Source organism: Flavobacterium sp. J372 (assembly GCF_024699965.1).
Classification (GTDB): Bacteria; Bacteroidota; Bacteroidia; order Flavobacteriales; family Flavobacteriaceae; genus Flavobacterium.
Genome location: NZ_JAJOMZ010000004.1, coordinates 805894 through 921236 on the forward strand (window position 1 = coordinate 805894; position 115343 = coordinate 921236).

Sequence of the window (115343 nt, forward strand, 5' to 3'; positions counted from 1 at the left end):
AATTTCGTATCACCCTCGTTCAGGAAAGGCGAAAGCATTAACACTTTTTTATGTTAAGAAAATAATCGATGAACGGTTAATTTTTGAACGGGTTTTGTAACCATCGTTTTTTAAACCAGTTGTACCTTTGCAGTGTCGGTTTAGGTCTTCGGTTTTAGGTTTTAGGCCTTGTGTTTAGGTTTGAAATATGTGATTTAATTTTGGTTTTGGTATTTCAGGTTTTGTCAGGTTCTTTGAAATACTGTATTAGCAATTGGTTAAAAAAAAAAGACTGTCTTTCGACAGCCTTTTCACTTAAGTATTTATTTATTATTTCTTAATAACCTTTATCGAACTTGTTTGGCCTTCAGAAGTTATCTTCATAACATAAATACCTGATGATAAGCTGCGCATATCTATTGCACCTTCAACAGCATTAATGTCAGTTTTGCTTACACTTTGACCTGAAAGGGTGAATATCTCAACAGTTTGTATCTCTCTGTCAGTCTTTATATTCAGGTAATCTGCCACAGGATTATTGTAAATTACACGAGATTTTGTGAATACCTGGGTAGACAGTGGCGCACTAAATTCATAACTGCCAAGATCAGGTGTTGTTGCGTTTCTTGTAGCTCCGTCGGCATCTGTAGTAACTTCAGCTACAGGAGTAGCTTTGTTGTCAAGCGCTGCGTTTGCAGCAATTGCCTGAACACGGAAATCTGTTGCTGACATAAACACAGGCAATACGCTTATAGAGTTGGTATTACCGCCAAAGCTTGTTTGTATGTCTGTAAGCGTTGCCCTGTTGGTAGCACCTATATAGCCCAGGTTGGCACCTGTTGTATAGTAATCGTTATTATTAATATTAGAAAAAACGGTATTGGGCGCACCGGAGTATATAGCATACCTTTGGCCCGTTGTGGTTTGTGTATTTACAAATATATTATTGCGCAGATCAATTGCGCCGGCAGCAGTAACCCCTACTGCCACATTTATAGCTGCTGGCCTTCCTCCATTGGTTTGGTTGGTGTTTAAGACAACAGTGTTATAATATATTTTATAACCCGCTCCCTGTGCAACAAAAATTCCGTTACCGTTATCTCCCAATGCTCCGCCTAGCGCATAGCCGGTTCCTGTAACATCGCTTATAATGTTGTTATAAACAAGTAAGTTGGCAGTAGTGCTGTTTGAGTTAAGGTAAAGGCCTACCGCGCCATAGCCATCCGCATTTGTGTTTTTAATATCTGAAATTACGTTATTAAAAATAGAACCATCTGTAGCCCCTACGCCAATAAGCATACCTTGCGCAGTACTTGTAGACCCTATTACAACGCCATTGATAACATTCCCGCTCACTTCAAAATTCTTAGCATTTTGTACAGCAATACCCCTGAACAGCATTTTGTCTGCTGCAACGGTAGAACCGATTTCATTGTTACGGATAACCCATCCTGTATCGGTTGTGGTGGCGTTACCTATAGCGAAAATTCCATTTTGTGCCCTAACAAAAGTATTATTTATTGCGGTAAAATTATTATTTGAAACTTCGGCTGCACCAAGTGTTGATCCTGATACAAGAACATTACCCACGGTTCCTGTCGGGGTAGACCCTGCAAAATTGATATTTCTCAAAGTAACGTTATTAGCGCCATCTGTAAGCGTACTTGCTACCCACAACACCGCCGGGTTTTGGCCTGTTCCGGCAACAAGTGTGTTATTGATGGTAAGGTTTCGGGATGAACTGCCGTTGTTGCTGCCGTTTATGGTAACATTATCAGCCCCATTAAGCTTGATGATAGCTGTTGCAATTGAGCCGGATATTGTAGCTGTAACACCTGTTGCAGGCTTAATTAATACAGAAGTATAGCTTGCAGGTGATGTGCTTCCGTTAAGCACAGCAGCGTCCGTTTCGGCTGTGCTTGCAGTTACATCAATAGTGATAGCCCCCTGGTGTGTACCGGCATTTATTGCGTCAAATGCGCCTTTAAGGGTAGTGTAGGTGCCTGCACCCGTTCCGCCGGTAGCGCTTACATTGATTTGTGCGTAAAGGCCCGCAGTTGTAAAAGCAGTAAATGCTAAATAGAGTAAATTTTTTTTCATGGATGAATTGATTTGTGGTTATATGTAAATGTAACTACTTATTACTCATATTCATGCATTTTATGTAAATTTTTGGAATAGATATTAATTCTGTTTTAAAACAAATAACTTTAAGATTAGTTGCAAAATGCTTAATGGCGCTCGCAACACAGGGTGAAATTCAAAATTAATTTTTTCGGTAAGTACTCTCTCGGAAAGCAAAACTATTTTCAAAATTACTTCAACGCTGTTTTGAATTTAATGGGATAGTCGTCCATCCCTATACCGTCTTCAGATTTAAAAGATCTTCCGGTAAGCACCATTTCATATTCTTTGCCGGGCTGCAATAAAACTTCAAAAAATACTGTTTTCCTGTCTGCAGAATAGGTGATTTTTTTGATATCAGGGAAAAAGTCCCTGCCTTTGTCGCCCAGGTTTACAGAATAGCCTTTGCCCAGCAGCGGCCTGTCAAACATTACCTGAAGCTGCTTCAGGTTTGGGTTTACATCCTGTGCATTGTTCTTAAACCCGACTATGCCGGCCACCTTTGGCTTCCTTTTGTCATAAGCCGCTTTAAGAGTGCCAAAGTCTTTGCTTATGTTGTCATAGAAACGTATAAGCTCAGGCATGTAGCTTTCCAGTGTTAGGTATTTTTTGCGGTTGGCGCTGTATTCTTCCAGCTTTGCAACAAGCTCTTCAATCCATATAAAGCCGCGGTTCAGTTGTATGCCTGTTTCAGTGTCCAGAGCTTCTTTGCTGTACTTGTGGTCTTTCATGTATTTTATCACTGCCGCCCTTACAAGCGCTTCATCAAGCATTGTTTTCCAGTTAGCATATGCCTGCTCGCGCATCTGCGCTTCAACAAAACCAAAAATGCTGCTGCCACTCTTTTTCAGCTTTGCTTTATGCATTTCATTAAGGTAATTCACAAATGAATGGTTAAACTCATGCACCAGCGTCGGGAAAATATCTTTGCCGTATTGCGGCATTGAAACACTGTCAGGCGCCCACGTACCCATAATGGCAAATACCTCACGCCTGCCGTCAGGATATACCAGGTCAGGCCCGTAATTGCCTCCGCCATTCCCAAGGCCAAGTATGATATTGAATTTTTCTTTCGGGTCTTTGCCGTAAAAATCTTTATACCACTGGGTGTCAAGCTCATTAAAAACAGGCATGAAAAGCCTTTCCGATTCGCGGTAAAGCTCCCGGTTTTGCACAAAGAACGCATCGCATTTGGTATCCTTGTAATATTGCCTCAGCAGCGTAAGAAACTCTTCAGCCTGCTTTTTACCCCAACGCTCGGGCAAATTATCGGTAAAAGTTACAAGCGGGCGAAATTCCGGCGCCGGGCTTATATGCACTGCCATTTTCATCACTGCATCATAACCGGTACCTACGGTTTCCCGCTGTTTTTGTATAAAGGCAGAAATCGGGTGGTTTTTATACGGTGCAAAATGTTTATATATCTTGTCGGTGTACAGCTTGAATCCGTCAGATGAATATTCTTCGGCGCCTGCCATACGGAAAACGATACTGAGCAGTTCAACACGTTCATCTACTTTAGGCTTTTCGAGCAAAATGGTTTGTGCATATAATGACATTGACATAGCACACAATAAAAAAAGGTACAGGTGTTTCATTGGTAAAAAATTATTATACAAATATAAAAGACCTCCAATTGCCGCCCTGCTACAGGCAGCAATCTTCATAAAGACAGCACAGATTATATTACATTACAGTATGTGCTGAAATTTTATTAAAACAATTAGATAAAACTATTTAAATTTTAGTTGTTTATGTAAGCTTTCTGCACAATTGTGTAATTACCGGCCTGTATCATAGTAAGAACTTTGTATTGCTGATTATTGCAAATCATAATGTTTCCACAGTTATGATAGGTTTAAGTTAGTGGTTGAGTTTTTTGTCCCTCCGAAAGGAGGGATTTTTTGGTTTAAAAAAAACCGCCCAGGCAATTTGCATGGGCGGCTTCTTATCAATTAAATAAATTTTATTGCTTGATGATCTTAATAGACTTCTGTGTGTTGGCTGAGGTCACTTTTACAATATAAACACCGTTTGTAAGGCTGTTTAGGTCAACTGAAACATCAGTTTTACCTACATTCTCAGACTTCACTTTCTGTCCTACAATGTTGTAAACTTCAACCTTGTCAATAGCAGCTCCGTTCGATAGCTGCAGTATGTCTTTCACAGGGTTTGGCCTGTAAGAGAAGTTTTTAAAATTAACGCCATTAGTGCCCATTGCAGCATCTATGGTAACAGGCAGCCTCTCTACACTTTCACGCCCGAATTTGGTTTGAGATGCGTAGTAGGTCATACCGTCAACCAATAGGGTTGTAAGTGGCAGCGGGGTATCTACGCTGTCGGTTGTAAACTTGCCGGTTGCGTCAGAGCCCGGGTTGTCATACCAAAGTATGTTCTCTCCTTCAATCTCAATATCTGCAAGCGTATCACCCGGTACAAAACCTTGTATGCCCGGCCCTGTTGGCGGGGGTGTCTGGTAATTTTCGTCAACAGCCCCGATGCTGAACTGCGATATAACGTAGCAGTCGTTCTCCGGGTTTTGTATGCGGGCATAAATTACCTGTGGGTTTGCAGTATTTATGTATGGCATCGGCAAAGCGTTTGCATAAGCTTCTGCAGCAGCCTGTGTAACGTGAAAGGTTACATACATGTCGGCGTAACCTGTCATGTTTGTAATGGCTGTTACTTGTGCTGCAAGGTCAAATGGTGCCTGGCCATCGCTGTTTACTTCATACACCCACATGTCATTTAAATCCGGGGCTGTGCCTGATGTTGCAGAATGTATTTCAATGGTGCGCTCTACCGAACAGCCTGAGCCATTTGTCATGGCGATAGTCACTGTATAAGTGCCGGCTTCGGCCACGGTAAGTGTGTTTGACGTTGCACCCTGTATAGGCACGCCATTTAGTTTCCAGCTATAATTTAACGTATTGCTGCCGTTTACACTAAGCACGGTATCTTGGCCATTGCAAAGTATAGTGCCATTTGATGAAGTAAGATTTGTATAGCCTGATGTGATATCACCAATGTTGAAACTGCCTGCCTTAAGAAACACTGCCGAATTGTAAGTATGGTCTAAAGCGTTGGCTATAACCAATTTAATATGGTACTGCCTGCCGGGTATTACTGTACTTTGCGCAGTAAGAGGTACAGTCATACCGTTAAAGTTAACGGGAGCCGCAAAGGGCAGCGCACCGTAAAAGTTACCAAAATATTGCGGATTTACAGAGGGACACGCTGCCGGTGAAAAATATTGCATATCTCTGATGGTAAGTACTGATACCCGTGTATTTGTGCCCGGCACTACCGCCAGATTAGTTTTTTCTCCGGTTACCATATCTGTAAGTATAAAGGCAAATACATCTCCAAAGTTGCAGGCATATGTTCCTTCATACTCTTCTGAAGCAAAGATATAATCAAAGCTCATATGGTCTATCTGCGGGATAAAATCAAATTCAAGTTTTGTTGCGTCGTTAAGCTGGCTTACACCACCAAGCAGCTGAAGCTCGGCATCGCCGGGCCAACCTGGGTTGCTGCTCTGCACGGTGCTGTTAGGCCCGGGGGCTGCGGCAACCGCACCTGTTGAAAGTATTATACCGCTAGCAAGAGGGAAAGAAGTATTATTTCTGTTGAAAGTACCTATACTGGCAGGCTGGCCGTAAGTGCTGCCCCCGCTGTAAGTTATGTTTGATACAGATACACAAGGCGAATTTCCGGTCAGCGTCTCAATTACCTGAGCTGGGGTAATAGTAGCATCGGTAGTAATAACTTCGGCAGTGTTAATACATGCAGTAAAATTAACTGTTTGTGGATTTGCTGACTGGCTATACACCCTTACCTTATAGGTTTCACCCACAACTATGTTGTTTAATAAGGGTGATGTAATATTTGCGCAGCCCTTATATGTAAGGTTGCTGCAATCTCCTGTGTATAGTGCATATAAAATGTTTATGCCTTGGGTATCAGGAGTTATGGTAAGCGAATGTTTGAGGGATGTAGCTGTAAAGCTAAACCATACATCATCATTAGGGTTGCCTGTGCAGGTTGGGTTTGCTACACCTGATGCGGTGGCACCGGTAAGCGTCCCGCTTACAGTTTGTGTACAAAGAACACCGGGGTTAACAGGTATTACAGTAGCATTGGCACAGTTGTCATTTGCAGGTTGTGCAAAGGCAAGGCCGGTAACTAGCAATAATGACGAAAGTAAAAGTTTTTTCATAAAGGTGATTTTGCAGTAAATCTATTACTAATGTTTAATATAAACAACTGGTAATGTAAGATTTAATATTGAATGTTGGGGGTTGGGGTCATTGCGAGAAGAAACGAAGTGGCAATCTCGGAGAGAGCGCAGATTTTAAGGCGGGGTTTTTGTCTCGCAAAGGCGCCAAGCCGCAAAGATTGGCATCATTGCTCCCGCTTCAGCCGGGTTTTTGTTAGAAGGAGTGTTGCTTTAGCCGGAATATTTCAATTCCTTCTGAGTAATTAATGGAATAGGATTTAAGTCGCTATATGCCTTATAACAATTGTTCCCGCCCATAAATCACCCAGTCGCTTTCCTGTGTTTTTTATCGTGATGAAAGCTACTAATCCAAAGAAAAACATATCGATGGGATCAAGGATGTGTCGTTTAAACGATTGAATTACTGACGGTTTAACTAAGGTCAATCGGCTTTAATCTGGCAATGCCGTTACCCAATGTGGCACCAGCTATTTGTTCAATCCCAACAGTCATAAAAAACCAAAATAATACAGGTACAAGTGCCGGTAAGCCATTAACAACGTAGCCATCAGTTGTTTCCTTGCCGAAAGTGTAGATGTAGAACCATGTGGCGCTAATTATTAGAGTATAATCAATTAATCCTGCAAGAAAACGTCTTTTAATATTTGTTTGGTGCTGCATATTTTATGATTGATGAGATAAAATTAAACAAAAAAACCGCCCCAATATCTTATTAGGGCGGTTCTTGTTATTCTGAGATAGCGTTTCCTTTGCTATCATAAAAGCGGTATTCTAAATACGTGTAAGCGTCACGTGGTATAATTTTTACCCATTTTTTATGCTCAAAAAACCATTTTGAGCGGGTGCTGGGGAAACCCTTAGTTAAATAAGCCGCCACAAAAGGGTGTGCGTGCAGCACAATTTTCTTGTGGTTCTTAATAATGCGTTCAAGGTCGGCCGTTATGCGGTCAATCACCAGTATTGGCGCTTCAATTTCCCCTTTTTCGTTGTTAGGGTCTTCTTCGCGCGTCTTGATGTTCACCTCGGGCCTTACCCTCTGGCGAGTAATCTGGATCAGTCCAAACTTACTCGGTGGCAGGATCTTGTGTTTCGCTTTATCGTCGCTCATCTCCTGGCGTAAAAAATCAAACAGCTTCTTGCGGTGGTCTGGGTTGCCCATGTCTATAAAGTCAACCACAATAATACCACCCATATCGCGCAGCCTCAGCTGGCGTGCAATCTCTGCAGCTGCTATCATGTTTACTTCCAGCGCGGTATCTTCCTGGCTTTGGGCCTTATTGCTCCGGTTGCCGCTGTTCACGTCAATAACGTGCAGGGCTTCCGTATGCTCTATAATTAAATAGGCGCCTTTGCTCATAGATACCGTTTTGCCGAACGAGGTTTTTATCTGCCGCTCTATGTTGTATTTTTCAAACAACGGCAGTTCCTTGTTCTGGTAGTGCTTCACGATATTCGCTTTCTGGGGTGCTATCTCCTGCAGATAGTCCCGTGTCTGGTAATACATATCCTCGTCATCAACATATATACCGGTAAAGGTATCGTTGAAAACATCGCGCAGTATTGATGAAGCCCTGTTGACTTCGCCCAATACCCGTGACGGAGGGTGTGCGCTTGGTATCCTCTTGCACATCTGCGTCCATTTGTCAAGCAGGTTGCTGAGGTCCTTGTCGATTTCGGCCACTTTACGGCCTTCTGCAACGGTGCGCACTATTACACCGAATCCTTTGGGCCTGATAGACTGTACCAGGCGCTTAAGGCGGTCTTTTTCTTCTTTTGATTCTATTTTCTGCGAAATAGATATTCTGTCAGAAAAAGGTACGAGCACTATATAGCGGCCGGCCAGCGACAGTTCGCTGCTTATGCGCGGCCCTTTGGTAGATATAGGCTCTTTTACCACCTGCACAAGAACTGACTGGTTTGTGCTTAGCACATCGGCAATGGCGCCGTCTTTGTCAATCTCTTTCTCAAAGGTGAAATTCTTTAATGAATAGTCTTTTAATTTACCTGCGCTTACAAGTTTTATGAATTTCAGCAGGGAAGGGAGGTTAGGGCCCAGGTCATGGTAGTGTAAAAAGGCATCTTTCTCGAAGCCTACATTTACAAACGCGGCATTAAGGCCGGCTACCGGCTTGCGTATTTTCGCGAGGAAAATATCACCTACCTGGAAGTTGCTCTTATCTTCCGTTTCCTTGTGCAATTCAATTAGTTTTCCATCTTTTAATAAGGCAAAATCTACCGCGTCAGAACCAGATCGAATGATTAATTCTTTATTCACACTGTACATTTTTATCCGCGAGGCAGTTATTGGTTTCGGGGTTTCATGTTCCGGGTTGGCTAACTCGAAACTTAAAAACTCTTAACCCGCAACTCCGCAGGCAGATGGATTAAACAATTTTTAAACAGGCATTGTTATTACCCGGCGGGTTATTATTCAGTATTCAGTCACAGTTTTCAGTCACAGTCGTAACTCAAAACCCGAAACCCAAAACCTTAAACCCTTTGTCAATGAACTTAATAATCTAAAAAGAAAAAAGTAGTTTAGAACTACTTTTTCTTTTTGTGGCGGTTAGCTCTCGCACGTTTTTTACGTTTGTGGGTAGCTACCTTATGTCTTTTTCTTTTCTTACCGCTTGGCATACGCGTCTAGGGATTATTGATTAATAAATAAGTTTTTACTTTGCTTCTGTATTAGTTTTAACCCCATCAACAAAAATCTTTGCAGGCTTGAATGCAGGGATGTTGTGTGCAGGTATCTTTATAGTAGTATTCTTAGATATGTTCCTGCCTGTTTTTTCAGCACGTGTTTTAATAATAAAGCTTCCGAAGCCCCTTAGGTAAACATTATCGCCTGTTTCAAGTGAGCTTTTTACCTCTTCCATAAAAGACTCAACTGTTGCCTGTACATCTCCTTTTTCAAGGCCTAGTTTTTCCGAGATTTTCGCTACGATGTCTGCTTTCGTCATTTTCTTATAATTTAAATATATGTGTGTATTTTTTTGAGTGTGCAAATATAACAATTAAAAAAACAATTATTCAAGGTTAAAGCATTAAAATTTAATCACATAAACTTTTACTTTTGCTAACCGTTACCAAATCATGCAATTTTCTAAAGCTTTAACAGACTGGTATTTACAAAACAGGCGCGACCTGCCCTGGCGTAAAACTACCGACCCATACTTTATCTGGCTCAGCGAAATTATCCTCCAGCAAACGCGTGTTGCGCAGGGATTGCCTTATTTTATTGCTTTTGCCGAAGCGTTCCCTACAGTAAAAAGCCTTGCTGAAGCGCCCGAGGAAAAGGTGCTGAAGCTGTGGCAGGGCTTGGGTTATTATTCAAGGGCACGCAATCTTCATGCCACAGCCAAAATGGTAAACGATGAAATGACTGGAATATTTCCGCCCGACTATAACGGCCTGCTTAAATTGAAGGGCGTGGGCGACTATACCGCAGCAGCTATTGCAAGTATTGCGTATGGCGAAGAAGTTCCTGTGGTTGATGGTAATGTATACCGGGTGCTTGGGCGCTATTTCGGTATAACTACCGATATTTCATCACCCGGCGCGAAAAAAGAGTTTACAGCAAAGGCTGCATCACTTATGCCGAAGGGCCAGGCATCACTATTTAACCAGGCTATGATGGAGTTCGGGGCCCTGCAGTGTGTGCCTAAAAACCCGCCCTGCATGATTTGCCCGCTAGTGAGCGATTGTGTCGCCTTCAATACAGGGAGAGTAAATGAGCTGCCGGTAAAGCTGAAGAAAACAAAAGTTACTAACCGCTACTTTAATTACCTTATTGTAAAAGATGCTAATAGTAACAGTCTCATCCAAAAACGTACCGCCAAAGGCATCTGGCATAACCTTTATGAATTTCCTTTACTGGAAACTGATGGGCCCATGGCTTCTGAAGATGTTGAACAGTTAATTAAAAAATATGATTTTGGGTTTCAGGTTTCAGGTTTCAGGTTGCTAAATAATGAGCCGGTCATTCACAAACTGTCCCACCAGCACCTACACATCCGTTTTTGGGAAGTGATTACAAATGAGATTGTTGCTGATGCTATTGATGTTGAAACCTTAAAAACATATCCCTTTCCTATCATTATTTATAATTTTATAGAGAAGCATTGGCAGCTGTCTTAAAATTATTTATATTTACGTAAACTATCCCAGCCATGAACGGAACGTTAAACAAAGTGATGCTCATAGGGCATCTTGGCGATGATGTAAAAATGCACTATTTTGAAGGCGGCAACTGCATTGGCAGGTTTCCTCTGGCCACCAATGAGGTGTACATCAATAAGCAGACTAATGAAAAGATAACAAGTACAGAATGGCACAATCTTGTGGTGCGCAACAAAGCTGCCGAAATTTGTGAAAAGTACCTAACTAAAGGGGATAAGATTTATGTGGAAGGCCGTATAAAATCGCGCCAGTGGCAGGCCGAAGACGGTACCACTAAGTACACCACTGAAATTCAGGTAACAGAATTTACCTTTCTTACCACCAAAAAAGAACTTGATAACCAGGCACGCGCAGCCCAGGGTAACGCATCAGACCAGAAACCTGCTTATGATATACAGCCCCTGCCTAATGACGACCTGCCGTTTTAATTAAATACCCGTAATTTTGGACGACCCCGGCCCCGAGAGTTTACTGCTTACCCCTTCAGAACTTGTTATAAGATTCGCAGCTATAGCTGTGTTTATATTTTGCTCGGCTTTTATCTCTGCCTGCGAAACAGCTTTCTTTTCATTATCCCCCGAAGACCTTGATAAGATTAATGGCAAAAGTCCCTCTCGCGGCATAATGGTTTCGCGCCTGCTCAAAAAGCCCAAAAAGCTGCTCGCAACGTTTGTTATTGCCAATACTTTTACCAATATTAGCATCATTATACTCTTTTTCCGCTATGCTGATGATGTTTTTTACAGCATTACCAATTCAGGGCTTCGCCTTTTTATCCAGGTTGTAATCATCACATTTTTTCTGCTGCTGTTCGGCGATGTGCTCCCTAAAGTATATGCAGCCCGAAACAGTGCTAAGGTTGCGAGGAAATCAGTAAATATGGTATATGTGCTAAGTAAGCTGCTTTCTCCATTAAGCATACCAATGAGAGAAATCACACTGATGCTCCACAGAAAACTGGGCGGCGAAAAACAGGCACTCTCCGTTGACCAGCTTTCACAGGCGCTGGAACTTACCGATTATGGCGATACCACCCATGAAGAGCAGCGCTTGCTTGAGGGTATAGTGGCCTTCGGCAATACGGATGCAAGGCAGGTGATGAGCCCCAGGATTGACCTGTTTGCCTTAGATATCAGCGAACCTTTTTCTGAAGTTTTACCCAGGATTGTAGAAAAAGGCTTTTCGCGCATTCCGGTTTATGAAGGCAATATTGACAGTATAAAGGGCGTTCTCTTCGTGAAAGACCTGATACCGCATATTGAGGATGCAGACTTCGCCTGGCAAGATATCATCCGCGAACCGTTTTTTGTGCCGGAGACGAAGAAGCTTGACGACCTGCTGCGAGAGTTCCAGGGGATGAAGAACCACCTGGCAGTTGTGGTAGATGAATACGGGGGCACATCAGGAATCATTTCGCTGGAGGACATATTAGAAGAGATTGTAGGCGATATCAGTGACGAGTTTGACGATGAGGATATCATTTATTCCCGTATAGACGACTATAACTTTTTGTTTGACGGGAAGATAAACATCAAAGACTTTTGCCGGATAACTGCACTTGATGAGGATGATTTTGAAGAGGCGAAAGGTGAAGCAGAAACCCTGGCCGGTTTCATGTTGGAGCAGTCGGGCAATTTCCCGAAGAAAGGGCAAAAAATTAAATTTAAAGGCAATATCTTTACCGTCGAATCTTTTGACAAACGCCGTATAAGGCAGATAAAGGTTACCCTGAAACATGATAGTGAACAACCTGAATAAGATTTTTAAACTGGCAGGATGCCTCGCACTGACTGTGGCTGCTGTATCATGCGGAGATGAAACTGTGCCTAAGCCTAAGGCATACCTCCGGCTTGATTACCCACTTGGTGAATACCGTAGCCTGGATGTAGGCTGCCCGTTTACGTTTGATGTTAATACTACAGCTAAAATCAAGGATAAAGATGATTGCAGCATTGAGCTTCATTACCCAAAGATGAAGGCTACTATCTACTTAAACTATAAACCTGTAAATGGCAACCTTGAGCAGCACCTGCGCGATGCACAGAATCTTACATACAAGCACGTGGTTAAAGCTGACGAGATACAGGAACGGCCGTATAGCAATGCATTGAATAAAGTATACGGCATGTTTTACCAGGTTGGTGGAAATGCGGCTACCAATGCCCAGTTTTATGTAACCGACAGTACTAAACATTTCCTTACAGGTTCTGTATATTTTTATGCCAAGCCTAATTTTGACTCTATCATGCCTGCAGCCAGCTATATAAAAGACGACATGCAGAACATTGTAGAGAGCATACGCTGGAAATAGTTTTTTTTGCCATCAATAACACGAACAGATCATTCAAAAATTTTAATTAGTGAGGTTGATGAAGTTTGTGGCAAAAAAGACAGGCACATTGGCCTGTCTTCATAATTATATTGCTGTAGACATTACATACTTCCGCCTTTTTCTTCACTGTGGCAGCTTTTCTTAGCTGAAGATGAGCAGCATCCGCCTTTCTTCTCGCCGCTGTGGCATGAAGCTTTCTTGTCGTCTGTATTTGCTGTTGTAGTTTCAGCTTTTTTGGCCTTCTTGTCTGCCTTTTTTTCTTTTTATCCTTGTCTTTATCACCGCCGCCGCCGTTATATGCTTTATCGGCAGAATTGTGAACATCACTTACTTTATAAGCGCCGTCGGCAAGGCCTTCAACTGTTTCTACAAATTTCTCCGGAGTCTGCTTTGCAGGGTCATAAGATACAGTAGCCGTTTTCTTTTCGTAGTCTACTTTAGCTTCGCCAACGCCCTCCATCTTAGCCAGCTTCTTTTCAATAGTTGCAGCACAACCCATAGGGCATGTCATGCCATCAATCTTAAATGTGGTTGTTTCAAGATTGGCCGCCGTTTCTTTAGCCATAGTTGTGTCAACAGCAGTCGTGTCAGTTGAAGTCGCGTCTGTATCAACATTGCCGTCTTTAGATTTGTCATTACATGCAGTGAGCAATACTGCAGCAAGTGCAAATAGTGATAATGATTTTACGATTTTCATGTTATAATATTTTAATGCATTTTGATTACTAATGGATTACAAAGGTATAAAACGAAATGACATATGCATTATTGCGAAATAAAAAAGGCCCCCGCCATGTCGGGAGCCTTTTTACTATCAGGGATTAATGATTACTGGAAGTCAGCATCAGTTACACCTTCGTTTATTTTAGCATCGGTTGCAGTAAGCTCGATTTCAATACCAACATTGATTGCTGTTTTGTAAGGTACTTTCACACCTTTTACAGCACGGTAGTCGCTGTATGGCGTAAGTACGCTCATAGGGCCTTGCGGGCCTTCAACCTTTTCAGATTTTGCAATCTTCAGGCCTGATTTTACATCAAAGTAGTATGTGTTGTCACCTTCAGTAATCACATAAGCATCAACACCGTTAAACTTCTCAATACCTTTAAGTGCAACACCCGGTTTAGACGGCAGGTTAAGTTCGTCAAAAGGCATAGCATCTTTTTGGTAGTCAGCAAGATCTTCGCCTGTAATTTCCTGCCTTTGCCCCTGCATTACCATATAGCCTGATTTTTCATTAATCACCTGCTTCATCATCTGCTGGCCCATTGCCGTAACAATTACAGCCTGTTTTTTGTCGGCCATTTTTACATCCATCTGCATCTGCATGCCCTGTACTGTTCCTGTATATGTCATAGCAAGGGTCTTAACAGCTTTTACTGCTGCTTCGCCACCAATCGCTTTAATATAATTGTCAACAACAGATTTTACTGTTACACCGGCAGCCACGGCTTTGCTTGCGCCCGGTTTCTCTGCAGGATTACCGTACTTGTCAAAGTAAGAGATAGGAATTCCGCGTTTTTCAAGTCCGGGAAGTACATCGCTTGCCTTACCAACAACCACTACGCGGGCATTTTCCGCAAGGAAGAATTTGTTGGCTGCGTTTTTGATATCCTGTGCTGTAACTGCATTGATGTTGGCAATGTAGTTTTCATAGAAGTTCTCAGGCAGGTTTTGCGTTTGAGTCATAAGTGCATAGCGGGCTATGGTAGCCGGCTTTTCAACCTGCATCACAAAGTTACCAATGTATTTAGCCTTTGCATTCTTAAGGTCTTCCTCGCTTACAAGGTCATTCCTCATTCTCTTGATTTCGTTGAATATCTCAACAACTGCACTGTCGGTTACTGTATTACGTACAGATGTTGATGAGTTGAACGTGGTAACATATTTGCCTGAGCCTAATGATGAGTATGCGCCATACGTCCAGCCATGTGCCTCACGAAGGTTAAGGAAAAGCCTTCCTTCACCGCCGCCGCCAAGAATCTGGTTAGCAAGAAGGGCAGCGAAATACTCCTTATCTGTCATCTTAAGGTTTACCACATTGATAACAGAAATTTCAGACTGCACGGCATTGCCCATATCAACAAAGTTGATTTGTGTGCCTGCAACGTCTTTAGGGTCTGTATATTTCACCATTGGCGGAGTTCCTGCTTTCCAAGAACCGAAAAGCTTCTCAACTTTACTTTTTACATTGGCAAATTTCACATCGCCAACAATTACCAGGTACGCTTTGCCCGGTACAAAGTATGTGTTGTAGTTGTTCTGAACATCTTTAAGCGTTACATTGTTTAAAGTAGCCTCGCTAAGGTATTCACCGTTCGGGTGGTTTTTGCCATAAACAAGTACATCAGCTACACGCTCTGCAGCAGCAGGAACGCTCTTTTCGTCAGCCTTAAGCCCTTCAAGAATCTGTGCTTTCTGCTTGTCAAATTCTGCCTGAGTGAACAGCGGGTTAAGCGCTCCGTCAGCCATTAGTTCAAGTATCCTGTCGCCGTATTTTGAAAGCCCGCTTGCAGAAGCTCCCGAGCCTGAAAAGTTGATGTTTGCACCAAGAAAGTCAACCTCTTCATTAAACTTATCTTTTGATATTGTTTTAGTACCGTTGCCCATTAGTGCGCTGGTCATGTCACTAACACCCTTTTTGTCGCCTTCAGCATATGGAGGCGTATCAAGCGTAAGGTTATATGATACCCTAGGCAGTTTATGGTTTTCTACCACCATTACCTTAAGGCCGTTTGGCAGGCTGAAGGTTTGCGGCTTACCTACATTTACTTTTGGCGCCGGCCCCGGTTTTGGCATTGGCCTGTCTTGTGCCTGCATTGTTGTAACAGTTAAAAATAAGGCTGCTACTATATATATTACTTTTTTCATTGTTTTTGTGCTAAAGTTTTGTGCTAAGTTACACTTTTAGAGGAATTACTTTTTTGCAGGGATTGTAATTACCTGGCCCGGGTAAATAAGGTTAGGGTCAGATATTTTGTCTTTGTTCGCCTGGAAAATCATATTGTACTTATAGATGTCACCATAAATTTCGCCTGCAATTTTAGATAGTGAATCACCTTCTTCAATTGTGCGGGTTTGTTCGGCAGGAGCAGGAGCAGCAGGTTTTGCAGCGGCAGCTGCTTTTGCAGGCTCTGCAGCTTTAGCAGGAGCTGGTGCAGCCTTAGCAGGGGCCGGTGCAGCTTTTGCAGCAGTTTTTGGTGCCGCTTTAGGAGCTTCAGCAGGTGCAGCGCCTTCAGGTGCGGCAACATAGTCAAGTATCATGCGTTGGTTTGGCATAAGGTATTTCTTAGCTACTTCCCTAATCTCTTCACGAGTTATTGAACGGTACATATCAATCTCGGTATTGATAAGGTTGATATCACCATACAGCATATAGTAAGAAGCAAGGTTTTCGGCAACACCTTCAAGGCTTGCGTTGCTGCTTACATAACGAGCTTCAAACTGGTTTTGCAGTTTCTGGAATTCCTTCTCAGAAATAAGCTCTGTCTGAAGTTTTTTGATCTCCTCGTCAGACTCCCTTACAAGGTCATCAGCAGTGAAGCCCTGCATTGGTATGCCGTAAATGATGTACAGGCCATAATCTTCCTGTGTATAATTGAAAGCGCCCATTTGCAGCGCCATTTTCTTGTCATCTACAATTTTCTTATACATGCGCGAGCTCTTACCATCGCTAAGTATAGACGAAATCATATCAAGCACGCGTGCATCACGTGTTTTCATAGATGGTGTGCGGTAAGCAGTAACCACCATTGGCAGCTGTACGTTAGGGTCTTCATATTTAGCCCTGAACTGCTGCGTGATTGGTTTTTCTTCAAATTTCTGGCGTGTTACCGGTGCTCCTTTAGGTATCGGTGCAAAATATTTTTGTATCCAGCCCTTTGTCTGTGCAATGTCTATATCACCTGCAACTACAAGCACAGCATTGTTAGGGCTATAGAATTTTTTGTTGAACGCCTGGAACTCTGCCAGTGTAGCAGCATCAAGGTGCTCCATAGAGCCGATGGTTGCCCAGCGGTAAGGGTGCACCTTAAACATGTTTCTCTTTACTTCGGCAATAAGGTTACCGTAAGGCTGGTTGTCTACACGAAGGCGTTTTTCTTCTTTTACAACCTCATTTTGCGTGTCAACACCAATCTGGTTAATTACCGGGTGCATAAGCCTTTCGCTTTCCATCCAGATGGCAAGCTCAGTATTGTTGCTTGGGAAAACTTCATAGTAATAGGTCCTGTCATCGCTTGTGTTGGCATTGTTGTTACCACCGTTTGCCGTAACAATCTTAAACCACTCACCGCGCTGTATGTTCTTTGTACCTTCAAAAAGCAAGTGCTCAAAAAAGTGCGCAAAGCCTGTTCTCTCAGGGTTCTCGTCTTTAGAACCCACGTGGTACATAACAGATGTAACCACTACCGGCGCCGATTTGTCCTGATGTAAAATAACATGCAACCCATTGTCAAGGTTGTATTCCTCAAATGCCACCTTCTGGGCAGAAGCTGCCGTACCGAGCATCAGGAGGGAACCTAAAGCCAATAAAGAATTTTTCATAAAAAATAGAATATTTTGTTTTGTGATATGGGTATGCAAGTTCGTTAATTTGTTACATATAAAATAACTTTTTTTTAAGAATTGAGTGTCAGCTTTACACATGCTGCAAAAACAGGTTTATTTTTTTGACGCAGAGTTGTTTGATAAAGAATATATTGTATATTTGCAACCTCAAATTTTTAATTAAACCATATTGTTATGTACGCAATCGTAGAGATAGCAGGGCAGCAATTTAAAGTTAGCAAAGACCAAAAGGTTTTCGTTCACCGTCTTGAAGGCAAAGAAGGAGATGCGGTATCATTCGCAAAAGTTCTTATGCTTGATGCAGACGGAAGCATTACCCTAGGCGCCCCGGCTATAGAAGGTGCTTCGGTAGAAGCCAAAGTGCTGCAGCACTTAAAAGGTGACAAAGTAATTGTTTTCAAAAAGAAGCGCAGGAAAGGCTACAAGAAGAAAAATGGCCACCGCCAGTCGCTAACGCAAATCCAGATATCTGGCATCACTGCGCCGGGAGCTAAAAAAGCTGCCAAGAAAACAGAGAAAGCTGAAACTGAAACTGCAGAATAATATTAACAATTAAAAACTAAAACATCATGGCTCACAAGAAAGGTGTCGGTAGTTCTAAGAACGGTAGGGAATCAGAGTCGAAACGTCTTGGCGTTAAGATATATGGTGGCCAGGCTGCTATTGCCGGCAACATCATAGTAAGGCAGAGAGGTTCTAAGCACAACCCGGGCGAGAATGTGTACATGGGCAAAGACCATACACTACACGCTAAGGTTGACGGTATCGTGAAGTTCCAGAAAAAAGGAGACAACAAGTCTTATGTTTCTGTAGTAGCGGTAGAAGCATAAGCTTTATCCTCAATACATTATACAAAAGCTCTTTCGCCACAGGCGGAGGGGCTTTTTTGTTTTATACTTTAACGAAACGGTAACAGCATCACTATGTTTTTAGTCCGAACTTTATAATATATCTTGAAAAGTTACCATTATGAGTACAGCCAAAAACCTGCTTGCCGGCCTTGGGGGCGCCATAGCCTTAAACATAATGCATGAAAGCTTAAAGAAAACCGACAGCGGTATGCCGCGGGTTGATCTTGTTGGTGAAGAAGCCTTGCAGAAAATTCTACATTACTTCGGTACACACATATCAGGTAAAGACAATTTGTATGCGGCCACGCTGGGAGGAGATTTGGTAAGCAATGCGTTATATTACAGCGCTATTGGTGCAGGCGGTACTGAAGGTGTCTGGCCACGTGCTTTAGCTTTAGGATTATCTGGAGGTATTGGCGCGCTTGTATTGCCTGAGCCAATGGGCCTCGACCCGGAGCCGGTTACTAAAACCACTAAATCTAAAGTATTGACAGTTGCTTATTATACTGCGGGCGCATTGGTTACTGCGGCTATATTAACTGCCATAAAAAAGAAGTAATTTGAAATGTACATATTTTTAAAGGCTTGCGAATATTTTCGCCGGCCTTTTTTGTTGTCATAATCTTGTTAAAAATATCTAAAAATATTTGTTAATGTTTTTGTATAATTTGCTTAAACTTGCGCCGTTATGCAAATTACTTAACTAATGAAAAAACAGATTTTACTTTTTATAGTTGTGCTTAATGCCGTAGTGGGTTTTGCGCAGAAAACACTCTCTAATGACTACAGCTATACAGTTAGCGCACCGTATAAACTTTTTGAAGGCAAGAAATTTTATTTCAGCAATAATAATCGATTACTTGCCGTAAAAATAGAAGAGCGTGATGTAATGCTGCAGATATTCAATAATAAAGATGAAAAAGTTTCATTTATAGCTGAAAAAAAATATGAAGATTTCCCCAAAAATATGCAGCTTGAAGATGTTATAGAACATGGAGGCAGATATTACCTTTTCTATTCACTTTGGGATGGAAGAAACGATAAAGAGCAGCTATTTGTGCGCGAAATAGATTTTGTAAAAGGAATATTTACAGCAGAGGCGAAGCTGCTATTAAAGGTTGACGGTAAAGTTACGGGCGCACCTTTAAAAACCAAACTTAACTGGAGCGGTATTGATGATGAAGAACGAGGTGGCTGGGTTGACAGCCCGAACTTGTGGTCTAACGGAGTTAATACCTTAAATAGCCTTGAGACCACAGATAAGTTTGACTTTATTCAGGATATGGAGAAGAAGAAGCTGCTTGTGCAATATAGGATGAAGCCCAAAATAAAAAGTGATACAAAAAGCTATGACATAATTGGAATGGCCGGTTTTGATCAGGGATTAACAATGACATCTCAGGAAGAAATAAAGATGCCATATACCGAGCGCAGGATGGATGCCCTTGATTATGCAATTGACATGCAGGGAAATACTTATATACTTGCGAAGGTATTTCATGATGACAGTAATAAAAGCAAAAAAGAAGGTGCACCAAATTACCATATAGAACTTATGCGTTTAAAAAATGGAAGCAATTAAATTAAAACGACCAAGATAAATATCAAAGATAAATTTATAAGGACGCTTACCTTACAGGAAACGCCGGGTGATTACATGGTATGCGCCGGTTTTTATAATATAGGGAAAAATAAATTTTCAAGTGACGGGTTTATTGTAGCAAAAGCTGGTAAAGATGGCGAGCTTTATGATGTAAAAACCTATGAAATTCCGCTTGAGATTTTGAACCAGAATTTATCTGAAAGTAAAAAGAAGAAAAACGAAAAGAAAGATGAGGAAGGAAAAGCTGAATTTGAAGCGCTCAAATTACAGGAAGTAATTGTAAATAACGATGGCAGCCTTGTGCTTTTAGGAGAGCAGTATTATACAGAACTTCATCAAAAACCATCAACATCTAAAAGTAAAGTATTTACACATTACCGTACATATCATTATAATGACCTGCTAGCTGCCAGGATAGATAAATCAGGCAATCTGTCATGGATAAAGAAAATGCCTAAGAAGCAAAGAGGCCGTAATCAAAAAGGAGGCATGTCATACAAAAATATTTCAGCAAACGGGTCACATTACTTCCTTTATCTTGATAACGTAAAGAATTTTAACTTGCCGGCAGATAAGAAGCCTGCTTTGCATACAGATGGTGAAGGTGGATATTTCACTTCTTATAAAATTGATGACGCCACAGGTGCTGTCTCAGCAGGATCAGTTTTTAATGTTCGTGATGTCGAGGATATGACAATATATGAATTTGGTACAGAACGTATACTTAAAACTGCTGAAAACGAATTTGTTTTGGAATTTTATAAAAAGAAAAAGGAAGATGTAATGTTAAAAGTAAAGATGCTGTAAAAATTAAGCCGGCTTATCTGCCTAATCATTAGTGTTGAGACTTAACCTTGGAATTCAGGGACTTTAGATATATTGTTTTAACATTATATTACAACATGGATAAAATATTACATTTGCAAAATAAACTAAATTAATAATGAAGAAAATCTTTACTGTACTATTATTTGCAATATCTGTTATGTCTTACGCACAATTATCAATGCGTACAGATAAGAAAGAATTGCTTGACCGTTTTAAAAATACCGAAACTGTTTTTATTCTTTCAAACGCATATGAGACCAAGGTGTATGATGATATTCTTAAGCAAACCTGGACTGTTACACCCTATAAAATAATAAAAATTGAAGACTTTAATCCGTTGGAGTATATGGATGATAAGCATTCATTTGCAATGCTCGACGGTAATGTTGTTATAAAGAAAAATGGGTCATACTTACATTCATACATGTCCTTTTTTATATTTGACCACGAGGATAAACTTAAAGAAATTGAAAAGTTTAAAAAGAAAACCGGCAAAAAAAGGGATGATTATGATTTGATGAGAGAAAACCGCATAACTATCGCAGACTTTTTTCTTTACAAAAATGCGGACTTCATTAAAAAAAATGAGTCAGGGCCTATTGCCGGGAAAGAAATGCCAAATGATAACATGATACGTATCATCAGATATCTTACTGATGAAATGTATATGGATGATAACGTTTTTCATAATTATAAACCGGGTTTCCTAAAAAATTATTTCCAGAAAGTTAATGCACTTATTACAGAAGGGAAACCATATGGACTATATGGCGGAGCCTGCACGGCTGAAATAAAACAACTAAAGAACAAAACCCTTTATGTGCCTCAGTATGTTGGCCTGAAGTATAATGCTATGTCAAGGACAGAAACAGATAAGACACAGGAAAATAAAACTAAGCTATTTGAAGATTATAAATATAACTATGAGTATATTGATACGGATAAGCTAAGCGATAGGATAATGGCCGGTGAAGAATTTTATTATCTGCGCTATGTTATGGAAAATGCACAGAAATATGTGCAGGTAGTAAACTCAAAAACAGGCGAGATTATTTACAAAAACTACCATCCTATGAGCTATAACCTTAATGAAGGTAATATTGAAGATATTAGAAAAGCTATTGAAAAAGGTAAGGTATAGATTTATATGAATATGTATTAAAGAAAAAAGCGCCTTAAACGGCGCTTTTTTCTTTTTCCATGTTTATCATGTAAGCCATATTTTTAATAACCTTATCGTGCTTCTTCACAAACGGGTTCTCCTCGTTCCAAACGTAGCCTGCAAGTACAGAGCATATCTTTTCCTTTACGTCGGGGTTTTCAGGCCTGTGGAAGAAAAGTGTCTGCAGGTTCCCGGTGTACCACTCTTTTACATATGTGGCAAACACATTTACACCCCCTGCGCATATATTCGGTATATTCCTTATCCCAGTCTACTTTTTCTCCTCTAAGCTCACGCAGGAAAAGCTTGGCCGACAGCATGCCCGACTCAGTTGCGAAACATACGCCTGATGAAAACACCGGGTCAAGAAACTCGCTGCTATTGCCTGTAAGGGTATAACCCGGGCCGCAAAGGCGCGTTACCGAGCAGCTGTAGTTTTCAATTTTGTGCGGTTCAAACAAAAAGTCAATACCTTCAAAACGGTTGCGGTAGTAATCGCTTTGGTTTATGATGTACTGCAATTTTTCGGTATTCGTCTCTCCGGGTATTGCATTAATGTAAGTTGTTGGCCCAACCACGCCAATGCTTGTATTTCCGTTTGAAAAAGGTATAATCCATACCCAAACCTTTGTTTCAAGAATGTCGAAAGAAATCTGTGTACCCTCAACACCTTCAGGGCGGCGCGTGTCTTTTACATGGGTAAACATTGATGAGTTTTCAGGTATAGAAGATGGTGCATCAAGGTTAAGCAGCCTTGGCAGCACACGGCCATAACCGCTTGAATCTATTATAAACCTTGCAGAAATCTCGCTGATGTTTCCGTCTTTGTCGCGAACAGTTGTAACAGAGTCAGTCTCTTTAAATTTCACGTCAAGCACTTCTGTTTCAAACTCAAGGTCAACGCCTTTGCGTTTTGTTTCCTGTGCCAGTACATTGTCAAAATCAGCACGAGGTATCTGCCAGGTCCAGTCCCAGCCCTCGCCAAATTTCTCACTGAAGTCAAACAGGCAGATTTCTTCCCCACGGATAAATCTTGCGCCGAATTTCTTCTCGTACCCCCTGGCTGTCCAGCGCCTCGAAAAGACCTGCTTCTTCAAAGTGGTCCATTACCCGCGGGATAAGGCTTTCGCCTATCACAAACCGCGGGAATTTCTGTTTCTCCACAACCTTTACCTTAATCCCGTTCTTGTGCAGGTAAGATGCTGCCACACAACCTGAAGGGCCTGCACCTATCACCAAAACATCTACACTCTCTTTTAACATATATAAGTTTTTGTGTATCTTAAAATTATCTTGAATTATATTACATTTGTACCCCTGTAAAAGTAGTTACATTAAACTAAATTATACAAAAAAATTACGCAGAGGGCAATATAAAACCAAATTTAAGAAATGATAAACAGGTACCTTAGCCTTAATGAGTTTGAAGCGATAATATTTGGGAATGAAAAAGTTGAGCTTAGCAATGATGTTACAGCCCGCGTTACCGACAGTTTTGAGTTTTTAAAAGAGTTCTCGTCCAATAAGATTATTTATGGCGTTAATACGGGCTTTGGCCCAATGGCGCAATACCGCGTACCTGACGAAGACCGTGTGCAGCTGCAGTATAACCTTATACGCAGCCATGCTTCGGGCACAGGCAAACCATTGTCTGCCGCTTTTGTAAAGTCGGCTATGCTTGCCCGGCTTAATACATTGGCGCTTGGCAATTCGGGCGTGCACCCGTCAGCGGTCAATCTTATGAAAGAGCTTATCAACCGGGATATAACTCCGCTTATTTTTGAGCATGGCGGCGTTGGCGCGAGTGGTGATTTGGTTCAGCTTGCCCATCTTGCACTGGTACTTATTGGCGAAGGTGAAGTTTTCTATAAAGGCGAACGCCGTAATACCTCAGAGGTTTTCGCTATCGAAGGCTTGAAGCCAATAACAGTTGCCATACGTGAAGGGCTTGCGCTTATGAACGGGACTTCGGTTATGACGGGTATAGGCGTTGTCAACCTGTACAACGCAAAGAAATTACTTGACTGGTCGGTTAAATTTTCATCGGCTATAAATGAAGTGGTAAGGGCTTATGACGACCATATGTCTTCAGAGCTGAATAATACAAAATTGCACAAAGGCCAGCAGGAAGTGGCCGGGCGTATGCGCAGTCATATAGCCGACAGTAAGCTTACCCGCAAACGTGAAGAGCATCTTTACAGCGGTGAAAATACAGAAACCGTATTTAAAGAAAAGGTGCAGGAGTACTACTCACTGCGGTGCATCCCTCAGATACTGGGCCCGGTGCTCGACACAATAAATAATGTGGCAGAAGTGCTGGAGAATGAAATAAACTCGGCTAATGATAACCCTATTGTAGATGTAAAAACAAAACAGGTATATCATGGCGGGAATTTCCACGGAGATTATATCTCGCTCGAAATGGATAAGCTTAAGATTGTGGTTGCAAAGCTTAGCATGCTTGCCGAGCGCCAGCTGAATTACCTTATGAATGCAAGGATAAACGAGCTTATGCCTCCTTTTACCAACATGGGCAGGCTTGGCTTCAACTTCGGCTTGCAGGGCGTGCAGTTCACGGCTGTTTCAACTACTGCTGAAAACCAGACATTATCTAACCCTATGTATGTGCATAGCATCCCTAACAATAATGATAACCAGGATATTGTAAGCATGGGTACTAATGCTGCCGTGATTACAGCTAAGGTGATTGAGAATGCATTTGAGGTGCTTGCGGTGGAACTGATGGCAATAATCCAGGCAATTGACCTGTTGGGGCAAAAGGATGAGGTGTCTTCGGCTACAAGAAAAATATATGATGAAGCCAGGGCGATACTGCCGGCATTTACCGAAGATATGGCGCTATACCCATATGTGCAGCGCCTGAAAGAATATCTTATGGATAGCAAAACCAATAATTAACATAAATATCAGTACCATGAAAAAACTACTTCTTTTATTGCTGATTATCACCAATGCAGTATTTGCGCAAGAGCTTGCACTGGTAAAAGTTGACGGCCGCATTGGCTATATAAATAAGTCAGGCGAAATGGCAATCAAGCCGCAATTCCTGAAAGCCAAAGATTTTCATGAAGGCCTTGCAGCTGTGGAAGACCAGGGCAAATGGGGCTTTATCAATACCAAAGGAGACTGGGCTATAGAACCCCAATTTACTAAGGTGAAGGATTTTAACAGCGGCCTGTGTGTGGTTGAAAAAGACAACCGATGGTATTACATCAACAAAAAGGGCGAATCGGCCAAGATGCCTATAACCGACAAATATTATGATTTTGAAGACGGCGTAGCCTTTATAAAACGCAGCGAGAAAGTAGGCCTTATGAATGCCAAAGGTGATGTGGTGCTTGAGCCAAAATATGATGGCATTAAATCTTTCCATGGAAACTATGCGCGCGTAAAAACAGGTGACCGCTGGGGTATTATTGACAAGACAGGCAAAGTGGTTGTAGATGTAATGTATGAAGAGATTGGCAACTACCACAAGGGTGTTACATGGGCCCGCAGTGGAACAGCTTTCGGGCTTGTGACCGATAATAAATTTAAGGCTATAGATGGTGTTGACAAGATATGGGACTTCCATTCACAAGATATCACCTATGCCCGCAAAGGTAAAAAAGTAGGGTTTATTGACCTTAAAGGCAACTGGGTTATAGAGCCTAAGTTTGATAAAGCACGCGCATTTAACAAAAACCTTGCACCTGTTGCAGTAGGCAAAAAGTGGGGCTATGTAAATACCAAAGGCGAAATGGCTATTGAAGCAATTTATAACGATGCTGAAGTTTTCAGCGCTGATGGCCTTGCTCCTGTAAAAGACAAAGACTGGGGTTTTATTGATGCCGACGGTAAAATTGTTATCCCTACAAATTACGGCATTACATCAGCTTTCGGTTTCCTTGACGGAGATGATGACAGCAAAGGTTTTGTAAACGGTGTTGCAAGGGTAAAGAGCAACAAAAAATGGGGCTTTATTGATAAAACAGGAAAAGTGCTTGGCAATACCTGGTATGAAAACGCCGAGCTTTTCTCAAAATAATTATATATGAAGTGTGCATTAGTAACAGGAGGTTCACGCGGTATAGGCCGTGCCATCTGCCAAAGGCTGGCAGCTGACGGCGGTTACCACATTCTTATAAATTACCAGGCCAATGCTGCGGCTGCTGAAGAAACCTTAGCTAAGGTAAAAGAAGCAGGCGCAACAGGCGAAATCATAAAGTTTGATGTTGCCAATGCCGATGAGGTAAAAGCTGCACTTACCGCATGGCAGGACGCTAACCCTGAGGCCGTGGTTGAAGTGGTTGTTAACAATGCAGGCATAACTCGCGATGGTTTGTTTATGTGGATGAGCCAGGATGACTGGCAGCAGGTAATCAATACCAGCCTGAATGGTTTCTACAACGTAACCAACTTCCTGATACAGAAAATGCTTCGTAATAAATACGGCCGTATCATCAATATGGTATCGGTTTCAGGTGTGAAAGGCACACCCGGGCAAACTAATTACAGCGCGGCAAAAGGCGCAGTTGTGGCGGCTACCAAAGCGCTTGCACAAGAAGTGGCCAAGCGCAACATTACTGTCAACGCTGTGGCCCCAGGCTTCATACGTACCGATATGACAGGGCAGCTTGATGAGAAGGAACTTATAAAAATGGTGCCTGCCAACCGTTTTGGAGAGGCCGAAGAAGTAGCTGACCTTGTAGGTTTCCTGGCATCGCGAAAAGCGGGTTATATTACAGGCGAAGTGATAAATATTAACGGAGGAATTTATTCGTAATAGTATGGACAGGAGGGTTGTAATCACGGGCATGGGCATTTATTCATGCATAGGTACATCGCTTGATGAGGTTAAAGATTCGCTATACCACGGCAAATCGGGAATTGTGCTTGATGAGGACAGGAGGGACTTCGGTTTCCGCTCGTGCCTTACCGGTATGGTGCCAAAACCTGACCTTAAAGACTTGTTGAGCCGCAGGCAGCGCGTGAGTATTGGTGAAGAGACCGAATATGCTTACATGGCTACCATACAGGCACTCAAGGCAGCGGGTATAGATGATGAGTTCCTCGATAACAATGAGGTAGGTATAATGTATGGCAATGACAGCGTAAGCAAAGCTATTATTGATGCTACCGATATTATCCGTGAGAAGAAAGACACTGCGCTTATCGGCTCAGGCGCTATCTTCAAATCGATGAACTCTACTGTTACCATGAACCTTTCAACCATATTCAGGCTGAAAGGCGTAAACCTTACCGTGAGCGCGGCATGTGCCAGCGGATCGCATTCACTGGGCATGGGCTTCCATCTTATAAAAAGCGGCCTGCAGGATACCATCATCTGCGGAGGCGCACAGGAAATAAACAAATATGCAATGGGCAGTTTTGACGGTCTGGGTGTTTTCTCGCCCGACGAGGAAAACCCGGCAGCGGCATCACGACCGTTTGACTGTTCTCGCAACGGCCTTGTACCAAGTGGCGGCGGCGCAACATTGATATTGGAAAGTTATGAGTCAGCCGTGAAGCGCGGCGCACCCATACTTGCCGAGATAATAGGTTACGGCTTCTCGTCAAATGGCGGCCACATCTCTACGCCTAATGTTGAAGGGCCTGCGCGTGCCATGCGCCGTGCGGTGGAGATGGCCGGTATAGACCCTTCAGAAATTGACTACATCAATGCACATGCCACATCAACGCCTGTAGGCGATGCCAATGAAGCTAAGGCTATTGACGAGATTTTTGGCGCAAGCAGGCCTTATGTGAGCTCTACCAAAAGCATGACGGGGCATGAGTGCTGGATGGCTGGCGCCAGTGAAGTAATCTATTCGGTACTTATGATGCAGAACTCATTCATAGCGCCGAATATCAATTTTGAAACGCCTGATGAAGACTCGGCAAAATTAAATATGGCCGCAACCACTGTAGATAAGGAAATTAATATATTTTTGTCGAATTCTTTTGGGTTCGGGGGTACCAACTCAGCACTAATAGTTAAAAAAGTTTAAGATTCAGGAAATGGATAAAGCAGCGATTATAGAGAAGATTAATGATTTTTTAATTGACGAATTTGAGGTTAACGGCGATGATATTCAGCCTGATGCCAACCTTAAAGACACCCTTGGCCTTGACAGCCTTGATTATGTTGACCTTGTGGTTACCGTAGAATCAAACTTCGGCGTGAAGCTGGGGGAAGCTGACTTTGTGGGTATTGCCACTTTCCAGAACTTTTATGACCTTATTGAAAATAAGGTGAAAGCCAAGCAGTAGCCATGAGCGACTGGGACGGCAAGTCTAAAGGTAACCTGCTGGGTTACAAAATATTTGTCTTTTTTATAAAGAATATCGGCGTGAGGTCGGCCTATTTTGTGCTGTACTTTGTTGCTGCCTACTACTTTTTATTCCTTTGGCAAACTAATAAGGTCACCTTTTACTATCTGCACAACAGGATGGGCTACAGCTACTGGAAAGCCAAAAGATTGCTGTATTCAAGCTACTATGTTTTCGGGCAGACCCTTATTGACAAGACAGCCATTTCGGCAGGGATGCGCGACAGCTTTACCTATGAGTTTGACGGCATTGAAACGCTTAAAGGGCTTCTGGCACAGAAAAAAGGTGCCGTGCTCATTAGTGCTCATATTGGTAATTTTGAGATATCAGAGTTTTTCCTTTCTGAGGTAAGCGCTGACTTTCGCATAAACCTTGTAACAGCCGATATGGAGCAGCATGCCATCAAGCAATATCTTGAAAGCATATCACTGGGTACAACGGTAAAGTTCATCAAAATTCAGGATGACCTGAGCCATATCTACGAAATCAATGCAGCCCTTGCCAATAATGAACTGGTTTGCTTTACGGGCGACCGCTACTTTGAACATACCAAAACACTGCAGGCAGAGTTTTTGGGTAAAGAAGCTCATTTTCCTTCAGGGCCATTCCTCATTGCATCGCGCCTTCGGGTGCCGGTAGTTTTCGTATATGTAATGAAAGAGAAAAACCTGCACTACCACCTGTATGCCCGTGAAGCTGTGGTAAAACACCGCGATGAGCAGGCATTGCTTGCAACTTACGTAGAGAGCATAACCGGTATGCTGCGCAGATATCCGCTGCAATGGTTCAATTATTTTGATTTCTGGAAGGCTTTTTCAAAAACTTCGTAAAAATACAGCTCCCATTGGGGGTGTTGCTTAATAATCATTATATTACGGCCTGTTATGCAAAACTACGATGCAATAATTATCGGTTCAGGGGCAGGCGGGCTTACCACGGCTTTGTGCCTTGCACGCGCCGGTAAAAAGTTTTGGTGCTTGAGCAGCATTATGTTCCCGGCGGATGGTGCCATAGCTTTACCCTTGGCGGGCAGCGCTTCAGTCCGGGTGTGCATTACATAGGTTTGTGCGAAGAAGGGCAGTCAACGTCTGAACTTTATAAAGGCCTGGGTATAGCCAATGACATTGTGCTGTTCCGGATGAACCCGAAAGCTTTTGAGCATTGCATAATTGGCGGTGTTAAATATGACATTCCCGCCGGGCTTGATAACATGGCTTCTGTTGTCGGCAGTTACTTTCCATCGGAGGCAAAAGGCATTTCGAAATACATCAGGCTTGTAAAAAAAGTAAACTACCAGATGATGCTGATGCCGAGGCTCAGAGGTTTTTGGCAGCTTGCCACATCACCGTTCCGCACAGCCACGTTTGTACACCATCTCCCTTTCAGTTTAAACACAATAGTCAGCAGATATGTAAAAGACTCTCTGGCCAAAGCAGTGCTTAATGTGCAATGCGGAGACCATGGCCTTCCGCCTAAAAAAGCAAACTTTGTTGTGCATACGGCAGTTATGGGCCATTATGCTGAGGGAGGTTTTTACCCTATGGGCGGCGGCAGCGGAATTGTAAAAGCAATGACCAATGCCATTAAAAAACTGGATGGGAAAGTAAAAGTAGAGTCAACTGTTAAGAAAATCTTAATAACTAACCGTACCGCAACAGGGGTAGAACTTGAAAACGGAGAACAGATTTTTGCCGATATAATCATTTCAAATGCCGACCCGGGAATCACATATCTTGAATTGTGCGGGCGGGAAAACCTGAGCGCTAAACTTCAAAAAAGGCTTGATGCTACACAATATTCGTGTACATCGCTAATACTGTTCCTTACGCTGGACATGGATGTCACGAAATTTGGCATTGACTCCGGCAATATGTGGATTTTCAGAGATGAGGATACCGACAGGCAATTTGAAGACCTCACTACAACTGATGTAACTAAAGGTGAGGAGTTTCCGGGATTATTCATGAGCTGCACCACGCTGAAAGACCCTGTAAGTTTTAATGGCCGTTACCACAATTTTGAGATAGTAACTTATGTGGATTACAATTGCGTTTCACAGTTTAGTGATGAAAAAGACTATCAAACTGAAGAGTACAAAGCCTTTAAAGACAAGGTGATAGCTAAATTCCTGAATACGGTTGAAAAGCATATTCCCGGTGCCAGACAAAATATTGTACAGGTTGAACTCGGCACACCGAAGACCAACCGTTTTTATATAAATTCCACCCGGGGCAATGTTTATGGTACAGAAAAGAGCCTGAGTAATGTTGGCCCGATGGCTTTTAAGAAAAAATCTGAAATAAAAAACTTATACCTGTGCGGGGCCAGTACGCTCTCCCATGGCGTGGCAGGCGCTTCTTACAGCGGGCTTGAAACAGCGAAAGTTATTTTAGGGCTGCCCGAAGATGAAATTTTAAAATATTCTGATGAGCAGGAGTTACGAGTTTTTGATGCCGATAATCCTGCCTCGTGGCCCGATTGGGTGCATGCCAAACGCAGTGATAAGGTGCGCCATTTCAAAGAATTAAAATTAAATACGGAGGAGGCAGGAATTTAATGAAAAACGTTCTTGTAATATACTTTTCACAATCGGGGCAATTGAAAGAAATTGCTAAAAACATAACCCTTCCTTTAGAACAGGAACCGGGTATGAACCTTGTTTACCATGAGATTGAGATGGAAAAGCCTTTCCCGTTCCCGTGGAATAAGGAAGCGTTTTTTGATGCGTTCCCTGAATCTTTCCTGCAGGTACCTGCATCTATAAAACCTGTGCCGCAGCATATACTTGACATGAAGTTTGACCTGGTATTGCTGCATTACCAGATATGGTTTTTATCACCGTCAATCCCCGTCAACTCTTTCCTTAAAAGCGAATACGCAAGGCAAATACTGAATAATACACCGGTTATAACCATAAGCGGAAGCCGCAACATGTGGTTTATGGCGCAGGAAAAAATTAAAGGGCTTCTTATTCAAAACAACGCGCAACTGAAAGGTAATATAGCTTTGGTAGACAGGGCCGGAAACCTTATAAGCGTTATTACTATTGTTGAATGGATGTTCAGCGGTAAAAAATACAAACACCTTGGCATCTTCCCGATGCCGGGCGTATCGCAGAAAGATATAGATGAGTCGGTAAAATTCGGTTATCCTATAAAAGACGCGACATTGTCAGGCAATTAACCGCGCTTCAGCCAAAACTACTGGCCCTTGATGCAGTGAGGGTGAGTCCGTATTTGGTAGGTGTAGATAAAAAAGGGAACCATATCTTCAGTAAATGGTCGGCTTTCATCATAAAGAAAAGGGGTGAATCGCGCAGAAGGCTGTTGAAGGTGTTCATTGTTTATTTAGTACTGGCCATTTGGGTTATTTCGCCAATTGTCTTTATATTGCACCTCATTTCTTATCCCTTTAAGCTGAAAAAAATGAAAAGGCAGGTAGCTTACTTTAAGGGAGTTGACTACAAACCGATAAAACAGAGTACGAGTAAAAATAATTATGTTTGACGTATATATAACAAGGTCCGGTAAGTTTTTACCCAACGAAAAGGTCACCAACGACGAGATGGAGGGCATACTGGGCAAAATAGACGATACTGCCAGTAAAGCCCGGCGCATAGTGCTGAGGAACAATGGTATAAAAACGCGCTATTATGCCATGGACAAAGACGGAAACATAACACACAATAACGCCGAACTTACCAATCTGGCTATTGAACAGATGTATGACGAAGATTTTACAAAAGATGATGTCGAGCTGCTTTCAGTTGGCACATCATCTCCGGACAATCTTTTCCCGTCACACGCTTCAATGGTGCATGGATTGATGAAGAACCATTCCATTGAGCTGAATTCTTCATCAGGGGTGTGCTGCGCCGGCATGAATGCCTTAAAATTCGGTTATCTTTCCATTAAATCCGGCAATACCAATAATGCGGTATGTACCGGTTCAGAAAGATCTTCAACATGGATGCTTTCCGATAAATTTGAAAACGAGATCATTAACCTGAAGAAACTTGAAGAACAGCCGGTTATCGCATTTAAAAAAGATTTTTTAAGATGGATGCTTTCAGACGGCGCAGGCGCGCTATTACTTGAGAATAAGCCGGGTAATGATGTTTCGCTGAAAATAGAATGGATGGAAGCATATTCATTCGCTCATGAGCTTGAAGCCTGTATGTATGCAGGCGGCGATAAGCTGGAAGACGGCACTTTGAAACCGTGGCAGGACTACAAGCCGCAGGAATGGCTGACGCAGTCTGTATTTAGTGTGAAGCAGGATGTAAAGCTGCTTGATAAATATGTTATTGAAAAAGGTGCTGATTGTACTAAAAATGCCCTTGAAAAGAATGGTGTAAAGCCTGAAGAGATAGACTATCTTCTGCCGCACGTGTCATCACACTTTTTTGTAGAGAAGCTTGATGCCGCCTATAAAGAGCGAGGGCTTGACATACCTGTGGAAAAATGGTTTATGAACCTTAGTGAAGTAGGAAATGTGGGCGCAGCCTCAATATACCTGATGATAGAAGAGCTGATGCACAGTGGAAAACTTAAAAAAGGACAGAAAATATTAGCTGTTGTACCTGAAAGCGGCAGGTTTAGCTATGCTTTTGCTTATATGACTGTATGCTGATGGAATCAATGATAAGTAAAGAAACCTTGCAGGCACTTATACCGCAAAAGGCTCCTTTTGTGATGGTTGATGCATTATACAGGTTCGGGGAAAATGCTCTTACCGCAGGGCTTACGGTGACTGAAGGTAACATCTTTACAACTGAAGGGAAGTTTACAGAGCCGGGAATTGTAGAGCATATGGCACAATCGGTCGCATTATATACAGGGTACCAATACTATCTTAAGCAAGAACAGGCACCCACGGGCTATATAGGCTCTATAAAAGAAGTAAGCATAACCAGGCTGCCTGAAAATGGCGAAAAACTTGTGACAACTGTAAGCGTATTACAGGAATTTATGGGCATAACACTTGTTGATATAGTTACGTCAATAAATAACGAGCCAATAGCCAAAAGCCAGATGAAAACGGTGCTGGCAAAATAGTATGGAGAAAGTAGTTGAAATACAGCATTTCCTGCCCCACCGCAAGCCTATGCTTATGGTTGACTACATCATGGCGATGGACAGGGAGAATGTTGTAACAACTTTTTCTGTAAAAGCAGACAACGTTTTTGCAGATGATGGTCGGTTTACAGAGCCGGGCCTCATAGAAAATGCAGCGCAAACCTGCAGTGCCATAGTTGCTAAGTCTTATTTTGTAAACGATGACGATACTGTACAAAGTAAAGATGTAATAGGTTTTATAAGCTCAATAAAAAAAGTAATTATACACAGCCTGCCAAAAATTGGGTGTGAAATTATTACCAAAGCACAACTGGTATCGCGCTTTGATACAGGTGAATTTATAACCTGCATGATGAGTTGCAAAAGTTACTGTGACGGCGATTTGTTATTGGAAGGAGATATAAATTTATTTATAAGGGAAGCCGGAAAATGAAGGAGAGTGAAGTACCGCAGGATAAAGGGAGGTTTGAAGCGCTGAATATGCGCGAACTCTGTTATGCTACCGATGAGGATGGCAACTACAAAACGGCACTTAGTGCAGGATGGAAACCGAAGGAGATAGCGCTGGATACGGCCCTGGAAGATATTAAGGAGCGTACTGAAGAAGCAAGGCAGGCCGTAGCACAAGGTAAATTAAGCCCAATTGCTTACTATATGGAGCTGAACAAAATGGATTTGCCTGTGCTTGCCGGCTACGTAAGCATGTGGCAATGGCGCGTGAAAAGACATTTTAAGCCGGCTGTATTTTCAAGATTAAATAATAAGCTTTTGGGAAAATATGCAGGCGCTTTCAATATAACTGTTGACGAATTGAAGAACTTTAAAGGCTGATAATGCAAACAGATTTTAAACATTACCAGTCGGCCCACTGCGAAAATGGTGTAGCCTCAAACCTTTTGAAACACAATGGCTTAAATATAAGCGAGCCAATGGTTTTTGGGTTAGGTTCAGGGCTGTTTTTTGTATTCCTGCCATTTATAAAAGTAAACCATGCACCGGCATTCAGTTACAGGCCATTACCGGGCTGGATATTCAACCGCCTTTCCAAAAGGCTGGGCATAAAAATAAAACGAACAAAATTTTCAAGCCCTGCCGCTGCTGAAAAGGCGCTGCTGGAAAATCTTGAAAACAATATACCTTCAGGCCTTCAGGTTGGGGTATATAACCTTACCTATTTCCCTGACGAATACCGTTTTCACTTCAATGCGCACAACCTTGTGGTGTATGGCAAAGAAGGTGATAACTACCTTATAAGCGACCCTGTAATGGAACGCACCACAACCCTTACAGGCACCGAGCTTGAAAAAGTCCGTTTTGCCAAGGGCGCATTTGCACCTAAAGGGCAAATATACTATCCGATACATATACCGAAAGATATTGACTTCAATAAAGCGATAAGCAAAGCTATAAAAGCCACCTGCCGTGATATGCTTGCTCCATTTCCGCTGGTTGGTGTGGGAGGCATGAGGTATGTTGCTAAAAAAATCAGGAAGTGGCCTGTAAAGTTGGGGCCGAGAAAAGCCAACCATTACCTTGCGCAAATGGTACGCATGCAGGAAGAGATTGGTACAGGCGGCGGCGGTTTCCGCTTTATTTATGCGGCGTTTCTTCAGGAAGCATCAGTAATAATGGATAATCCGGAGTTAAAAAAGCTTTCGCTTGAAATGACCGAAATAGGCGATGCATGGCGAGATTTTGCTGTTGAGGCATCCCGTGTATATAAAAACCGCAGCTCAAAACAAGATGTGTATAACCATCTTGCATCCACCCTTGAGGCTATAGCCGACAGGGAAGAGCAATTTTTCAAAAAACTTAGAAAAGCAGTATAATTGGTGCAGCAAACAGTTATCAACATACAATCCCTTTCAAAGAAGTACATCGGAGCCGATTTTTATTCTGTCAATGATATTTCTATGCAGGTGAACCGCGGCGAGATACTTGGTTTGCTGGGTCCCAATGGCGCCGGTAAGACCACGCTGATATCTATGCTGTGCGGGTTGCTGAAGCCTACCTCAGGTACATTTACTATTGAAGGCTACGATTACAATCATAATTCATGTGCCATTCGCCAGACAATAGGTGTTGTGCCTCAGGAATATGCCTTATACCCGACTCTCACAGCTACTGAAAACCTTTTGTACTTCGGCAGTATGTACGGGCTGAAAGGTAAAAACCTTCGCAAAAAAGTAGCCGAAGCATTGGAACATCTCGGGCTGGAAAAATTTTCAAATAAAAAAATTGAAACCTTTTCAGGGGGTATGAAACGCCGCGTGAACCTCCTTGCAGGATTATTGCATAACCCAACTGTGCTGTTTCTTGATGAGCCAACAGTGGGAGTTGATGTGCATTCGCGCAATGTCATCATAGAATATCTTAAGCAGGTAAATACCAACGGAACAACCATTATCTATACCTCACACCACATGGCAGAAGCCGAAGATTTTTGTACGCGCATAGCAATAATAGATACCGGCAAAATACTTGCGGAAGGTTCGGCAAGCGAGCTGATAGCTTCAGCTGAAAATGCCGAAGACCTTGAAGATGTATTCCTTTCACTAACCGGTAAAGCCTTGAGAGACCATGCATAAGCTGCTGATGTCAATATACAAAGAGGCGCTGCTGCTGAAGCGTGACCCGGGCGGACTGGTAATCCTGTTCCTGATGCCGCTGGTGCTTATTATTACCATAACGCTCATTCAGGACAGTACTTTTAAAACGGCTACCGAGACTAAAATTCCAATACTGCTTGTGGATAATGACAAAGGCGAAGTTTCAAAACTTATTGATGATAACCTTGCCAAAAGCAATTCATTCAAAGTAATCAACCATATTAAGGGAAAGCCGCTTGACGAAGCTGCTGCGAAAGAAAAGGTTTTTAATGGGGACTACCAGCTGGCAATAATAATACCAGAAGGATTAAGCAAAGGCCTTACCGAACAGGTGGATGCCAACGTTCAAAAAATAATGGAAAGCTTCGGGGCTATTGACAGCAGTGCTGCAAAAGTTTCTTCACCGAAACTGGAACCTAAAGAAGTGCGCCTCTATTTTGACCCGGCATCGCAGTCGGCGTTCAAAAATGCGGTAAAGAGTACCATTGATAAGATGATATCTCAAATAGAGACTAAATCTGTGTACACGGCTTTTAGTGAGCAGCTGGGCGAAGAAAGTACCGCAGCTTTTGAACAGCAAAGTTATATCAGCTTTAAAGAAATTGTACCTATGTTTGACAATAAAGAAATGGTGCCAAACTCTACCCAGCACAATGTACCGGCATGGTCACTGTTTGCTATTTTCTTTATCGTAATTCCGCTCAGCGTTAATATTGTAAAAGAAAAAAACCAGGGTACGGGCGTTAGGCTGCGCACTAACCCCGTGCCGTATGCTATAGTATTGGCCGGTAAGACACTTACATTCCTCATGATCTGTATGATACAGTTTTGCCTTATGGCGGCTGTTGGTATATACCTTTTTCCTCATATCGGGCTTCCAACGCTTGAGATGAACGGAAATTTCGGGCTTATGTGCGTAGTAGCATTATTTGCGGGCTTTGCAGCGGTAGGATTTGGGATAGTATTAGGAACTTTGGCCAAAACACAAGAGCAGGCAGCGCCGTTTGGGTCAACATCGGTAGTGATACTCGCGGCAATTGGCGGAGTGTGGGTTCCGGTTTTTGCCATGCCGCGATTCATGCAATATATTGCCAAAGCATCGCCAATGAACTGGGGGCTTGATGCGTTTTATGATGTATTGCTGCGTAACAGTTCGCTCTTGGAAATTGCGCCAAAACTGGCATTATTGTTTGGGTTTTACCTGATAACAATAGCTATATCAATTATATACGATGAAAAGAAAAGAGCTGTATAATGAAGCCAATAGCCTCACGCATAGCGAAAGCGTAAGGGTGCGTTTCAACGAAACGGATCCGTTGGGCATTGTGTGGCACGGCTACTACATAACTTATTTTGAAGATGGCCGTGAAGCTTTTGGGCGGGAGCATGGCTTATCATATCTTGATATCCATGCACAGGGCTATACAACGCCAATTGTAAAATCTATCTGCGAGCATAAATTGCCGTTAAAGTATGGTGATGTTTTCAGGATTGAGACAACACTGGTAGATACCCCTGCCGCTAAGTTGATATACAGGTTCAGGATTTATGATTCTCTTAACAATCTTGCCTGTACTGGAGAAACGATTCAGGTATTTGTTACGACTGACGGTGTAATGTCACTGAATATTCCTCCGTTTTATGAAGAATGGAAACGTAAAGTGGGCTGGATAAAATAACAATGGCAAAAAACGTTTACATAGCGCAGACAAACTGCATCACTCCGCTGGGGTTTGATGTTGATACCAATATTGCCGCAATATCTTCAGGCAAAACAGGCATCAGCCATGTAAATGACGATAAGCTGATGCCACAGTCGTTTTATGGCGCTGTGATAGATGACAAAGCGCTTGATAAAGCTTTCGTAAAGATAAGCAGCGGCCAAAACTACACCCGCCTTGAAAAAATGATGCTGCTGGCATTATATCCTGTCTTTAAATCTTCAGGGATTTTGCCTGACGAGAAAACAGCATTGCTGGTTTCAACAACAAAAGGTAACGTAACATCACTTAATGACGATACAGGAGACAAACCCCGGCTTGATAATCTTGCCAAAACCATAGCAGACTTTTTCGGATTTGTTACAGAGCCTATAGTAGTTTCTAACGCCTGCGTATCAGGAATTATGGCGGTATCGGTAGCTAAGAGATTGCTGCAGGCGGGCATGTATGACCACACTTTTGTAGTTGGCGGTGATGAGGTATCAGAATTTATACTTTCAGGCTTTAATTCTTTCCAGGCAATGAGCGATGAACCCTGCAAACCGTATTCGGCAAACCGAACAGGCGTTAACCTGGGCGAAGCGGCTGCGGCTGCATTAGTCACGATTAACGAAAAAAACGCGATAGCAAAAATCACAGGCGACGGTTCGGTAAATGATGCTAACCATATCTCTGGCCCGTCACGTACTGGCGAAGGCCTTGTACGCAGCATACAGAGCGCGCTGAGCGAAGCAAATATAACAAGCAATAAAATAGACTATATATCGGCGCACGGCACAGCAACGCCCTTTAATGACGAAATGGAAGCTATCGCCTTCAATAGGCTGGATCTTCAGGATGTACCCGTAAATAGTTTCAAAGGGTATTATGGGCATACACTGGGTGCTTCGGGATTGCTGGAAATGGTTATCGGGCTGGAATCGATGCGCAGAGGCGAACTATACACTTCTGCCGGTTATGATGCGCCGGGGGTGAGTCAGCCAATAAATGTAATTACAGAAAATCAGAAAAAAGATATCGCTGTTTTCCTGAAAACGGCATCAGGCTTTGGCGGCTGCAATACAGCTGTTTTATTTGAAAAGACAGGCAATGGCAGAAGATAAATATATTTCAGGTTATTGCCTGATTGAAAATAACCGCGTAGCGCTAAACAGCCAAACCGTTTTTGAAGCGCCGGGCCTGCCATTTGTTGATTTTGCGAAACAAGCTTACCAACATGCAGAGACCGGCTATGCCAAGTTCTTCAAAATGGATAACCTAAGCAAACTGGCATTCCTTGCGGCGGATATGCTGCTGAAAAAAGAAGTAAAAGAAGGTGAAGAGAATAACATTGCATTGCTGTTTGCCAATAAATCATCTAGCCTTGATACCGATGTAAAACACCAGGAGTCGATTACCGACCGGGAAAATTACTTTCCCAGTCCGGCAGTATTTGTATACACCCTGCCAAATATATGTATGGGAGAAATAAGCATACGGCATAAGCTATATACTGAAAATTCTTTCTTTATATTTGCCCAATTCAACGCCGGGTTTTTCGCCAACTATACTGATATCCTGATGGATACCGGCAAGGCAGAAAAGGTGTTATGTGGTTGGGTAGAATATTATAAAGACAATTATAAAGCGTTTATGTATCTTGTTTCAGATAGTGGAACGATAGCACATACGCAGCAAAACATTCAAAAATTATATACAGGACAATAATGGAAGCGTTAAAACAAGAACTGAAAGAAAAAATCATAAAGACCCTGAACCTTGAAGACCTTACGCCGGAAGATGTAAATGACAACGATCCGCTTTTTGGTGAAGGTATGGGGCTTGACTCAATAGATGCATTGGAACTTATAGTAATGCTTGACAAAGATTATGGCATTAAGCTTAGTGACCCGAAGGAGGGGAAAGCCATCTTCCAGAGCATTGAGACAATGGCGAAATACATAACAGAGCACCGCACAAAATAATATGGGTAAGGGCGTTGCCATAACCGGTATGGGAATCATTTCTGCAATAGGCGATACTGTTGCGGCCAACTATGATGCGCTCATCAACAACCGGCCGGGCATTTCTGATATTGAGAATATTGCCACCATTCATAAAAACGTGATCAAGGTTGGCGAAATCAAGAAAACCAACGCCGAGCTGGAAGCCATACTGGGCCTTGCGCCGAAAAATAACTGGTCACGCACCGCGATGATTGGCGCAATTGCAGCACAGCAGGCGCTTGACAATGCTGGTATCACTAATATGAACGCCCACAACACGGGGCTTATATCGGCTACCAGTGTAGGTGGTATGGATATGACCGAGCGGTTTTTTTATGATTACTATGAAAGTGACGAAAACTGGCGATATATCGATGCCCAGGATGGGGGCGACTCAACTCACAAAATAGCCGGATATATTGGTGTTAAAGGGCTTGTGACAACCATAAGCACTGCATGTTCATCGGCAGCTAACGCGATAATGCTGGGTGCAAGGCTTATAAAGGCCGGAAAGCTTGACAGGGTGGTAGTTGGCGGTACCGATGCATTGGCAAAATTCACCATCAATGGTTTCAAGACACTGATGATATTGAGCGATACTTACAATACGCCGTTCGATAATAACAGAAAAGGACTTAATCTGGGTGAAGCAGCGGCATTTTTAGTGCTGGAAAGCGATGAAATGGTAGCGAAGTATAATAAGAAAGTATTAGCCTATGTTTCAGGCTACGGCAATGCAAATGATGCGTACCATCAAACAGCTTCCTCAGAAAATGGCGATGGTGCAACCCTTGCGATGGAAAAGGCATTTAAAGTATCCGGATTAAAGCGGGCCGACATAGACTATATCAATGCGCACGGCACTGCAACGCCAAATAATGACCTAAGCGAAGGCCGTGCCCTTTTAAGAATATTCGGTGAAAAAATGCCTGACTTCAGCTCTACAAAGCCATTTACAGGCCACACGCTGGCAGCAGCGGCAGGTGTAGAAGCCGTATATAGTGTGCTAGCTTTACAGAACAACATTGTGTTTGCCAACCTGAACTTCAAAACGCCAATGGCAGAATTTAACCTGATTCCGCAAACGGAAATCAGGCACAAAGAGATAAATCATGTTTTGTCAAATTCGTTCGGTTTTGGCGGAAATTGTTCAACCCTGTTATTCTCAAAAAGCTGATGAGAAAGTGCTATATAAACGGCATGGGGTGCATATCTGCCCAAAATACATTTGATACGGTTTTCCTTGAAGGCGCTGAACATAATTCGGAACTGAACATATTGCCTGTAGTTGAACCGGACTATAAAGAATTTATTCCGCCGGCTATGAGCAGACGGATGGCTAAGGTGGTAAAGAACGGCGTTGCGACATCATCACGTGCGTTGCAGGAAGCAGGTGTAGAGATGCCGGATGCTATTATAACAGGTACGGGTTTTGGCTGCAGTACCGACTCTGAGAAATTCCTAAAGGCGATACTTGACAATAACGAAGAATTCCTTACGCCAACATCATTCATACAATCTACCCACAACACCGTTGGCGCACAAATAGCGCTGGGGCTGCAATGCAAGGCCTATAATTTTACATATGTAAACGGCGCAGTTTCATTTGAATCATCACTAATAGATGCCCAGTTACAGATAGAGGAGCAGGAAGCAGACAATATTTTGGTTGGCGGCATAGAAGAGCTGGCTGAAAACACCGCTAAATTTCTGGAGCTTTCCGGCCGGATAAAAACGAGAGGAGAGGGGCCGTATCAGGTACTTGAGCCTGAAAGCAAAGGAGCCGTATATTCTGAGGGGTCAGCGTTTTTTGTATTGTCGGCTGACAGACAGGAGTCGACCTATGCAGAACTTAAAGATATCGTGATATACAATACGTTAACTGAAGAAGAAGTAGCGGAAACAGCACAAACGTTTTTATCAAAAAACGGGCTCACAATTGCTGATGTTGACGCAATAGTTTTGGGTTACAATGGCGATGTTATGTTTGATGGGTATTATAAATCCCTGGCAAACAATTTATTTAACAATACGCAGCAACTTTACTATAAGCATTTAAGCGGGGAGTTCAACACGGCATCGGCCTTTGGGCTATGGGTGGCAGCAAAAGTGCTGAAAGAGCAGCGTATTCCGGATATAATCAAAGTGAATGAGGTACAATCAAATTCGTTTAAGACAATACTGCTTTACAACCAATACCGCGGGCTTGACCATAGTTTTACATTGCTGACTATATGATTACCCACAAGGCAAATATCATAGCGAATATTGCTGCTGCAATCCTTATTGGTGCAGCGGCTTTTTTTTATGGCATTAGCTGGTGGTACCTGTTGTTCCCTTTTGGCATATGGTTGATTACTGCAGTTATAGGTTCGGGACTGGTGCAGACAGGCTATCACGTAAGAACTTTTTGCTCGAATAAGGATGTTACCGAAAAACTTATCGCCATAACGTTTGATGACGGCCCCACCCCGGAGACTCCCAAAGTGTTGGAATTGCTAAAGAAATATGATGTAAAAGCAACATTTTTCTGTATTGGTAGGCAGATAGAGAAATACCCGGATATCTTACAACAAGTGATTGATGAAGGCCATACAGTAGGGAATCATACTTACAGCCATTCGCCGAAAATGAGTTTGTGGAACACTGAAGCTGTTTCGAAAGAACTGACTAAAACAGATGAAATTATATACAATATTGTTGGCGTAAGGACAAAATTGTATCGCCCGCCGTATGGGGTTACATTCCCTCAGCTGGCAAGATCTATAAAGGTAACCAAACATAAAGTTATAGGCTGGAATATCAGGTCATTAGACGCTGTGATAGATGATGAGCAACACATACTTAAACGCATTACCTCTCGTCTTAAACCCGGCAGTATTATCCTTTTACATGATACTTCGCAAAAAAGCGTAAATGTTTTGGAACAATTATTGGTAATATTGCAGCGTGAAAATTACAAGCCGGTCACTGTTGACAAGCTTTTAAACATCAAAGCTTATGAAGATTAAGATTTTTGCTTTTTTGCTTTTGGTAATCGGACTTACGGCTATGGCTCAGGATAAAATGAGCGCTGCTGAAGTAACTGCCTTTAAAGACGCGGTTAATGCCACTGCTAAAAATACCAAGAGCTTAACCACAGACTTTGTACAATACAAGCATATGGACTTTTTAGCGAAAGACATAGAAACATCAGGCAAAATGAGCTTTAAGGCGCCGGGCAAGCTGCTGTGGCAATACACAAAGCCCTACCAGTACAGTATAGTATTTAAAGACAATAAAATTTCAATAAATGATGCCGGCAAAAAAAGCCAGATGGATGCCGGCGGGAGCAAGATGTTCGGGAAGCTGACCAAGCTTATCGTGGGCAGCGTAAACGGAAATATGTTTGATGAAAAGGAGTTCAACATATCCTACTTCAAAAATAAAGACCACAATATTACCAGGCTTATTCCTAAAGATGCCGCTTTGAAAAAATACATCAACCAGATGGAATTGTATTTTGATAAAAAAGGCAGTATGGTAAGCGAGGTTAAGATGATTGAACCAAGCGGCGACTATACCCGCATAGTATTTAAAAACAAGACAGCTAATGCGCCGGTACCTGATTCTGTTTTTGCTAATTAGCAGTACGGTAATCTTTTCTTCCTGCGCGGTAAAGACTGTAGCGGGATATTCACCTATAGCACAAATTGATAAAAAGGAAGTCCGTACGGATTATTTTACTGATATAAAGGCCGACTATGTATACAAAGCGGCTATAGAGGTGTATGGTAATAATCTGGGCGGTATTGTAATTATAAAAAAAACCGGCGCAGATTCTCACCGGGTGGCTTTTACAACGGAATTTGGCAATAAGCTGTTCGACTTTACCTTTACCGGAAATGAGTTTACGGTAAATTATATTCTGGAGGACCTTGACAGAGGCATAATCAAAAACACTTTGCGCGATGATTTCAGGTTATTGCTGAAAAATAGCTACAGTATTGAAAGTATGTATGAAAATCCTGAGACAATCGTTTATAAGTCAAATGATGGCAAACGATTCAATTATCTCTTTACCGATAGAAATTCAGGACGCCTCAAAAAACTGGTAAATGCCACTAAAACCAAAGAAAAAGTTGAAATAAGTTATGACGATATTACAAATACTTTGGCAAAAAGCATTATCATTGCCCACAAAAACATTAAGTTAAGAATTGCACTTAACTATATTAATGAATAAAATTTACCAATAAAAACATGAAAAAGATTACTTTACTGTTGCTTTGCTTCATTGCATTTTCTGCTGCTGCGCAGGTTACTTTTAAGCCCGGGATAAGGGCCGGTGTTAACTTTTCAAGAATTACTCAAAGTGAGTTTGATACACGTACCGATTTTTATGTTGGCGCACTTGGAGCCATTAAATTTACCCGTTTCTACACAATGCAGCCGGAACTTACTTATTCCCGTCAGGGCGGTAAGGGAGAAGGCAGGACTTATGAACCTATATCTAATACATTTACAACATTTGAAGGTGATGTTGATGTTCAGTATTTCTCTCTGGGCCTTATGAATAAATTTACATTTAATGATGCGATTAATGTTCATGTAGGCCCGTTTCTTGATTTCGAAACAGGAGGCAATACCCGCACAAATTCTGACGTTGATATGGGCATAATGGCCGGTGTGGGTTATACATTACCTTTCGGCTTAACTATTGAGGCCCGTGTTAAGAAAGGGATTGTTGATGTTCTTGAAACAGATGATTTTGATAGCTTGTATTATTACACTGACGATTATAATACCAACTTTTTGTTTCAGTTGGGGCTATCTTATACTTTTGACAAAATCACCGGAACTACAAACTAATTATGTCGTTACTTAACAATTTTTACAAAGTGCAGGAGCTTACAGCAGGTGAAAACGGTAACCATATTGCTATGGTGATGCTTAATGCCCAGCACGATATCTTTAAAGGGCATTTCCCCGGCAATCCCGTAACTCCCGGAGTTTGTATGATGCAGATCATTAAAGAGCTTACGCAGCAGATTACTGGTGAGAAGCTAATGATGAAACAGGCCACTAATGTGAAGTTTATGGCGCTGATAAATCCTGAAAAGACTCCGGAATTAAAAATTGAGCTGGATGTGAAAGATATGGGTGACACGGTTTCGGTAAAGAATACAACATGCTTTGGCGATACCGTTGCGTTGAAATTAAGCTGTAACTTCAGTAAAAACTAAATGAAAGCAATACTGTTCATCGTTTCATTTATTTTTGGCGCTGCCGTGGCAGACATTGCACAGGTGCGCCAGAAATACATTGCGGCTACTGAGTCGGCTACCGCGTCAGATGAGCTGTATACAATGCTGGAAGGTGTACCGGATACAAGCAAAGAGACAACCATGGTGGCTTACAAGGCAGCGGCAATCATGCTGCAGGCCAGATATGCAAAAGGTATTGTAACTAAAAAAAGCTTTTTGAAAAAGGTGCCAAACTGCTTGAAGCCGTTATTACGAGAGATGAAACAAATTACGAAGCCAGGCTTATAAGGCTTAGTATACAGGAAGGTGCACCCAAGATTACGGGTTATAAGAAGAACATTGCTGAAGATAAGGCCTTCCTCATCAAAAACTATGATAGCCAGCCTACAGCCCTCAAAAAGTTTACAAAAGACTTTGTGGCAGGCTCTGCATCTTTTACCAAAGAAGAAAAAGCGGGGTTTTAATTTACAAGGAAGTTAACGTACTTGCCTGAAAAAAATTAAAAAGTATCTTTGCAGACCTTAACAAACGGCTGTAACTTAATGGACACTGCGCCACAGTATTATACAAAAATAAAAGACCTAAACTGCTGCGTTATTATACCCACGTATAATAATGATAAAACCCTGCAGCGTGTGGTAAGCGGCGTGCTTGGGTATACAGCTAACGCTATTGTGGTAAATGACGGCGCAACTGATGCTACCTCTCAAATACTGGCGCAATACCCGCAGATTACAGTTATAAACCACGAAACAAATAAAGGTAAAGGCATCGCCCTGCAAACCGGTTTTAAAACCGCTCTTGCTATGGGCTATGATTATGCCATAACTATCGATAGTGACGGGCAGCACTATCCAGATGACATCCCTGTTTTTATAGAAATGCTGGAGGCTGAAGGCCCGGCATTACTTATAGGCAGCAGGAATATGGCACATGAGTCGGTACCGAAGAAAAGCAGCACCGGTAACCGGATTTCGAATTACTGGGTATGGGTTGAGACGGGCATTAAGCTTACTGATACGCAATCGGGTTACAGGCTGTATCCGTTAAAGTTTCTGCCAAAAAAATTCTATACCAATAAGTTTGAGTTCGAAATCGAGATAATTACCCGTACCGCATGGAATGGTGTACCGGTAAAAAATGTGCCTGTAAAAGTGTTGTATGACCCTGATGAACGGGTATCGCACTTCCGCCCATTTCAGGATTTTACCCGAATCAGCATTCTCCATACCATTCTTACCACTATCGCTATCCTGTACATAAAACCCCGCGATTTTATACGGGGCTTTAAAAAAAAAGGCCTTAAGCGATTCTTTTTAGAGAATGTATTGGAAAGTGGCGACAGCAACCACAAAAAAGCATTTTCTATAGCGCTTGGGGTGTTTATCGGGATTGTTCCTCTTTGGGGATTACAAACGGTTACCGTACTTTTCCTGGCTTATGTATTACGGCTCAACAAGCTTATTGCGTTCGCATTTTCAAACGTGAGCCTGCCCCCCGCAATTCCGTTTATCGTGTTGGCATCACTATATATTGGCGGCCTTGTAGTTAATAACACACACCCAATTACCGACTTTTCGGTTGAAAGCATAAAGCAGAATTTTGTGCAGTATGTAGTAGGCAGTGTAATATTGGCAACAATATCGGCAACTGTTGCAGGTGTTACAGGCTATGCGCTGCTATCGGCATTCAACAAACCAAAACAACACGGCAATGCATAAGTTTTTTATTGCCATACACCTCTTTGTTGCGAAGAACAGGCTTATTGCTATTGGCATGGCACTGGCTTTCCTTGCGCTGTTCGGGTTTTTTGCCATGCAGATACGTTTTGAGGAAGACATTACACGCCTGATACCTAAAAATGAGCGTACAGACGAGGCCGCGAAAGTACTGCGCCAGCTAAATTTTTCTGATAAGATTACGGTTATTATCAACCGTGACATGAGCGACGGTAAGTTGGAAGACCTTTCACAGACAGCAACAATATTTCTTGACAGCCTGCAGTCGTGCAATGATTACATTAAAGGTGTGCAGGGCAAAGTAGATGACGAAAACATACAGGAGACTTTCGGGTTTGTGTATGATAATCTGCCGCTATTCCTTAATGAAAAAGATTATGAGAAGCTTTCAATAAAGCTAAATCGCGACAGTATTGCGGCTATTGTACAGGCCAATTACCGGAGTATTATCTCGCCGTCAGGACTTGTTACTAAAGACTTTGTATTGAAAGACCCGCTGGGCATGTCACTTATCGGCTTGAAGAAACTGCGCCAATTGGGTATGGGTGACGACTTCCTTTTGCAGGATGGTTTTGTAATGACCAAAGACAGCTCTAAGGTATTATTGTTCATCAACCCTAAATTTGCCGGAAACGAAACCAAGGAAAACACCGCTTTTGTTGACAGGCTCAACAGCATTAAAGATAACCTGAACACGGCATCAAAGGGCAGAACCACCATAGAATACTTTGGGTCTATACCCATTGCTGTGGCCAATGCCAAACAGATAAAAAGCGACATACAGACTACTACCATAGTTGCGCTCGGGCTGCTGATGCTCATCTTCATCATTTATTACCGCAGGCTCTATATACCGCTGATAATACTCATTCCAACGATTTTCGGGGCGCTGTTTGCTGTGGCATTGCTGTATTTTTTACGCGGCACCATTTCGGCCATATCATTAAGTATCGGGTCTATTTTGCTCGGGGTTACTATAGACTATGCCTTGCATATCCTTACGCATTACAAGCATAACAGCGATATAAGGGTGCTGTATAAAGACATTACCATGCCGCTTATCATGAGCAGCAGTACAACCGCCGTAGCTTTCCTTTGCCTGTTGTTTGTAAACTCTGATGCGCTGAAAGACCTGGGCATATTTGCGGCGGTAAGCGTAATGGTAACATCAGTGTTTTCGCTGCTTATCATTCCGCACCTGTACAAACCGTCGGCATCTGCGGCTGAGGCAGATCATAATACGGCACTCGACAAGCTGGCAGGCTTTTCTTTCCACAAAAACAGGCCGCTTATCATCCTTAGCATCTTCGTCATCACAGCCAGTTTCTTTACATTTAATAAAGTTGTTTTTAATAACGATATCTCACAGCTGAATTATGTGCCTGACGATATAAAGCATGCGGAAAAGAGCCTTGAGGCATCAACCAGCCTTACCTCAAAATCGCTATACCTCGCCACTTACGGTAATACGCCTGATGAGGTTTTGCAGAAAAATTCGGCGCTTGCACAATCGCTTGAAAAAGATAAAGCCGGCAAAAAACTATTAAGCTATAGCACTGTCGGGAACATTGTGTTATCAGAAAAAGAACAGCAGGAAAGAATAGCCCGGTGGAATGCTTTCTGGCAAGGGCGAAAAGAAAATACGGTACAGCTATTTGCGGAAGAAGGCACGAAACTGGGTTTCAAACCTGATGCCTACCAGCCATTTTTTACTCATCTTCAAAAAAATTTTATGCCTGTTTCACTTCAGGATTACCTGAATGTGAAAACACTCTATCTAAACGAATTTATTTCGCAGAAAGATGGTTTTTACACTGCAACATCTGTAGTGAAAGTTGCACCGGAGCAGCGTGATGCGCTCGTAAATGAATTACAGAAAAAACAGGGACTTGTGGTTATAGACCGCCAGCAGATGAACGAAACTTTCCTGGGTGGTTTGAGAGATGATTTTAATACGCTCATCAACTATTCGTTTGTAGCGCTGCTGCTTATACTGTACATCTTCTTCAGGCGTGTTGAGCTGGTTATGATAGCCAGCATCCCGATAATTATAACAGGTATTGTCACCACCGGTATCATGGGCATGTTCGGCATAGAGCTCAACATCTTCAGTACTATTGTGTGCACGTTGGTGTTTGGTCACGGGGTCGACTTCAGCATTTTCATGACCAGTGCCCTTCAAAAGGAATACACTTACGGCAGGAATGAGATGGCTACCTACCGGACATCAATATTGCTTGCCGTACTTACTACAGTTCTCGGAATAGGCGCTCTCGTGTTTGCCGGCCACCCTGCCCTTAAGTCCATATCATCGGTATCGCTTATCGGAGTGTTTGCAGCGCTTGTCATCACATTTATCTTTTACCCGATACTGTTCCGCTTTTTCCTTACGCACAGGGTGAAAAAAGGTAAGTCGCCTTACCAGTTCCGCACGCTGGTGCATTCCATATTTTCGTTCATTTACTATGGTTTGGGCGGATTCCTGCTGTCTATATTCAGCCTGGTGTTCATCAACCTTATCCCGGCTAAAAAGCATTGGAAGATGAAGGTGTTCCGCTACCTGATGTCGAAATTCATGAAGTCGGTACTGTACACCAACCCGTTTACAAGCAAGCGCATCATAAACCCGCACAATGAAACATTTGATAAGCCTGCTGTTATCATTGCCAATCACACTTCCTTCCTTGATATTCTTGCCGTGGGTATGCTTAGTCCCAAAATCATTTACCTGGTGAGCGACTGGGTGTATAATTCGCCTGTGTTTGGTATTGGCGTAAAACTGGCCGGCTTCTATCCTGTATCGCAGGGGCTTGAGGGCGGGGTAGAGCATCTTCGCAAAAAAGTAAAGCAAGGCTACTCGCTGGTAATTTTCCCGGAAGGAACACGCTCAACAACCAACCAGATACACCGTTTCCACAAAGGGGCTTTCTATCTTGCGGAAGAGTTTGGGCTTGACATTGTGCCGATAATTATCCATGGAAATTCTGAAGTGCTGCCAAAAGGCGATTTTATCATTGAAGACGGTAGCATTGATGTACACATCCTCCCAAGAATTACGGCTGATGATAAATCGCTTGGGGAAAACTATGCCGCCCGTACCCGAAATCTAACCAAATGGTTCAGGGAGCAGTTTGCCGCAATACGTAAAGCAGGTGAGGGGCCGGATTATTTCAGGCGGATAATCATGAACAGCTTTGTTTACAAAGAACCTGAAATTGTAAAGGCTGTAAAGCAGAATTTTTATAAAAGCAAAAACATCTTCAACAAGCTGAACGGCTATATCGGCTCAAAAGCAACTATATTACATTTTGCGGCTGATTATGGAGAACTTGATGTACTGCTGGCATTGCAGGAACCACAGCGAAAAATCGTCAGCTATATAGCCGATGAAGACAAACGCGATGTAGCCCGAACCAGTTATATCAAAAGAAAACGCGATATTGCATATACAAACATGCCCGCGCCGGAAGGTAGCTTTGACATTGTTTTAATTACTGATGCAGCAGCCAATGTACCTGCAACTGTTATTGAAAATACAGAGCGCATAGTAATTGCCGGTGAAGCAATGGCAAAAAACATGATATTTGAAGAATTTATGGCGGAATATGAAGAGGAAGGCTTCAGGATATTGAAAAGAGCATGACAGAGAAAAAGAAATATGATGTTGTAATCATTGGCAGCGGCCTTGGCGGTCTGGTGTCGTCAATCATACTTGCCAAAGAAGGTTACAAGGTGTGCGTGCTGGAGAAGAACAACCAGTTTGGCGGCAACCTGCAGACCTTCGTGCGTGACAAAACTATTTTTGACACGGGCATACACTATATAGGCGGGCTTGCCGAGGGCCAGAACCTTAACAGCTACTTTAAGTACATCGGGATCATGGACGACCTTAACCTCAAAAAGATGGATGAGGATGCCTATGACATCATTTCATTTGATGATGACCCGGTAGCGTATCCGCATGCGCAGGGGTATGAGAACTTCGTCAGGCAGCTGGTAAAATACTTCCCCGAAGAAGAAGAAAACCTGAAGGCGTATTGTGATATGCTGATAAAGACCTGCAACTCTTTCCCCCTGTATAACCTTGATAACATGGGCGACGGCTATGACAGCTCGCTGCTTTCAATCAACGCGAAAGAATATATTGATAGCATCACGCAGAATGAAAAATTGCGTGCTGTGCTGGCAGGCTCTAATTTCCTGTATGCGGGGATAGAAGATAAGTCGCCGCTGTATGTACATGCGCTATCTGTCAACTCATACATGCAAAGCTCCTGGCGCTGTGTAAACGGCGGCAGCCAGATAACCAAACAGCTTATAAAACAGCTGAAAAAACATGGCGGCGAAACCTATAAATACAAAGAAGTGACGGGCTTCGGGTTTGATGGCGAGACACTTGTTTCGGCTAAAACAAAAGACGGCGATGAGTTCTTTGCCGATATGTTTATATCAAACATAGAGCTGAAGACTACCCTGAAGATGATTGGCTCAGATAAATTCCGCAAGGCATTTTACAACCGTGTACAGGATTTGGAAGTAGTGGGTTCGGCATTCAGCCTGTACCTTGTGTTTAAGCCCGGCACCTTCCCGTATATGAACCACAATTACTATCATTTTAAAGATAGCAGCCGCGTATGGAAAACCATGGAATGCACTAAGGAAAGTTGGCCTGAAGGGTATATGGTAAGCATGAACGTAGCAGGCAAGCAGGGTGAATGGGCCGAGAGCATGACGCTCATCACCTTTATGGATTTTGAAGAGGTAAGGCAATGGGCGCATACCAAAAACACTACTGCCGAAAAAGAAGACAGGGGGAGGCTTACGAAAAATTTAAGGCTGAAAAGACCGAGCAGTTCCTTAAAGAGGTGGAGAAGAAATTTCCCGGCATACGCGACTGCATAAAATCGGTACACACGTCAACGCCATTGTCATACCGTGATTACATCGGGGGGCATAACGGCAACCTTTACGGCTACGTGAAAGACAGCAATAACCCTATGAAAACCTTCATCCCCACAAAGGCTAAAGTACCGAATTTGTACTTTACGGGGCAGAGCATCAACATGCACGGCGTATTGGGCGTAACCATTGGAGCGGTGGTAACCTGTGCTGATATTTTGGGAAAAGAATACCTGGTGAACAAGATAAATGCCGAACTGAACCGGAATGCTTAAACGGATTTACATACTGCTGCTGGTTTTTACTGCAATGCAGCTGGCCTCATGCGGCACATATAAATCTATCCATCACAAGCCGGTTACTGAAGGTTATAATGCCACTGTGCCTGTTGTGGAGAAGGTAAACGACAGTACTTTTATTTCAGGAAGGAATTCCCTCACGAAAAATGAACAAGGCCAGTGGGAACTTTATATTGAGGGTGACCCATTGCAGCGAGGGCTGGTGAACGGCGCACTTACGCAAAGCCTCATGCAAAAACAGGAACATGCTTTCCTTGGAAAGGTGCAGGAGCTGGTGCCGTCAAAATTTAAGCAGTCGCTGCTACGGCAGTTTTTAAAGTGGTACAATCGTAAGCTGTACCTGCATGTACCCGAAGAATACAAGACTGAGATTTATGGACTCTCACAGTATATGCCGGACGACTTTGATAATGTTGCCCCGCCCTATCTTCGCGCCCTGTATCTGCATGCCGCACATGATATTGGCCATGCCCTTAACGACCTTGCCCTTGTAGGATGCACATCATTCGCGGCATGGGGAAACAAAACCGAAGATGGTTCATTACTGCTGGCGCGCAACCTTGACTTCTATGCCGGTGATGAATTTGCCGAAGATAAAGTCATTGCTTTTGTAAAGCCCGATAAGGGCTATCCGTACATGTCAGTTGTATGGGGTGGTTTCATCGGCAATCTATCAGGGATGAATTATGAAGGCCTAACCGTAACCATTAATGCCGGGAAAAGCGATGTACCGCTGATTGCAAAAACGCCTATATCATTGCTCAGCCGGGAGATACTGCAATACGCAAAGAATATTGACGAAGCCATTGCCATTGCAAAAAAACGTGAAGTATTTGTATCAGAAAGCATCATGGTGGGCAGCGCAAATGATAAAAGGGCGGTACTGATTGAGGTATCGCCTGAAAAGTTCGGGGTGTATGATGTAGTGAATTCAACGCAACTTATATGCAGCAACCATTTTCAGAGCGACACCTACAAAGACGACAAAAACAATACGGAAACCATTCGCGACAGCCATTCGGAATATCGTTATGAAAGAATGGAAGAACTGTTGGAGGAGAACAATAAAGTTGGCCCTGAAGAAGCGGCTGAAATAATGCGCAACCGTGAGGGTCTTAGCGACCTGGTTATAGGATACGGAAACGAAAAGGCCATTAACCAGCTGCTGGCACACCATACTGTAATCTTTAAACCGGAGCAAAAACAAGTATGGGTTTCGTCAAATCCATACAACCTTGGCGAATTTACAGGATATGATCTGGACGAAATATTTTCTTCCCGAAGGCAAAAACCGGCTGTAAAGTCGTTGCAGGAGCCGTTGATGCTGCTTCCTGAAGATGAATTTAAATATTCAGAAGAATTCAAAAATTACGAGGAATTCAGAAAGCTTGACAGGGTAATTGATAAGGCAGTTGCAAATGATGAAAAGCTTCCTTCCGGGTTTATCGAAACCTATCAGAGTCTGAACCCAGAGCATTGGAAAGTGTACTACAGCGCGGGTTTGTACTTTTACAAAAAAGGCTATCTGGCTGCCGCACGTCAGCAATTCTCGACAGCCTTAATCAAAGAAATCACTACCTTGCCGGCCCGTGAAAACATTGAAGGATACCTGAGAAAACTTAACAGGAAAACAGAATAGCATGAACATCCCCTCCATAGAGAAAGCGCCGCTGCACGAGATAAAAATACACCAGGAGGTACGCCTGCGTGAGGCTTTAGAATATGTTGCTGAAAATTCGCCCTACTATAAAGTGCTTTTTAACCGTGAAGGGATTGATGTTGCATCCATAAAAAAGCTGGAAGATTTACAGCAGCTTCCTGTCACTACCAAAGAGCATTTGCAGGAATTCAATGATGATTTCCTTTGTGTTCCACGAACAAAAATTGTTGACTATACTACCACTTCGGGTACATCGGGCAAGCCTGTAACGTTTGGGCTTACTGATAAAGACCTTGACCGCCTGGCATATAACGAAGCCATTTCTTTCATCTGCTCAGGCGTGCAGGAAGGAGACGTTGTTCAGCTGATGACAACTATCGATCGCCGTTTTATGGCAGGCCTTGCCTACTTCCTCGGTCTCCGCAAAATGGGTGCTGGCGTGATTCGCGTAGGTGCCGGCATACCTGAACTGCAATGGGATTCTATACTCAAATACAAACCGGCCTACTTAATCACGGTACCGTCTTTCCTGCTAAAGCTGATAGAGTATGCCGAAGCGCATGGCATTGACTATAATGCATCGGGCATACGCGGTGCGGTATGTATTGGCGAGCCATTGCGCAACCAGGATTTTTCTATGAATATGCTTTCGCAGAAGATTACGGAGAAGTGGGACATAAAGCTTTTCTCAACCTATGCCTCTACCGAAATGAGCACTGCCTTTGCGGAATGTGAATACCAGTGCGGCGGGCATCACCACCCCGAACTTATCATTGCTGAAGTGCTTGACGAGAAAAACAATCCTGTATCAAATGGCGGTACCGGCGAACTTACAGTAACTACCCTGGGCGTTGAAGGGATGCCACTAGTGCGTTTCAAGACGGGCGACATCGTGCAGCTGCACTACGAGCCATGCCAGTGCGGGCGTACCACGATGCGCGTAGGCCCGGTTATAGGCCGTACGCAGCAAATGATAAAATACAAAGGCACCACGCTGTACCCTCCGGCCATGAACGATCTACTAAATGCCTTTAGTGAGATTGAAGGGCATATTATTGAAATATCAGTTAACGATTTGGGTACTGACGAAATTCTCATCAAAGCCGCCACCAAAACCCCCAGCGAAGAACTGATGCTGCAGGTGAAAGACCATTTCCGCGCAAAACTCCGGGTAACTCCAAAGATTATCTTCACCACTCCCGAGGAACTTGGCAAAACCATGTTCCCGCCCATGAGCCGTAAACCGGTTAATTTTATTGACAGGCGCTCATAGTTATTAGCCATAAGGCATAAGCCACAAGTTAGTCGCAGTCTCAGTTTTAGTTTTCAGTCAGAGTTACACTGTCCGAAACGTGTAAGTTAAAGCGTTGTGTGAACTAACCTCATTCTATTTGAAAACACAAGATACTCTGTATTCGCATTATCCGCGTTGCAAAATCTGTGGTGATTGTTAAATCAGTTAAATCCCTGTTCATTTTTTTTTAAACCAGAATTTCAAGAACGTCTTTCAAAACTTATCTTCAAAAATTCCAATAATTAAATCACAAATTTCAAACCTGGCGCAACCTTAAAACCTAAAACCTAATACCCAAATCCACTCTGCAAAATTACAACCGTTGTTTGTAAGCATCGTTACAAAACGCTTTCAAAAATCGACCGTTTATCGATTATTTCCTTAACATAAAAAAACGTTAATGCTTTCCTTCATCTTGAACGCAAGGGAAAGTAAATTCAAGCAAATTGTTATTCTTGTAAGGTTCCTGTTAAATTGTGTTAAACCTGTATGGTAGATTTTATCAAAAAGAATAACGCCTATTTCCGCTTCTGCTTAAAGAAATCTTTCACCAGATTACCACATTCTTCCGCCATGATGCCGCTTACCACAACCGTTTTAGGATGGAGTTTGCCGCCCATAACCCGGTAGCCCCGATGATTGTCGGCTGTGCCGTAAACCACTTTGGTTATCTGGCTCCAGTACAGCGCCCCGGCACACATCTGGCAGGGTTCCAGCGTGATGTATAATGTACATCCCGTCAAATATTTCCCACCGAGAAAGTTAGCCGCTGAGGTTATCGCCTGCATTTCGGCATGCGCAGTAACGTCATTGAGGAGTTCGGTAAGGTTGTGTGTCCGGGCTATTATCTTGTCGCCTGCCACGACGATTGCGCCCACGGGAACTTCGCCTTTTTCAAAAGCCGCATGCGCTTCGTCCAGAGCCTTTTTCATGAAATAATCGTCAGTGAAGATATTTTCCATGTCTTATGCTTCTGTTTCCTTCGTAACAATCTGCATTGTTTCACGGCTTACCTGGCGCACCAGCACCTCTTTTCCCTGCGCTACCGCATTTGCTGACTTTTCAGTAAAATGGCGGATAGTGTACAATGAAACATTTTCATTATAGGTCACTTTAAATTTCTTGGCAAGGATGCTTTTAAGTTCGCTGAAGTTGCCAAACTTATCATCTACGCACACCGAAAAGCTGATGGCCGAATTTTGTATCAGGCTCACTTTCATCTTGTATTTGTGCAGCAAGGCAAATATCTCACTGATATTTTCTTCCATGATGAATGAAAAATCAAGCGATGAAAGCGAGATGAGCAACTGCCCTTTTTTTACAATGTAGCATGATGATTGCGGCTCTAAATCAGCGCCTTTGCTTACACTTGTGCCCGGCAGCAGCGGGTTGATGAAGGACTTCACGTAAAGCGGAATCTCCTTTCGTTGCAATGGCTGCAGTGTTTTCGGGTGGATGACCGTTGCGCCGTAAAATGCAAGCTCAATGGCTTCGCGATACGATATCTGGTTGAGTAAAATTGCATTTTCGAAATAGCGAGGGTCAGCATTGAGCACACCCGGTACGTCTTTCCATATGGTAACGCTTTCTGCATTAAGGCAATACGCGAAGATGGCAGCAGTATAGTCAGACCCTTCGCGGCCAAGTGTTGTGGTAAACCCGTTCTCATCAGACCCGAGGAAACCCTGCGTGATGTTCAGGTTTTTCTTCTTCACGCCTTTGCTGATGTTCTTCTGCGTCACATCCCAGTTCACGCCTGCATCACGGTAGTTGTTATCAGTTTTGATGAGTTCGCGCACGTCAATCCACTGATTTTTGAGCCCACGATAGTTAAAGTAATGGCTAACTATGGTAGTCGAAATGATTTCCCCGAAACTCACAATCTGGTCATACACAAAGTTATAGTTTGGTGATTTGTTCTGTTTCAGGAATTGCTCCAGGTCGGCAAACAGCTTATTTACAGCAGCAAACACATCATGGTCTTCTTCTTCAAAAAGATCCATTAAAATCTGGTTGTGGTATTTTTTTACTTCCTGAACAGATGCCTGCAAATCAGCGCCTTTATCAAAATAGCTTTTAATCACTACCTCAAGAGCATTGGTGGTTTTGCCCATAGCTGATATCACCAGCAGCACATCATCATGCCCCACCTTTTGCAGTACGTCAAATACATTTTTAATACCGTCGGCATCTTTTACTGATGCCCCGCCAAACTTAAATACCTTCATTTTTATAGGTCTATCGTAAATTGTGTCATTCCTTTTTCGTCCATCTGTACAGTACGCCAGTCATTTAGTATCGTAGCGCCCGACTTCTCGTAGAATCGTATTGCCGGGGTATTCCAGTCAAGCACCACCCATTCTACCCGCCGTACTTTCTGCTCTGAAGCAAACTTTATCACTTCCCGATATAGTGCGCTGCCTGCTCCCGTTCCGCGAAATTGTTCTTTCACAATCAGGTCTTCCAGATGGATTGTTTTACCTTTCCAGGTAGAGTAGCGGTAGTAAAACAGCGCCATACCAATCACTTCACCATTACGCTCAGCAACAAATGTATGGAATAAAGGGTTATCGCCAAACCCGTCGCGAAGCAGTTCGTCAACCGTCACCACTACTGCTTCAGGCTCTTTTTCAAATGCGGCAAGTTCTTTTATTAATGCCAGTACCGCCGGCATGTCGGTTTTAACACCTTTCCGGATGATCATAGATTCAGATTTTCCCTGCAAAAATACAAGCAAATGAGGTATCACATAAAATTAACTTATGGTATCACAAAAATTTCGATATTTGTGCCCTCAACACAACTATATCGTTTTCGTAATGGAAGAAAGAAACAAGACCCTTGGCGAGTTCATCATTGAAAAACAGGAAGATTTTAAATACTCTTCGGGTGAGCTTTCGAGGCTTATCAACTCAATCAGGCTGGCTGCCAAAGTAGTAAATTACAAGGTTAATAAGGCAGGGCTGGTAGACATAATCGGGGCATACGGCGAGCAGAATATTCAGGGTGAAGACCAGCAAAAACTGGATGTATATGCCAATGAAATTTTTATGCAGACGCTGATAAATCGTGAGATTGTGTGTGGTATTGCCTCTGAAGAAAGTGACGATTTCATCACGGTCCAGGGCCAGGATGGCTGCCATAACAATAAATATGTCGTACTCATCGACCCGCTTGACGGCTCTTCAAACATTGATGTAAATGTAAGCGTAGGTACTATATTTTCGGTATTCAGGAGGGTAACACCTGTTGGCACACCTGTAACTACTGAGGATTTCCTTCAGCCGGGTGTAAACCAGGTTGCGGCAGGTTATGTTATATATGGCACGTCTACGATGCTCGTATATACTACAGGCAATGGCGTGAATGGCTTTACGCTGAACCCCGCCATAGGCACGTTCTACCTCTCCCACCCGAACCTTCAGTTCCCGAAAGATGGAAACATTTATTCGATAAATGAAGGCAATTACGTGCATTTTCCGCAAGGTGTAAAAGACTACATCAAGTACTGCCAGCGTGAAGAAGAAAACAGGCCGTATACCTCACGTTACATAGGCAGCCTGGTAAGCGATATTCACCGAAATATGATAAAGGGCGGTATCTATATATACCCAACCAGTAGTAAGGCGCCTAAAGGCAAGCTAAGGCTGTTATATGAGTGCAACCCGATGGCTTTTATTGCAGAGCAGGCAGGCGGTAAGGCATCAGATGGATTCCAACGAATTATGGAAATACAGCCGACTGAGCTTCACCAGCGCGTACCGTTCTTCTGCGGAAGCTACAATATGGTAGAAAAGGCGGAGGAGTTTATGAGCAAAGCTCAGGTTTAAAGTTTAAAGTTGTAAGGTTTGAAAGTTAGCTTCACTCAAATAGTTTCATCCACTAATTACACCAATTTTGATTAATTAGTGCCATTCGTGAAATTCGTCGTAATAAGAAATCCCCAACAACTGTCGGGGATTTTTTATTACTTGTGGCTTCTGCCTTTTGGCTAAGCACTACTTATTCATATGCTGCATTTCGTATACAAAAGTGTCGCTGTCAACTCCCATTACCAGCAGTGATAATGCTTTGTCTACAATATAGCTTACATTGCCCGGCGTGAAGCCAAGTGCAAGTGCAAAACGTGTAAGTATCTCTTTTTGTTTTGGGCCCAGTACGTGATCGGCATATACCATCCGGCTCAGGTCATAAAGGCGCTCAAGCCTTTGCACGTAAAGATGTGGCGGGTTGATTGGGTATCTGAAAGGGTTTTCCAGAATTTCCGTATATTCTTCCTGAGAAATTTCAAGCTCTTTTGCAAGCTTGTCAAGAAAGTGCCTTTCTTCTGTACTAAGGTGGCCGTTCTCCATGGCAACCCTTACAATTGCTGAAAAGTGGCCTTTATTCCTGTCTTTAAATCCGCTGTCAAATAAATCTGAAATCGACATGTCGTTTATGTTAAAAATTCATCACAAATATAAATGTAACTTTCGGCATACGATAATATTTTGCCGATTTTTTAGTACAATTTACCTTATGGAAACATCAACCGATATGAGAATTAAATAAAAAAATGTAAGTTTACGGCTCATATAAAAAAGCAGCCGCCATGAGTGATTTTTGGTTGTATTTTAACATAGGCCTTACCCATGTACTGGATATTAAGGGCTATGACCATGTTTTGTTCCTTATGGCGCTTACGGTGCCCTACACCTTTAAACACTGGCGCACGCTGCTGGTACTTCTTACATTATTTACCATAGGGCATACAATGTCGCTCATAATGTCGGTTTACGGTGTCATCACCATCCAGTCAGAAATTATAGAATTCCTTATACCAATAACAATCTTAGCAGCAGCAGTTTACAACTTCTTCCGTCCCAACAAAGGCGCAAAGAAAGATAATATAAATGTTGCGGCTTTCGGTACGCTTTTCTTTGGGATTATCCACGGCCTGGGCTTTTCCAATTACTTTAAAATAGTGCTTGACGCCAATACCAATGACAAATTGCTGCCATTGCTTGAGTTTGCCCTGGGCATTGAAGCCGCGCAGATAATTGTAGTACTCGTTGTGCTGATACTTTCATGGATAGTACAGAACTTCTTCCGTGTGTCGCAGCGGGACTGGGTATTGGTAACATCTTCATTTATAGCCGGCATCATTATCCCGATGATCATTGGCAGTGAAATCTGGCAATAGCCTATCTTTGCATTCATCATGGAAGAACATAAACAAAACCGGTATGATACCGCTTACCTGCGAATAGCCGCAGAATGGGGCCAGCTTTCTTATTGCCAGCGCAAAAAAGTTGGCGCAATTATTGTAAAAGACAGGATGATAATATCTGACGGGTATAACGGCACTCCGTCGGGTTTTGAGAATACATGCGAAGACCCTGACGGCCTTACTTTATGGTATGTGCTTCATGCTGAAGCTAATGCTATACTTAAAGTTGCCCGGTCAACGCAATCATGCGAAGGAGCAACACTGTACATTACGATGTCACCATGTAAAGACTGCAGTAAGCTGATACACCAAAGCGGCATAAAACGCGTTGTGTACCAACAGGGTTACAAAGACATGTCGGGTATTGACTTCCTGAAAAAAGCCGGTGTGGCTGTCGATTGTATTCCTGACAGTGCCATTAATTTTACGAATGAACCTTAAAAAAACATACCTGCCCCTGCTCATCTGCATCGCCCTGGCGATAGGAGTGGCGCTTGGCAGTTTCCTCAATTTTCCGGCGCCCCAGCGCGGAATGATATCAACTTCAGGTAAAAGCAAACTCAACAAACTTGTAGATTTTATTGAAAGTGAGTATGTTGACGATGTGGATGCCGACTCAATAGTAGACCTTACGGTAAACAGCATCCTTGAGAAACTCGACCCGCATTCTGTATACATCGCTAAAGATGAGATGGAAGAAGTGGCGCAAAGCATGAAGGGCGACTTTGTAGGGATTGGCGTTAATTTCTACATGTATAATGATACGGTGGCTGTGATAAAGCCTATTCCCGGCGGCCCAAGTGATAAAGCAGGTATAAAACCGGGCGACAGAATTTTGAAAGCCGAAAATACTAAACTTTTTGGCCGGAAATTACCGAATGATTCGCTTTTCGCAAAACTGAAAGGGCCTGAAGGAAGCAAGCTGCCAATTACTGTATTCCGAAAAAGCACGGGGAAAGTATTTAACACTACATTAACAAGAGATGTGGTGCCAATTAAAAGTGTTGATGCAGCAGTTATGATTGGAGGCGGAACCGGCTATATTAAAATAAACCGCTTTGCAGAAACTACGTATGATGAATTTAAGAAAGGCCTGGCTTCACTTAAACAGCAAGGCCTGAAAACCTTAATCATCGATGTGCGGGATAATGGCGGCGGCTATCTTGAAATGGCTGTCGAGATTGCTGATGAATTGCTGAAAGACAAGCAGCTCATCGTAAAAACCAAAAACAAGAAAAACAGGGAAGATAAAACCTACGCAACTTCGGGCGGAATGTTTGAAGACGGTAAGCTTTTTATCCTGATAAACGAAAACAGCGCCAGCGCCAGCGAAATTCTCGCCGGGGCAATACAGGATAATGACCGGGGTACAATAGTTGGCAGGCGGTCTTTTGGTAAAGGATTGGTGCAGCGAGAAATGCCTATGGGTGATGGCAGTGCCGTACGGCTTACAGTGGCCAGGTATTATACTCCATCGGGCAGGAGCATACAGCGTAGCTATGACAAAGGCGGTGAAGAGTACTTCAACGAATTTGAAAAACGATATGAAAGCGGTGAACTATACGCTGCTGACAGTATTAAGATAGCAGACACACTTAAGTTTAAAACTGTAAAAGGTCGCGTTGTGTATGGCGGCGGAGGCATCATTCCTGACAAGTTCGTGCCTATAGAAAGCAAGCATGGCGATGAGGCTATCAATCTCGTAATGCAAAGCGGATTTGTAAGCTACTTTGTATTTGAGCAGCTGGATAAAGACAGGGCCGGTTTCCAGAAAATGAATGCGCAGCAGCTTACGGAAAAAGTTACCGGAACCGATGAATACTTTAAGGCTTTTGGGCGATACCTCAGTAAAAACGGCCTTATGTTTAAGCTTGAAAAACATAAAGATAAAATAAAGCGTTTTCTCGCGGCAGAGTTTGTAAGGCAGGTAGTGAATGAGAACACCTACTACCAGTTAATACTGAAAGAAGACACTATGATAAAGGCTATTGCCAATCCGGTACAGACAGCAGAATAGTTTTTTGCAGCGTTTTAAATAATTGTTCATAACGTAAAACATCCATCGCTGCTTACATTGCTATTTTAATTAGATTTGAAATCACGAAATCAATTAATAATAGCAACAGGTCTATGGGTACGTTTGTAATAAGTAAACGTTACAATGGTGAATACAAATTTATTTTTGCATCGCGGAAAGGAAAAACCATATTTACAAGCATTAGCTGCAGCCAAAAAAGCGACTGCGAACGCATGATTGCCGGGATGAAGGAAAATCTGGAACAGTTTGCCTTTACCAGAAACACTGCTTCATCAGGTAAGTTTTTCTTTCGGATTTCTAAAGAAGGACTTGTGCTTGCTACCAGCCGTAAATATACAACCGAGCTCCTCCTGAAGAAGGGAATTGATGAAATTAAAAAATATGTACCCGTTGCTGAAATTCTAGATTTTTCTGAAAACGAATTCATATTTCCTGACGAGGCGAAAACTGTAGAAGAAGAAATAGTTGCGCCGGCTTAAGGCATCACGGTACCCTGACGTCAGTTTTCTTTTGCAATAACTGCGTGATCACTTTGTCAATATTCTTTTTCAACGTGGCTTCAGTTTTAATGTAGCCAAGATATTTCAGAATGTCCTTTTTCCGCGCTGGCGTAAGCGCTTCAAAAGCATCGGTAAGTTTTTCTGCTTTCAGCTGCTTTTCAAGCTGCGGCACCATTGGGTAGTAGTCTTCTTTTTTGTAAAATCCTGTTCAATGGCAAATTCAGCGATATGTCCAATTTCGGCATTGCTGCCCTTCAGCATAGGTATATTTACAAACAACCGGTAGGGTGCATTTTTCACCGGCACCAGCGTTTGCGTAAAAGCAAAATTATTGATTGTACCTTTTATCCGGATATAACCTTTGTCTGCTACCATGCCTTGTGTAACATCCACCGGCACATCAACCGCGGCATTAATTCCAGTTTTGTATATAGTAGCTTTGAAGTTATGGATAAGGCCTCTCGTCATATCTCGTCGAGGTTAGAATATGTCAATTCATGATCAGGACTTGTCACTTCAAAGAATAAGCCGCGTTTAAGAGAAATGTAGAAGAAGTAAAACTTCAGCCCTCCCAACATTAGCCCCTTGAACCTAGAGTCATAAATTCTGAAAAACTTATCTCCTTCAATTGTAAAGGACTCAGCCACTTCATTCTCTTTTGCAAAGGGAAAAAAAGGAATGCTTTTTAGTTCGCCTATATCGTGTTTAAAATTAAACATCTTCACAGGCTTTTTCAGCTTGTTTCTTTCAAAGGTATACATCATGCTGTCTTTAATGCCAATCCAAAATACTGCTTTGTCTCCTTTATGTTTCAGCTCAAATGATGTGCATTCCATTCCATTTACAACTTTCGTCTGTAGGATATTGAGCTCGATTTTAAGGCTGTCAGTAGGTTTGCCCCACCCGCAGCCAAAAGTTTGTATGCCATACACATATTCACTAGGCTTAAACCTGGTGAAATATTTGCGCTCCTGCGAATGACAAACAACCGAAAGGACCAGTATAGAGAATAGCAGGTACAGTCTCATAATGTCAGCATTTTGAGGTACAACGCTAAATCGCCTGATATTATTTTGGCAGTGGCGCACCTACAGCAACAGAGCATACGTGGCCCGGCTGGCCGTGTGGTGGGTTCATACCCGGTGGCGTTTCAACACTTGCCGTAGCAGCGGCATCTTTCACAGCCGGTGGAGCGAATTCTGCAGGCTGTATTTGTGCAGAGGCTTGTGGTGTTGCTTTTGGCTTGGCAGGCGCTGAGCTCAACGGAGCGCCAACGGCAATATCACAGCGGTGTCCCGGCTGCCCATGCGGAGGGTTCATGCCCGGTGCGGTAGGGGCAGGGGCGGGTACATTAAACTCTTGTATTACCTGCTGGCCATTTGCTGTTGTAACATCAGGGGCAGCAGCCTGGTTAGCAGCGGCAACTTGCTTTGCCTGCTCATCTTCTTCAGGAGTGTTGGCCGATGTTGCAACGGCGCCGTCTTTAATCTTATCGGCGGCGTTGGCTTCTTCTTTGCATGATGCTGCCGTAAGCGCCAGCATCAATGCAGGGACAGCTATTTTTATGATATTGTAAAGTTTCATAATTAAAAATGTTTAGCCTCAAATATAGGGTTTTATGTTTAATCTAAAAATAGGCCCGCAACTGTACGCTGCCGGTATGTATTGCCTTGCTGGTTTCGCTTTTGCGCCCCTGGTAGTTTACGTTTACGTCAAGGTATTGCGTAAGGTTCTTTTGCAGCAGCAGGCGCCAGGTAAGGTTTTGCCCCGGCAGGAGGCCCTCAAGCATCTGGTATGCGGCAGGGGAGAGCGCATTACCGGTAAAGTCATTCTTGTAAAAAGAAAATTCACCATTCGCGGTAAACGACTTCTCTGAAGCATAGCTGAATGATGTCCCCAGCCTTTGCTGCGACAACTGCTCGCGCCCGGTAATCATGTTTTCTTTACTGCGGTATTCATAAAACAAGTCCCAACTGGCATTGCGCGAGAAGATGTATGACACCTTTGGCCCTGCCATATAACCTTCAACCTCATAATTCCGTGAAAGGCTCTGGTCTTCATTCGGGTTTTGGTTGAGCCTTGTATAAGCTTCTGTATCTATAGTTTGCAGCAACGCATTAAACAGCCATGTTTTTTGCACCAGGTGTGTGTATTGCAGTTGGTGAGAGCTGTTGGCGTTTTCCTGGTTACCGAAGTTGAGCAGGCTGCGGCCGCGGTTATTGATATAGGTGTAGATGACTGAATGGTCCTGCTTGCCGCGGTTGTAAAACAGGCTGTTGCGTATGCTTGATGTAAGGCCCAGCAGGTTGTCTTCTTTTCCTGTAAACGGACTCAAATCAAAATTATCTCCTGTACGCTCAATCTTCCTGTCGATGAGGAGAGATGCCTGATTGTAAAAGTACGAGAGGAACTTTTTAAAGCCTTTCTCGTTCTGCCATTGGTTGGCGTTTAGGGTAACCGACTGTGAAAACCTGTTTTGGTGCGTGCGGATGAAAATCTGGTTGGGCAGGAATACGCGTACATATTTCGCCTGATCGGGGAATGGCGCTACTTCAAACTCCTGCAGTTCCTGTATGCCGTTGCCGTTATAATCATTCCAGGTGTAAACACCCTGCCCGGGCTCTACTTCGAGATAGGTAAATTCCTGCTGCGGCAGCGTGCCTGATGTGGTTTCGTAGGCCGTACTCACCTGCACCAGCTGGTCCCAATACCTGTCGTTGTACAAAACGCGCGAGTTGAGTGATGGCTCATCTTTCAGCGCAGGGTCTTCAAACTTTAACCTTCTGTAATTGATAAAGACAGTCAGATCGCTTTTATCCGTTTGCAGCAGTCGTGATTTAAGGTAATAAGAGTTAGAAGTATTCACTTTTTGAAGCAATCCGTTCACGACGCTATCGTTTGCACGCTGCAGGTAGCCCAGCTCGGCATAAACTTTTGTGCTGTCACCACGCCCCACAAAAGCGCCAAACTCTGTAAACCTTTGGCTGAGTGCTGAAAATTGGCCTGTTTCTTTCAGGCGCTCACGGTTATCTTCAAGCCGTAATGTTGCACCTGCCCAGTTCTTCCCGAAGTGTTGTTTGGCTATGGCTTCATTTCGTATAAATTCTGATGCGGCATAATCACTGTCACTCTTCAGCCAACTGCCGCGGTTCTGCACGAGCAATTTGTTGAAAGCCATCCTGCCGTCAATTACATGCCTCGTCCCCGTAAATGCATTGCTGAAGTCCAGCTTCTCTAAGCGATAATCTACCTGTCCGCTGCCCAATCGTTTAAATGTTGCCCCTGATACGAGGTAGCTCTGGTTGCCGTTGCCCTGTACCACACCGTTAAGATTCCAGTCACGGTCGAATTCAATGTTGAAGAGGCGTTCAATAGTGCGAAATTCCTTTTGTATGAACTGGTAGTTGGCAAAGGCGTCAATATTCCATTTATCGGTAGTAAATAAGCGCTGGCGGGCGTTGATTTTTCCTGCAAGGCCCTCATTGTCGCTGTCATTAAGCGATGAGTAGAGGTTAAGGTCGTTATTGCTGATTCCGCCTTCAAAGTCTATATACGTTTTTTCATTAGGGCTGAGCTTACCCAATACGGTAGCTATTTGAATCTTAGACGGAGGGGTAAGCCGTATTACAGGCTCATAATTTCCCTGCGGGATACCGTTAACCGGCGCAACATATTGGTAAATTCGCCCGATAGCGGCAGTACTTGCAAGTATATAATTCCCGTTGCCCTGGCCAACCAGTGAGAAGCGCACATTGTATAATTCATCATTAGGGTCATTGCTATAGATGAAAATGTAGCCAGCTCCCTGAGATACGCGGCGATACAAAATCTTATTTTCAGAATAGCTGTCAAGATAAGCTGATGGCGCTGTCATTTGGGTAATATCATCGCCCGCAGCCTGCAAGACGGCTATCTGTTCCGGTGAAAGGCTTTGTTGCAACGGCTGGTTCTTTACGTCATTTTCGCTATATACATATCCGCCAAGGCTCCATGTTTTTGCTTCGTGCGTTACGCCGCCATAGGTAACAAAACGCGTATAGCTACGCTCGCTGTACTGGTATTCCACATTAATACGCATTTCAGACGTGATAGGAAACAGCGTTGTGAAGATGATTTCGCCGGCATTATAATCAATGATATAGTCGTTGTTTTCACCGCGTTCCAACAGTATCCCGTTAACAAACACCCGCTCTGACCCCGAAATCACTAACACATATAACTCATTATTAGGCCCGCGCAGCTTGTATGGGCCCTGATTCCCTTCCTGGCCAATGAAACTGCTCCTGGCATATTGTCCTCTTACCAGCGCAGCTGCCGCAGATATGGTGGTTTTAGACTCCTTCCCGAATGCCACTGAAGCTGCCAGCCCTTGTACTTTTTTGCTGAAATTGAGGAAACGCGACTGTCTGTTTTCAAGGAAAAGGTCCCCTGCGCGGATATTCCAGTCATCGCTGAAAAGTTCTATGAATACCTGGTCAAACTCGTCAAGCCTTTGGGAATAGCCCCCCTCCTGTAAGGGAATATTACTGTCTTGTATAGAGGCACGAAGGCTTACTTTTTCTGATAATTTACCGGTGATTTGAAGATCTAAGTTTGAATTTACCACGGCATTTTGGTTGTTGCCCACAGTTATTCCACGCGTGATGCTGCCCGATGTGGTGAGCCCGTCAAATGGCCTGAAGGTATTTAAATCGCGGCTGTTTACGCGGTACAGGCTTTCCGTGCCCGATTCATTACTCACCATGCGGCTATCATCATACACACCGTATTTTTTAGTGAGGTATTCAGGATAGCTAAGGTAACGCATTGTAAGGGTGTCTGTAGGAGTAAACCCATTGCGGAATACCAGCGTACTGTTGCGGAAATCTACTTTGTAATAGCTGGTGTCAATATTTTTTCCGTCGCGGTCCTGGAGTTTGAAAAACGCCTTGTTGATGCTTACGTTGTCAATCCGGATGGTATCGCTTACCGGGGGGACTTTGCGCAGCTTGTACGGCGTAGTGATCTCCTGGCTATAAGCCACGGAAACACAACATAAAAACACCGCTAAAAGCCACTTCTTCAGCATCGTTACACTATAACTCTAAAACCGCAAAAGTAGTGTATTACGAACTAATAGTTAACAGTCGCAGTCACAGTTTCAGTTGTGCTCCAGCTTTGTTATTTTTAATTTGTCTTTTGGAATTTTGGTGCTTTAAACAGCATATATACCAGCCCAATAACCGTAATCACTGCTGAAGAATACATGATGGTAGGGAAGCGATCGATAAAGTCGGCATAATACCAGCCTGCAAATAGTGCGCCCAAACCAATACCGGCTTCAAGTGAAATGTACATGGTAGCCATAGCCTTACCACGGTGCTCAGGATGGCTCATGTCGACCGTCCAGGCGTTAACAGCGGGAGAGACAATTCCTGTAGCAATACCATATACCACAGCACCCGCCATAAGCCCAAACGGCGTTTGTACAAGTCCTGTAATCGCTAGCGAAAGCGCCATCACAGCAAGGCCTATTGTAATGACTTTCGGGCGGCCGTATTTATCACTTGCTTTGCCCGCTACGAACCGAATGAGCAAAGAAGCTACAGTGAATGCCACAAAGAAAATACCCTTGTTGGCAATGCCCAAATGAGCCGTCCAGTCAGGTATCAGGGTTAATATTGCACCATAAGATGCATAGGCAAGGAAGGTGATGATCCCCGCCGGAAGTACTTCGGGCGCAATGATATCACGTCGGGAGATTTTCAGCAGTGACAAACTGAATTTTTGTCTTGCCTGCAGCGTTTCCTTCATGTTGAGCAGAATCAGGATTGACAACAATGCAAAAGCCGATGAGCACCAAAATAATACATTAATATTATATCGAAGTGTAATATAGCTTCCAATAGCCGGCCCAATAGCAAGCCCCGTGCTAAACGCCAGACCGTGAAAGCCTAATGCCTCACCCCAGCGCCCGGCCGGGACAATATCGGCTACATATGCCGCAGTAGCCGTCGGCTTAAATCCTGTAGAAAATCCATGAAATAAACGCAGCAAAAGAAATCCCGCGACAGTGCCGAGAACCGGGTATAAAAATCCGCACACAAAACACACAATGCTCCCGAAAGCCATTATGGGCACACGGCCAACGGTGTCGGTAAGGCGTCCGCTAAATGGTCGTGATATTCCCGCAGTAAGGGTAAACAATGCCACGATAAGGCCTTTGTATTCAGCGCCGCCAAGACTGCTGAGGTAGCCAGGCAGTTCCGGCACCAGCATGTTGAAGCTTGCCGAGAACAAAAGCGAGCTCATGCAAACCAGCATGAATTGAAGATTATAAATAGGATGGGGAGTCTTTGCCATAACGCGGCGCAAAGGTAGGCGTTGCTGTTAGAAAGTTTAAATGTTTAAAGTTAAAAGTTAAAAGTTATGGCACGAGTTATAGGGTTACGAATTTCGGGTTGGGGGTGAAGCTAACTTTCAACTTTACGACTTTTCAACTATACTAAAATTTACGGAAAAACCGTACTCATCGTAAAAAATAATTGATTACGTTTATCCCCGCCGGTAAACCACACCTTACACTTAATGCTGGCATACTACTCTCTAACAATTTTAGGCTTTTGGCCTGTAACTTTTGGCTTTTGACTTTTGCCGTTCAGCCTTTGACTTTTGCCTGAGACTTTTACTATATTTGCAGGCATTTGCATTAATTCTATTCAAAATGAAACACACAAAAGTTAAAGACCTGCTGAACAGCACGAAGCCGATTGACGATGTAATGGTTAAAGGATGGGTACGTACATTCCGTAATAACCAGTTCATAGCCCTTAATGACGGTAGCGTGCTTCATAATATTCAGTGTGTTGTTGACTTTGAAAATACGCCTGCCGAAACCCTTAAGCGCATTACAACCGGCGCAGCAGTAGCTATAAAAGGCAACCTTACCGAAAGCCAGGGCGCAGGCCAGAAATATGAAATACAGGTAAAAGAGCTTGAGATACTGGGCGACAGCGACCCCGAAAAATTCCCGATGCAGCCTAAGAAGCACTCACTGGAATTCCTCCGTGAGAATGCCCACCTGCGTGTACGTACAAATGTGTTTGGCGCTATCATGAGGGTACGTTCTGTACTGTCGTTTGCCATACACCAATACTTTCAGGAGAAAGGTTTTGTGTATGTAAATACGCCGATAATCACGGGCAGCGATGCCGAAGGTGCCGGAGAGATGTTCCAGGTAACATCACTGCCTGTAGGCAATCCGCCGCTTAACGAAGAAGGCAAGATAGACTATAAGCAGGACTTCTTCGGGAAAGAAACCAACCTTACCGTGTCAGGCCAGCTTGAAGCAGAAACCTATGCTATGGCACTGGGCCAGGTATATACTTTCGGTCCAACTTTTCGTGCGGAAAACAGCAACACATCACGCCACCTTGCCGAGTTCTGGATGGTTGAGCCTGAGGTTGCTTTTAACGATCTTGATGCCAACATGGACCTTGCTGAAGATTTCATTCAATACGTGATAAAATTTGCGATGGATCGTTGTGCAGACGACCTTAAATTCCTTGACCAGCGCCTTGCTGATGAAGAGAAGCAAAAGCCACAGGCAGAGCGAAGTGAGCTTGGCTTACTTGATAAGCTGAACTTCGTGCTGGAGAACAACTTTAAGCGCGTGAGCTATACCGAAGCCATCGATATCCTCAAGAACAGCAAGCCGAACAAGAATAAGAAATTCAACTATATCATTGAGGAGTGGGGCGCCGACCTGCAAAGCGAGCACGAACGCTACCTTGTGGAAAAACATTTTAAATCGCCGGTAATTTTGTTTGACTATCCTGCAAAGATCAAGGCATTCTACATGAGGCTGAACGATGATAACAAGACGGTCCGCGCCATGGATATTTTGTTTCCGGGCATTGGTGAGATAGTAGGCGGTTCACAAAGGGAAGAGCGCCTTGATGTGCTACAGCAAAAAATAGCCGACCTGGGCATTGACGAGAAAGAGCTTTGGTGGTACCTTGATACGCGCCGTTTCGGTACGGCAGTACACAGCGGTTTTGGCCTTGGGTTTGAAAGACTGGTGCTTTTTGTAACCGGTATGGGCAACATCCGTGACGTGATTCCGTTCCCTAGGACACCGCAAAACGCAGAGTTTTAAACTAAAAAAAGCCTTCCTGACTGGAAGGCTTTTTTATGATAGGTCTTGTGAAAGCTTTTATAATAAAGGCAAATGCCAACTTTACCGTTTTTGTATAAGTTCTTTGATTCCCGGAATGTGCTGTGCCCCGTATACCACCAAAATCTTCTTGTTTTTTGAGGCTTTAATCATATTGGCAACAGTAGTATTCCTAAAGTCTATAGTTATTGCATCCAGGTTGTTTTGTAATTGTTTGCATTTGCCTGCGCCGGGTTTGGTTTCAAAATCGCAAGGCTCTAGTTTTATTGGCCCGTATAATTTTTCATACTGTGCAATATATTCTGCTATAGTAATATCGGCATTTACATCTTTATCGGTAATTCCAAGTTGGTCATATTCAGGTTGTGCAATAACATCAGGGTATGCAAGTGTTATCAGAGAAAACATTTTTCGCGTCGGCTCGACCGGTAAGATCTTCCTGAATTTCAGCCGTAATGTATCTACTTCACTTGAGGCTTTCGTAGCTTTCATCTGCTCATAAAAAACCACATATCCCTCTTTTTTATGGTCTTTTATAATTTTTGAGAGGTTTTCATAAAATTTTTTCTGTGCCGCGTGGGATATAGGGATAAATTTTACAGTCTTATTTTTAAGGACAACAGTCTCTACAGCAGGATTTTCAAGCTTTAATATTTCTGTAGCATGCTTAAATTTTGCCTGATCCTCAGCAGATGAATAACTAATCTGCCTCTCTATCATTAATTGAAGCTGTTCGTGCCCAAGTGATTTAATCATTTTTATCTGCACGCTGTCCAGTTCAAGCTCCTGTGCATGGCAATTAATAATGGTAAATGCTGAAAAAAACAATACTGCCGAAAGCTGTATAAGACTGAATATAAAATTTTTCATATGGATATTTTTTGTATTGGACACATAAGGAGTCAATATGTTACATCATGGCCGTTAAATGATTTGCTGATAATGGTACGGTTTATAATTTTATCTAAAAACCTTTCCAAACTCCTGCGTGTTTTCGTACTTTTATGCTTACAAATATTGAGCGTTCCGTACTATGCTAAAGCAGAATTTACAATTAAAACTTTCACAGAAATTATCTCCGCAGCAAATACAGCTGATGAAGCTGATACAATTGCCGACGCAGGCTTTTGAGCAACGCCTTAAGGAAGAGATGGTTGAAAATCCTGCTTTGGAGAGTGGTAACGAAGAAAGTGATTACGAAAAGGATGAGTTTGATACTCAGGATGATTATGACGACTATGATGATTATGAAGGCGAGCGCATTGATGCCGATGAGATCAATATAGACGAATACCTGAGCGATGACGAAACACCAAGCTACAAGCTTCAGGCTAACAATTATAGCGATGATGACGAAGACCGCAGTATGCCTTTTGCCGCAAGCGTAAGTTTCCACCAAAGCCTTACGGACCAGCTGAATACATTTATACTTGCTGAAAACGAACGCGAAATTGCCGAGTTTTTGGTAGGAAGTATTGACGATATGGGCTACATCCGAAGGAGCATCCCCGATATTGTTGACGATATGGCATTTACGCAGGGCATTTATACCGATGAGGCAACTGTTGAACGCATTCTGCACATCATACATCAACTTGAACCTGCTGGTGTTGGCGCGCGCGACCTCCAGGAATGCCTGTTGCTGCAATTAAGAGCAAAAACGCCTACACAGTCGGTTGAATTGGCTATTGACATTCTTGAAAACCAGTTTGATGCCTTTACCAAAAAGCATTATGATAAGCTGCTGCAACGCTATGACATCACGCAGGAACAGCTACGCAAGGCTATTGACGAGATTGAGCACCTGAACCCGAAACCGGGCGGGGCGTATGAGAGCAATGCCAAGCCTATTGAGCATGTGGTGCCTGACTTTGCCATAAAGATTGTAGACGGTGAACTGGAACTGACCCTGAACGGGCGTAACGCTCCGGAACTGCATGTAAGCAAGGACTACCAGGAAATGCTGCAGAGCTATAAAGACAGCCGCGACAAAAGCAGCGCCCAGAAAGATGCCGTGCAATTCATAAAGCAGAAGCTTGACTCAGCCAAATGGTTTATAGATGCCATACGCCAGCGCCAGGAAACGCTTTTTGTGACTATGAATGCCATCATGCATTACCAGCAGGAATATTTCCTTGACGGTGATGAGGCCAAGCTGAAGCCTATGATATTAAAGGATATTGCGGATATGATTGGGCTTGACATATCAACCGTGTCACGAGTGGCCAACAGTAAGTATGTTGAGACACCATACGGAACCAAGTTGATAAAAGACTTCTTTAGCGAGGCCATGAAGAATGACCAGGGAGAAGATGTTTCTACCATCGAAATCAAGAAGATACTCAGGACAGTTATCGAAGAGGAAGACAAGCGCAAGCCGCTGCCTGATGATAAGCTGGCCGACATACTTAAAGATAAAGGCTACCCAATAGCGCGCCGTACCATTGCCAAGTACCGTGAGCAGTTAGATATTCCGGTGGCGCGAATGCGTAAAAAGATATAGCCATGCAAAGGCTGTTCAGGTTTTGCTCATTTTTATTCCATCCGCTGCTTATCCCGTCTTATGCCACGCTGCTGTACTTTACGGCAACGCACAACTTTTTTTATAAGCACGAGATTTACCTGATTTTCATTCAGGTGCTCATCCTTACCATATTGCTGCCTATTTCATTGTTCTACTTGTTGAGGTCTTTCGGTTTGCTTAAATCAAAAATGGTAAACAAGAGAGAACGCCGACTCCCGCTGGCTATCTACGCCGTGTTGTTACTAATATTGCTACGGCATAGCCTCGCCCTGCTTGTAGTGCCTGAGCTATATTATTACTTTTTAGGCTGCCTGTTCAGTCTTATTGGCGCTCTGGCACTGGCAATCGTCAATATAAAAGCAAGTATCCATACGTTAGGCATCACTACATTGGTAATGTTGCCGATTGGGCTTTCAGCTTATTATCATATACAATTTTTAGGAATAATTATTTTTCTTATTATCATGGCTGGTACCGTTGCAACATCAAGGCTTATAGCCGGCAAACATAACCTGGGTGAAGTTGCAATCGGGGCACTGTTAGGCATTCTTCCTCAGATATTGTTGTGGTTTATCTGGCTTATGCCTACATTATAATATATAGAACATCAGTCCAAGGTTAAGCGAGTTCAGCTTTAGCTTTTCGCCTGTGTCTGTAACCGCGTCTTTATAAATTGGGCTCAGGCCATAGTAAGCATACAGGTTCCAGGTGTTCCATCCGGCAGAGATATAAGCGCCGTATACCCATTTATTAACGTTGTTGTCACCTTTCACTTTCAGTTTTGCAACATTTTCAAAATCCTCAAACTGCGCTTTATCATACAAAAGGTAGCTCAGTTTGAAACCAAGGTATACGCGCCAGAATTTATGGTCTGTAGCTGTTGAATTCCTCCACCGGAATTCTATAGGTAATTCAAGGTAATGCAAAACCAGTTTATCACGGCCAAAATTGCTTTCAGGCTGGATAGTATAGGTGTTGCCGGATGTGTTTTCAATTACTAATAAATTATGTTTTATGTTGTTGTAAGAATACCCAAGCCCGGCAGCAATGGCATAAGTGCGTGCAGGGTTTACAGGAAAATCGCGTAATACCCCAAACGTTACCCCCGTTGAAACCGAATTTTGTTTATAGCCTTCGGGCTTTCCCTGTACAAGATTGTATGATATAGAAGCATAGATTTGGTCTTCACGGTATAATGGGTCGGCTGTTTGAGGTACACTGTCAAGTTTTACAGGCCCTTCCTGCTCTTGAATCTCATTTTGCGCCAAGACTGTAATTGATGATAAAAGCAGCAGCAAAAAAGAAAAACGGCGCAAATTCATATCGGTTTTTTTAACTATACAAATATGCAAAACTTTCACGTAACTCTTATCTGGCAATGCCATCTTTAGGTTGTAAATGTTTTACTAATTAACTCTGATACGGGCAAAATGATTCGTAAATTTGGGTATAAACTAAAATGAAATATTATGCTGATAGAAATCAATACTGACAATCACATTGAAGGTAAAGAGCGTATGAAGACCTACTTTGAAGGAGTGCTTGAAGAAGCTTTCAGGAGATATGATGAAAGGATAACACGCCTTGAGGTACAGCTGGGCGATGAAAACAGCGGTGAAAAAAAAGGAACTGACGATAAGCGCTGCATGCTTGAGGCAAGGCTAAGCGGACTGGCTCCTGTAGCGGTTGTTAACCACAGTGATACGATTGAAAAAGCTGTTTCCGGCGCAATCAAAAAATTGAAAAATGCCTTGGAGCATTCACTTGGCAAAGTCCAGCAACATTAATCTTTTTCAAGATGATCTTAAAGCCCCACAGGGCTTTTTTTAGTGCTTATCAGAAAAGATTGATATTAATAGAAACTTTTACAGCAATGTTTTTAGTGAATTGCGGTAGGTGGTAAGGCCCGTAACGATAAAACGCTGTAAATCCAATAAATTTATAAATTTCGTTAAGTTCAAAACCGCTCTCATAATATCCTTTTTCAAGAGTTTTATAAGGCAGGCCTGTATGCTGTCCCGGGTTTTCCATATTGCCCCAGGCAAAGCGGGTTACAAGTACCGGAGCCAGCTTTATTTTGCCATATATTGGGAATTTCCTCCAGCCGTGCTTAGCCTGGAAGATAACATACTGGCTCGAGAAGAACTCATTGAAATACATGGTTTCAAAACTGTTTTTACCTGCAAAGCGCAGCCTGCCACCAATGGTTTCTTTATCTCGGCTGTTAGGGCGTAAACTGTATAAATGGGTAAGAGGTGTGTCTCCAACAGCCATTCCTGCCTGTGCGAGAAATGATGTTTTTTGCCCGTTAAGGTACTTCTTCTCATATTCAGTCCTGAAGTCCACCTTGCCAAAGGTAAAATCACCATCAAACAATCCGCGTATGGAATGGGTGTATTGGAAGGTGAATTTTGGAAAACGCTTTTCAGTCTCAATACGCCCGGTCGGGGTTTGCATATATTGGCTGAACGGATTCCATTGTATAGCAACCAATGCTGTTGTGAGGTTAAACTGGCGGTAGGTTTGGCCATTGCCCGGGCTAAATTCATATTCAAAAAGCGGTTCTATATGGCTATGTGATAACTGCAGCCGTGTTTGCGCTTTAGCAAGAATTTGTGAATCAATGTATGCATCCCAAGTCTGAAAATTATAGAAGGTTGATATGTTAAGCGGGCGGGAATCCAGTATTTTGAAGCGTTTTGGTTCAGTTGCAAAAGCAATGCTAGCTATTTCCTGTAAATCATCAGTGTAAGAGATGCCTATCCATGAACCAGTAAATTCATCAAGGCGAACAGCGCCACCTGTGCTATATTTGAATTTGCCATCTTGCGTGCCATAGCCTATATAGCCGTTTAACCTGAATATTTCTGAAAATTTACTATTGGTAATCCCTCCGATACCAACACGTATACCTTCACGAAGATTATACCTTAATATTGAGCGAAGATCTATATCAACAGGGCCCAGCGGAAAGTATCCGTTTAATATGCGGCGGCCAAGGATTATTCGCTGCTCCCAGTTTTCACTGGCAACAATACTATCCAGCGAGGCATAGGTTTTGGCTGTACGTATATCAAGCGTATCACGATAGCGGTTCCAGAAAACATCGGGTTGTGAAGTCGCTTCATCGGTAATTTCTACGGCAACTGCTGAATGCTTAATCGTTACAGGGACATTAAACTGCTTGTCGAAATTTCGCGAGTCAGACTGTATATATACAAAGTCTGACGCTTCTTTTGGGCGGTTGGGGTTGGTGGCCTCTTCAGCATCAAATTTTATGGTCTCTCCCAGTATCTTTATATCTTCTTTATTGTTGCCCTTCACAATTTTAAGTGATTTATTTTCAGGAAACCATATGCCTAAATCCTTTTCATAAGTAAAATAATGGCTGGAAGTAATATCCATTATATTTCTTGTTCGGAAGGTTGCCTGTGCCACGCCATAGGTCTCCATATCAATATATAAAACACCTTCAAGCCGTTTCTTTTTCTTTTCGCGGCGAGGCTCAAAGTAAATCATGTAGGTGTTGCGGCCTTTTACAGCAACGGTATCAAGTATCTTGTATGTAAAGTTTGAAAGCGCATCATCTTCCATTGGCCCCCGGTATCGGGTCTCTACAAGGTCAATCCTGTCATAAACCGAATAAGACTGCAGCTTTAGTGAAATAATTTCATACACAGGCTTCTTAAACCCGGCCATGCGTGTGCCCTGTACGTTTTCTTTTAAGCCTTGTTCTCTATTAAAAGCAAACTCAGAAACCTTCTCCATCTGGTACAGGTGCCGCTTTTCAATAAGGCGTTTGAATTTAAAATCAGACGAATCTATCTTCTCAAATCTGCGGCCGGCCTTTTCATAAATATACAATGAATCAAGCTTATCAGAAATAGAATCCGGGTGTGCTGTTACAATTAGGCGCTCATACAAGTTATATTTAAAGCTGGAAAGCTTTTGCTGAGGGTCATTTTGGGGTTTTCGCCTTATGGCTTCGCGCATTATGATACGTGCAGGGCTTTCACCGCCTACAACAACTTCTGTAAGCTGCTGGGCATTTTCTGCAAGTTCAACAGCATAATGCCGCTTGCCTTCAACTATTGTTACGCGCTTAGTTTCAAAGCCTGTGTATGATATAACGAAATAGGTAGAATTGCCGGGATTTTCAATAACGAAACGTCCGTCAATATCAGTTGTTACAGAGCCTCCGTTTTCAGATGTAACAGTAGCAAATGCCAGTGGTACACGGTTGGCGGCCACACGCACAACTCCCGTAACAGGTTGCTGCGCCGTACATATAAAACCAATAAATAATAATAAGATGGCGAAAAATCTCATTAAGCAATAGTTAATGCCCGAAGGTATAAAAGATAGGTCTTTAAAAGCGTTAACAATTAAATAAAAAATCCGCATTTTCAGCGGATTTTCTTATTAAACTTTCATGATTTCTGCCTCCTTCACAGCCAGCAGGTCATCTATTTTTTTTATAAACTTATTAGTGAGTTCCTGTACGCTTTCTTCAGCACCCTTGCAAACGTCTTCACTCAGGCCGTCTTTTTCAAGCTTCTTAATTTCAGTATTTGCATCCTTGCGTGCATTGCGTACACCAATCTTCGCATCTTCAGCTTCAGATTTTGCCTGTTTTACAAGGTCACGGCGGCGTTCTTCAGTAAGCGCAGGTACATTAATTATAATATTTTCACCGTTGTTCATCGGGTTAAAGCCAATGTTAGCTATGATGATAGCTTTCTCTATAGGCTGCAGCATGCTTTTTTCCCAAGGCTGGACCGTAATTGTACGTGCATCAGGTGTATTGATGTTGGCCACCTGCGAAAGCGGGGTTGCCGCGCCGTAATAGTCTACTTTTACACCACCCAACATGGCAGGGCTGGCCTTGCCGGCACGTATATTAAGGAATTCTTTTTCAAGGTGGGCCAAAGACCCGTTCATTGACTCTTCTGTACTATCTAAAATAAAATCTATTTCTTCCATGATATAATTTTAGTATAAAATTAAACATTTACTGTAGTGCCTACCGGCTCGCCGCTGCATACTTTCAGCAAATTGCCTGCCTTGTTCATATCAAATACTATGATTGGCAGTTCATTTTCCTGGCTTAGCGTGAAGGCTGTAGTATCCATTACATTAAGGCCTTTTGCCAGTACATCTTCAAACGTAAGATTATCATATTTTGTTGCTGTAGGGTCTTTTTCAGGGTCTGCAGTATAAATACCATCAACGCGTGTACCCTTGAGTATAACATCTGCATTCACTTCCACACCGCGCAAAACCGCAGCAGTGTCTGTCGTAAAGTAAGGGTTACCCGTACCTGCACCGAATATCACAATACGCCCTTTTTCAAGGTGGCGCACCGCACGGCGTTTTATATAAGGCTCGGCAATAGCTTCAATTTTAAGGGCTGTTTGTAATCTTGTCTGCATTCCTGCATCTTCAAGCGCACCTTGTAAAGCCATGCCGTTTATAACAGTGGCAAGCATGCCCATATAGTCGCCCTGCACACGGTCCATACCGTTACTGGCGCCGGCCACACCCCTGAAAATATTGCCTCCGCCTATCACTATGGCTATCTGTACGCCGCTTTTGTGTATTTCCCTGATTTCGGCTGCATATTCTGCCAGGCGTTTCGGGTCAATGCCATACTGCCTGTCGCCCATTAAGGCCTCACCGCTCAGTTTTAAAAGGATTCTCTTATATTTCATAGGGTTGTGATTGAATGGTGCAAATATAGCAATGTTTTTTATCAGTACAATTGGCGCAGCCCTATACAATCAGGTCTTCGTAAGACTTTTTTGCTGCTTCATACCCTATGTTGAAAATCTCGTCCATCTTGGCTTTATTTGTCTCAAAAGTGCTGTAAAGCGCCAGGTCTTCGGGACTTATTACCCAGTCACAAAGCGTAAATTTTTGCATGTTGCTGTTGGCCGAAAGCAAATCATACGCCCGTGCGGTGACAGACTTTATCGTGCTAAGGTCTTTAGACTGAATTTTCTGGACAGGGCTTACATAAATGCCTATAAGCCTGTCGCAACGCCCCTGTAAGATATCGGTAGGGAAATGGTTGATGATACCGCCGTCACTATAAATTTTGCCATCTATCGTATATGGAGAGATAACACCGGGGAATGCAGAAGACGCCAGGACAGCATCGGTAACTTTGGTGTCCTGCCCGAATATTTTCAACTTGCCCGAAACCAAGTCGGTCGCTGTAAGGTGCATTTTAAAAGGGAGTTCGCCAAGCGTAATATCATAAAACGCCGAATTGAAATAGGGCTTGAAAGCCTCGGCATCAATAAAACCCGCTTTACGGAAAGTAAAGTGCCTCCAGTGGAAAAAGTAGATAGATTTAAAGAAGTCCAGTATTTCCTCAGGTGATTTGCCGACAGCGTACAGCGCCGAAACAATTGCGCCTGAACTTGTGCCTGCAATATGCGACGGCATTATCCCGATTTCATCAAAAAACTTCAGTACGCCGGCATGGGCTATGCCTTTAGAACCGCCCCCGGAAAATATGAGGCCGATAGTGTTACCGTCAAATTTCATTAAGTAATTTATTTCAATGCTAATGTACGTGATTTTGGCGGGACTGTAAAGTTTATCTATATTGTATACAAATACGAACAGATGATTCCGTCAGAAAGAACTTATAATTATAAAGTTGAACTATTATTGTCCCGGAGCCACGTACTGAAGTATAATAACTCTCCAAAAGATGATATAGTTAATTGGCTTTTTGCACATATTGGTAATTCAAAATATGGGTTTGTTTACAAAATTGAGGAAGTTGAATCGGCCAGTTTCGAGCAGCCATTTTTAGCTGACGCATCTTTTTTAGCGATAGAGTTTGTGACTGGTTTACTAAAGGTGGGTGATACTTATGAAGTTTCAAGAGGTGAAGAACAGATAGGTTCGCTAAAAATTGTTGAAATCTTGTAAACAATAATCTATTTTCCTACTTGCGTAAGGTTTGCTAACTTTGTAAAAACAAACAAACTATGAGTACGATTATTGCAGAATCTATAAAAGAGAAGTTTAGTTATAAAGAATACCGCGAATATATGTCGGCTTTGCTGAAACAGGGGCTTTCAACCGGGCATACCCAAAATGAAGACCTGATGCATTACAGCACGCTGAATGAAGTACGCATGAACAGGCTCGACAAGACTATTGTACTTCTTGGCGAAGCAGAAGAAGCACTGAAAAACCTGAAGAAGGAATATACTTTGCTAGTAATTTCTGAAGGATGGTGTGGAGATGCTGCCCAGATTCTCCCGGTTATGAATAAGATTACCGAGGCAACTCCTAAACTTGAAATGGAAATTGTACTACGAGATGATAACCCGCAGCTGATGGATGAATACCTTACCAACGGCGCACGTTCTATCCCGAAGCTTATCCTGATTGAAAAGGAAACAAATACAGTGCGGGGCAGTTGGGGCCCTAGGCCTCATGGCGCATTACAGCTTGTGCTGGATTATAAAGAAAAGCACGGAGTATTTGACATGGACGCCAAAACGGCGCTGCAAAAATGGTATCTTGAAGATAAAGGGTTGAGCACAGTTGAAGAGATTGTATTGCTGCTAAAGACAGCGGATAGCCTATAATTAGGTTTCAGTCACGGTCGCAGTTTTCAGTTAGCTACAGTAAAAGAAATTGCTGGACTGTAAACTGTGACTGTGACTGCGACTGTTTACTGAATTTTTCCTATAATTATAATCTTATCACTTGTTGACATCCCACCCGGGTTACAGCCGGGCTTTCCTTCAGGGATTTCTTTACCGATGGCTGTGTAGTAATCAACCCACGCCGGGAAAAACTTATTTGTGCCGGGTTGTTTGTAGGTCATTGGATAAAGCTTAAAGAAAGGCTTGCCGCCATTGGCAAACATGAACGCATCATACAGTAATTCAGAGCAATAGTATGCGCCGTTGTCATAAACATATTCATCATCGTACGGTACACCAAGCTGTTTTATTGAAAAAGCTATGGCTTGAGGAATAAGCTTTTTATACTGGTTTTTCAACCTGCCTACATACATGGGCTTCCTGGTGTTGGTAGCGAACTTTTCATAAGTATTCAGCCGTACTGCTTTTCCTGCTGCCTCAATAATGTAGAGCGTGTCGTTCCTGTAGTACACCATACCCATATGGCTGAAGTCATTGCCTTCATAACCTTCAGTCACAGCCTCTATGGCATCACAAAGCGGGCCGCAGTCCATGTCCTGAAATATAAGGTCGCCATCTTTTAAATCTTTCTGGCTGATGTTTTGGGCGAAAGACCAAAAGGGCAGAAAGAATATTAAAAACCATTTATTCATTTTCCGGAGTAATTGACTGTTCAAAAGCATCGGGTGTAATAGCATTTTCAACAGAAAATGCGCCAATTTTGGTGCGCCTCAGCGCTGTAAGGTGTGCCCCGGAGTTTAACGCCAGTCCAAAATCATAGGCCAGTGAACGGATGTAAGTACCTTTGCTGCAAACCACCCTGAAATCAACTTCAGGCAAGGCAATTCGGGTAATTTCAAATTCGTGTATCGTTGTTTTACGTGAAGCGATTTCCACTTCTTCACCTTTACGGGCGTGTTCATATAGTCGTTTACCATCTTTTTTGATTGCAGAAAAAACCGGAGGCTTTTGGTCAATCTCACCAATGAACTGTTGTAGGGTAGCAGCAATTAACGTTTCATTAACATGTCCCGACGGGAAGGTTTCGTCCACTTCTGTTTCCAAATCATAAGACGGAGTTGTGGCACCAATGTAAAATGTTCCTGTGTATTCTTTCGCCATACCCTGGAGCTCAGAAATACGCTTAGTGAATTTCCCGGTGCAGACAATCAACAAGCCTGTAGCCAATGGGTCGAGCGTGCCGGCGTGGCCTACTTTTATCTTCTTCAGCCCAAGGTGTTTCTTCAGGCTCCATTTTACTTTATTCACGGCCTGGAATGAGCTCCACGTCAATGGCTTATCAAGCAGCACAACCTTTCCTTCCTGAAAATCTTCGGCTGAAATCAATGTAATTTATTTATAAGTAACAAAATAGGCGAGGAGCAAAGCGCCGGCAATAATGCGGTACCAACCCCACGGGCGGAAACCGTATTTTTTTATCACTCCGATAAATCCTTTAATCGCGATTATGGCAACAACAAATGCAATTACATTTCCTACGAGAAACATTTTCAAGTTATCGTCATTCTGCGTGAGAAGTTCATAACCTTTCAATTGCGTGTGCTCATATGTCTTTAGAAAAATCGAATACGTTGTAACTGCCAGCATTGTAGGCACGGCAAGAAAGAAAGAGAATTCTGCTGCAACTTCGCGGGTCAATCCCTGCTGCATACCGCCAATGATTGACGCTGCCGCGCGGCTTGTGCCCGGCATCATGGCAAGGCATTGCCAAAAACCTATTGTCACAGCCTTTTTTATAGTAATGTCTTCTTCTTTCGCAATCTTAGGATTTTTAAAGTAATTGTCGACAAACAAGAGTATAAACCCGCCAACAATCAGCATAATCGCGATAGGGATAGGGTTGCCCAATACTTCCTCAATCATATCATCAAACAGCTTGCCTAAAACAAGCGCCGGAATGACTGCGCAAGCAAGTTTTACGTAAAAGCCTATCCGGGAGAAGTCGAAAAACTTTTTCCAGTACAAGGCTACAACAGCAAGTATTGCCCCGAATTGGATAGATACCTGGAAAAGCTTTACAAAATCGTCTTCCTGAATGCCGTAGTAAGAACTGGCAAATATCATGTGGGCCGTTGAAGATATCGGCAGGTACTCCGTTAATCCTTCAATAATGGCAATGATTATCGACTGTATAAAATCCATTATTTCTTTTTACCTGTTTTCAGGTTAGTGTCTGGAATCGCATCACGCTCTACTTCGGTGGTTATCGGTGACGGGTTCTTTAGTATGGCATAGATAGTCACACCAAAGCCTACAAGCACAACTGTCGGTGCAAGCCTTATCCTCCTGAAGTTAAAGATTTCTTCATTAAATACATTGGGATCGTCACTGCCGCCACCTGCCATCAGTATGAAGCCAAGAGCAATCACGGCAATGCCAATAAGCAGTATCTTATAATTAACCCTCTCAAAAAGAAAGTGGGTGGTTATTTCGTTGTTTTTCATTGTTTGAAAGTTCAAAGTTTAATGTTTAAAGTTGCCACTCACTCTCAACTAGTGGCTTGTGCCTTTTGGCTAATGGCTTTTTTAATAAAGATCATCCGTCCTTAAGTTCAGGAATCGCTGCGTTGCGAAGAATGTACTTATCGATGCTATGATGATTCCGAACGCCAGCACGCCAGCAAGTATTATCGCTGTAGGTATCCAGTCTTCCCAAAGGTTCAGTACCGGCAATTGTATGTCGAGCCAGTACACAAGCCCAATCAGGGCTGCAATAGCCAGTAATGAGCCAATAAGCCCCAACCTTACACCCTTCCATATATAGGGTTTGCGAATAAACGACTTTGTGGCGCCAACCATCTGCATAGTTTTGATGGTAAAGCGGTGAGCGTAAATGGAAAGCCTCAGCGCACTGTTAATTAGCAGCATTGATATTATTGCCAACACACCGCTGATGATCAAAATCCAGAAAGTGATGGTTTCAATGTTTTTATTGGCCAGGTCAACCAGCGCATTATCATAGGTAAGGTCACCCACTGCAGGGTCGCTGCGCAGCTCAATCTCAATTTCCTTAATGCTGTCTTTTTGAACGTAATCGCTCTTTAGGTGGATGTCGTATGAGTTAAGTAACGGATTTGTTTCCAGAAGGTCTTCAGAGCCGCCCATTATATCAGGATTGTTCTTGGCAGCATCTTCTTTTGAGACAAACTTGTAATCCTTGATATAGCCTATATTCTGCAGCCTCACGCCGAAAGCCTGCATAGTACTGTCAGTTGCCTCTCTCTTAAAATATACCGTCATCGGGATGTTCTCCTTCACGTAGCCGCTTATCTTCTCGGTGTTGATAACGAAAAGGCCAAGTGCGCCAAGCAGCGTAAGCACGATGAAAATACAAAGCACCACAGAAAAATACGATGAAATCACGCGCCTTTTCTGGAACTTCTCAAAAGATGGAGCCATAGAATCACAATTTAGCCGTAAAAATAATAAGAAATTATTTATCGGTACTTTAATAACGGGCAAAGTTTTGACATTCGTACAATTGGCGTAAATTTGTTGCTTAAAGCTGCTGAGGTGCTGAGCTACTTAGCTCCTGAGCAATCAATCACAACCTAAACAGCTAGGCGCTAAGCCGCTTAGTAGCTAAGAAGCTTACAATGAAATACAACCACAACGAAATAGAAGCCCGCTGGCAGAAATACTGGGCTGAAAACGGCACTTTCGCCGCTGAAAATATATCCGATAAACCTAAATATTATGTGCTTGACATGTTCCCGTACCCGTCAGGGGCAGGGCTGCATGTGGGGCACCCGCTGGGCTATATAGCGAGCGACATCTATGCACGCTACAAGCGCCATCAGGGTTTTAACGTACTGCATCCGCAGGGGTATGACAGCTTCGGCCTTCCGGCAGAGCAGTATGCCATACAAACCGGCCAGCACCCTGCGATAACCACTGAAGCTAATATTGCGCGTTACCGCCAGCAATTGGACAGGATAGGTTTCTCGTTTGACTGGGACAGGGAGGTGCGAACATCAGACCCTGAGTATTATAAATGGACACAGTGGATATTCATCCAGCTATTCAACTCATGGTATAATAATGACACAGACAAGGCAGAGAGCATCTGTACGCTCATCGCTAAATTTGAAGAAAACGGCAATAGCGGTGTTAATGCTGTGAGCGATGATAATATTATAACCTTTACTGCCGACGACTGGAATAGCTGGAGCAAGGAAGCGCAGGAGCGTATGCTGTTGAAATACCGCCTTACCTACCTTGCTGAGACTGAAGTGAACTGGTGTCCGCAACTGGGTACTGTGCTTGCCAATGACGAGATTGTAAACGGCGTATCAGAACGCGGCGGTTATCCTGTTATCCGCAAAAAAATGACCCAGTGGAGCATGCGTATTTCCGCCTATGCGGAAAGGCTGCTGCAGGGACTGAACACAATTGACTGGACAGAGTCGCTTAAAGAAAGCCAGCGCAACTGGATTGGTAAATCGGTAGGTGCATCGGTGAAATTCCAGGTGGTGGGCTATGAAGCTGAAACCACCGCCGATCCTGATGACCCGATTATTGAAGTATTCACCACAAGGCCTGATACCATTTTCGGCGTGAGCTATCTGGCTTTGGCGCCTGAGCATGATTTGGTGAGGCAGATAACAAAGCCGGAACAAAAAGAGGCTGTTGAGGCGTATATAGAAAGCACAGCAAAACGCAGTGAGCGCGACCGTATGGCTGACGTTAAGACCATTAGCGGAGCGTTTACAGGTTCGTATGCCGTACACCCACTGACAGGGTTAAATATACCGATTTGGATTGCAGATTATGTTTTGGCAGGCTATGGCACAGGCGCTGTAATGGCTGTACCGGCGGGCGACCAGCGTGATTATGATTTCGCGAAGCATTTCAACCTGCCTATTGAAGATATATTTGAAAGCACAGCCCCCCCAACCCCCCAAGGGGGAGCAAGAGAGCCTTATTGCTACGGAAGCGTTTACTGCTAAAGAAGGGTTTGTGTTTAAGAACAGCGATTTTGTAAACGGATTGGGCTATAAAGAAGCTTCTGCTAAAGTTATTGCGGCTTTGGAAGATGCTGAAATGGGTACCGGCAAAACCAATTACCGCCTGCGCGATGCGGTGTTCAGCCGCCAGAGGTATTGGGGTGAGCCGTTTCCGGTGTATTACGTAAATGGGCTTCCGCAGATGATTGACGCAGAACACTTGCCGATACGCCTGCCCGAAGTGGAAAAATACCTGCCGACAGAAACAGGAGAGCCGCCATTGGGTAATTCACGCGAATGGGCATGGGATACCGTACAGAATAAAGTGGTGGCAAACGACCTTATTGACCATAAATCCGTTTTTCCATTAGAACTCAACACCATGCCGGGCTGGGCAGGAAGCTCATGGTACTGGCTGCGCTATATAGATGCCCATAACAAAGAGCAATTTGTAAGCCCCGAACATGAATCCTATTGGCAGAATGTGGACTTGTATATCGGCGGCAGCGAGCATGCCACAGGCCACTTACTGTATAGCCGCTTCTGGAACAAGTTCTTAAAAGACCGCGGCTTTATCACCCACGAAGAGCCCTTTAAAAAGCTCATCAACCAGGGAATGATATTGGGTATGAGTGCTTTTGTGCGTCGTCCAATGTTAAGATTTGGAGAGCATATCTTATTGACTAATGACGAAGACAAATCCAAACTGGAAGAATTAAGAAACAGTTTTTCCTTGGTTAAAGATATTTTTGTTTCCTATGGCGTAAGAGAAAGGTTAAGAACTATAAATTTCAATCCTGAAACACCAGAAGAAATCGAACAAATGGAAATAAATAAGAATATTAAAAATCTTATTTTAAACTCTGTTAATGACAAGATAAGGGAATTGGGTTTAGAAGGCAAAGTAGAAGCTCACATTTCTAGTTTTCTTCGAACAAATGTGGATGTTAATTTAGTCGATTCTTCTGATAATTTAGATTTAAATTCATTTACGAAGCATCCACTATATAGCGAATTTAAAGACGCAAAATTCATCACTGAACGCGACGGCACTTTTAAAGTTTCCCGCGAAGTCGAGAAAATGTCGAAGTCGAAATACAACGTGGTAACGCCTGATGATATTTGTGAGCAATACGGCGCTGATACTCTAAGGCTGTACGAAATGTTCCTTGGCCCGCTGGAGCAGGCAAAGCCATGGAACACTGCCGGGATTACAGGTGTATCAGGCTTCCTGAAAAAGCTTTGGAGATTATACTTTGATGATAACGGCTTGATTGTAACCACAGGCGAGGCCAGCAAAGAAGCGTTCAAAATTTTGCACCGCACTATCAAGAAAGTGCAGGATGATATCGAGAATTTCTCGTTCAATACATCGGTGAGTTCGTTCATGATTGCGGTAAATGAGCTTACAGCGATCAATTGCCACGAACGCACGATATTGGAGCCGCTTGCCATTATCATTTCGCCGTATGCGCCGCACATTGCCGAAGAGCTTTGGCACAGGCTGGGCCATAATGGAAGCATCTCGCAGGTGCCGTTCCCGGTTTTTAATCCGGAGCATTTAGTGGAAAGCAGTAAAGAATACCCGGTGTCTTTCAACGGAAAGATGCGCTTTAAAATTGAACTCCCGCTTGACCTTTCTGTGGAAGAAATAGAAAAAGCCATCATGGCTGATGAACGCACGCAACAGCAGCTCAACGGGCAGCAGCCGAAGAAAGTGGTGATAGTTCCCGGCAAGATTATCAACCTCGTAGGATAAACTCCTGCAAGGTCTTTGAGACCTTGTAGGTGTAATTTTAATTTATGTAAACCTGCAAGGTTTCAAAAACCTTGCAGGTTAGAAAGCCATACCCGTAATAAGGTGTGGCTTTTTTCGTTTTGCATTAACAGGAATTTTTGGCACAAAATTTGAAAATTACCATTTAATCAATTAATCAAAAATCACTTAACAATGAAAAAACTAGTACTTGCAGCTATCTGCATTATCGGGTTTCAATCGGCAACTTTTGCACAAGATTCTCAATCTTCAAAAGACAGTATTCCAACTTTAAACCTCTACGCTTCTTTCGGGGCGGTTTTTAACGGCGACTACAAGCTGAACGACAAACTTGCGGCTCAGGGATTGCCTCAAATGGCAGATGCACAGGCAGAATTTACAGTTGGTTTCAATGTAAGGGCCACAAAGAAATTCTGGATGGATACCGAACTAATGACATCTTACAGCGATGAAAAGAATGCAGTGAACCGTATACGCAGCGCTGCGTTTGGCGTTAGGCTGAGGCCTCATTATGTAGCTTTCAATACTAATAAATTCTTTGGTACGGTAGGTGCAGATGTGTCTTTTATAGGAAACCAGGTTGACCTTTTCACCCGTACCAACCAGATTGACCTAAATGAACTTGACCCGGCGTTGCAAAATGGGCATATAAGCCTGAGAAATGAAATGTTGTATGCAGGGTCCGTCACTGGCATTCGGATTCCTCCAAAATACAAACTTCCCTTTAAGGCTGAACCTTGGCTATGAGTGGGGCATTACAAATGGCAAATGGAAATCAGACTTTGCCGATGTTAATAATGCTGTGAAAGAAAGCGGCCATGGCAGGGCATACGCAAAAATCACAATAGGTTTATAAATAAGCCTGACAAATTATCATAGAAAGCCGGTCTGAAAAGATTGGCTTTCTTTTTGCTGTATGTTTTATACAATCAAAAACTAAAACACAATGATAGGATATTATATCATAATAGGGCTTATCGCCCTGATAAGTTTTGCAGTAAGTGCGAAACTCAAGAGCAAATTTGAACATTACAGCAAGGTGCACCTGCGCAATGGCATGAGTGGTGCAGAGATAGCGCAGAAAATGCTTAGTGATAACGGCATTAATGATGTGCGGGTGATCTCAACACCGGGCCGTTTAACAGACCACTACAACCCGGCAGATAAAACGGTAAACCTAAGCGAAGCAGTATACAATCAGCGTAATGCCGCCGCCGCCGCTGTTGCCGCACACGAGGTGGGGCATGCCGTACAGCATGCCACTGCCTACAATATGCTGCAGTTCCGCAGTAAAATGGTGCCTGTGGTGAATGTTTCGTCATCAATGTCTCAATGGCTGATCATCGGCGGTTTGATTCTTGGTGCAGGGCAGGGCTTAGGCTGGGGCTTTTATGTTGCTGTTGCAGGTTTAATCCTGTTTTCACTGACAACGCTCTTCACATTTATAACCCTACCGGTTGAATATGATGCCAGTAACCGTGCACTTGCGTGGCTGAAAAGAGAAAACATGCTAAGCCAGCAGGAGTATGCCGGCGCCGAAGACTCACTAAAATGGGCTGCGCGTACTTATGTTGTAGCTGCAATAGGCTCACTGGCTATGTTGGTATATTGGGGTCTCCAGGTTTTTGGCGGAAGAAGGGAGTAATGCACCTAATCAGCAATTTGAGAATGTAACGATTACCAAGTGTATTTAAATAGTGAAAATCCGCTAAGCAATTAGCGGATTTTTTTATTATCGTCGCAGTTCCCCATTCGGGTTAGGGGGCTTACAGTTGTATCTGTCTTTCAATCTGCTGGTCGAGTGATATAAAAGTCTCAGTACGTGATACGCCATTTATGGGTTGTATCTTTGAGTTAAGCAGCTGCATAAGGTGTTCGTTATCCCGGCAGATTATCTTAATCAAGATAGACCAGTTTCCGGTAGTGTAGTGGCACTCCAGCACTTCAGGTATCTTTTTCAGTTCTTTTACGGTTTCGGCGTTGCTCGATGCTTTATCCAGATAAATGCCGATAAATGCCATAGTGCTATAGCCGAGAACTTTCGTGTTTACCACGAACTTGCTTCCTGCAATTACACCGGCCTGCTCCAGTTTACGAAGGCGCTGGTGTATGGCCGCGCCGCTTATCCCAATCTTGCCTGCAATCTGTAGTATGGGCTTGCGTGCGTCCTCCATAAGGTAACGGAGAATTTCTTTATCTATCCCGTCGATTTCTATTTGTAACTGATTAATTTTCATAGCTTTTATTTTGTAATCCAAATATAGAATTTTACTTTAAAAAAATAGCCTTTCTGCAATTGCAAAAAGGCTATTCTGTATTAAGGCTATTTAATCTAACTTGCTACATTATGCGGATTGTACCCCATGTAAGGAACATCTTTTTCATTGAAAATTACGCCAAATTCTTCAAGCTCTTTCAAAATAGGCAGGTATACTTCTTTATAAATAGGCATTTGAACTCCTGGCGTGGTGATGTTTCCGTTCAAAATCTGTAATGTTGCCATAGCCACAGGCAAGCCTACTGTTTTGGCCATTGCGGTATATGTCTGGTCATCACCAATGCATACCATAGTGCTGTCAATCTGTTTCTTTTTGCCGTCTAGCTCATAGCCAAACTTGTGGTACATCACAATCATGTCTTTATCATCAGGGCTAAGCGTCCAGCTGTCGGCCAATATTTTTTCAAGTATTTGTGCAGGCGTGGCATTTACAAGTCCTACTTTTTTCTCATCATTAAAAGGTCCAGTTCCAACAGCTTATCCCACTGTATATCATCCTGGTCAAGCTTTAATATATGGCGAAGTTTCAACTCAACGGAATCTGTCGGGTGGTAAGGAAGGAAGGAATTTGTAAAGTCACGGTAACTCATTTCCTCACTGTTTTCCATAACGTAGCTGTCATCAGTCATACCCAGCTGTATGAACATGTTCCATGCTTTGGAAAAGCCCACACGGCGCAGTGTACCCCTGTATAAAGTATGCGCATCATCAAGCCCGTATACACTACGGTATTTAAGTGAATCACGGTTGGCGTAACCTTCAAAGCGGCCAAAACCTTCCACGTGCATAAATTCCGTACGGCGGAAGAGTTTGTTATAAGGTATGTATTTGTAATTACCCTCTTGTATGAACTTAGCAGCGCCACCCTGGCCGGCAAGTACAACATTGCGGGGATTCCATGTAAACTTGTAGTTCCACAGGTTATTGTCGCTATCAGGCGCTACCAATCCGCCACAGAAAGATTCAAATAAAATCACCTTACCACCTTTGGCCCGAATTTCATCAATCACTTTCATGGCACTCATGTGGTCAATGCCAGGGTCAAGGCCTATTTCATTCATAAAAACAAGTCCGTTATCTTTTGCCTGCTGGTCAAGGCTTTCCATAGCAGGGCTTATGTAAGATGCAGTAACCATATGTTTTTTGAAGGTAATGCAATCTTTGGCTACTTCAAAATGCAGGTTTGCCGGAAGCATAGATATTATTACATCAGCTTTTTGTATCTGCAGATGCCTGTCAGCTTCATTAAATACATCAAATGCAATTGCAGTAGCACGGCTATGGCCTTTAGTTTTCTTTCTGGCAAGTTCTTCCGAAAGGTCACCAATAGTTATATGAAGGTTTTCAGATTCGGCTTTATTCAGCAGGTATTCTATTAATGACGATGCCGAACGGCCTGCGCCAATAATCAAAATATTCCTCATGATTTTGATTTTGTAATTATAACACAAAAGTAGCCATTTGTTATATTATAAAAAGTTTTTACTCATAAAATGGCTTGTAATTTTTAATTTTACGCAAAAACTATTTTAATGGACAAGAAACTCATAGTGGCAGGGGCAGTCTTTGGCGCAACCTCAATTGTTTTGGGTGCCTTTGGTGCACATGCCTTAAAAGAAAAGCTTCCGGCAACGACGTTGGCAGTATTCGAAACCGGAGTAAAATACCAGATGTACCATGCCCTGTTTTTACTTTTTGCAGGGATTGTATTGTCAATTTCAGCAAGTGCAAAAAATGCTATTTTTTGGCTGACAACTATAGGTGTAATTTTCTTTTCAGGTTCAATTTATTTGCTGTCATGCCAAACACTATTTGGTATAGATTTTAAGTTTCTGGGGCCGGTAACACCAATTGGAGGATTGCTATTAATTGCCGCCTGGATAGTGTTGTTATTGAATATTTTAAAGGTAAAACGATAAATTTTAGAGGATTTATTATTTTGTAAAAATATATTTTTACTTTTGCCCTTTATTAATAACACAACTTAAGCTCAAAACAATGGATAATTACGGCCTTTCTACGAAAACGATTTCGCTGGAAAACTTAGGAATTAAAGATGCAGATGTGAAATATCAGCTGAGCCCTGACGAACTTCATAACATTACAATTGAAAAAGGGCAGGGAACAGAGAGTGATACAGGCGCACTTGCCATAAATACAGGTGAGTTTACAGGAAGGTCTCCGCAAGACCGTTTTATTGTGCGTGACAGTATTACTGAAGATAAAGTATGGTGGGGCAATGTAAACCTTGCTTTTGACAGCGATAAATTTCAGGCACTATATAATAAGGTAACAAATTATCTGTCAGGCAAAGAACTATATGTGCGTGACAGCTACGTATGTGCTGATGATAAATACAGAATGAATGTGAGGGTTGTAACCGAATTTCCGTGGAGCAACCTTTTCTGCTACAATATGTTCCTTCGTCCTGAAGAAAGTGAACTTGATAACTTCACACCCGAATGGCATGTAGTATGTGCGCCGGGCTTCAAGGCAGACCCTGCTGTTGACGGTACACGCCAGCATAACTTCGCAATACTTGACTTTACACGTAAAATAGCACTTATCGGCGGTACAGGTTACACAGGTGAAATGAAGAAAGGTATTTTCTCTGCGCTTAACTTTATACTTCCGGTATTTAAAAACACCTTGCCAATGCACTGCAGCGCCAACGTTGGTGAAAAAGGTGATACAGCTATTTTCTTTGGACTTTCAGGTACTGGTAAAACTACACTTTCAGCAGATCCTGCAAGGAAACTTATAGGTGATGACGAACATGGCTGGACGGCTGAAAACACTGTTTTCAATTTTGAAGGCGGATGCTATGCCAAAGTAATAAACCTGACTGAAGAGCAGGAACCGGATATCTGGAGAGCGATTAAGCGTGGTGCCATACTTGAGAATGTTATTTTTAAAGAGGGTACAAACGAGGTTGATTTTGAAGATGTATCACTTACGCCTAATACTCGTGTGAGCTACCCAATCTATCATATAGACAATATACAGCCGGGTTCTATAGGCCACAACCCTAAGAACATATTTTTCCTTACGGCAGATGCTTACGGTATCCTGCCTCCTATATCTAAGCTTACTCCGGGCCAGGCGGCTTACCACTTCATTTCGGGCTATACTGCAAAAGTTGCAGGAACTGAAGCAGGTATCAATGAGCCTCAGCCAAACTTCTCTGCATGCTTCGGTGCGCCATTTATGCCGCTGCACCCTACAAAATATGCCGAGATGCTAAGCAAGAAAATGAAAGATGCAGGCGTAAACGTTTGGCTTATAAATACTGGCTGGACAGGTGGCCCTTACGGAACTGGCAGCAGGATGAAACTAAAATATACCAGGGCTATGATTACTGCAGCGCTTAACGGTGAACTTGATAATGTGGAATATAAAAACCACGCTGTGTTTGGCCTTGCAAAGCCGCAGAGCTGCCCTAATGTTCCTGCCGAGGTGCTAAACCCGAGGAATACATGGGCTGATAAAGATGCTTACGATGCCAAAGCACTTGAGCTGGCTGCGGCATTCAGGAAGAATTTTGCCAAGTTTGAGGAGTTTGCCAATGACGAAATCATGGCAGGCGGCCCGGTGGCATAATCGATGCTTTTTAGAATAGATGCTTTGAAAGAGCCGCCTGCTAGGGCGGCTCTTTCTTTTATATATTTACATCATGAAAGTTTTGTTTCAGTTCATGATTACAACGATCGTCCTGATAAATTTGATAGCCGCTTATATCTATATAGATGGTTACTACATTAATCCCGGCTCTAAAACTATAAGTAAGCTTGATATTAACAGTTTACTTGTTGTGGATTTAATAAGTGCCGGTGTTTTGCTATTTCTGTACTGGCAAATAAATAAAAAGAGCCACCGATAGGTAGCTCTCTAATTTTATATTCTGAAAGGATATTATTTTCCTTTATTAGCTTCAATAATATATTTTTCAAGCGCCATAGTCATGCTCGGAGTTTCGGGCGTTGGCGCCATAATATCTACGCGCAGGCCGTGCTCAAGGGCTTCTTTTTGTGTGGTGCTTCCAAATACCGCTATACGCGTATTGTTCTGCTCAAAGTCCGGGAAGTTCTTGAATAGTGACTTTATCCCTGTAGGACTGAAGAAAGCAAGTACATCATAATAAACGTCCTTCAGGTCGCTCAGGTCGCTCATCACGGTTTTGTAAAAAGTCCCGGGTGTCCAGTCCACTTTAAGATTGTTCAGCGTTTGCGGAATGTCAAAATTCAATTGATCGCTTGACGGCAGGAGGAATTTCTCATCCTTATATTTTTTTATAAGCGGAGCCATATCAGCAAAGTCTTTCTGCCCAACATAAATTTTACGCTTACGGTACACTACATATTTCTGCAGGTAAAAGGCAATTGCCTCGCTCTGGCAAAAATACTTCATTGTTTCCGGCACTTTGTAGCGCATTTCTTCGGCCACGCGAAAAAAATGGTCAATAGAGTTCTTGCTGGTAAGGATTATGGCGGTAAAGTTATTGAGGTCTATCTTCTGCGCCCTTACGTCTTTGGCGCTTACACCCTCTACGTGAATAAATGGCCTGAAATCAACCTTAACCTTCAGCTTGTTTTGTATCTCAAAATACGGCGAATTGTCAACTTTAGGTTCCGGCTGTGACACCAAAATAGTTTTCACTTTCATACTTTACATGTAATATTTCTAACTGTTTGCAAACCAATGATACATGAAATAATAGGGTGCTATTTCAAGTGCGCAAAGATACAAAATAAAATAAAACAATTTCCCTATGATTGCATTTTGGTAAAGCCTTAACGAAATGAGGTAAGAAACCACGCTGGTAAGCACTATAAGGCCTATGATAATCCATAAAACAATGATGTGCGGGGGTTCATTATAAAACAAAATAATGTTTACCGGCAGCAGCAGCATACCAATATAGGTGCGATAATTTACCTTGTGCAGGTTGAACTGCTCATTAAACTCTTCAATGTTGAAAGATGTGGCGATAATCTTTTCAATCAGAAATTTAGAAAGGATGAAAACCGCAACCAGCGTAAATATTTGTATGAAAGAAATCCAGCTGTATTTATCAACCCCGGTACTTATCCTGACGTCAGGGTAACTTAAAAAAAACTGTATAAGAAACGAGTAGGATATAAGCTGTATGACAAAGAAAGAAACGGTAAACCCGCTCATGAGGTTGCTGCCTTCTTTATAAATTTTGGTGTACTTATCGCTCCACGCAAGCTTCACAAATTCGGCAAAACGTGTTTCGTAGGCAGTCCTGTTTACTGCAATAAGCACAAAGCATAAAATGAAAAGAATGGTAGCCCAGTCTTTTCCGCCAATTATGCGCTCATTCAGCAACAGTTCATTCATTGTGCAAAATTACTAAATTTTAAATCCTGTATGTTTTATTATAATTAAATTATGAGTACACCGTTAGAAATGCATTACTTTTGCACCAAATTTCACATTGTACATGAACCAGGGCATTGTTGTTATCCCTACCTATAACGAAGCAGAAAATATTGAGGCCATTGTTAGGGCAGTTTTTGCGCTTGATACAGCTTTTGACCTGCTGATTGTGGATGACAGCTCGCCTGACGGAACAGCTGCAATTGTAAAGAAATTACAGCACGAATTTGAAGGACGGCTTCATATTGAAGTGCGTGCAGGTAAGGCAGGTTTGGGCACAGCTTATGTACACGGGTTTAAATGGGCTATATCCAGGAAATATGAGTACATCTTTGAAATGGATGCAGATTTTTCACATAATCCAGCAGATCTTGAAAATTTGTTCACAGCATGTGCAAACGGCGCTGATGTTGCTATTGGCTCAAGATACAGTACAGGGGTAAACGTTGTGAATTGGCCTTTGAGCCGTGTGCTTTTGTCTTACTTTGCATCAGTGTATGTGCGTATGATTACAGGTATGCAGATAATGGATGCCACTGCGGGATTTATTTGCTACAAGCGAAAAGTGCTTGAGAGTGTAAACCTTGACAACATTAAATTTGTGGGTTATGCTTTCCAGATAGAAATGAAATACCGTGCTTATGTAAACGGTTTTAATATAGTGGAAGTGCCTATAATATTTACCGACCGTACCAAAGGGGAATCAAAAATGAGCGATGCTATTATTAAGGAAGCTATATTTGGCGTGGTGTCGTTACGAATGAAAAAAATGCTTAACAGACTATAGAGGATTAATGAACAGGATTTTAATTAAGAATGCCAGGATTGTAAATGAAGGCACCATTACTGAAGGTGATATACTTATTGAAGGCAAATTTATAAAAGAAATTGCCGAGAGCATAAGTGCAAAACCCGATGTAAAAGTTATTGATGCCGAAGGCAATTATCTTATACCCGGCGCTATTGATGACCAGGTGCATTTCCGCGAGCCGGGGCTTACGCACAAAGCGACTATTGAAAGCGAATCACGGGCTGCCGTGGCTGGTGGCATCACATCGTTCATTGAACAGCCTAACACGGTGCCCAACGCTGTAACACAGGAACTTCTTGAAGAAAAATACCAGCGTGCTGCAGAAACATCATATGCCAACTACTCTTTTATGATGGGTGGCACTAATGATAATCTTGAGGAAATACTTAAGACAAACCCAAGAAATGTTGCGGGGCTGAAATTATTCCTTGGTTCTTCAACCGGAAATATGCTGGTGGATAATCCTGAAGTGCTTGAAAAAATATTCTCGAGCACACCATTGCTTATTGCTGTGCATTGTGAAGATGAAGCGACCATCCGGCAGAATCTTGAGAAATTCAAAGCCGAATATGGCGATGACATCCCGGTGAAATTCCATCCCGAAATTCGTAGTGCTGAAGCTTGTTATATTTCTTCGAGTAAAGCTATCGAGCTGGCAAAGAAAACGGGAGCAAGACTGCATGTATTTCATTTGTCAACTGCTATAGAGACTGATTTGTTCACTAACAAAATACCTCTTGAAGAGAAAAAAATTACGGCAGAGGTTTGCATACATCACCTTTTGTTTAGTGATGCTGATTATGAAAAGAAAGGCTCGCTCATAAAATGGAACCCCGCAGTAAAAAGTGCTGAAGATCGGGATGCACTGTGGAAGGCGCTGCTTGATGACAGGATTGATGTTATAGCGACAGACCATGCGCCGCATACGCTTGAAGAGAAGAAAAATCCTTACACAAATTCACCTGCAGGTGCCCCGATGGTGCAACATGCAGTAGTTGCCATGTTTGAAGCATTTCACCAAAAGAAGATTACAGTTGAGAAAATAGTTGAAAAAATGGCGCATAACCCGGCAAAACTTTTCAAGATTGAGAAGCGCGGTTTTATACGCGAGGGGTATTATGCTGATATTGTACTAATTAACCCTGGTTTACCCTGGAATGTAAAAAAGGAAAATATCCTCTATAAATGTGGTTGGTCTCCACTTGAAGGCACAAACTTTAAATCAAGAATTACACATACTTTTGTAAACGGCCAGCTAGTATATAATAACTTTAAAGTTAAAGATGTACGCTGTGGAGAAAGGCTGCTTTTTGATAGATAAGAACTTATGAAAAAGGTTATCTGCATAGTTACAATAATTGCTGCATTCATTTCGTGCAGCCAGGGAAATGTGGTTGAAAAGCCTCAAAATCTTATTGAGGAAGGCCAAATGGTAAACATGCTGTATGATCTTTCATTGCTGCAGGCATCATACTCTGTACTCAATATGCAGGATAAACGCATTGACGGCCTGAAATTTTTAAAAGAAAAGTACGGTGTAGACAGCACTGCGTTTGCAAGCAGCAATAAATATTATGCTTCACAACCTGAAAAATACCAGAAAATGCAAAAGCAGGTGCTTGAAATGATGGAAGCTGAAAAAGCCAAGCTGGGTAAAGCAGCGCAGACTCCTGCCGAAAAGCAACTTGAAAAAAGCAGGCTTAGCCAATAAAGGCAGCACTAAGCTTTTTAAGGTAAGGTTTCATTTCAATAAAATTATAATGCAAAGCTTTTACAATTTTAGAGTTATCAAAGGTTTCAGTATTGTGTGATGAACGTGCTACATCTCTCGAAAATTTCCTTTTCCTCAACAATAATTTTGAAAGCACCCAGTCAGCTCGCCATGCAAAAGATGTCAATGCCTTTGTAGCGTAAATTGATGGTCGCTTTTTATTCATGCCATCTGCAATAGTATTAAGCAGGTGATTACATGCAATATTTTCAGCTACAAGGGTATAGCGTTCGCCTTCAAAATTTCCGTCCATCAATCTCATCATGATTTCCACAACATCTTCAACCGCAATAATTCCGTACAATCCTTTCGTGTAAAACTGCTGGCCTTTCTTGACTGACTGAATTATCTGGCTGCTGCCCTGCTCCCAAAATCCATAGCCGAATATTAATCCCGGGTTTATAATTACTACCGGCAAGCCTTCTTCACGTGCACGCCACACTTCAATTTCTGCACCATGTTTTGTGAGTGCATAATCACTGTGCCGTTTTTCAGGGTTCCATTCAGTTTCTTCTGTTATAATACTTTCGCCAGGTTTGAGGTCGCCCAATGCGGCTATAGAACTTACATGGCAGAACTTCTTCACATCGGCAGCCAAAGCGCAGCTCACCATATTGGCAGTGCCTTCAATGTTTACCTTATGAAGCTTTTTTCGTCTGCGGGGTCATATGATATATGGGCTGCACAATGGTACACGTATGTTACATTTTTAAACGCATCTTCAAGTGAAGGGATGTCGATAATATCAGCCTGTACCCATTCAATCTTCCCGAATAATTCCTCCTTGCCCTGATTTGAAAATAAATTACGCGTTGCAGCAATGCGTTTTTCATTACGGTAAATAGCGCGTACAGGCATAAAGCCTTCTGTGAGCTTCAAGAGCAGATGTGCGCCAACAAGGCCGGTGCCGCCGGTTACTAATATCATACAGCAAATTTAAAGACAGAACCTTTAAAAATTGCATCTGGCCGTCTGAAATATGCCGTTAATTATCATAACATCCCTATTTTTGCGTATCAATTTATAGAAGCATGAAAAATTTTGTAGAAGAACTTAGATGGAGAGGCATGGTACATGATATTATGCCGGGCACGGAAGAGCAACTGATGAAAGAAATGACGACAGCTTACATTGGCTTTGACCCCACATCAGACTCCCTGCACATAGGCAGCCTTGTGCCCATAATAATCCTTGTTCATCTGCAAAAATGCGGACATAAGCCCATTGCCCTCGTGGGCGGTGCCACCGGTATGATTGGTGACCCATCAGGTAAAAGTGATGAGCGCAACCTGCTTGACGAAGCTGCTCTTGAGAAGAATGTAGCCGGTATAAAGCGTGTGTTATCGCGTTTTTTAGACTTTAATTCTTCAGATGAAAATGCACCTGTCCTCGTAAATAATTACGACTGGATGAAGGAGTTCTCGTTTATCGGGTTTGTGCGTGATGTAGGCAAGCGTATAACTGTGAATTACATGATGGCTAAAGACTCGGTAAAAAAGAGGCTCACAGGTGAAGCCGGCAGTGGGATGTCTTTCACCGAGTTTACTTACCAGTTGATACAGGGCTACGACTTTTACCACCTGCATAAAAAATACAATTGTTTGCTGCAACTGGGCGGAAGCGACCAATGGGGCAACATTACTACCGGCACCGAGCTTGTACGCCGTATGAATGGTGAGGGTGCTAAAGCGTTTGCCATGACGTGCCCGCTCATAACTAAGGCCGACGGTTCTAAATTCGGGAAGAGTGAAGGCGGTAATGTATGGCTTGATGCCGACAAAACATCTGTTTATAAATTCTATCAGTTTTGGCTGAACACCAGTGATGCCGACGCTGAAAAATATATTAAGATATTCACTTTTCTGGATAGGGAAGAAATAGAGGCTCTCATTGCTGCGCACCATGAAGCGCCGCACCTAAGACAGCTTCAAAAGAAACTGGCGGAGGAAGTTACCACATTCGTCCATTCAGCAGAAGATACCGAACTGGCTATTAAAAAGTCAGGATTCGCTTTTTCAAATTTTGATAAGGCAGAACTCGAAAATGTGGGTGAAGAATTCTTTACAGATATATTTGGTGAATTCATTGTTGCTGAACTTCCGTTAGCGTCTCTGCAGCAGGGTATAGACATTGTATTAGCGTTAAGTGACGAGACTAAGATTTTTCCATCGCGCGGTGAAGCACGCAAGAGCGTTATAGCCAATGCGGTTGCAATCAACAAAGAGAAAGTTGCAGAAGGATTTGTGCTTTCAGATAAAGACATTGTTCTTGGTAAGTACATTTTAGTACAATTCGGCAAGAAAAAGTATTTTGTAATTGAAGTAAAATAATGAATTGTTATCTTAAAAAAGCGTCTTTATTGTAAAATAAGCACTGTTTAATAAATTTGCATAATATAAAAGTTACTCTTTTTATCATTACAAATAAGGGCTGCCTAAAGTTAGGCAGCCCTTAAAATTTTAAATATTAATTGTGCATTTACATCAGGAAGCGTATAAGCTGGCCATTCTTCATCAGCATTTCAACCCTAACTTTCTGGTTAGGATTTTTGCTGTTAAGTACTGATGATACAGTTTCAATGTCTTTAGCCTTTACATTATTTACACTTAATATTATACCGTCTTTAAGTTCATCATAATACGGCATATACTCGTCACCTGTAATATCTTTTATTTTTACGCCATAAGTAATGTTGAACTTTTTCTTGTCGGCTACTGTAAGGTCTTCAAACTCAAGTCCGCTATAGCTATAGCTGTTAATCTCATTTTTAGAAAGTCTAACTGGTAATGTCTTCAATGTTCCGTCACGGTTAACGGTTACTTTAACCACATCACCGGGTCTTTTGGTTACAAGCGAAGCATTAAGGTCGGCAAAGCCGTTAATATCGCGCCCGTCAATGTTCTTGATGATATCTCCTTTTTTAATGCCTGCTTTTTCAGCGCCTGAATCTTTAATGGCGCTATTTACATAAAAGCCTTGCGTTTCGGTAATGCCCAAATCTTTCGCCACCGTAGCATTAAGCTCGCCGCCCTGTACACCCAGCGCACCGCGCTGTACATTGCCGTATTGCATGATGTCTTCAATAATTTTACGCGCTATGTTAGATGGTATTGCAAATGAATAGCCTACATATGAACCTGTCATAGATGATATCATGGTATTGATGCCAATAAGCTGGCCACGGGTGTTTACAAGGGCACCACCACTGTTGCCGGGGTTTACTGCTGCATCAGTTTGTATGAATGATTGGATACCGTCTTTACTAAGATTCCGGGCCTTGGCAGATACAATACCTGCCGTAACGGTTGAATTAAGATTATACGGGTTACCTACGGCCAGCACCCATTCACCTACTTTAATATCATCACTGTTACCAAAAGTAGCGTAAGGAAGTTTATCAGGCGTATCTACTTTTAGAAGAGCAATATCCATCTTAGAATCAGTTCCAACAAGTTTAGCTTTGTACGACTTATTGTTATTCAGCGTTACCTCAAGCTCACTCGCATTCTGTACAACGTGGTTGTTGGTCACAATGTAGCCATCTTCAGTAATTATTACACCCGACCCGGTACCAACCTGCTGTTGTTGCTGGCCGCCCTGATAGCCGTAAAAGAACTCCATTATAGGATTGCGCACAGTAGCGTAAGATGTATTTTTAACGTGCACTACAGTATGCACGGCATTGTCTGCAGCAGCAGTAAAATCAACTTCTTCAGTCCTAAGGCTTACATTGCGCGTATAATTAGGCTCGTTTGAGGCAATTGATAAGGCAGATTTATTTGTGTCATTATCAAATACCAGTTTGTATGCCCCAAGCGTAGTGGCGCCACTCATAAGGGCTACCAAAAATAAACTTGAAATTCTTTTCATATTTTAAACAGTATTTAATTGTAAGGTTATTGTTAACTCAGTCTTTCCGTATATAAAGCGATCATAGAACGTGTCGTATATATTTGTACTTTTGCCTGACTATATGTAACAAAATGCTGCACACTTTTTACAAATACCAGGGCACCGGCAACGATTTTATAATGATTGACAATCGTGATAATGCATTTCCCAAAAATAATACCAAACTTGTTGCGAAACTATGTGACCGAAGGTTTGGCATTGGTGCTGACGGGCTTATCCTGTTGGAAAACGGTACTGGTGGCGATTTTAGTATGGTGTATTACAACAGTGATGGTAACCAAAGCACAATGTGCGGTAACGGAGGCAGGTGTATTGTGGCATTTGCTAAGCAGCTTGAACTCATTGACGCGCAGACGGAATTTATGGCGGTAGACGGGATGCATGTGGCGCGAATAAATGACGATGGCACAGTATCACTGCAAATGAAGGATGTACACAACGTCACCGTTTATCAAAACTATGTTTTTCTTGATACCGGATCTCCTCATCATGTTGAACTGGTAGATAATTTAGATGAGTTTGACGTAAAGCGTGTGGGTTCGCAAATTCGTTACAGCGGTATGTATGGCGATGCAGGCAGCAACGTGAATTTTGTTTCTGCAGTGGGAACTGACAAATTTTCAGTACGCACTTATGAGCGTGGTGTTGAAGATGAAACATTGTCTTGCGGCACAGGCGTAACGGCAGTAGCCATAGCCATGAAAGTTTTAGGTAAAACCGATAGCGAGATGGTAAAGCTTCAAACACCTGGTGGTGAGCTTGAAGTTTCATTTCTTCAGGATGGGCAGCAGTTTAAAGAAATTTATCTTACCGGCCCAGCTGCTTTTGTCTTTAAAGGAGAGATAAAATGGTAACCCTTACAGGCAATACTGTTTACCTTCGTGCGCTTGAGCCTGAAGACCTTGAATTCATTTACGCTATAGAAAATCACGAACCTGCATGGGAAGTGTCTAACACACAGACGCCTTACAGCCGATTCCTGATAAGGCAGTACCTTGCGAATGCACACCAGGATATTTACGAAGCTAAACAACTGAGGCTTGCTATCTGCAAAACAGGCAGCAGTGATGCCATTGGGCTGATTGATCTTTTTGACTTTGACCCGGCTAACCAAAGGGCAGGGGTAGGTATAATTATAAAAGATGATGGAGAGAGGAGTAAGGGTGTTGGCAAAGAAGCTTTAGGGCTTTTAATAAATTATACATTCACTCACTTGCGCCTGCACCAGCTGTATGCAAATATTGGTTTGCACAACGCAGCAAGTATCAGGCTTTTTAGTAATTTTGGCTTCGTTGAAATCGGCATCAAAAAAGACTGGAACCGTACAAAAACAGGATATGCTGATGAAGCTATGTACCAATTAATAAATACAAACTAAATTCATTTTACTTTGAGACTAAGGAAAATTATAGGCATATTTTCGCTTGTTGTTGTGCTTGGCGCCACAGCTTATGGATACATGATGTACAGGGATATTTTCTCAGCCAATACTACATTCAGCGAAAATACTATGGCAGTATATATACCTACAAATGCAACTTATGCAGAGGTTCAGGAATTGATCAGGCCATACATTAAGGATATGGATAAATTTAATTCAACTGCTGACAAAAAATCATATCCTGCTAATATCAAAGCGGGTAAATTTATCCTGAAGCGGGGCATGAACAATAATGATTTAGTGAACGCACTGCGCCAGCCCGTGCCTGTGAACATTGCCTTCAACAACCAGGAAACCCTTCAGAGGGCTGTAGGCCGCATTGCTTCACAGATTGAGCCCGACAGTATTGCGCTGCTAAAAGCATTTACCGATAAAACTTTTCTTGAAGAAAATGGATTTACAGAAGATAATGTGTTAGCTGTCTTCATCCCCAATACTTATGAGTTCTTTTGGAATACGACACCAACAAAAGTAAGGGACAAGATGGCAAAAGAGTATCGTAAATTCTGGACAAAAGAACGCCTTGCAAAAGCTGAGGCACAAAACCTTACGCCGCTGCAGGTATCAGCCCTTGCATCTATAGTACACAAAGAAACTGTAAAGACAGATGAGCGTCCGCGTGTGGCAGGCGTATATCTCAATCGACTGAAGAAAGGGATGAAGCTTGAGGCCGACCCTACTGTGATTTATGCAATGAAAAGGCAGTCAGGCGATTTTGATCAGGTAATTAAACGTGTGCTGTTTAAAGACCTAGTTATTGATTCTCCTTACAACACTTACAAATATGCAGGCCTGCCTCCGGGGCCAATTGCAATGCCTGATATTTCAGCGCTTGATGCAGTACTTAATCCTGAGGAGCACAACTATATCTATTTTTGTGCGAGTGTTACGAATTTCGGCTATCATGAATTTGCTGTTACACCGGCTCAACACGAAGTAAATCGTCAAAAATATGTTGCATGGGTAAATAAGATGGGTATCAAGCGTTGATTTTGGAAGAAAAATCTTTAAAAATCCGGAAAATGAACTAATAATTTTTCGGATTTTTCATTACAAATTTCTCCTGTTTTATGTAATCCCGGTCTTACTTATCTTTGATGTAAAAGTCCTTTATTACCAGTATCTTACTGAAATTTCTTTCAGGATTTTGTGAGTCTTAAATTTATGTAAATATTTAGGCTTTTGTAACATATTGTAAATCAGGTTAATAATTTATCGTATATTTGCCCCCTGTGAAATTCATAAGGTGACAGATTATGAGAAATAAAAATACATGATAAAACAATGGGCATATTTTTCAGGCATAGCGCTTTTCATTATTAGTGTTAGTTCAGGCTTTAAAGCCACACAACCAAAACAATTCGGTAAAATTGAAGGTTTTCACCTTACCGAAGATGAAATAACAAACTATACGGTACCAACAATTGACGAGACTGCAACAGTTGGTTTTGATTTTCCTTTCACAGGCAAATCATACGTAGGTTTTAAGCAGGCGGTAGCCATAAAAGAATCCCAGGGCCTTTATAAGTTAGTAAATCCTTTTGGCTATATGGGCAAATACCAGTTTGGGCGCAGCACTCTTCGCGCACTTGGTATTAACGATACTAAAAAATTCCTCAATACGCCGGTACTGCAAGAACGTGCGTTCAGGGCGTTGCTCTGCAAAAATAAATGGGAACTTCGCGGGGAAATTGAACAGTTTGACGGAAAAGTTGTGAACGGTGTTAAAATTACTGAATCTGGGCTCTTGGCTGCAGCACATTTAGCGGGAGCAGGGTCAGTTAAAAACTTTTTGCACAGTAATGGTAAAAGGGTTTTCAGGGACGGTTTCGGTACTTCGGTTAAAAGTTATATTAGGAAATTTGCGGGCTATGATACATCAGGTATCGTTCCCCATCCAGAACCAAAGGTAAAACTGTAGTAGAGACTATCGTGGCTTTCACTTTAATTCCATAATCGGTTCTTTCAGCTGTTTGAGTTTTTCCTTCTGTTTGTCAAGGCGATCAGATGTTATTTTGAAATACAAAGGGTTGATGCCGTCTCTTACCCTTATATAATTTCTTTCTGAAAGATTTTTTTGGTGGTTAAGTTTCAGGCAGTCGAGGTAATCACCAAAATTTTTACCGTCTTTAAATTCACGCTCAAGGGCATCATGCTGTAATATATAGTTGCTTAATGTATCCTGAAGCTTAAAAGAAAGATGTTGTGTGCGGCGATACTTTTTTAAGAGGCCGAGCTTTTTTTCCTTACTCTTAGGGCTATAATTAAGCACTAATAAAAGTAAGACTAATAGGATAAAAAAGCCTATTATTAGCTCCGGCAGGTAAAGCATTGGTGTGTTGTTGTCGTTGTTGCAACGAATATACAAAAAATTTTAACATTTGTAACTTTTTGTATATTAATTAAATACTGGCTAAATACACCTTAAAGCACATTTTTCTCCATCAATCGCTGCAGAAATAATTCCACCGGCATAGCCTGCGCCTTCTCCGCAAGGATACAAGCCTTTTATCTGAACGTGCTGAAGGGTTTCACTATCGCGTGGAATACGTACCGGTGACGATGTTCTTGATTCGGGTGCGTGAAGTATAGCCTCATTAGTAAGGTAACCGCGCATTGATTTGCCGAATTCCGTGAAGCCCTGGCGTAATGTCTGTGTTATAAATCCCGGAAATACCTGCCCTAGTTCAACTGAGGTTGTTCCCGGTACATATGATGTTTTAGGTATATCTGCTGAAACCTTACTTTGCGTAAAGTCAACCATGCGTTGTGCGGGTACACGCTGCGTTTCTCCTGCCATGCGCCATGCCTGCTGTTCAATGCTTTTCTGGAATTCCATTCCTGCCAGTGCTCCGTGTTTGGCAAAAGGCTTGAAATCTTCCAGCTTCAGCTCTACAACAATACCGCTGTTCGCCGTTTCCTGGTCGCGTTTTGAAGGAGACCAGCCGTTAGTAACCACTTCACCCGGACTTGTGGCACATGGTGCAATAACACCGCCGGGGCACATGCAAAAAGAATACATACCCCGCCCGTTTACCTGTTTTACTATAGCGTAGGGTGCGGGAGGCAGAAATTCGCCACGGCCATCAAAACCGCAGCTATACTGTATGCTGTCGATAAGGCTTTGCGGATGTTCGGCACGCACACCGAGGGCAAACGGTTTGGCCTCAATATATATTTTCTTGCGGTCAAGCAGCTCAAAAATATCACGGGCAGAGTGGCCTGTTGCCAATATGACTTGTTTTGAGAAGTGTTTATTGCCGTTCTGTGTTGCTACTCCTTCAACTGCGTTATCCTTAATAAGGATATCGGTAACACGGGTATCAAAAATTACTTCACCTCCAAATTCAATTATCTTCTCGCGCATCGCTTTAATAATCTTCGGCAGTTTGTTGGTGCCTATGTGCGGATGTGCTTCTACCAATATCTCTGGCGAGGCACCAAATGCTACGAATAGTCGAAGGATACGGTCAACATCACCACGTTTTTTGGAGCGTGTGTAAAGCTTACCGTCAGAATAGGTTCCCGCACCGCCCTCTCCATAACAGTAGTTAGAATCTTCATTAACAATATGGTCGCGATTAATGGCTTTTAAGTCACGGCGGCGTTCCTGCACATCTTTACCCCGCTCCAGCACTATAGGCTTAAGACCAAGTTCAATTAACTGTAGTGCGGCAAATAATCCCGCTGGCCCTGCGCCAACAATTATAACTTCACGCGCTTTAGAAACATCTTTGTAATCAGGTAGCGGTATAGTAGTTTCCGTATATTCACCAACATTAAATACAGCAAGCTTAAGGTTAATCTTTACGGCTTTCTGCCTTGCATCAATACTTCGCTTAAGTATAGCCACATGCCCAATGTCCGATGGAGATGTTTTCGTCAATTTGGCAACGTGTTCTTTAAGCAAATGCGGCGTTCCTGCCACCTCCGGAGCAACCTGTATCTGTAATTCTTTCGGCATGCGGCAAAAATACGCTATTTTTTATCGAATGCATACAAAGCAAACGATGCCAGCCAATGCTCGCCTTCATAATTGCCATCTGTAATTGATGGTAGAGAATAGTTGATGTGTGTATCAGCCAATGCTTTGAGATGGCCAAGTTCTTTAGGATATTGTTTTGCGAGCGCATACATATTCCATGCCCGGCTAAAGTTTAGCCCGTCCAAATGTACCAGGTGCCCGTCTGTCCTGTCAGATACCTTTCCCGGTTCCCACACAAACTTTTTATGGAAGAGCTGCGGTGCAAAATCCTTCAGCCATTTAAGGAAATCTTTTGACGAAAGAACGCGCTGCATGGTTCCGATTTCTTCCATGCAGGGTGAGAGGAAATCGGTACCGCTTGGTTCCCAGGTAAACGGACAGTCTCTGTCATTCATAAACAGGCGTATGGCGTTGGTACGGATGCTTTCCTGAAGTGCCGTGTGTGTTGATGCAACTGCGTAATCCCATGCAAGATTGAGGCCGAAAGCTGTATTGGTATGCGTACCATTGCGGAGGGCATAATTCAATTTCGGTAAAAACTCAATATACCTTTCAACTAATAGGTTTGTAAGCGGCTGGAGGTTCATGGCTAATTCTTTGGCGAAGGGTTCATTGTAGCTGTCAAGTTCCTGCTGAAGTTTTAGCAGCCAAGCCCAACCGTAAGTGCGTTCGTAGCTTTTCTCATGCTTTTTGCTGAAGTAAGCGATTTCAGCAGCAATGTTTTCTTTGGATAGGTTAACCTTAAGCTTATTGATTATCTCCTGCCGGTTTTCAAGGTTTGGAAATTTCTTCAGCAAATATACAAGGCTCCAATGCCCATGTACGGATGAGTGCCAGTCAAAACAGCCGTAAAATGCAGGATGTAAGGTTTTTGGTCCGGCTATTTCGTTCGAGTCGGCAAGAAGCTGACTTAGCTTGTTTGGATATTCCTGCTGAAGGCATTTCAGCGGAAGCTTTGAAAGTGCATTGGCTTGCTGTGGTGTAAGTTGCTGTGAAAAACCTGACGCAGCGATGAGTAATAAGAAAAAGAAATGTTTCATTATCAAAAATAATAAAAATTCGCCGTCATCAGCTAAATCCGCGTCATCCGCGTTCTATAAACTTTGTAACTTTGCTACTCTGAACTTTGCCACTCAGCCATGAGAAAAATAAAACTGATATGGGATTTCCGTGGACCTGCGGCTGCCAAAACCGCTGAGCATCACGAGAAGCACCTCAAAGAATATATTGCTATAGAAAAACTGCCGCTGGACATCACAGGTTTTGATGTATTGAATGAAATGTACAGCACTGCCTGGATGGTTGTAACGGAAGAGTATATGATACAGGTAAGAGATGCGCTGAAGCCGCATAGGGGAGAGGTTTACGCTGAACAATAAAAGTATTCAGTCACAGTCTCAGTTTTCAGTGTGGCACTGTAAATAAAAATCCCCATGAAGCGGGGACCTTAAACTGTAACTGCGACTGTAAACTAGTTCGCTACTTCACTTATAAATTTAATCCGCATTAGGCGAAGTTCTTCGGTGTCGTAGTCGCCATCAAATTCTTTCAGCGCATCTTTAATGTTGTCAGATTCCGATTCCATGTAATAGTCGTGAATCTCCTCCTGCTGGTCTTCATCAAGAATTTCGTCAATCCAGTATTTAATATTAAGTCGCGTACCGCTATATACAATCTGCTCCATTTCTTTCAATAGCGCATCCATATCGAGACCTTTTGCTTTGGCAATGTCATTCAGCGGAAGTTTCCTGTCAATATTCTGAATGATATATAGTTTTAGGCCTGAATTTGCTCCGGTAGATTTCACAACCAGGTCATCCGGCCTTACAATGTCATTATCTTCAACATACCTGGCTATAAGCTCCACAAAGTCTTTACCGTATTTTTTGGCCTTGCCTTCGCCTACGCCATGTACATTGCCGAGCTCTTCAAGGTTGATAGGATACTTCAATGCCATGTCTTCAAGCGATGGGTCTGGAATACCACAAAAGGCGGTACGCCCAATTTCTTGGCTACTTTCTTACGCAGGTCGCGCAACATCACCATCAGGGCTTCATCAGCAGTACCTGAAGATTTAGACGCTGTTACCGTTGTTTCATCATCGCTTTCGTCATAATCATGGTCTTCACTCATCATAAATGACTGTGGTGATTTAATAAAGGCCTTACCTTCAGGAGTAACTTTTAGTACACCATAGGTTTCAATGTCTTTGCTTAACAAGCCTTCCACCAGTACCTGGCGGATGAGGGCCATCCAGTACTTTTCGTCTTTATCCTGGCCTGCGCCAAAAAACTTCTGGGCATCCGTTTTATGCGCCTTAATTACAGCATTTATTTTACCTGTAAGGGTAAAAATTATTTCTTTGGATTTATATAACTGCTTGGTATCGCGCACTGTTTCCAGCAGAAGCTTTACTTCATCTTTTGCTTCAACTTTCTTTTTAGGGTTGCGCACATTGTCATCCATGTCTGCACCCTCACCCGTTTCCTCGTCAAATTCCTCACCAAAATAATGCAGCAGGAACTTACGGCGTGATATGGATGTTTCAGCGTACGCTACTACTTCCTGCAGCAATGCATAGCCAATTTCCTGCTCAGCAACCGGCTTGCCCGACATAAATTTCTCGAGCTTCTCAATATCCTTGTACGAATAGTAAGCAAGGCAATATCCCTCGCCGCCATCCCGTCCGGCGCGCCCCGTCTCCTGGTAGTAACTTTCGAGAGATTTAGGGATGTCATGGTGGATAACAAAGCGTACATCCGGCTTGTCTATTCCCATCCCGAAAGCTATTGTTGCCACAACCACGTCTACGTCTTCCATCAGGAACATATCCTGATGCTTGGCGCGGGTCTTCGCATCAAGCCCGGCATGGTACGGTACTGCGCTGATTCCGTTCACCTGCAATACCTGTGCTATTTCCTCAACCTTTTTGCGGCTCAGGCAATATATTACACCTGATTTGCCTTTATGCTGGCGAATGAAGCGGATGATATCACTCTCTACATTCTTCGTTTTTGGTCGTATTTCATAATAAAGGTTTGGCCTGTTGAATGATGCCTTGAACGTGTTGGCATCAGGCATGTCGAGGTTCTTTAGTATATCTTCCTGCACTTTTGGTGTAGCTGTTGCGGTAAGCCCGATAATAGGTATGTCTCCTAACTGCTTAATAATGCTGCGTAAGTTGCGGTATTCCGGGCGGAAGTCATGCCCCCATTCTGATATGCAGTGCGCCTCATCAATTGCAACAAAAGACAGCTTAACGCTCTGCAGGAATTGAGTATATTCTTCTTTGGTAAGTGATTCTGGCGCTACGTATAATAGTTTGGTAATGCCTGATGTGATATCTTTTTTCACCTGTGCCACTTCGGCTTTGGTAAGTGATGAATTAAGTACGTGTGCAATGCCCTGCTCGTGAGACAGGCTGCGTATGGCATCAACCTGGTTTTTCATCAAAGCGATGAGCGGTGATACAACTATGGCAGTGCCGTCAAGCACAAGGGCAGGGAGTTGGTAGCAAAGTGATTTACCGCCACCTGTGGGCATGATAACAAATGTATTATGGCCTGTAATGATGCTGTGTATTACATCTTCCTGAAGGCCTTTGAATTTGTTAAAACCAAAATATTTTTTTAACTCTTTGTGTAAGTCAATTTCGGCCAATTTCATTATTTATTAATAGTAATTTACATAAATTTGCACAACCTAAAGATACTAAATTCTTTATAAACTGCAACTATTTAAACACTCAAAAAGTTTGATCAGTAATACATCAATCCTTGCATCTGCCCGAAAGACCATCTTATCTGAAAGCGAGAGTGTTGCCCGCCTTGTAACATTGCTTGACGATGATTTTGCCAGTGCGGTACAGCATCTTTACAGTTGCAAAGGCCGTGTTGTGGTTACCGGGATAGGCAAAAGCGCCATCATTGCCCAGAAAATTGTTGCAACCTTTAACTCAACCGGCACGCCTTCACTTTTCCTCCATGCAGCTGAAGCCATACATGGCGACCTCGGTATGGTACAGCCCGCTGATGTTGTTATCTGTATATCAAAAAGCGGCAATAGCCCTGAGATTAAAGTACTTGTGCCATTGCTTAAACGCTTTGGTAATGTACTTATTGGCATGACAGGCAATAAAACGTCATTTTTAGGAAAAGAATCTGACCACGTGCTAAATGCGTATGTAGATGCGGAGGCTGACCCGAACAACCTGGCGCCAACTAACAGCACAACAGTTCAGCTGGCTCTTGGTGACGCTTTGGCTGTTTGCCTTATTGAAATGCGCAGCTTTGCCGCTGAAGATTTTGCAAAATACCACCCCGGCGGTGCGCTTGGCAAGCAATTGTTGCTGCGCGTTGCTGATATGCTTGGCGGTACACACAGGCCAATGGTAAGCCCTGATTGCAGCATTAAGAAGGCAATAGTTGAAATAAGTGAGAAGAGGCTGGGTGTCACTGCAGTTATTGAAAATGAAAAAGTTGTAGGTATTATAACCGACGGCGACATAAGGCGTATGCTGAACAACCATGATAACATTGCGGGGCTTACGGCTGCAGATATTATGACCCGTAATCCTAAAATGATACCCTCATCTACAATGGCGATTGACGCACTGCATACGCTTGAGAATTTTGCAATAACACAATTGGTAGTGGTTGATGGCGGTGAGTATAAAGGTATATTGCATTTACATGATATTTTAAAAGAAGGCATAGTATAATGGCGAAAAAAGCACCGGGTGAAATGTCCTTTCTTGACCATCTTGAAGAGCTGAGGTGGGTATTGGTAAGAAGCACAATTGCAATACTTGTTGGTGCCGTTGTTGCTTTTACATTCAGTAAATGGATATTTGATAATATTGTCTTTGCGCCAAAAAGTTCTGATTTCATTACTTATAAGTTCTTTTGTGATTTAGCAAACAAGTATGATCTGGATAAAAGCTTCTGCGTAACGAACATCCCTTTTGAAATACAGAGCCGTACCCTTGACGGGCAGTTCAGTACCGATCTTTGGACATCTATTACCGCAGGTATAATCATAGCATTCCCATTCATTTTATACCAGTTCTGGAAATTTATAAGTCCGGCGCTATATGCCAATGAACGCAAATATGCTGTATGGTTCATAATATCAACGTCAATCTTGTTCTTTTTAGGAGTGTTGTTCGGGTATTATCTTATCATGCCATTGTCTATCAACTTCCTTGGGAATTATAAGATTAGCGATGTGGTAAAAAATGATATTGACCTTGACTCATATCTTAGCCTTATAAAAACTACCGTGATTTCATGCGGTCTTGTATTTGAAATGCCGATATTGATATATTTCCTTGCAAAAATTGGGCTTGTATCGGCTGATTTTCTGAGAAAATACAGGAGGCATGCTTTTGTGATAATATTGATTTTGGCGGCGGTTGTGACTCCACCGGATGTTGTAAGCCAGGTAATTGTAACAATCCCGTTGATAATTTTATATGAGGTGAGCATATTAATTGCTGCCAGGATGAACAGGAATAAATTAGAAGAAGCAAATGGCTGATATAGTACAGGAATTTAATGATTACCGCAGCAGGATGAATGAAAAGCTGCTGGCAGACAACAATAAGGTTATTAAACGTATCTTTAACCTTGATACAAATGCTTATATGGAAGGTGCGCTTGACGTGAAAACTAAAGAGCTTCTTGGGCTTGTAGCTTCGGCAGTATTGCGTTGTGATGACTGTGTGAAGTATCACCTTGAGACCTCATACAAAGAGGGCATTACGAAAGAAGAAGTTATGGAGGCGCTTAGCATAGCAACGCTGGTAGGCGGTACGATTGTGATACCACACCTGCGCAGGGCATACGAGTTTTGGGAAGCGCTTGAAGGCAATACACAGGCTGAATAAGCGTTTTAACAATAGTTTTTGAAACAGATATTATGAAATTAAGGGCAGATAACCTTATAAAAACATACAAAGGGCGTACGGTAGTAAAAGGTATTTCCGTTGAAGTAAACCAGGGCGAGATCGTTGGTTTGCTGGGGCCTAACGGTGCCGGTAAAACAACCTCTTTCTACATGATTGTTGGGCTTGTGAAGCCTAATAGCGGCAAAATTCATCTTGACAATATGGAGATTACCGATTTCCCGATGTATAAGCGTGCGCAGCATGGTATAGGGTATCTTGCGCAGGAAGCATCGGTATTCCGTAAATTAAGTATTGAAGATAATATTTTGAGCGTACTGCAGCTTACTAATCTTTCTAAAAAAGAGCAGGAAGCCAAGATGGAAGCGCTTATAGATGAATTCAGCTTGCAGCACATACGCACCAACAGGGGCGACCTTTTATCTGGTGGTGAGCGCCGCCGTACAGAGATTGCGAGAGCATTGGCAACTGACCCTAAATTTATCCTTTTGGATGAGCCGTTTGCAGGGGTTGACCCTGTTGCGGTTGAGGACATTCAGCGTATTGTGGCGCAGTTGAAAAATAAAAATATCGGTATCCTTATAACCGACCACAACGTTCAGGAAACGCTTGCGATTACAGATAAAACCTATCTAATGTTTGAAGGCGGCATACTCAAAGCAGGAGTGCCTGAAGACCTTGCCGCAGATGAAATGGTACGTAAGGTATACCTGGGCCAAAATTTTGAGCTCCGTAAAAAGAAACTCGATTTCCAGATGCACAAAGGCCCTGACACAGTGCCGGACCAGGAAAATTTTTAAACGCAAAGCCCGCAATCGCAGGGCTTTTTTATTTAGTCGGGATTCTTTCTTCAAGTACAACATTGCCGGCTTTATCAAAATAAGTGCATACCATAGCATTCATATCAACGCGCCATTTTTCAACGCCTGTATCAGCACAATCCCGGCAGAAAGTTATATAATCAGTGCCGCCCTGTTGGTGAAGTTTCAGGCGCTCTTCAAATCGGTCTTTATCAGCGCTATCTGCAATAGAAAGTTCACTATACTTTGCGCTGCTTATCAACTTTTCTCCATCAACTGCAAAATAGTCTGTATGCCCGTCTGATACAAAAGCATCATAATGGCTCATGCCAATGGCTTTAAGTTCCTGCACATATCTGGGGAAATCAGCTCCCGATTTTACTGTAGCATGTATAGCTGCTATCTTCTCAAGTGTAAACATAATATTTGCTTTTAAAGGGTTTCGGTTTTGTGATTGTAATGAAAACGTAATGCACAAAATAATGCACAGTACTGTTGTTCCTTTCATGATTACATCTTTTTTTATGACGCAAAGATTGAAAACACCACAGCCCGCTAATTGTAAAAAATCGTTTATTTTATATTGCCAAGAAAGAAAGACTCAGGTGTTTCCCCTGTAAAATTCCTGAAATCTTTTATAAAGTGTGACTGGTCAAAGTATCCGGCGGTGTAACCCAATTCAGTCATAGTCAGGTTTTGCCCCTTGTTTTCGATCAGGTGATGCAGTCTTGTGATTGATGCAAATTTCTTAGGTGTGGCACCCACAATTATCCTAAAACGTTTTTCAAGCCTGCTTTGGCTTATGCAGAGTTGCGAAGCAAGGTCTGAAATACGTATTGTGCCTGCAGAAGTTTTTATTAGCCGGATTGCCTCTTCAACTAATTTATCATGTATATCAGGATTCAGCTGAGAAATGAAGAATTGTTCAATAACTGCAATGCGTTTGATATCATTATCAGCATTAGCCAGTCTTTCAAGTATAATTTTAATTGTTGAAGCAGGGATGATGCTGTCAAGTGAAATGCTTTGAGAGAATAATTCATTAAGCGGTATTTTAAAGAAATGAGAGGCTCCAGTCTCTGTAAAATATACCAGTACTGTGCCAATGTTTTCAGAGTTGAGGAATAATTTGTACTTATCCATTAAACCGGTTATGCCTGCTTTAGCTAAAGCTTCGGGTTTTTCGTTCATTATTATATTAAGCTTGCCACGATATTGGAACCCTACCACCAGCGATGCTCCGGGTAATACTTTATAAGGCAGTGATTCAGCTTGCTCGGCAATTACAAATTGCTTAATATAAGGCTTTAATGCCACGCAAGGTATATAAGTTTCAAACCGCATACTCAAAAGTAATATATTCTAAACAATAGCTAATGAACAGAGTTTGAACTTTATGAATCAGAATTAATTTTTGAATATGGCTTGTAAAGTATTAACACGTGTTTATCAGGTTTTCAGGCAA

Annotated in this window: 107 protein-coding genes and 9 pseudogenes; 72 read left to right on the top strand and 44 right to left on the bottom strand. The window is 42.7% G+C overall.

Annotated features, from left to right (window positions below; genetic code table 11):
• Positions 1-309: 309 nt before the first annotated feature.
• The 6 genes from LRS05_RS03940 to LRS05_RS03965 form a co-directional block, all read right to left on the bottom strand.
• Entirely contained in the window at positions 310-2079 is a 1770-nt protein-coding gene (locus LRS05_RS03940) for a T9SS type A sorting domain-containing protein (RefSeq protein ID WP_257867132.1), read from the bottom strand.
• Positions 2080-2294: 215 nt separating this feature from the next.
• Positions 2295-3701: a DUF4932 domain-containing protein gene (locus tag LRS05_RS03945; protein ID WP_257867133.1), complete on the bottom strand. Its 1407-nt coding sequence runs from the start codon at positions 3699-3701 to the stop codon at positions 2295-2297.
• A gap of 368 nt (positions 3702-4069) precedes the next feature.
• On the bottom strand, positions 4070-6322 hold the full coding sequence (locus LRS05_RS03950; RefSeq protein WP_257867134.1) for a T9SS type A sorting domain-containing protein: 2253 nt from the start codon (positions 6320-6322) through the stop codon (positions 4070-4072).
• A 432-nt stretch (positions 6323-6754) separates the two neighbouring features.
• Positions 6755-7003 (bottom strand): RDD family protein, encoded by a 249-nt coding sequence (locus tag LRS05_RS03955; protein WP_257867135.1) that lies wholly within the window; start codon positions 7001-7003, stop codon positions 6755-6757.
• Between the two features lie 67 nt (positions 7004-7070).
• Complete coding sequence (locus LRS05_RS03960; RefSeq protein ID WP_257867136.1) at positions 7071-8618, bottom strand: ribonuclease E/G; 1548 nt, start codon at positions 8616-8618, stop codon at positions 7071-7073.
• 397 nt (positions 8619-9015) lie between these two features.
• A complete protein-coding gene (locus LRS05_RS03965) occupies positions 9016-9327 on the bottom strand; it encodes an HU family DNA-binding protein (RefSeq protein WP_257869226.1) in 312 nt (103 codons plus the stop codon).
• A gap of 112 nt (positions 9328-9439) precedes the next feature.
• Here LRS05_RS03965 and mutY point away from each other — a divergent pair, with 112 nt between their 5' ends.
• From mutY to gldD, 4 genes are read left to right on the top strand one after another with little or no spacing between them, the layout of a single operon-like run.
• On the top strand, positions 9440-10483 hold the full coding sequence (gene mutY, locus LRS05_RS03970) for an A/G-specific adenine glycosylase (RefSeq protein WP_257867137.1): 1044 nt from the start codon (positions 9440-9442) through the stop codon (positions 10481-10483).
• Between the two features lie 32 nt (positions 10484-10515).
• Positions 10516-10953: a single-stranded DNA-binding protein gene (locus tag LRS05_RS03975; RefSeq protein ID WP_257867138.1), complete on the top strand. Its 438-nt coding sequence runs from the start codon at positions 10516-10518 to the stop codon at positions 10951-10953.
• Between the two features lie 16 nt (positions 10954-10969).
• A complete protein-coding gene (gldE, locus tag LRS05_RS03980; protein WP_257867139.1) occupies positions 10970-12283 on the top strand; it encodes a gliding motility-associated protein GldE in 1314 nt (437 codons plus the stop codon).
• Positions 12261-12836, top strand: a complete 576-nt coding sequence (gene gldD / locus LRS05_RS03985; RefSeq protein WP_374707754.1) for a gliding motility lipoprotein GldD — start codon at positions 12261-12263, stop codon at positions 12834-12836. Before gldE ends, gldD begins: the two co-directional genes overlap by 23 nt.
• 46 nt (positions 12837-12882) lie before the next feature.
• On the opposite strand, the gene LRS05_RS03990 is transcribed toward gldD, so the two are convergent.
• The 4 genes and pseudogenes from LRS05_RS03990 to LRS05_RS04005 form a co-directional block, all read right to left on the bottom strand.
• On the bottom strand, positions 12883-13554 hold the full coding sequence (locus LRS05_RS03990; RefSeq protein WP_257867140.1) for a heavy-metal-associated domain-containing protein: 672 nt from the start codon (positions 13552-13554) through the stop codon (positions 12883-12885).
• Between the two features lie 131 nt (positions 13555-13685).
• Positions 13686-15728, bottom strand: coding sequence for a pitrilysin family protein (locus LRS05_RS03995; protein ID WP_257867141.1), 2043 nt, complete (start codon positions 15726-15728; stop codon positions 13686-13688).
• 45 nt (positions 15729-15773) lie between these two features.
• Complete coding sequence (locus LRS05_RS04000; RefSeq protein ID WP_257869228.1) at positions 15774-16121, bottom strand: LysM peptidoglycan-binding domain-containing protein; 348 nt, start codon at positions 16119-16121, stop codon at positions 15774-15776.
• Positions 16104-17402 (bottom strand): annotated as a pseudogene (locus tag LRS05_RS04005) (M16 family metallopeptidase); the annotation flags it as partial. The pseudogene LRS05_RS04005 and the gene LRS05_RS04000, both read right to left, overlap by 18 nt.
• Positions 17403-17600: 198 nt before the next feature.
• On the opposite strand from LRS05_RS04005, the gene rplU reads away from it, so the two are divergent.
• The 6 genes from rplU to LRS05_RS04035 all read left to right on the top strand — a co-directional run bounded on the left by rplU (position 17601) and on the right by LRS05_RS04035 (position 21849).
• The gene (gene rplU, locus LRS05_RS04010) at positions 17601-17969 is read left to right on the top strand and encodes a 50S ribosomal protein L21 (RefSeq protein ID WP_257867142.1); all 369 of its coding nucleotides are present in this window, start codon (positions 17601-17603) and stop codon (positions 17967-17969) included.
• A 26-nt stretch (positions 17970-17995) separates the two neighbouring features.
• On the top strand, positions 17996-18256 hold the full coding sequence (gene rpmA, locus LRS05_RS04015; RefSeq protein WP_257867143.1) for a 50S ribosomal protein L27: 261 nt from the start codon (positions 17996-17998) through the stop codon (positions 18254-18256).
• A gap of 139 nt (positions 18257-18395) precedes the next feature.
• Positions 18396-18836, top strand: a complete 441-nt coding sequence (locus LRS05_RS04020; protein ID WP_257867144.1) for a hypothetical protein — start codon at positions 18396-18398, stop codon at positions 18834-18836.
• Positions 18837-18983: 147 nt separating this feature from the next.
• Positions 18984-19859, top strand: a complete 876-nt coding sequence (locus LRS05_RS04025; RefSeq protein ID WP_257867145.1) for a hypothetical protein — start codon at positions 18984-18986, stop codon at positions 19857-19859.
• 75 nt (positions 19860-19934) lie between these two features.
• On the top strand, positions 19935-20687 hold the full coding sequence (locus tag LRS05_RS04030) for a hypothetical protein (protein ID WP_257867146.1): 753 nt from the start codon (positions 19935-19937) through the stop codon (positions 20685-20687).
• 136 nt (positions 20688-20823) lie between these two features.
• Positions 20824-21849, top strand: a complete 1026-nt coding sequence (locus tag LRS05_RS04035; RefSeq protein ID WP_257867147.1) for a hypothetical protein — start codon at positions 20824-20826, stop codon at positions 21847-21849.
• A 34-nt stretch (positions 21850-21883) separates the two neighbouring features.
• On the opposite strand, the pseudogene LRS05_RS04040 reads toward LRS05_RS04035, so the two are convergent.
• A pseudogene (locus LRS05_RS04040) lies at positions 21884-23133 on the bottom strand (NAD(P)/FAD-dependent oxidoreductase).
• A 129-nt stretch (positions 23134-23262) separates the two neighbouring features.
• Between LRS05_RS04040 and hutH the strand changes: the two are divergent.
• The 33 genes and pseudogenes from hutH (at position 23263) to LRS05_RS04205 (ending at position 54712) form a co-directional block, all read left to right on the top strand.
• Positions 23263-24789, top strand: coding sequence for a histidine ammonia-lyase (gene hutH / locus LRS05_RS04045; RefSeq protein WP_257867148.1), 1527 nt, complete (start codon positions 23263-23265; stop codon positions 24787-24789).
• A gap of 16 nt (positions 24790-24805) precedes the next feature.
• Positions 24806-25918, top strand: coding sequence for a WG repeat-containing protein (locus tag LRS05_RS04050; protein ID WP_257867149.1), 1113 nt, complete (start codon positions 24806-24808; stop codon positions 25916-25918).
• Between the two features lie 6 nt (positions 25919-25924).
• Positions 25925-26656, top strand: a complete 732-nt coding sequence (fabG, locus tag LRS05_RS04055) for a 3-oxoacyl-ACP reductase FabG (RefSeq protein ID WP_257867150.1) — start codon at positions 25925-25927, stop codon at positions 26654-26656.
• Positions 26657-26660: 4 nt separating this feature from the next.
• Complete coding sequence (locus LRS05_RS04060; RefSeq protein ID WP_257867151.1) at positions 26661-27881, top strand: beta-ketoacyl synthase; 1221 nt, start codon at positions 26661-26663, stop codon at positions 27879-27881.
• Positions 27882-27891: 10 nt separating this feature from the next.
• The gene (locus tag LRS05_RS04065) at positions 27892-28143 is read left to right on the top strand and encodes an acyl carrier protein (RefSeq protein WP_257867152.1); all 252 of its coding nucleotides are present in this window, start codon (positions 27892-27894) and stop codon (positions 28141-28143) included.
• Between the two features lie 2 nt (positions 28144-28145).
• Positions 28146-29033 (top strand): lipid A biosynthesis acyltransferase, encoded by an 888-nt coding sequence (locus LRS05_RS04070; RefSeq protein ID WP_257867153.1) that lies wholly within the window; start codon positions 28146-28148, stop codon positions 29031-29033.
• Positions 29034-29087: 54 nt separating this feature from the next.
• Positions 29088-29147: pseudogene (locus LRS05_RS04075) on the top strand (hypothetical protein); the annotation flags it as partial.
• A gap of 29 nt (positions 29148-29176) precedes the next feature.
• Positions 29177-30760 (top strand): NAD(P)/FAD-dependent oxidoreductase, encoded by a 1584-nt coding sequence (locus tag LRS05_RS04080; protein ID WP_257867154.1) that lies wholly within the window; start codon positions 29177-29179, stop codon positions 30758-30760.
• Positions 30760-31709 (top strand): annotated as a pseudogene (locus LRS05_RS04085) (dialkylrecorsinol condensing enzyme DarA). Before LRS05_RS04080 ends, LRS05_RS04085 begins: the two are co-directional and overlap by 1 nt.
• Positions 31702-32835: a beta-ketoacyl-ACP synthase III gene (locus LRS05_RS04090; RefSeq protein ID WP_257867155.1), complete on the top strand. Its 1134-nt coding sequence runs from the start codon at positions 31702-31704 to the stop codon at positions 32833-32835. The pseudogene LRS05_RS04085 and the gene LRS05_RS04090 overlap by 8 nt, the downstream one beginning before the upstream one ends.
• Complete coding sequence (locus LRS05_RS04095; protein WP_257867156.1) at positions 32835-33260, top strand: hypothetical protein; 426 nt, start codon at positions 32835-32837, stop codon at positions 33258-33260. Before LRS05_RS04090 ends, LRS05_RS04095 begins: the two co-directional genes overlap by 1 nt.
• A 1-nt stretch (position 33261) precedes the next feature.
• Positions 33262-33714, top strand: a complete 453-nt coding sequence (locus LRS05_RS04100; protein WP_257867157.1) for an ABC transporter permease — start codon at positions 33262-33264, stop codon at positions 33712-33714.
• Positions 33711-34112 (top strand): hypothetical protein, encoded by a 402-nt coding sequence (locus LRS05_RS04105; protein ID WP_257867158.1) that lies wholly within the window; start codon positions 33711-33713, stop codon positions 34110-34112. Before LRS05_RS04100 ends, LRS05_RS04105 begins: the two co-directional genes overlap by 4 nt.
• Positions 34113-34114: 2 nt before the next feature.
• Positions 34115-35110: a BtrH N-terminal domain-containing protein gene (locus tag LRS05_RS04110; protein WP_257867159.1), complete on the top strand. Its 996-nt coding sequence runs from the start codon at positions 34115-34117 to the stop codon at positions 35108-35110.
• Between the two features lie 3 nt (positions 35111-35113).
• Positions 35114-35869, top strand: coding sequence for an ABC transporter ATP-binding protein (locus LRS05_RS04115; RefSeq protein ID WP_257867160.1), 756 nt, complete (start codon positions 35114-35116; stop codon positions 35867-35869).
• A gap of 7 nt (positions 35870-35876) precedes the next feature.
• Positions 35877-37145 (top strand): ABC transporter permease, encoded by a 1269-nt coding sequence (locus LRS05_RS04120; RefSeq protein WP_257867161.1) that lies wholly within the window; start codon positions 35877-35879, stop codon positions 37143-37145.
• Positions 37123-37569 carry a thioesterase family protein gene (locus LRS05_RS04125; protein WP_257867162.1) on the top strand — a complete coding sequence of 149 codons (447 nt, stop codon included), beginning with the start codon at positions 37123-37125 and terminating at the stop codon, positions 37567-37569. The genes LRS05_RS04120 and LRS05_RS04125 overlap by 23 nt, the downstream gene beginning before the upstream one ends.
• Positions 37570-37571: 2 nt before the next feature.
• Positions 37572-38714, top strand: coding sequence for a beta-ketoacyl synthase N-terminal-like domain-containing protein (locus tag LRS05_RS04130; RefSeq protein ID WP_257867163.1), 1143 nt, complete (start codon positions 37572-37574; stop codon positions 38712-38714).
• Entirely contained in the window at positions 38701-39318 is a 618-nt protein-coding gene (locus LRS05_RS04135) for a 3-oxoacyl-ACP synthase (protein WP_257867164.1), read from the top strand. Before LRS05_RS04130 ends, LRS05_RS04135 begins: the two co-directional genes overlap by 14 nt.
• Entirely contained in the window at positions 39318-39575 is a 258-nt protein-coding gene (locus LRS05_RS04140) for a phosphopantetheine-binding protein (protein WP_257867165.1), read from the top strand. Before LRS05_RS04135 ends, LRS05_RS04140 begins: the two co-directional genes overlap by 1 nt.
• 1 nt (position 39576) lies before the next feature.
• Positions 39577-40773 carry a beta-ketoacyl synthase gene (locus tag LRS05_RS04145; RefSeq protein WP_257867166.1) on the top strand — a complete coding sequence of 399 codons (1197 nt, stop codon included), beginning with the start codon at positions 39577-39579 and terminating at the stop codon, positions 40771-40773.
• On the top strand, positions 40773-41834 hold the full coding sequence (locus tag LRS05_RS04150) for a beta-ketoacyl synthase N-terminal-like domain-containing protein (protein WP_257867167.1): 1062 nt from the start codon (positions 40773-40775) through the stop codon (positions 41832-41834). Before LRS05_RS04145 ends, LRS05_RS04150 begins: the two co-directional genes overlap by 1 nt.
• Positions 41831-42607, top strand: coding sequence for a polysaccharide deacetylase family protein (locus LRS05_RS04155; protein ID WP_257867168.1), 777 nt, complete (start codon positions 41831-41833; stop codon positions 42605-42607). Before LRS05_RS04150 ends, LRS05_RS04155 begins: the two co-directional genes overlap by 4 nt.
• Complete coding sequence (locus tag LRS05_RS04160) at positions 42597-43223, top strand: outer membrane lipoprotein carrier protein LolA (protein ID WP_257867169.1); 627 nt, start codon at positions 42597-42599, stop codon at positions 43221-43223. The genes LRS05_RS04155 and LRS05_RS04160 overlap by 11 nt, the downstream gene beginning before the upstream one ends.
• Entirely contained in the window at positions 43189-43821 is a 633-nt protein-coding gene (locus LRS05_RS04165) for a hypothetical protein (protein ID WP_257867170.1), read from the top strand. Before LRS05_RS04160 ends, LRS05_RS04165 begins: the two co-directional genes overlap by 35 nt.
• 17 nt (positions 43822-43838) lie before the next feature.
• Positions 43839-44447, top strand: coding sequence for a porin family protein (locus tag LRS05_RS04170; RefSeq protein ID WP_257867171.1), 609 nt, complete (start codon positions 43839-43841; stop codon positions 44445-44447).
• Between the two features lie 2 nt (positions 44448-44449).
• Complete coding sequence (locus LRS05_RS04175; RefSeq protein WP_257867172.1) at positions 44450-44821, top strand: 3-hydroxyacyl-ACP dehydratase; 372 nt, start codon at positions 44450-44452, stop codon at positions 44819-44821.
• Positions 44822-45130, top strand: a complete 309-nt coding sequence (locus LRS05_RS04180) for a hypothetical protein (RefSeq protein WP_257867173.1) — start codon at positions 44822-44824, stop codon at positions 45128-45130.
• 254 nt (positions 45131-45384) lie between these two features.
• The gene (locus tag LRS05_RS04185) at positions 45385-46563 is read left to right on the top strand and encodes a DUF2062 domain-containing protein (RefSeq protein ID WP_257869229.1); all 1179 of its coding nucleotides are present in this window, start codon (positions 45385-45387) and stop codon (positions 46561-46563) included.
• Positions 46556-50224 carry a 1-acyl-sn-glycerol-3-phosphate acyltransferase gene (locus LRS05_RS04190; RefSeq protein ID WP_257867174.1) on the top strand — a complete coding sequence of 1223 codons (3669 nt, stop codon included), beginning with the start codon at positions 46556-46558 and terminating at the stop codon, positions 50222-50224. Before LRS05_RS04185 ends, LRS05_RS04190 begins: the two co-directional genes overlap by 8 nt.
• Positions 50221-51755, top strand: a pseudogene (locus LRS05_RS04195) (phytoene desaturase family protein). Before LRS05_RS04190 ends, LRS05_RS04195 begins: the two are co-directional and overlap by 4 nt.
• Positions 51748-53418, top strand: a complete 1671-nt coding sequence (locus LRS05_RS04200) for a C45 family peptidase (RefSeq protein WP_257867175.1) — start codon at positions 51748-51750, stop codon at positions 53416-53418. The pseudogene LRS05_RS04195 and the gene LRS05_RS04200 overlap by 8 nt, the downstream one beginning before the upstream one ends.
• A gap of 1 nt (position 53419) precedes the next feature.
• Positions 53420-54712 (top strand): phenylacetate--CoA ligase family protein, encoded by a 1293-nt coding sequence (locus LRS05_RS04205; protein WP_257867176.1) that lies wholly within the window; start codon positions 53420-53422, stop codon positions 54710-54712.
• A 539-nt stretch (positions 54713-55251) separates the two neighbouring features.
• Here LRS05_RS04205 and LRS05_RS04210 read toward each other — a convergent pair.
• From LRS05_RS04210 to LRS05_RS04220, 3 genes are read right to left on the bottom strand one after another with little or no spacing between them, the layout of a single operon-like run.
• Entirely contained in the window at positions 55252-55695 is a 444-nt protein-coding gene (locus LRS05_RS04210) for a nucleoside deaminase (RefSeq protein WP_257867177.1), read from the bottom strand.
• Positions 55696-55698: 3 nt separating this feature from the next.
• Positions 55699-56961: an aspartate kinase gene (locus LRS05_RS04215; protein WP_257867178.1), complete on the bottom strand. Its 1263-nt coding sequence runs from the start codon at positions 56959-56961 to the stop codon at positions 55699-55701.
• A 2-nt stretch (positions 56962-56963) separates the two neighbouring features.
• Positions 56964-57437 carry a GNAT family N-acetyltransferase gene (locus tag LRS05_RS04220; RefSeq protein WP_257867179.1) on the bottom strand — a complete coding sequence of 158 codons (474 nt, stop codon included), beginning with the start codon at positions 57435-57437 and terminating at the stop codon, positions 56964-56966.
• Positions 57438-57552: 115 nt separating this feature from the next.
• On the opposite strand from LRS05_RS04220, the gene fbp reads away from it, so the two are divergent.
• Positions 57553-58563, top strand: coding sequence for a class 1 fructose-bisphosphatase (gene fbp / locus LRS05_RS04225; RefSeq protein ID WP_257867180.1), 1011 nt, complete (start codon positions 57553-57555; stop codon positions 58561-58563).
• Positions 58564-58731: 168 nt separating this feature from the next.
• Here fbp and LRS05_RS04230 read toward each other — a convergent pair whose 3' ends face one another.
• Positions 58732-59163, bottom strand: coding sequence for a TerB family tellurite resistance protein (locus LRS05_RS04230; RefSeq protein WP_257867181.1), 432 nt, complete (start codon positions 59161-59163; stop codon positions 58732-58734).
• A 161-nt stretch (positions 59164-59324) separates the two neighbouring features.
• Here LRS05_RS04230 and LRS05_RS04235 point away from each other — a divergent pair, with 161 nt between their 5' ends.
• From LRS05_RS04235 to LRS05_RS04250, 4 genes are all read left to right on the top strand, one after another.
• A complete protein-coding gene (locus tag LRS05_RS04235) occupies positions 59325-59915 on the top strand; it encodes a HupE/UreJ family protein (RefSeq protein ID WP_257867182.1) in 591 nt (196 codons plus the stop codon).
• 18 nt (positions 59916-59933) lie between these two features.
• Positions 59934-60383, top strand: a complete 450-nt coding sequence (locus LRS05_RS04240) for a dCMP deaminase family protein (protein ID WP_257867183.1) — start codon at positions 59934-59936, stop codon at positions 60381-60383.
• Positions 60373-61959, top strand: a complete 1587-nt coding sequence (locus LRS05_RS04245) for a S41 family peptidase (protein ID WP_257867184.1) — start codon at positions 60373-60375, stop codon at positions 61957-61959. The genes LRS05_RS04240 and LRS05_RS04245 overlap by 11 nt, the downstream gene beginning before the upstream one ends.
• A 113-nt stretch (positions 61960-62072) precedes the next feature.
• Positions 62073-62459 (top strand): YegP family protein, encoded by a 387-nt coding sequence (locus LRS05_RS04250; RefSeq protein ID WP_257867185.1) that lies wholly within the window; start codon positions 62073-62075, stop codon positions 62457-62459.
• Between the two features lie 4 nt (positions 62460-62463).
• On the opposite strand, the gene LRS05_RS04255 is transcribed toward LRS05_RS04250, so the two are convergent.
• From LRS05_RS04255 to LRS05_RS04280, 6 genes are all read right to left on the bottom strand, one after another.
• On the bottom strand, positions 62464-62655 hold the full coding sequence (locus LRS05_RS04255) for a YdeI/OmpD-associated family protein (RefSeq protein WP_257867186.1): 192 nt from the start codon (positions 62653-62655) through the stop codon (positions 62464-62466).
• On the bottom strand, positions 62628-62948 hold the full coding sequence (locus tag LRS05_RS04260; RefSeq protein WP_257867187.1) for a DUF1905 domain-containing protein: 321 nt from the start codon (positions 62946-62948) through the stop codon (positions 62628-62630). Before LRS05_RS04260 ends, LRS05_RS04255 begins: the two co-directional genes overlap by 28 nt.
• Positions 62945-63508 (bottom strand): hypothetical protein, encoded by a 564-nt coding sequence (locus LRS05_RS04265; protein WP_257867188.1) that lies wholly within the window; start codon positions 63506-63508, stop codon positions 62945-62947. The genes LRS05_RS04260 and LRS05_RS04265 overlap by 4 nt, the downstream gene beginning before the upstream one ends.
• A 40-nt stretch (positions 63509-63548) precedes the next feature.
• The gene (locus LRS05_RS04270; RefSeq protein ID WP_257867189.1) at positions 63549-64064 is read right to left on the bottom strand and encodes a hypothetical protein; all 516 of its coding nucleotides are present in this window, start codon (positions 64062-64064) and stop codon (positions 63549-63551) included.
• A gap of 43 nt (positions 64065-64107) precedes the next feature.
• Positions 64108-67548, bottom strand: coding sequence for a hypothetical protein (locus tag LRS05_RS04275; protein WP_257867190.1), 3441 nt, complete (start codon positions 67546-67548; stop codon positions 64108-64110).
• A gap of 98 nt (positions 67549-67646) precedes the next feature.
• Positions 67647-68822 (bottom strand): MFS transporter, encoded by a 1176-nt coding sequence (locus LRS05_RS04280; protein ID WP_257867191.1) that lies wholly within the window; start codon positions 68820-68822, stop codon positions 67647-67649.
• Positions 68823-69183: 361 nt separating this feature from the next.
• Here LRS05_RS04280 and asnS point away from each other — a divergent pair, with 361 nt between their 5' ends.
• Complete coding sequence (asnS, locus tag LRS05_RS04285; RefSeq protein WP_257867192.1) at positions 69184-70617, top strand: asparagine--tRNA ligase; 1434 nt, start codon at positions 69184-69186, stop codon at positions 70615-70617.
• An 81-nt stretch (positions 70618-70698) separates the two neighbouring features.
• Here asnS and LRS05_RS04290 read toward each other — a convergent pair whose 3' ends face one another.
• A complete protein-coding gene (locus tag LRS05_RS04290; protein WP_257867193.1) occupies positions 70699-71505 on the bottom strand; it encodes a hypothetical protein in 807 nt (268 codons plus the stop codon).
• Positions 71506-71668: 163 nt separating this feature from the next.
• On the opposite strand from LRS05_RS04290, the gene rpoN reads away from it, so the two are divergent.
• Positions 71669-73138 (top strand): RNA polymerase factor sigma-54, encoded by a 1470-nt coding sequence (gene rpoN / locus LRS05_RS04295; protein ID WP_257867194.1) that lies wholly within the window; start codon positions 71669-71671, stop codon positions 73136-73138.
• A gap of 2 nt (positions 73139-73140) precedes the next feature.
• Positions 73141-73755 (top strand): hypothetical protein, encoded by a 615-nt coding sequence (locus tag LRS05_RS04300; RefSeq protein ID WP_257867195.1) that lies wholly within the window; start codon positions 73141-73143, stop codon positions 73753-73755.
• Here the strand turns inward: LRS05_RS04300 and LRS05_RS04305 are convergent.
• The gene (locus LRS05_RS04305; protein ID WP_257867196.1) at positions 73750-74481 is read right to left on the bottom strand and encodes a porin family protein; all 732 of its coding nucleotides are present in this window, start codon (positions 74479-74481) and stop codon (positions 73750-73752) included. The two genes, LRS05_RS04300 and LRS05_RS04305, sit on opposite strands and share 6 nt — an antisense overlap.
• A 147-nt stretch (positions 74482-74628) precedes the next feature.
• On the opposite strand from LRS05_RS04305, the gene LRS05_RS04310 reads away from it, so the two are divergent.
• Positions 74629-74946 (top strand): HPF/RaiA family ribosome-associated protein, encoded by a 318-nt coding sequence (locus LRS05_RS04310; protein ID WP_257867197.1) that lies wholly within the window; start codon positions 74629-74631, stop codon positions 74944-74946.
• A gap of 49 nt (positions 74947-74995) precedes the next feature.
• Here LRS05_RS04310 and LRS05_RS04315 read toward each other — a convergent pair whose 3' ends face one another.
• The 4 genes from LRS05_RS04315 to LRS05_RS04330 all read right to left on the bottom strand — a co-directional run bounded on the left by LRS05_RS04315 (position 74996) and on the right by LRS05_RS04330 (position 79711).
• Entirely contained in the window at positions 74996-77488 is a 2493-nt protein-coding gene (locus tag LRS05_RS04315) for a DUF5686 and carboxypeptidase regulatory-like domain-containing protein (RefSeq protein WP_257867198.1), read from the bottom strand.
• 93 nt (positions 77489-77581) lie between these two features.
• Entirely contained in the window at positions 77582-78145 is a 564-nt protein-coding gene (frr, locus tag LRS05_RS04320) for a ribosome recycling factor (protein WP_257869230.1), read from the bottom strand.
• 17 nt (positions 78146-78162) lie between these two features.
• On the bottom strand, positions 78163-78870 hold the full coding sequence (gene pyrH / locus LRS05_RS04325; protein ID WP_257867199.1) for a UMP kinase: 708 nt from the start codon (positions 78868-78870) through the stop codon (positions 78163-78165).
• A 61-nt stretch (positions 78871-78931) separates the two neighbouring features.
• Positions 78932-79711, bottom strand: coding sequence for a patatin-like phospholipase family protein (locus LRS05_RS04330; protein ID WP_257867200.1), 780 nt, complete (start codon positions 79709-79711; stop codon positions 78932-78934).
• Positions 79712-79792: 81 nt separating this feature from the next.
• Between LRS05_RS04330 and LRS05_RS04335 the strand changes: the two genes are divergently transcribed.
• Together LRS05_RS04335 and LRS05_RS04340 are read left to right on the top strand one after the other, a co-directional pair.
• Positions 79793-80104 (top strand): hypothetical protein, encoded by a 312-nt coding sequence (locus LRS05_RS04335; RefSeq protein WP_257867201.1) that lies wholly within the window; start codon positions 79793-79795, stop codon positions 80102-80104.
• 59 nt (positions 80105-80163) lie between these two features.
• Positions 80164-80772: a thioredoxin family protein gene (locus LRS05_RS04340; RefSeq protein ID WP_257867202.1), complete on the top strand. Its 609-nt coding sequence runs from the start codon at positions 80164-80166 to the stop codon at positions 80770-80772.
• An 86-nt stretch (positions 80773-80858) separates the two neighbouring features.
• Here LRS05_RS04340 and LRS05_RS04345 read toward each other — a convergent pair whose 3' ends face one another.
• The 5 genes from LRS05_RS04345 to LRS05_RS04365 form a co-directional block, all read right to left on the bottom strand.
• On the bottom strand, positions 80859-81485 hold the full coding sequence (locus tag LRS05_RS04345) for a YiiX/YebB-like N1pC/P60 family cysteine hydrolase (RefSeq protein WP_257867203.1): 627 nt from the start codon (positions 81483-81485) through the stop codon (positions 80859-80861).
• Positions 81478-82176, bottom strand: a complete 699-nt coding sequence (gene truB / locus LRS05_RS04350) for a tRNA pseudouridine(55) synthase TruB (RefSeq protein WP_257869231.1) — start codon at positions 82174-82176, stop codon at positions 81478-81480. Before truB ends, LRS05_RS04345 begins: the two co-directional genes overlap by 8 nt.
• A gap of 9 nt (positions 82177-82185) precedes the next feature.
• Positions 82186-82995, bottom strand: coding sequence for an undecaprenyl-diphosphate phosphatase (locus LRS05_RS04355; protein ID WP_257867204.1), 810 nt, complete (start codon positions 82993-82995; stop codon positions 82186-82188).
• The gene (locus LRS05_RS04360) at positions 82995-83297 is read right to left on the bottom strand and encodes a DUF3098 domain-containing protein (protein ID WP_257867205.1); all 303 of its coding nucleotides are present in this window, start codon (positions 83295-83297) and stop codon (positions 82995-82997) included. The genes LRS05_RS04355 and LRS05_RS04360 overlap by 1 nt, the downstream gene beginning before the upstream one ends.
• Before the next feature lie 81 nt (positions 83298-83378).
• On the bottom strand, positions 83379-84251 hold the full coding sequence (locus LRS05_RS04365) for an ABC transporter permease (protein WP_257867206.1): 873 nt from the start codon (positions 84249-84251) through the stop codon (positions 83379-83381).
• A gap of 197 nt (positions 84252-84448) precedes the next feature.
• Here LRS05_RS04365 and LRS05_RS17585 point away from each other — a divergent pair.
• The 3 genes and pseudogenes from LRS05_RS17585 to LRS05_RS04385 all read left to right on the top strand — a co-directional run bounded on the left by LRS05_RS17585 (position 84449) and on the right by LRS05_RS04385 (position 89220).
• A pseudogene (locus tag LRS05_RS17585) lies at positions 84449-87557 on the top strand (leucine--tRNA ligase).
• 192 nt (positions 87558-87749) lie between these two features.
• Positions 87750-88322 (top strand): hypothetical protein, encoded by a 573-nt coding sequence (locus LRS05_RS04380; RefSeq protein WP_257867208.1) that lies wholly within the window; start codon positions 87750-87752, stop codon positions 88320-88322.
• 199 nt (positions 88323-88521) lie between these two features.
• Entirely contained in the window at positions 88522-89220 is a 699-nt protein-coding gene (locus tag LRS05_RS04385; protein ID WP_257867209.1) for a zinc metallopeptidase, read from the top strand.
• A gap of 121 nt (positions 89221-89341) precedes the next feature.
• Here LRS05_RS04385 and LRS05_RS04390 read toward each other — a convergent pair whose 3' ends face one another.
• On the bottom strand, positions 89342-89812 hold the full coding sequence (locus LRS05_RS04390) for an Lrp/AsnC family transcriptional regulator (RefSeq protein ID WP_257867210.1): 471 nt from the start codon (positions 89810-89812) through the stop codon (positions 89342-89344).
• A gap of 95 nt (positions 89813-89907) precedes the next feature.
• Positions 89908-91277: pseudogene (locus LRS05_RS04395) on the bottom strand (saccharopine dehydrogenase family protein).
• Between the two features lie 108 nt (positions 91278-91385).
• Between LRS05_RS04395 and LRS05_RS04400 the strand changes: the two are divergent.
• Both LRS05_RS04400 and pckA read left to right on the top strand, forming a co-directional pair.
• Positions 91386-91772: a DUF423 domain-containing protein gene (locus LRS05_RS04400; RefSeq protein ID WP_257867211.1), complete on the top strand. Its 387-nt coding sequence runs from the start codon at positions 91386-91388 to the stop codon at positions 91770-91772.
• A gap of 79 nt (positions 91773-91851) precedes the next feature.
• Positions 91852-93453: a phosphoenolpyruvate carboxykinase (ATP) gene (gene pckA, locus LRS05_RS04405; protein WP_257867212.1), complete on the top strand. Its 1602-nt coding sequence runs from the start codon at positions 91852-91854 to the stop codon at positions 93451-93453.
• Positions 93454-93765: 312 nt separating this feature from the next.
• Here the strand turns inward: pckA and LRS05_RS04410 are convergent, their stop codons facing one another.
• Together LRS05_RS04410 and LRS05_RS04415 are read right to left on the bottom strand one after the other, a co-directional pair.
• A complete protein-coding gene (locus tag LRS05_RS04410; protein ID WP_257867213.1) occupies positions 93766-94515 on the bottom strand; it encodes a uroporphyrinogen-III synthase in 750 nt (249 codons plus the stop codon).
• Between the two features lie 18 nt (positions 94516-94533).
• Positions 94534-95214 carry a DUF4271 domain-containing protein gene (locus tag LRS05_RS04415; RefSeq protein WP_257867214.1) on the bottom strand — a complete coding sequence of 227 codons (681 nt, stop codon included), beginning with the start codon at positions 95212-95214 and terminating at the stop codon, positions 94534-94536.
• Positions 95215-95317: 103 nt separating this feature from the next.
• Between LRS05_RS04415 and LRS05_RS04420 the strand changes: the two genes are divergently transcribed.
• From LRS05_RS04420 to LRS05_RS04430, 3 genes are read left to right on the top strand one after another with little or no spacing between them, the layout of a single operon-like run.
• Positions 95318-96040, top strand: a complete 723-nt coding sequence (locus tag LRS05_RS04420; protein WP_257867215.1) for a polyprenol monophosphomannose synthase — start codon at positions 95318-95320, stop codon at positions 96038-96040.
• Between the two features lie 7 nt (positions 96041-96047).
• Positions 96048-97385, top strand: coding sequence for a dihydroorotase (locus tag LRS05_RS04425; RefSeq protein ID WP_257867216.1), 1338 nt, complete (start codon positions 96048-96050; stop codon positions 97383-97385).
• A gap of 6 nt (positions 97386-97391) precedes the next feature.
• Positions 97392-97775, top strand: coding sequence for a DUF4296 domain-containing protein (locus LRS05_RS04430; protein ID WP_257867217.1), 384 nt, complete (start codon positions 97392-97394; stop codon positions 97773-97775).
• Here the strand turns inward: LRS05_RS04430 and LRS05_RS04435 are convergent.
• Positions 97765-98762, bottom strand: a pseudogene (locus LRS05_RS04435) (NAD-dependent epimerase/dehydratase family protein). The gene LRS05_RS04430 and the pseudogene LRS05_RS04435 overlap by 11 nt on opposite strands.
• 104 nt (positions 98763-98866) lie before the next feature.
• On the opposite strand from LRS05_RS04435, the gene tyrS reads away from it, so the two are divergent.
• The gene (gene tyrS / locus LRS05_RS04440; RefSeq protein WP_257867218.1) at positions 98867-100165 is read left to right on the top strand and encodes a tyrosine--tRNA ligase; all 1299 of its coding nucleotides are present in this window, start codon (positions 98867-98869) and stop codon (positions 100163-100165) included.
• A 148-nt stretch (positions 100166-100313) separates the two neighbouring features.
• Here the strand turns inward: tyrS and LRS05_RS04445 are convergent, their stop codons facing one another.
• A complete protein-coding gene (locus LRS05_RS04445) occupies positions 100314-101705 on the bottom strand; it encodes a S1C family serine protease (RefSeq protein ID WP_257867219.1) in 1392 nt (463 codons plus the stop codon).
• Between the two features lie 113 nt (positions 101706-101818).
• On the opposite strand from LRS05_RS04445, the gene dapF reads away from it, so the two are divergent.
• From dapF to LRS05_RS04465, 4 genes are all read left to right on the top strand, one after another.
• Positions 101819-102601, top strand: coding sequence for a diaminopimelate epimerase (dapF, locus tag LRS05_RS04450; RefSeq protein ID WP_257867220.1), 783 nt, complete (start codon positions 101819-101821; stop codon positions 102599-102601).
• A complete protein-coding gene (locus LRS05_RS04455) occupies positions 102595-103125 on the top strand; it encodes a GNAT family N-acetyltransferase (RefSeq protein WP_257867221.1) in 531 nt (176 codons plus the stop codon). Before dapF ends, LRS05_RS04455 begins: the two co-directional genes overlap by 7 nt.
• Before the next feature lie 12 nt (positions 103126-103137).
• Positions 103138-104178 carry an endolytic transglycosylase MltG gene (gene mltG / locus LRS05_RS04460; RefSeq protein ID WP_257867222.1) on the top strand — a complete coding sequence of 347 codons (1041 nt, stop codon included), beginning with the start codon at positions 103138-103140 and terminating at the stop codon, positions 104176-104178.
• A gap of 283 nt (positions 104179-104461) precedes the next feature.
• Complete coding sequence (locus LRS05_RS04465; RefSeq protein ID WP_257867223.1) at positions 104462-105109, top strand: peptidoglycan-binding protein LysM; 648 nt, start codon at positions 104462-104464, stop codon at positions 105107-105109.
• 18 nt (positions 105110-105127) lie between these two features.
• Here the strand turns inward: LRS05_RS04465 and LRS05_RS04470 are convergent, their stop codons facing one another.
• The 3 genes from LRS05_RS04470 to LRS05_RS04480 all read right to left on the bottom strand — a co-directional run bounded on the left by LRS05_RS04470 (position 105128) and on the right by LRS05_RS04480 (position 108213).
• Positions 105128-105520: a hypothetical protein gene (locus tag LRS05_RS04470; RefSeq protein ID WP_257867224.1), complete on the bottom strand. Its 393-nt coding sequence runs from the start codon at positions 105518-105520 to the stop codon at positions 105128-105130.
• A gap of 81 nt (positions 105521-105601) precedes the next feature.
• Positions 105602-107152 (bottom strand): NAD(P)/FAD-dependent oxidoreductase, encoded by a 1551-nt coding sequence (locus LRS05_RS04475; protein ID WP_257867225.1) that lies wholly within the window; start codon positions 107150-107152, stop codon positions 105602-105604.
• 14 nt (positions 107153-107166) lie between these two features.
• Positions 107167-108213, bottom strand: a complete 1047-nt coding sequence (locus LRS05_RS04480) for a DUF2891 domain-containing protein (protein WP_257867226.1) — start codon at positions 108211-108213, stop codon at positions 107167-107169.
• A 99-nt stretch (positions 108214-108312) separates the two neighbouring features.
• On the opposite strand from LRS05_RS04480, the gene LRS05_RS04485 reads away from it, so the two are divergent.
• Positions 108313-108552: a hypothetical protein gene (locus LRS05_RS04485; protein ID WP_257867227.1), complete on the top strand. Its 240-nt coding sequence runs from the start codon at positions 108313-108315 to the stop codon at positions 108550-108552.
• 92 nt (positions 108553-108644) lie between these two features.
• On the opposite strand, the pseudogene recQ reads toward LRS05_RS04485, so the two are convergent.
• Positions 108645-110839, bottom strand: a pseudogene (gene recQ / locus LRS05_RS04490) (DNA helicase RecQ).
• Positions 110840-110927: 88 nt separating this feature from the next.
• On the opposite strand from recQ, the gene LRS05_RS04495 reads away from it, so the two are divergent.
• From LRS05_RS04495 to lptB, 4 genes are read left to right on the top strand one after another with little or no spacing between them, the layout of a single operon-like run.
• Positions 110928-111893, top strand: coding sequence for an SIS domain-containing protein (locus LRS05_RS04495; protein WP_257867228.1), 966 nt, complete (start codon positions 110928-110930; stop codon positions 111891-111893).
• Positions 111893-112711, top strand: coding sequence for a twin-arginine translocase subunit TatC (tatC, locus tag LRS05_RS04500; protein ID WP_257867229.1), 819 nt, complete (start codon positions 111893-111895; stop codon positions 112709-112711). The genes LRS05_RS04495 and tatC overlap by 1 nt, the downstream gene beginning before the upstream one ends.
• Positions 112704-113060, top strand: a complete 357-nt coding sequence (locus tag LRS05_RS04505) for a carboxymuconolactone decarboxylase family protein (protein ID WP_257867230.1) — start codon at positions 112704-112706, stop codon at positions 113058-113060. The genes tatC and LRS05_RS04505 overlap by 8 nt, the downstream gene beginning before the upstream one ends.
• 32 nt (positions 113061-113092) lie before the next feature.
• Positions 113093-113878, top strand: a complete 786-nt coding sequence (gene lptB, locus LRS05_RS04510; RefSeq protein WP_257867231.1) for an LPS export ABC transporter ATP-binding protein — start codon at positions 113093-113095, stop codon at positions 113876-113878.
• A gap of 28 nt (positions 113879-113906) precedes the next feature.
• On the opposite strand, the gene LRS05_RS04515 is transcribed toward lptB, so the two are convergent.
• Both LRS05_RS04515 and LRS05_RS04520 read right to left on the bottom strand, forming a co-directional pair.
• Positions 113907-114386, bottom strand: a complete 480-nt coding sequence (locus LRS05_RS04515; protein ID WP_257867232.1) for a DUF1398 domain-containing protein — start codon at positions 114384-114386, stop codon at positions 113907-113909.
• Between the two features lie 65 nt (positions 114387-114451).
• Positions 114452-115222, bottom strand: a complete 771-nt coding sequence (locus LRS05_RS04520) for a helix-turn-helix transcriptional regulator (protein WP_257867233.1) — start codon at positions 115220-115222, stop codon at positions 114452-114454.
• Positions 115223-115343 lie beyond the last annotated feature (121 nt).

Excerpts from the sequence above, each read along its gene's own strand:
- LRS05_RS04305 (WP_257867196.1), bottom strand. The coding sequence starts at position 74,481 with ATGAATTTGCGCCGTTTTTCTTTTTTGCTGCTGCTTTTATCATCAATT.
- gldD (WP_374707754.1), top strand. The coding sequence starts at position 12,261 with ATGATAGTGAACAACCTGAATAAGATTTTTAAACTGGCAGGATGCCTC.
- LRS05_RS04020 (WP_257867144.1), top strand. The coding sequence starts at position 18,396 with ATGAGTACAGCCAAAAACCTGCTTGCCGGCCTTGGGGGCGCCATAGCC.
- pckA (WP_257867212.1), top strand. The coding sequence starts at position 91,852 with ATGGATAATTACGGCCTTTCTACGAAAACGATTTCGCTGGAAAACTTA.
- LRS05_RS03950 (WP_257867134.1), bottom strand. The coding sequence starts at position 6,322 with ATGAAAAAACTTTTACTTTCGTCATTATTGCTAGTTACCGGCCTTGCC.
- LRS05_RS04475 (WP_257867225.1), bottom strand. The coding sequence starts at position 107,152 with ATGCCGAAAGAATTACAGATACAGGTTGCTCCGGAGGTGGCAGGAACG.
- fabG (WP_257867150.1), top strand. The coding sequence starts at position 25,925 with ATGAAGTGTGCATTAGTAACAGGAGGTTCACGCGGTATAGGCCGTGCC.
- LRS05_RS04050 (WP_257867149.1), top strand. The coding sequence starts at position 24,806 with ATGAAAAAACTACTTCTTTTATTGCTGATTATCACCAATGCAGTATTT.
- LRS05_RS04170 (WP_257867171.1), top strand. The coding sequence starts at position 43,839 with ATGAAAAAGATTACTTTACTGTTGCTTTGCTTCATTGCATTTTCTGCT.
- LRS05_RS04260 (WP_257867187.1), bottom strand. The coding sequence starts at position 62,948 with ATGACGAGAGGCCTTATCCATAACTTCAAAGCTACTATATACAAAACT.
- LRS05_RS04520 (WP_257867233.1), bottom strand. The coding sequence starts at position 115,222 with ATGCGGTTTGAAACTTATATACCTTGCGTGGCATTAAAGCCTTATATT.
- LRS05_RS04290 (WP_257867193.1), bottom strand. The coding sequence starts at position 71,505 with ATGAAAAATTTTATATTCAGTCTTATACAGCTTTCGGCAGTATTGTTT.
- tatC (WP_257867229.1), top strand. The coding sequence starts at position 111,893 with ATGGCGAAAAAAGCACCGGGTGAAATGTCCTTTCTTGACCATCTTGAA.
- LRS05_RS03975 (WP_257867138.1), top strand. The coding sequence starts at position 10,516 with ATGAACGGAACGTTAAACAAAGTGATGCTCATAGGGCATCTTGGCGAT.
- LRS05_RS04270 (WP_257867189.1), bottom strand. The coding sequence starts at position 64,064 with ATGAAACTTTACAATATCATAAAAATAGCTGTCCCTGCATTGATGCTG.
- LRS05_RS04065 (WP_257867152.1), top strand. The coding sequence starts at position 27,892 with ATGGATAAAGCAGCGATTATAGAGAAGATTAATGATTTTTTAATTGAC.
- LRS05_RS04160 (WP_257867169.1), top strand. The coding sequence starts at position 42,597 with ATGAAGATTAAGATTTTTGCTTTTTTGCTTTTGGTAATCGGACTTACG.
- LRS05_RS04190 (WP_257867174.1), top strand. The coding sequence starts at position 46,556 with ATGCATAAGTTTTTTATTGCCATACACCTCTTTGTTGCGAAGAACAGG.
- LRS05_RS04455 (WP_257867221.1), top strand. The coding sequence starts at position 102,595 with ATGGTAACCCTTACAGGCAATACTGTTTACCTTCGTGCGCTTGAGCCT.
- LRS05_RS04420 (WP_257867215.1), top strand. The coding sequence starts at position 95,318 with ATGAACCAGGGCATTGTTGTTATCCCTACCTATAACGAAGCAGAAAAT.
- LRS05_RS04100 (WP_257867157.1), top strand. The coding sequence starts at position 33,262 with ATGGAGAAAGTAGTTGAAATACAGCATTTCCTGCCCCACCGCAAGCCT.
- LRS05_RS04410 (WP_257867213.1), bottom strand. The coding sequence starts at position 94,515 with ATGAAAGTGAAAACTATTTTGGTGTCACAGCCGGAACCTAAAGTTGAC.
- LRS05_RS04505 (WP_257867230.1), top strand. The coding sequence starts at position 112,704 with ATGGCTGATATAGTACAGGAATTTAATGATTACCGCAGCAGGATGAAT.
- mutY (WP_257867137.1), top strand. The coding sequence starts at position 9,440 with ATGCAATTTTCTAAAGCTTTAACAGACTGGTATTTACAAAACAGGCGC.
- pyrH (WP_257867199.1), bottom strand. The coding sequence starts at position 78,870 with ATGAAATATAAGAGAATCCTTTTAAAACTGAGCGGTGAGGCCTTAATG.
- LRS05_RS04515 (WP_257867232.1), bottom strand. The coding sequence starts at position 114,386 with ATGAAAGGAACAACAGTACTGTGCATTATTTTGTGCATTACGTTTTCA.
- LRS05_RS04150 (WP_257867167.1), top strand. The coding sequence starts at position 40,773 with ATGAGAAAGTGCTATATAAACGGCATGGGGTGCATATCTGCCCAAAAT.
- LRS05_RS04185 (WP_257869229.1), top strand. The coding sequence starts at position 45,385 with ATGGACACTGCGCCACAGTATTATACAAAAATAAAAGACCTAAACTGC.
- LRS05_RS04345 (WP_257867203.1), bottom strand. The coding sequence starts at position 81,485 with ATGAATAAATGGTTTTTAATATTCTTTCTGCCCTTTTGGTCTTTCGCC.
- LRS05_RS04210 (WP_257867177.1), bottom strand. The coding sequence starts at position 55,695 with ATGGAAAATATCTTCACTGACGATTATTTCATGAAAAAGGCTCTGGAC.
- LRS05_RS04280 (WP_257867191.1), bottom strand. The coding sequence starts at position 68,822 with ATGGCAAAGACTCCCCATCCTATTTATAATCTTCAATTCATGCTGGTT.
- LRS05_RS04425 (WP_257867216.1), top strand. The coding sequence starts at position 96,048 with ATGAACAGGATTTTAATTAAGAATGCCAGGATTGTAAATGAAGGCACC.
- LRS05_RS04220 (WP_257867179.1), bottom strand. The coding sequence starts at position 57,437 with ATGATCATCCGGAAAGGTGTTAAAACCGACATGCCGGCGGTACTGGCA.
- rpoN (WP_257867194.1), top strand. The coding sequence starts at position 71,669 with ATGCTAAAGCAGAATTTACAATTAAAACTTTCACAGAAATTATCTCCG.
- LRS05_RS04105 (WP_257867158.1), top strand. The coding sequence starts at position 33,711 with ATGAAGGAGAGTGAAGTACCGCAGGATAAAGGGAGGTTTGAAGCGCTG.
- LRS05_RS03990 (WP_257867140.1), bottom strand. The coding sequence starts at position 13,554 with ATGAAAATCGTAAAATCATTATCACTATTTGCACTTGCTGCAGTATTG.
- LRS05_RS04090 (WP_257867155.1), top strand. The coding sequence starts at position 31,702 with ATGTTTGACGTATATATAACAAGGTCCGGTAAGTTTTTACCCAACGAA.
- LRS05_RS04390 (WP_257867210.1), bottom strand. The coding sequence starts at position 89,812 with ATGAAAATTAATCAGTTACAAATAGAAATCGACGGGATAGATAAAGAA.
- LRS05_RS04025 (WP_257867145.1), top strand. The coding sequence starts at position 18,984 with ATGAAAAAACAGATTTTACTTTTTATAGTTGTGCTTAATGCCGTAGTG.
- LRS05_RS04300 (WP_257867195.1), top strand. The coding sequence starts at position 73,141 with ATGCAAAGGCTGTTCAGGTTTTGCTCATTTTTATTCCATCCGCTGCTT.
- LRS05_RS04240 (WP_257867183.1), top strand. The coding sequence starts at position 59,934 with ATGGAAGAACATAAACAAAACCGGTATGATACCGCTTACCTGCGAATA.
- LRS05_RS04180 (WP_257867173.1), top strand. The coding sequence starts at position 44,822 with ATGAAAGCAATACTGTTCATCGTTTCATTTATTTTTGGCGCTGCCGTG.
- LRS05_RS04215 (WP_257867178.1), bottom strand. The coding sequence starts at position 56,961 with ATGAAGGTATTTAAGTTTGGCGGGGCATCAGTAAAAGATGCCGACGGT.
- rpmA (WP_257867143.1), top strand. The coding sequence starts at position 17,996 with ATGGCTCACAAGAAAGGTGTCGGTAGTTCTAAGAACGGTAGGGAATCA.
- LRS05_RS04030 (WP_257867146.1), top strand. The coding sequence starts at position 19,935 with ATGGTATGCGCCGGTTTTTATAATATAGGGAAAAATAAATTTTCAAGT.
- LRS05_RS04485 (WP_257867227.1), top strand. The coding sequence starts at position 108,313 with ATGAGAAAAATAAAACTGATATGGGATTTCCGTGGACCTGCGGCTGCC.
- LRS05_RS04385 (WP_257867209.1), top strand. The coding sequence starts at position 88,522 with ATGATAGGATATTATATCATAATAGGGCTTATCGCCCTGATAAGTTTT.
- LRS05_RS04480 (WP_257867226.1), bottom strand. The coding sequence starts at position 108,213 with ATGAAACATTTCTTTTTCTTATTACTCATCGCTGCGTCAGGTTTTTCA.
- LRS05_RS04335 (WP_257867201.1), top strand. The coding sequence starts at position 79,793 with ATGATTCCGTCAGAAAGAACTTATAATTATAAAGTTGAACTATTATTG.
- dapF (WP_257867220.1), top strand. The coding sequence starts at position 101,819 with ATGCTGCACACTTTTTACAAATACCAGGGCACCGGCAACGATTTTATA.
- hutH (WP_257867148.1), top strand. The coding sequence starts at position 23,263 with ATGATAAACAGGTACCTTAGCCTTAATGAGTTTGAAGCGATAATATTT.
- LRS05_RS04310 (WP_257867197.1), top strand. The coding sequence starts at position 74,629 with ATGCTGATAGAAATCAATACTGACAATCACATTGAAGGTAAAGAGCGT.
- LRS05_RS04165 (WP_257867170.1), top strand. The coding sequence starts at position 43,189 with ATGCGCCGGTACCTGATTCTGTTTTTGCTAATTAGCAGTACGGTAATC.
- LRS05_RS04340 (WP_257867202.1), top strand. The coding sequence starts at position 80,164 with ATGAGTACGATTATTGCAGAATCTATAAAAGAGAAGTTTAGTTATAAA.
- LRS05_RS04355 (WP_257867204.1), bottom strand. The coding sequence starts at position 82,995 with ATGGATTTTATACAGTCGATAATCATTGCCATTATTGAAGGATTAACG.
- LRS05_RS04095 (WP_257867156.1), top strand. The coding sequence starts at position 32,835 with ATGGAATCAATGATAAGTAAAGAAACCTTGCAGGCACTTATACCGCAA.
- tyrS (WP_257867218.1), top strand. The coding sequence starts at position 98,867 with ATGAAAAATTTTGTAGAAGAACTTAGATGGAGAGGCATGGTACATGAT.
- LRS05_RS03940 (WP_257867132.1), bottom strand. The coding sequence starts at position 2,079 with ATGAAAAAAAATTTACTCTATTTAGCATTTACTGCTTTTACAACTGCG.
- LRS05_RS04265 (WP_257867188.1), bottom strand. The coding sequence starts at position 63,508 with ATGAGACTGTACCTGCTATTCTCTATACTGGTCCTTTCGGTTGTTTGT.
- LRS05_RS04035 (WP_257867147.1), top strand. The coding sequence starts at position 20,824 with ATGAAGAAAATCTTTACTGTACTATTATTTGCAATATCTGTTATGTCT.
- rplU (WP_257867142.1), top strand. The coding sequence starts at position 17,601 with ATGTACGCAATCGTAGAGATAGCAGGGCAGCAATTTAAAGTTAGCAAA.
- LRS05_RS03955 (WP_257867135.1), bottom strand. The coding sequence starts at position 7,003 with ATGCAGCACCAAACAAATATTAAAAGACGTTTTCTTGCAGGATTAATT.
- LRS05_RS04360 (WP_257867205.1), bottom strand. The coding sequence starts at position 83,297 with ATGAAAAACAACGAAATAACCACCCACTTTCTTTTTGAGAGGGTTAAT.
- LRS05_RS04245 (WP_257867184.1), top strand. The coding sequence starts at position 60,373 with ATGAACCTTAAAAAAACATACCTGCCCCTGCTCATCTGCATCGCCCTG.
- LRS05_RS04135 (WP_257867164.1), top strand. The coding sequence starts at position 38,701 with ATGGCAGAAGATAAATATATTTCAGGTTATTGCCTGATTGAAAATAAC.
- LRS05_RS04465 (WP_257867223.1), top strand. The coding sequence starts at position 104,462 with ATGATAAAACAATGGGCATATTTTTCAGGCATAGCGCTTTTCATTATT.
- LRS05_RS04130 (WP_257867163.1), top strand. The coding sequence starts at position 37,572 with ATGGCAAAAAACGTTTACATAGCGCAGACAAACTGCATCACTCCGCTG.
- LRS05_RS04110 (WP_257867159.1), top strand. The coding sequence starts at position 34,115 with ATGCAAACAGATTTTAAACATTACCAGTCGGCCCACTGCGAAAATGGT.
- LRS05_RS04250 (WP_257867185.1), top strand. The coding sequence starts at position 62,073 with ATGGGTACGTTTGTAATAAGTAAACGTTACAATGGTGAATACAAATTT.
- LRS05_RS04060 (WP_257867151.1), top strand. The coding sequence starts at position 26,661 with ATGGACAGGAGGGTTGTAATCACGGGCATGGGCATTTATTCATGCATA.
- LRS05_RS04275 (WP_257867190.1), bottom strand. The coding sequence starts at position 67,548 with ATGCTGAAGAAGTGGCTTTTAGCGGTGTTTTTATGTTGTGTTTCCGTG.
- LRS05_RS04470 (WP_257867224.1), bottom strand. The coding sequence starts at position 105,520 with ATGCTTTACCTGCCGGAGCTAATAATAGGCTTTTTTATCCTATTAGTC.
- LRS05_RS04255 (WP_257867186.1), bottom strand. The coding sequence starts at position 62,655 with ATGGTGCCGCAGCTTGAAAAGCAGCTGAAAGCAGAAAAACTTACCGAT.
- LRS05_RS04070 (WP_257867153.1), top strand. The coding sequence starts at position 28,146 with ATGAGCGACTGGGACGGCAAGTCTAAAGGTAACCTGCTGGGTTACAAA.
- LRS05_RS04315 (WP_257867198.1), bottom strand. The coding sequence starts at position 77,488 with ATGAGATTTTTCGCCATCTTATTATTATTTATTGGTTTTATATGTACG.
- lptB (WP_257867231.1), top strand. The coding sequence starts at position 113,093 with ATGAAATTAAGGGCAGATAACCTTATAAAAACATACAAAGGGCGTACG.
- LRS05_RS04230 (WP_257867181.1), bottom strand. The coding sequence starts at position 59,163 with ATGTCGATTTCAGATTTATTTGACAGCGGATTTAAAGACAGGAATAAA.
- LRS05_RS04380 (WP_257867208.1), top strand. The coding sequence starts at position 87,750 with ATGAAAAAACTAGTACTTGCAGCTATCTGCATTATCGGGTTTCAATCG.
- LRS05_RS04430 (WP_257867217.1), top strand. The coding sequence starts at position 97,392 with ATGAAAAAGGTTATCTGCATAGTTACAATAATTGCTGCATTCATTTCG.
- LRS05_RS04200 (WP_257867175.1), top strand. The coding sequence starts at position 51,748 with ATGCTTAAACGGATTTACATACTGCTGCTGGTTTTTACTGCAATGCAG.
- LRS05_RS04175 (WP_257867172.1), top strand. The coding sequence starts at position 44,450 with ATGTCGTTACTTAACAATTTTTACAAAGTGCAGGAGCTTACAGCAGGT.
- LRS05_RS04400 (WP_257867211.1), top strand. The coding sequence starts at position 91,386 with ATGGACAAGAAACTCATAGTGGCAGGGGCAGTCTTTGGCGCAACCTCA.
- asnS (WP_257867192.1), top strand. The coding sequence starts at position 69,184 with ATGAAACACACAAAAGTTAAAGACCTGCTGAACAGCACGAAGCCGATT.
- LRS05_RS04235 (WP_257867182.1), top strand. The coding sequence starts at position 59,325 with ATGAGTGATTTTTGGTTGTATTTTAACATAGGCCTTACCCATGTACTG.
- LRS05_RS04365 (WP_257867206.1), bottom strand. The coding sequence starts at position 84,251 with ATGGCTCCATCTTTTGAGAAGTTCCAGAAAAGGCGCGTGATTTCATCG.
- LRS05_RS04140 (WP_257867165.1), top strand. The coding sequence starts at position 39,318 with ATGGAAGCGTTAAAACAAGAACTGAAAGAAAAAATCATAAAGACCCTG.
- LRS05_RS04120 (WP_257867161.1), top strand. The coding sequence starts at position 35,877 with ATGTCAATATACAAAGAGGCGCTGCTGCTGAAGCGTGACCCGGGCGGA.
- LRS05_RS04145 (WP_257867166.1), top strand. The coding sequence starts at position 39,577 with ATGGGTAAGGGCGTTGCCATAACCGGTATGGGAATCATTTCTGCAATA.
- fbp (WP_257867180.1), top strand. The coding sequence starts at position 57,553 with ATGGAAGAAAGAAACAAGACCCTTGGCGAGTTCATCATTGAAAAACAG.
- LRS05_RS04205 (WP_257867176.1), top strand. The coding sequence starts at position 53,420 with ATGAACATCCCCTCCATAGAGAAAGCGCCGCTGCACGAGATAAAAATA.
- LRS05_RS04415 (WP_257867214.1), bottom strand. The coding sequence starts at position 95,214 with ATGAATGAACTGTTGCTGAATGAGCGCATAATTGGCGGAAAAGACTGG.
- LRS05_RS04445 (WP_257867219.1), bottom strand. The coding sequence starts at position 101,705 with ATGAAAAGAATTTCAAGTTTATTTTTGGTAGCCCTTATGAGTGGCGCC.
- LRS05_RS03995 (WP_257867141.1), bottom strand. The coding sequence starts at position 15,728 with ATGAAAAAAGTAATATATATAGTAGCAGCCTTATTTTTAACTGTTACA.
- LRS05_RS03945 (WP_257867133.1), bottom strand. The coding sequence starts at position 3,701 with ATGAAACACCTGTACCTTTTTTTATTGTGTGCTATGTCAATGTCATTA.
- LRS05_RS04155 (WP_257867168.1), top strand. The coding sequence starts at position 41,831 with ATGATTACCCACAAGGCAAATATCATAGCGAATATTGCTGCTGCAATC.
- LRS05_RS04330 (WP_257867200.1), bottom strand. The coding sequence starts at position 79,711 with ATGAAATTTGACGGTAACACTATCGGCCTCATATTTTCCGGGGGCGGT.
- LRS05_RS04000 (WP_257869228.1), bottom strand. The coding sequence starts at position 16,121 with ATGATACTTGACTATGTTGCCGCACCTGAAGGCGCTGCACCTGCTGAA.
- LRS05_RS04125 (WP_257867162.1), top strand. The coding sequence starts at position 37,123 with ATGAAAAGAAAAGAGCTGTATAATGAAGCCAATAGCCTCACGCATAGC.